This is a genomic window from Leisingera sp. SA215 (assembly GCF_055902035.1).
This window is the reverse complement of record NZ_JBVVXU010000001.1, coordinates 623,691-732,730: the sequence shown is the minus strand read 5'-3', so window position 1 is coordinate 732,730 and position 109,040 is coordinate 623,691. Positions and strand designations below refer to the sequence as shown.

At 63.1% G+C, this 109,040-nt stretch carries 108 protein-coding genes, 4 tRNA genes and 1 pseudogene (2 of these 113 cut by a window edge); 62 read left to right on the top strand and 51 right to left on the bottom strand.

Annotation, left to right across the window (positions count from 1 at the left end):
- On the top strand, window positions 1–843 hold the 3' portion of the coding sequence (locus tag AC0KW6_RS03505; protein ID WP_474034217.1) for a DMT family transporter. Its footprint begins 75 nt before the window's first position; the window shows 843 of its 918 coding nt (coding positions 76–918); the start codon falls outside the window, past its left edge; its stop codon occupies window positions 841–843.
- A gap of 187 nt (window positions 844–1,030) precedes the next feature.
- Here the strand turns inward: AC0KW6_RS03505 and AC0KW6_RS03500 are convergent, their stop codons facing one another.
- Window positions 1,031–1,354 (bottom strand): HesB/IscA family protein, encoded by a 324-nt coding sequence (locus tag AC0KW6_RS03500; protein WP_024090443.1) that lies wholly within the window; start codon window positions 1,352–1,354, stop codon window positions 1,031–1,033.
- An 89-nt stretch (window positions 1,355–1,443) separates the two neighbouring features.
- Between AC0KW6_RS03500 and AC0KW6_RS03495 the strand changes: the two genes are divergently transcribed.
- From AC0KW6_RS03495 to AC0KW6_RS03460, 8 genes are all read left to right on the top strand, one after another.
- Window positions 1,444–2,595 carry a deoxyguanosinetriphosphate triphosphohydrolase gene (locus AC0KW6_RS03495; protein WP_474034089.1) on the top strand — a complete coding sequence of 384 codons (1,152 nt, stop codon included), beginning with the start codon at window positions 1,444–1,446 and terminating at the stop codon, window positions 2,593–2,595.
- A gap of 487 nt (window positions 2,596–3,082) precedes the next feature.
- The gene (locus AC0KW6_RS03490; RefSeq protein ID WP_323778497.1) at window positions 3,083–3,382 is read left to right on the top strand and encodes a YciI family protein; all 300 of its coding nucleotides are present in this window, start codon (window positions 3,083–3,085) and stop codon (window positions 3,380–3,382) included.
- A 225-nt stretch (window positions 3,383–3,607) separates the two neighbouring features.
- Window positions 3,608–5,353 (top strand): arginine--tRNA ligase, encoded by a 1,746-nt coding sequence (gene argS, locus AC0KW6_RS03485; RefSeq protein WP_474034088.1) that lies wholly within the window; start codon window positions 3,608–3,610, stop codon window positions 5,351–5,353.
- Between the two features lie 117 nt (window positions 5,354–5,470).
- On the top strand, window positions 5,471–6,589 hold the full coding sequence (locus AC0KW6_RS03480) for an SPOR domain-containing protein (protein WP_323778501.1): 1,119 nt from the start codon (window positions 5,471–5,473) through the stop codon (window positions 6,587–6,589).
- A gap of 167 nt (window positions 6,590–6,756) precedes the next feature.
- Window positions 6,757–7,761, top strand: a complete 1,005-nt coding sequence (nagZ, locus tag AC0KW6_RS03475; protein ID WP_474034087.1) for a beta-N-acetylhexosaminidase — start codon at window positions 6,757–6,759, stop codon at window positions 7,759–7,761.
- Window positions 7,754–8,548, top strand: coding sequence for a segregation and condensation protein A (locus AC0KW6_RS03470; protein WP_323778504.1), 795 nt, complete (start codon window positions 7,754–7,756; stop codon window positions 8,546–8,548). Before nagZ ends, AC0KW6_RS03470 begins: the two co-directional genes overlap by 8 nt.
- Window positions 8,548–9,225 carry an SMC-Scp complex subunit ScpB gene (gene scpB, locus AC0KW6_RS03465; protein WP_474034086.1) on the top strand — a complete coding sequence of 226 codons (678 nt, stop codon included), beginning with the start codon at window positions 8,548–8,550 and terminating at the stop codon, window positions 9,223–9,225. Before AC0KW6_RS03470 ends, scpB begins: the two co-directional genes overlap by 1 nt.
- Before the next feature lie 112 nt (window positions 9,226–9,337).
- Entirely contained in the window at window positions 9,338–9,532 is a 195-nt protein-coding gene (locus AC0KW6_RS03460) for a hypothetical protein (RefSeq protein ID WP_323778507.1), read from the top strand.
- 138 nt (window positions 9,533–9,670) lie between these two features.
- On the opposite strand, the gene AC0KW6_RS03455 is transcribed toward AC0KW6_RS03460, so the two are convergent.
- From AC0KW6_RS03455 to AC0KW6_RS03420, 8 genes are all read right to left on the bottom strand, one after another.
- A complete protein-coding gene (locus AC0KW6_RS03455; protein WP_474034085.1) occupies window positions 9,671–10,750 on the bottom strand; it encodes a 2'-deoxycytidine 5'-triphosphate deaminase in 1,080 nt (359 codons plus the stop codon).
- Window positions 10,751–10,888: 138 nt separating this feature from the next.
- Window positions 10,889–10,965 (bottom strand) — tRNA-Pro (locus AC0KW6_RS03450).
- A 148-nt stretch (window positions 10,966–11,113) separates the two neighbouring features.
- Complete coding sequence (locus tag AC0KW6_RS03445) at window positions 11,114–12,520, bottom strand: MerR family transcriptional regulator (RefSeq protein WP_474034084.1); 1,407 nt, start codon at window positions 12,518–12,520, stop codon at window positions 11,114–11,116.
- A 15-nt stretch (window positions 12,521–12,535) separates the two neighbouring features.
- On the bottom strand, window positions 12,536–12,838 hold the full coding sequence (ihfA, locus tag AC0KW6_RS03440) for an integration host factor subunit alpha (RefSeq protein ID WP_024090431.1): 303 nt from the start codon (window positions 12,836–12,838) through the stop codon (window positions 12,536–12,538).
- A 101-nt stretch (window positions 12,839–12,939) separates the two neighbouring features.
- Complete coding sequence (locus AC0KW6_RS03435) at window positions 12,940–13,911, bottom strand: beta-ketoacyl-ACP synthase III (protein WP_474034083.1); 972 nt, start codon at window positions 13,909–13,911, stop codon at window positions 12,940–12,942.
- A 17-nt stretch (window positions 13,912–13,928) separates the two neighbouring features.
- On the bottom strand, window positions 13,929–15,041 hold the full coding sequence (plsX, locus tag AC0KW6_RS03430; protein ID WP_323778517.1) for a phosphate acyltransferase PlsX: 1,113 nt from the start codon (window positions 15,039–15,041) through the stop codon (window positions 13,929–13,931).
- Window positions 15,042–15,077: 36 nt separating this feature from the next.
- A complete protein-coding gene (gene rpmF / locus AC0KW6_RS03425; protein WP_008558107.1) occupies window positions 15,078–15,284 on the bottom strand; it encodes a 50S ribosomal protein L32 in 207 nt (68 codons plus the stop codon).
- A 223-nt stretch (window positions 15,285–15,507) separates the two neighbouring features.
- Window positions 15,508–16,044: a YceD family protein gene (locus AC0KW6_RS03420; protein ID WP_474034082.1), complete on the bottom strand. Its 537-nt coding sequence runs from the start codon at window positions 16,042–16,044 to the stop codon at window positions 15,508–15,510.
- A 100-nt stretch (window positions 16,045–16,144) separates the two neighbouring features.
- Here AC0KW6_RS03420 and AC0KW6_RS03415 point away from each other — a divergent pair, with 100 nt between their 5' ends.
- From AC0KW6_RS03415 to AC0KW6_RS03405, 3 genes are all read left to right on the top strand, one after another.
- Window positions 16,145–16,618, top strand: a complete 474-nt coding sequence (locus AC0KW6_RS03415; protein WP_323778527.1) for an outer membrane protein assembly factor BamE — start codon at window positions 16,145–16,147, stop codon at window positions 16,616–16,618.
- A gap of 85 nt (window positions 16,619–16,703) precedes the next feature.
- Window positions 16,704–17,447 carry a GNAT family N-acetyltransferase gene (locus AC0KW6_RS03410; protein WP_474034081.1) on the top strand — a complete coding sequence of 248 codons (744 nt, stop codon included), beginning with the start codon at window positions 16,704–16,706 and terminating at the stop codon, window positions 17,445–17,447.
- A gap of 69 nt (window positions 17,448–17,516) precedes the next feature.
- Entirely contained in the window at window positions 17,517–19,325 is a 1,809-nt protein-coding gene (locus AC0KW6_RS03405) for an ABC-F family ATP-binding cassette domain-containing protein (RefSeq protein WP_474034080.1), read from the top strand.
- 133 nt (window positions 19,326–19,458) lie between these two features.
- On the opposite strand, the gene AC0KW6_RS03400 is transcribed toward AC0KW6_RS03405, so the two are convergent.
- From AC0KW6_RS03400 to AC0KW6_RS03390, 3 genes are all read right to left on the bottom strand, one after another.
- Entirely contained in the window at window positions 19,459–20,025 is a 567-nt protein-coding gene (locus tag AC0KW6_RS03400) for a sugar O-acetyltransferase (RefSeq protein ID WP_474034079.1), read from the bottom strand.
- Window positions 20,026–20,309: 284 nt separating this feature from the next.
- Window positions 20,310–21,065, bottom strand: a complete 756-nt coding sequence (locus AC0KW6_RS03395; protein ID WP_474034078.1) for an SDR family NAD(P)-dependent oxidoreductase — start codon at window positions 21,063–21,065, stop codon at window positions 20,310–20,312.
- 89 nt (window positions 21,066–21,154) lie between these two features.
- The gene (locus AC0KW6_RS03390; protein ID WP_474034077.1) at window positions 21,155–22,078 is read right to left on the bottom strand and encodes a GNAT family N-acetyltransferase; all 924 of its coding nucleotides are present in this window, start codon (window positions 22,076–22,078) and stop codon (window positions 21,155–21,157) included.
- 46 nt (window positions 22,079–22,124) lie between these two features.
- On the opposite strand from AC0KW6_RS03390, the gene AC0KW6_RS03385 reads away from it, so the two are divergent.
- Window positions 22,125–22,262: a hypothetical protein gene (locus tag AC0KW6_RS03385; RefSeq protein WP_024090421.1), complete on the top strand. Its 138-nt coding sequence runs from the start codon at window positions 22,125–22,127 to the stop codon at window positions 22,260–22,262.
- Between the two features lie 198 nt (window positions 22,263–22,460).
- Here the strand turns inward: AC0KW6_RS03385 and tyrS are convergent, their stop codons facing one another.
- Window positions 22,461–23,714 carry a tyrosine--tRNA ligase gene (gene tyrS, locus AC0KW6_RS03380; RefSeq protein ID WP_474034076.1) on the bottom strand — a complete coding sequence of 418 codons (1,254 nt, stop codon included), beginning with the start codon at window positions 23,712–23,714 and terminating at the stop codon, window positions 22,461–22,463.
- A gap of 143 nt (window positions 23,715–23,857) precedes the next feature.
- Here tyrS and AC0KW6_RS03375 point away from each other — a divergent pair, with 143 nt between their 5' ends.
- Window positions 23,858–24,967 (top strand): anhydro-N-acetylmuramic acid kinase, encoded by a 1,110-nt coding sequence (locus AC0KW6_RS03375; protein WP_474034075.1) that lies wholly within the window; start codon window positions 23,858–23,860, stop codon window positions 24,965–24,967.
- An 81-nt stretch (window positions 24,968–25,048) separates the two neighbouring features.
- On the opposite strand, the gene AC0KW6_RS03370 is transcribed toward AC0KW6_RS03375, so the two are convergent.
- On the bottom strand, window positions 25,049–25,951 hold the full coding sequence (locus AC0KW6_RS03370) for a fatty acid desaturase (protein WP_474034074.1): 903 nt from the start codon (window positions 25,949–25,951) through the stop codon (window positions 25,049–25,051).
- A 45-nt stretch (window positions 25,952–25,996) separates the two neighbouring features.
- Window positions 25,997–26,416 (bottom strand): cupin domain-containing protein, encoded by a 420-nt coding sequence (locus AC0KW6_RS03365; RefSeq protein ID WP_323783155.1) that lies wholly within the window; start codon window positions 26,414–26,416, stop codon window positions 25,997–25,999.
- A gap of 71 nt (window positions 26,417–26,487) precedes the next feature.
- Between AC0KW6_RS03365 and AC0KW6_RS03360 the strand changes: the two genes are divergently transcribed.
- Both AC0KW6_RS03360 and AC0KW6_RS03355 read left to right on the top strand, forming a co-directional pair.
- Window positions 26,488–27,906, top strand: a complete 1,419-nt coding sequence (locus AC0KW6_RS03360; RefSeq protein ID WP_474034072.1) for a protein adenylyltransferase SelO — start codon at window positions 26,488–26,490, stop codon at window positions 27,904–27,906.
- A 154-nt stretch (window positions 27,907–28,060) separates the two neighbouring features.
- Window positions 28,061–28,765 carry an endonuclease/exonuclease/phosphatase family protein gene (locus AC0KW6_RS03355; RefSeq protein ID WP_474034071.1) on the top strand — a complete coding sequence of 235 codons (705 nt, stop codon included), beginning with the start codon at window positions 28,061–28,063 and terminating at the stop codon, window positions 28,763–28,765.
- Window positions 28,766–28,961: 196 nt separating this feature from the next.
- On the opposite strand, the gene AC0KW6_RS03350 is transcribed toward AC0KW6_RS03355, so the two are convergent.
- On the bottom strand, window positions 28,962–30,296 hold the full coding sequence (locus tag AC0KW6_RS03350; protein ID WP_474034070.1) for a DEAD/DEAH box helicase: 1,335 nt from the start codon (window positions 30,294–30,296) through the stop codon (window positions 28,962–28,964).
- 350 nt (window positions 30,297–30,646) lie between these two features.
- Here AC0KW6_RS03350 and AC0KW6_RS03345 point away from each other — a divergent pair, with 350 nt between their 5' ends.
- From AC0KW6_RS03345 to eno, 3 genes are all read left to right on the top strand, one after another.
- The gene (locus AC0KW6_RS03345) at window positions 30,647–31,060 is read left to right on the top strand and encodes a Fur family transcriptional regulator (protein WP_323783141.1); all 414 of its coding nucleotides are present in this window, start codon (window positions 30,647–30,649) and stop codon (window positions 31,058–31,060) included.
- A 212-nt stretch (window positions 31,061–31,272) separates the two neighbouring features.
- A complete protein-coding gene (locus AC0KW6_RS03340; RefSeq protein WP_323783138.1) occupies window positions 31,273–32,166 on the top strand; it encodes a DMT family transporter in 894 nt (297 codons plus the stop codon).
- Window positions 32,167–32,349: 183 nt separating this feature from the next.
- A complete protein-coding gene (gene eno, locus AC0KW6_RS03335) occupies window positions 32,350–33,624 on the top strand; it encodes a phosphopyruvate hydratase (RefSeq protein ID WP_323783136.1) in 1,275 nt (424 codons plus the stop codon).
- Window positions 33,625–34,318: 694 nt separating this feature from the next.
- On the opposite strand, the gene AC0KW6_RS03330 is transcribed toward eno, so the two are convergent.
- The 3 genes from AC0KW6_RS03330 to mazG all read right to left on the bottom strand — a co-directional run bounded on the left by AC0KW6_RS03330 (window position 34,319) and on the right by mazG (window position 36,710).
- Window positions 34,319–34,768 carry a GNAT family N-acetyltransferase gene (locus AC0KW6_RS03330; RefSeq protein WP_474034069.1) on the bottom strand — a complete coding sequence of 150 codons (450 nt, stop codon included), beginning with the start codon at window positions 34,766–34,768 and terminating at the stop codon, window positions 34,319–34,321.
- Entirely contained in the window at window positions 34,765–35,706 is a 942-nt protein-coding gene (locus AC0KW6_RS03325; protein ID WP_323783130.1) for a nucleoside hydrolase, read from the bottom strand. The genes AC0KW6_RS03330 and AC0KW6_RS03325 overlap by 4 nt, the downstream gene beginning before the upstream one ends.
- 188 nt (window positions 35,707–35,894) lie before the next feature.
- Window positions 35,895–36,710 (bottom strand): nucleoside triphosphate pyrophosphohydrolase, encoded by an 816-nt coding sequence (gene mazG / locus AC0KW6_RS03320; RefSeq protein ID WP_474034068.1) that lies wholly within the window; start codon window positions 36,708–36,710, stop codon window positions 35,895–35,897.
- 64 nt (window positions 36,711–36,774) lie between these two features.
- Here mazG and AC0KW6_RS03315 point away from each other — a divergent pair, with 64 nt between their 5' ends.
- From AC0KW6_RS03315 to AC0KW6_RS03305, 3 genes are all read left to right on the top strand, one after another.
- Entirely contained in the window at window positions 36,775–37,941 is a 1,167-nt protein-coding gene (locus tag AC0KW6_RS03315; RefSeq protein WP_474034067.1) for a M20 aminoacylase family protein, read from the top strand.
- A gap of 261 nt (window positions 37,942–38,202) precedes the next feature.
- Window positions 38,203–39,150, top strand: coding sequence for an agmatinase (speB, locus tag AC0KW6_RS03310; RefSeq protein ID WP_474034066.1), 948 nt, complete (start codon window positions 38,203–38,205; stop codon window positions 39,148–39,150).
- 72 nt (window positions 39,151–39,222) lie between these two features.
- Window positions 39,223–39,666, top strand: a complete 444-nt coding sequence (locus tag AC0KW6_RS03305; RefSeq protein WP_323782957.1) for a DUF1499 domain-containing protein — start codon at window positions 39,223–39,225, stop codon at window positions 39,664–39,666.
- A 250-nt stretch (window positions 39,667–39,916) separates the two neighbouring features.
- On the opposite strand, the gene AC0KW6_RS03300 is transcribed toward AC0KW6_RS03305, so the two are convergent.
- A complete protein-coding gene (locus tag AC0KW6_RS03300) occupies window positions 39,917–40,216 on the bottom strand; it encodes a hypothetical protein (RefSeq protein WP_323782960.1) in 300 nt (99 codons plus the stop codon).
- Window positions 40,217–40,276: 60 nt separating this feature from the next.
- Between AC0KW6_RS03300 and prfA the strand changes: the two genes are divergently transcribed.
- The 3 genes from prfA (at window position 40,277) to AC0KW6_RS03285 (ending at window position 43,082) form a co-directional block, all read left to right on the top strand.
- Window positions 40,277–41,332, top strand: coding sequence for a peptide chain release factor 1 (gene prfA / locus AC0KW6_RS03295; protein WP_474034065.1), 1,056 nt, complete (start codon window positions 40,277–40,279; stop codon window positions 41,330–41,332).
- A gap of 2 nt (window positions 41,333–41,334) precedes the next feature.
- A complete protein-coding gene (gene prmC / locus AC0KW6_RS03290; RefSeq protein ID WP_474034064.1) occupies window positions 41,335–42,186 on the top strand; it encodes a peptide chain release factor N(5)-glutamine methyltransferase in 852 nt (283 codons plus the stop codon).
- A 212-nt stretch (window positions 42,187–42,398) separates the two neighbouring features.
- Complete coding sequence (locus AC0KW6_RS03285) at window positions 42,399–43,082, top strand: DUF4167 domain-containing protein (RefSeq protein WP_323782967.1); 684 nt, start codon at window positions 42,399–42,401, stop codon at window positions 43,080–43,082.
- Between the two features lie 107 nt (window positions 43,083–43,189).
- Here AC0KW6_RS03285 and AC0KW6_RS03280 read toward each other — a convergent pair whose 3' ends face one another.
- The 7 genes from AC0KW6_RS03280 to lptF form a co-directional block, all read right to left on the bottom strand.
- The gene (locus AC0KW6_RS03280) at window positions 43,190–43,957 is read right to left on the bottom strand and encodes a pyridoxine 5'-phosphate synthase (protein WP_323782970.1); all 768 of its coding nucleotides are present in this window, start codon (window positions 43,955–43,957) and stop codon (window positions 43,190–43,192) included.
- Window positions 43,958–43,992: 35 nt separating this feature from the next.
- Complete coding sequence (gene rsmA / locus AC0KW6_RS03275; RefSeq protein ID WP_474034063.1) at window positions 43,993–44,835, bottom strand: 16S rRNA (adenine(1518)-N(6)/adenine(1519)-N(6))-dimethyltransferase RsmA; 843 nt, start codon at window positions 44,833–44,835, stop codon at window positions 43,993–43,995.
- 84 nt (window positions 44,836–44,919) lie between these two features.
- Window positions 44,920–45,891, bottom strand: coding sequence for a 4-hydroxythreonine-4-phosphate dehydrogenase PdxA (pdxA, locus tag AC0KW6_RS03270; protein WP_474034062.1), 972 nt, complete (start codon window positions 45,889–45,891; stop codon window positions 44,920–44,922).
- Entirely contained in the window at window positions 45,888–47,147 is a 1,260-nt protein-coding gene (locus AC0KW6_RS03265; RefSeq protein WP_323779446.1) for a peptidylprolyl isomerase, read from the bottom strand. Before AC0KW6_RS03265 ends, pdxA begins: the two co-directional genes overlap by 4 nt.
- Window positions 47,132–49,312, bottom strand: a complete 2,181-nt coding sequence (locus AC0KW6_RS03260; protein WP_474034060.1) for an LPS-assembly protein LptD — start codon at window positions 49,310–49,312, stop codon at window positions 47,132–47,134. Before AC0KW6_RS03260 ends, AC0KW6_RS03265 begins: the two co-directional genes overlap by 16 nt.
- On the bottom strand, window positions 49,296–50,399 hold the full coding sequence (gene lptG / locus AC0KW6_RS03255) for an LPS export ABC transporter permease LptG (protein WP_474034059.1): 1,104 nt from the start codon (window positions 50,397–50,399) through the stop codon (window positions 49,296–49,298). The genes AC0KW6_RS03260 and lptG overlap by 17 nt, the downstream gene beginning before the upstream one ends.
- A complete protein-coding gene (gene lptF, locus AC0KW6_RS03250; protein ID WP_323779451.1) occupies window positions 50,396–51,514 on the bottom strand; it encodes an LPS export ABC transporter permease LptF in 1,119 nt (372 codons plus the stop codon). The genes lptG and lptF overlap by 4 nt, the downstream gene beginning before the upstream one ends.
- A gap of 195 nt (window positions 51,515–51,709) precedes the next feature.
- Here lptF and AC0KW6_RS03245 point away from each other — a divergent pair, with 195 nt between their 5' ends.
- The 3 genes from AC0KW6_RS03245 to AC0KW6_RS03235 all read left to right on the top strand — a co-directional run bounded on the left by AC0KW6_RS03245 (window position 51,710) and on the right by AC0KW6_RS03235 (window position 54,361).
- Window positions 51,710–53,185: a leucyl aminopeptidase gene (locus AC0KW6_RS03245; protein ID WP_474034058.1), complete on the top strand. Its 1,476-nt coding sequence runs from the start codon at window positions 51,710–51,712 to the stop codon at window positions 53,183–53,185.
- Window positions 53,186–53,191: 6 nt separating this feature from the next.
- Window positions 53,192–53,650 (top strand): DNA polymerase III subunit chi, encoded by a 459-nt coding sequence (locus tag AC0KW6_RS03240; RefSeq protein WP_323779437.1) that lies wholly within the window; start codon window positions 53,192–53,194, stop codon window positions 53,648–53,650.
- Between the two features lie 159 nt (window positions 53,651–53,809).
- Complete coding sequence (locus tag AC0KW6_RS03235; protein ID WP_474034057.1) at window positions 53,810–54,361, top strand: CHAP domain-containing protein; 552 nt, start codon at window positions 53,810–53,812, stop codon at window positions 54,359–54,361.
- Between the two features lie 139 nt (window positions 54,362–54,500).
- Here the strand turns inward: AC0KW6_RS03235 and AC0KW6_RS03230 are convergent, their stop codons facing one another.
- Genes AC0KW6_RS03230 through AC0KW6_RS03220 form a run of 3 tightly spaced genes read right to left on the bottom strand, consistent with a single transcriptional unit; the run spans window position 54,501 to window position 57,591 of the window.
- Window positions 54,501–55,082 carry a retropepsin-like aspartic protease family protein gene (locus tag AC0KW6_RS03230; RefSeq protein WP_323779434.1) on the bottom strand — a complete coding sequence of 194 codons (582 nt, stop codon included), beginning with the start codon at window positions 55,080–55,082 and terminating at the stop codon, window positions 54,501–54,503.
- A 44-nt stretch (window positions 55,083–55,126) separates the two neighbouring features.
- Window positions 55,127–55,747 carry a MarC family protein gene (locus AC0KW6_RS03225; protein ID WP_323779432.1) on the bottom strand — a complete coding sequence of 207 codons (621 nt, stop codon included), beginning with the start codon at window positions 55,745–55,747 and terminating at the stop codon, window positions 55,127–55,129.
- Window positions 55,744–57,591 (bottom strand): ABC-F family ATP-binding cassette domain-containing protein, encoded by a 1,848-nt coding sequence (locus AC0KW6_RS03220; protein ID WP_474034056.1) that lies wholly within the window; start codon window positions 57,589–57,591, stop codon window positions 55,744–55,746. The genes AC0KW6_RS03225 and AC0KW6_RS03220 overlap by 4 nt, the downstream gene beginning before the upstream one ends.
- Before the next feature lie 272 nt (window positions 57,592–57,863).
- On the opposite strand from AC0KW6_RS03220, the gene ndk reads away from it, so the two are divergent.
- Window positions 57,864–58,286: a nucleoside-diphosphate kinase gene (gene ndk / locus AC0KW6_RS03215; protein ID WP_019298521.1), complete on the top strand. Its 423-nt coding sequence runs from the start codon at window positions 57,864–57,866 to the stop codon at window positions 58,284–58,286.
- Between the two features lie 56 nt (window positions 58,287–58,342).
- Here the strand turns inward: ndk and AC0KW6_RS03210 are convergent, their stop codons facing one another.
- The 3 genes from AC0KW6_RS03210 to AC0KW6_RS03200 form a co-directional block, all read right to left on the bottom strand.
- Window positions 58,343–58,762 (bottom strand): DUF4112 domain-containing protein, encoded by a 420-nt coding sequence (locus tag AC0KW6_RS03210; RefSeq protein ID WP_474034055.1) that lies wholly within the window; start codon window positions 58,760–58,762, stop codon window positions 58,343–58,345.
- Between the two features lie 52 nt (window positions 58,763–58,814).
- Entirely contained in the window at window positions 58,815–58,985 is a 171-nt protein-coding gene (locus AC0KW6_RS03205; RefSeq protein ID WP_129371167.1) for a YqaE/Pmp3 family membrane protein, read from the bottom strand.
- 69 nt (window positions 58,986–59,054) lie between these two features.
- A complete protein-coding gene (locus AC0KW6_RS03200) occupies window positions 59,055–59,384 on the bottom strand; it encodes a TfoX/Sxy family protein (protein ID WP_323779426.1) in 330 nt (109 codons plus the stop codon).
- Between the two features lie 161 nt (window positions 59,385–59,545).
- Between AC0KW6_RS03200 and AC0KW6_RS03195 the strand changes: the two genes are divergently transcribed.
- The 3 genes from AC0KW6_RS03195 to AC0KW6_RS03185 all read left to right on the top strand — a co-directional run bounded on the left by AC0KW6_RS03195 (window position 59,546) and on the right by AC0KW6_RS03185 (window position 62,441).
- Complete coding sequence (locus AC0KW6_RS03195) at window positions 59,546–60,775, top strand: cytochrome P450 (RefSeq protein WP_474034054.1); 1,230 nt, start codon at window positions 59,546–59,548, stop codon at window positions 60,773–60,775.
- 385 nt (window positions 60,776–61,160) lie between these two features.
- On the top strand, window positions 61,161–61,433 hold the full coding sequence (locus AC0KW6_RS03190) for a hypothetical protein (protein ID WP_474034053.1): 273 nt from the start codon (window positions 61,161–61,163) through the stop codon (window positions 61,431–61,433).
- A 933-nt stretch (window positions 61,434–62,366) separates the two neighbouring features.
- Window positions 62,367–62,441: transfer RNA gene (locus AC0KW6_RS03185), tRNA-Asn, on the top strand.
- Window positions 62,442–62,641: 200 nt separating this feature from the next.
- On the opposite strand, the gene AC0KW6_RS03180 is transcribed toward AC0KW6_RS03185, so the two are convergent.
- Together AC0KW6_RS03180 and AC0KW6_RS03175 are read right to left on the bottom strand one after the other, a co-directional pair.
- Window positions 62,642–63,598 (bottom strand): alpha/beta hydrolase, encoded by a 957-nt coding sequence (locus AC0KW6_RS03180; protein WP_323779420.1) that lies wholly within the window; start codon window positions 63,596–63,598, stop codon window positions 62,642–62,644.
- Window positions 63,588–64,250 (bottom strand): GntR family transcriptional regulator, encoded by a 663-nt coding sequence (locus tag AC0KW6_RS03175; RefSeq protein WP_323779418.1) that lies wholly within the window; start codon window positions 64,248–64,250, stop codon window positions 63,588–63,590. Before AC0KW6_RS03175 ends, AC0KW6_RS03180 begins: the two co-directional genes overlap by 11 nt.
- Before the next feature lie 162 nt (window positions 64,251–64,412).
- On the opposite strand from AC0KW6_RS03175, the gene AC0KW6_RS03170 reads away from it, so the two are divergent.
- From AC0KW6_RS03170 to AC0KW6_RS03140, 7 genes are read left to right on the top strand one after another with little or no spacing between them, the layout of a single operon-like run.
- Window positions 64,413–65,282: an alpha/beta hydrolase gene (locus tag AC0KW6_RS03170; protein WP_474034050.1), complete on the top strand. Its 870-nt coding sequence runs from the start codon at window positions 64,413–64,415 to the stop codon at window positions 65,280–65,282.
- Window positions 65,282–66,394 carry a C45 family peptidase gene (locus tag AC0KW6_RS03165; RefSeq protein WP_323779413.1) on the top strand — a complete coding sequence of 371 codons (1,113 nt, stop codon included), beginning with the start codon at window positions 65,282–65,284 and terminating at the stop codon, window positions 66,392–66,394. The genes AC0KW6_RS03170 and AC0KW6_RS03165 overlap by 1 nt, the downstream gene beginning before the upstream one ends.
- Window positions 66,395–66,436: 42 nt before the next feature.
- Window positions 66,437–67,993 carry an ABC transporter substrate-binding protein gene (locus AC0KW6_RS03160; RefSeq protein WP_474034048.1) on the top strand — a complete coding sequence of 519 codons (1,557 nt, stop codon included), beginning with the start codon at window positions 66,437–66,439 and terminating at the stop codon, window positions 67,991–67,993.
- Window positions 67,994–68,015: 22 nt separating this feature from the next.
- Complete coding sequence (locus tag AC0KW6_RS03155) at window positions 68,016–68,963, top strand: ABC transporter permease (RefSeq protein WP_323779409.1); 948 nt, start codon at window positions 68,016–68,018, stop codon at window positions 68,961–68,963.
- Window positions 68,960–69,802, top strand: a complete 843-nt coding sequence (locus AC0KW6_RS03150; RefSeq protein WP_323779407.1) for an ABC transporter permease — start codon at window positions 68,960–68,962, stop codon at window positions 69,800–69,802. Before AC0KW6_RS03155 ends, AC0KW6_RS03150 begins: the two co-directional genes overlap by 4 nt.
- A 1-nt stretch (window position 69,803) precedes the next feature.
- On the top strand, window positions 69,804–71,567 hold the full coding sequence (locus AC0KW6_RS03145) for an ABC transporter ATP-binding protein (RefSeq protein WP_474034047.1): 1,764 nt from the start codon (window positions 69,804–69,806) through the stop codon (window positions 71,565–71,567).
- 13 nt (window positions 71,568–71,580) lie between these two features.
- Complete coding sequence (locus tag AC0KW6_RS03140) at window positions 71,581–72,237, top strand: FMN-binding negative transcriptional regulator (RefSeq protein ID WP_474034045.1); 657 nt, start codon at window positions 71,581–71,583, stop codon at window positions 72,235–72,237.
- A 288-nt stretch (window positions 72,238–72,525) separates the two neighbouring features.
- Here AC0KW6_RS03140 and AC0KW6_RS03135 read toward each other — a convergent pair whose 3' ends face one another.
- Window positions 72,526–73,452, bottom strand: coding sequence for a LysR substrate-binding domain-containing protein (locus AC0KW6_RS03135; protein WP_474034043.1), 927 nt, complete (start codon window positions 73,450–73,452; stop codon window positions 72,526–72,528).
- Window positions 73,453–73,547: 95 nt separating this feature from the next.
- On the opposite strand from AC0KW6_RS03135, the gene AC0KW6_RS03130 reads away from it, so the two are divergent.
- The 3 genes from AC0KW6_RS03130 to AC0KW6_RS03120 all read left to right on the top strand — a co-directional run bounded on the left by AC0KW6_RS03130 (window position 73,548) and on the right by AC0KW6_RS03120 (window position 76,455).
- Complete coding sequence (locus tag AC0KW6_RS03130) at window positions 73,548–74,696, top strand: DSD1 family PLP-dependent enzyme (RefSeq protein WP_474034042.1); 1,149 nt, start codon at window positions 73,548–73,550, stop codon at window positions 74,694–74,696.
- Between the two features lie 22 nt (window positions 74,697–74,718).
- Complete coding sequence (locus AC0KW6_RS03125) at window positions 74,719–75,096, top strand: RidA family protein (protein WP_474034041.1); 378 nt, start codon at window positions 74,719–74,721, stop codon at window positions 75,094–75,096.
- A gap of 135 nt (window positions 75,097–75,231) precedes the next feature.
- Window positions 75,232–76,455, top strand: coding sequence for a dicarboxylate/amino acid:cation symporter (locus tag AC0KW6_RS03120; protein WP_323779398.1), 1,224 nt, complete (start codon window positions 75,232–75,234; stop codon window positions 76,453–76,455).
- A gap of 312 nt (window positions 76,456–76,767) precedes the next feature.
- Here the strand turns inward: AC0KW6_RS03120 and AC0KW6_RS03115 are convergent.
- Window positions 76,768–76,842, bottom strand: a tRNA-Asn gene (locus AC0KW6_RS03115).
- 69 nt (window positions 76,843–76,911) lie between these two features.
- Window positions 76,912–77,829, bottom strand: a complete 918-nt coding sequence (locus AC0KW6_RS03110) for an MBL fold metallo-hydrolase (RefSeq protein ID WP_323783752.1) — start codon at window positions 77,827–77,829, stop codon at window positions 76,912–76,914.
- An 83-nt stretch (window positions 77,830–77,912) separates the two neighbouring features.
- Between AC0KW6_RS03110 and AC0KW6_RS03105 the strand changes: the two genes are divergently transcribed.
- Window positions 77,913–79,232, top strand: a complete 1,320-nt coding sequence (locus tag AC0KW6_RS03105) for an ATP-binding protein (protein ID WP_323783754.1) — start codon at window positions 77,913–77,915, stop codon at window positions 79,230–79,232.
- Between the two features lie 895 nt (window positions 79,233–80,127).
- Window positions 80,128–81,363 carry a hypothetical protein gene (locus tag AC0KW6_RS03100; RefSeq protein ID WP_474034040.1) on the top strand — a complete coding sequence of 412 codons (1,236 nt, stop codon included), beginning with the start codon at window positions 80,128–80,130 and terminating at the stop codon, window positions 81,361–81,363.
- A 130-nt stretch (window positions 81,364–81,493) separates the two neighbouring features.
- Here AC0KW6_RS03100 and AC0KW6_RS03095 read toward each other — a convergent pair.
- Window positions 81,494–82,020 (bottom strand): annotated as a pseudogene (locus tag AC0KW6_RS03095) (transposase family protein); the annotation flags it as partial.
- 250 nt (window positions 82,021–82,270) lie between these two features.
- Here AC0KW6_RS03095 and AC0KW6_RS03090 point away from each other — a divergent pair.
- The gene (locus AC0KW6_RS03090) at window positions 82,271–82,519 is read left to right on the top strand and encodes a hypothetical protein (protein WP_474034039.1); all 249 of its coding nucleotides are present in this window, start codon (window positions 82,271–82,273) and stop codon (window positions 82,517–82,519) included.
- A 380-nt stretch (window positions 82,520–82,899) separates the two neighbouring features.
- On the opposite strand, the gene AC0KW6_RS03085 is transcribed toward AC0KW6_RS03090, so the two are convergent.
- Window positions 82,900–82,975 (bottom strand) — tRNA-Ile (locus AC0KW6_RS03085).
- Window positions 82,976–82,983: 8 nt separating this feature from the next.
- Between AC0KW6_RS03085 and AC0KW6_RS03080 the strand changes: the two genes are divergently transcribed.
- From AC0KW6_RS03080 to rnd, 4 genes are all read left to right on the top strand, one after another.
- The gene (locus tag AC0KW6_RS03080; RefSeq protein WP_323783607.1) at window positions 82,984–83,139 is read left to right on the top strand and encodes a hypothetical protein; all 156 of its coding nucleotides are present in this window, start codon (window positions 82,984–82,986) and stop codon (window positions 83,137–83,139) included.
- Window positions 83,140–83,262: 123 nt separating this feature from the next.
- Window positions 83,263–84,309, top strand: a complete 1,047-nt coding sequence (gene purM, locus AC0KW6_RS03075; RefSeq protein ID WP_323783609.1) for a phosphoribosylformylglycinamidine cyclo-ligase — start codon at window positions 83,263–83,265, stop codon at window positions 84,307–84,309.
- A complete protein-coding gene (gene purN, locus AC0KW6_RS03070; RefSeq protein ID WP_474034038.1) occupies window positions 84,306–84,902 on the top strand; it encodes a phosphoribosylglycinamide formyltransferase in 597 nt (198 codons plus the stop codon). The genes purM and purN overlap by 4 nt, the downstream gene beginning before the upstream one ends.
- Before the next feature lie 75 nt (window positions 84,903–84,977).
- Window positions 84,978–86,135 (top strand): ribonuclease D, encoded by a 1,158-nt coding sequence (rnd, locus tag AC0KW6_RS03065; protein WP_323783613.1) that lies wholly within the window; start codon window positions 84,978–84,980, stop codon window positions 86,133–86,135.
- Between the two features lie 85 nt (window positions 86,136–86,220).
- Here the strand turns inward: rnd and AC0KW6_RS03060 are convergent, their stop codons facing one another.
- The gene (locus tag AC0KW6_RS03060; protein ID WP_323783615.1) at window positions 86,221–86,733 is read right to left on the bottom strand and encodes a hypothetical protein; all 513 of its coding nucleotides are present in this window, start codon (window positions 86,731–86,733) and stop codon (window positions 86,221–86,223) included.
- 134 nt (window positions 86,734–86,867) lie between these two features.
- On the opposite strand from AC0KW6_RS03060, the gene AC0KW6_RS03055 reads away from it, so the two are divergent.
- On the top strand, window positions 86,868–87,278 hold the full coding sequence (locus tag AC0KW6_RS03055; RefSeq protein ID WP_024090359.1) for a SufE family protein: 411 nt from the start codon (window positions 86,868–86,870) through the stop codon (window positions 87,276–87,278).
- A 63-nt stretch (window positions 87,279–87,341) separates the two neighbouring features.
- Here the strand turns inward: AC0KW6_RS03055 and AC0KW6_RS03050 are convergent, their stop codons facing one another.
- Together AC0KW6_RS03050 and AC0KW6_RS03045 are read right to left on the bottom strand one after the other, a co-directional pair.
- Complete coding sequence (locus AC0KW6_RS03050; protein ID WP_474034037.1) at window positions 87,342–88,052, bottom strand: DUF1638 domain-containing protein; 711 nt, start codon at window positions 88,050–88,052, stop codon at window positions 87,342–87,344.
- Window position 88,053: 1 nt separating this feature from the next.
- Complete coding sequence (locus AC0KW6_RS03045) at window positions 88,054–88,752, bottom strand: corrinoid protein (RefSeq protein WP_474034036.1); 699 nt, start codon at window positions 88,750–88,752, stop codon at window positions 88,054–88,056.
- Window positions 88,753–88,974: 222 nt separating this feature from the next.
- Between AC0KW6_RS03045 and AC0KW6_RS03040 the strand changes: the two genes are divergently transcribed.
- Both AC0KW6_RS03040 and AC0KW6_RS03035 read left to right on the top strand, forming a co-directional pair.
- Window positions 88,975–90,054, top strand: coding sequence for a PA0069 family radical SAM protein (locus tag AC0KW6_RS03040; protein WP_323779186.1), 1,080 nt, complete (start codon window positions 88,975–88,977; stop codon window positions 90,052–90,054).
- A 73-nt stretch (window positions 90,055–90,127) separates the two neighbouring features.
- Window positions 90,128–90,406: an acylphosphatase gene (locus AC0KW6_RS03035; protein WP_323779188.1), complete on the top strand. Its 279-nt coding sequence runs from the start codon at window positions 90,128–90,130 to the stop codon at window positions 90,404–90,406.
- 187 nt (window positions 90,407–90,593) lie between these two features.
- Here the strand turns inward: AC0KW6_RS03035 and bmt are convergent, their stop codons facing one another.
- Both bmt and AC0KW6_RS03025 read right to left on the bottom strand, forming a co-directional pair.
- Entirely contained in the window at window positions 90,594–91,613 is a 1,020-nt protein-coding gene (gene bmt, locus AC0KW6_RS03030) for a betaine--homocysteine S-methyltransferase (RefSeq protein ID WP_474034034.1), read from the bottom strand.
- A gap of 348 nt (window positions 91,614–91,961) precedes the next feature.
- The gene (locus tag AC0KW6_RS03025) at window positions 91,962–92,279 is read right to left on the bottom strand and encodes a DUF1476 domain-containing protein (RefSeq protein ID WP_474034033.1); all 318 of its coding nucleotides are present in this window, start codon (window positions 92,277–92,279) and stop codon (window positions 91,962–91,964) included.
- Between the two features lie 238 nt (window positions 92,280–92,517).
- Here AC0KW6_RS03025 and purC point away from each other — a divergent pair, with 238 nt between their 5' ends.
- The 6 genes from purC (at window position 92,518) to AC0KW6_RS02995 (ending at window position 101,026) form a co-directional block, all read left to right on the top strand.
- The gene (purC, locus tag AC0KW6_RS03020) at window positions 92,518–93,279 is read left to right on the top strand and encodes a phosphoribosylaminoimidazolesuccinocarboxamide synthase (protein ID WP_024090350.1); all 762 of its coding nucleotides are present in this window, start codon (window positions 92,518–92,520) and stop codon (window positions 93,277–93,279) included.
- Between the two features lie 107 nt (window positions 93,280–93,386).
- Entirely contained in the window at window positions 93,387–93,617 is a 231-nt protein-coding gene (gene purS / locus AC0KW6_RS03015; RefSeq protein WP_323779194.1) for a phosphoribosylformylglycinamidine synthase subunit PurS, read from the top strand.
- Window positions 93,617–94,285 carry a phosphoribosylformylglycinamidine synthase subunit PurQ gene (purQ, locus tag AC0KW6_RS03010; RefSeq protein WP_474034031.1) on the top strand — a complete coding sequence of 223 codons (669 nt, stop codon included), beginning with the start codon at window positions 93,617–93,619 and terminating at the stop codon, window positions 94,283–94,285. The genes purS and purQ overlap by 1 nt, the downstream gene beginning before the upstream one ends.
- A 36-nt stretch (window positions 94,286–94,321) precedes the next feature.
- Window positions 94,322–96,094: an ATP-binding protein gene (locus AC0KW6_RS03005; protein WP_323779197.1), complete on the top strand. Its 1,773-nt coding sequence runs from the start codon at window positions 94,322–94,324 to the stop codon at window positions 96,092–96,094.
- 31 nt (window positions 96,095–96,125) lie between these two features.
- The gene (locus tag AC0KW6_RS03000; protein ID WP_024090346.1) at window positions 96,126–97,463 is read left to right on the top strand and encodes a sigma-54-dependent transcriptional regulator; all 1,338 of its coding nucleotides are present in this window, start codon (window positions 96,126–96,128) and stop codon (window positions 97,461–97,463) included.
- Between the two features lie 548 nt (window positions 97,464–98,011).
- Window positions 98,012–101,026 carry an Rne/Rng family ribonuclease gene (locus AC0KW6_RS02995; RefSeq protein ID WP_323779201.1) on the top strand — a complete coding sequence of 1,005 codons (3,015 nt, stop codon included), beginning with the start codon at window positions 98,012–98,014 and terminating at the stop codon, window positions 101,024–101,026.
- A gap of 206 nt (window positions 101,027–101,232) precedes the next feature.
- Here the strand turns inward: AC0KW6_RS02995 and AC0KW6_RS02990 are convergent, their stop codons facing one another.
- Window positions 101,233–101,466 carry a sulfurtransferase TusA family protein gene (locus tag AC0KW6_RS02990; RefSeq protein ID WP_024090344.1) on the bottom strand — a complete coding sequence of 78 codons (234 nt, stop codon included), beginning with the start codon at window positions 101,464–101,466 and terminating at the stop codon, window positions 101,233–101,235.
- A 93-nt stretch (window positions 101,467–101,559) separates the two neighbouring features.
- On the opposite strand from AC0KW6_RS02990, the gene AC0KW6_RS02985 reads away from it, so the two are divergent.
- The 3 genes from AC0KW6_RS02985 (at window position 101,560) to AC0KW6_RS02975 (ending at window position 105,025) form a co-directional block, all read left to right on the top strand.
- Window positions 101,560–102,312: a cytochrome c biogenesis CcdA family protein gene (locus tag AC0KW6_RS02985; RefSeq protein ID WP_323779208.1), complete on the top strand. Its 753-nt coding sequence runs from the start codon at window positions 101,560–101,562 to the stop codon at window positions 102,310–102,312.
- Window positions 102,313–102,422: 110 nt separating this feature from the next.
- Window positions 102,423–103,673 (top strand): hypothetical protein, encoded by a 1,251-nt coding sequence (locus AC0KW6_RS02980; protein ID WP_474034030.1) that lies wholly within the window; start codon window positions 102,423–102,425, stop codon window positions 103,671–103,673.
- On the top strand, window positions 103,670–105,025 hold the full coding sequence (locus AC0KW6_RS02975; protein ID WP_474034029.1) for a cytochrome P450: 1,356 nt from the start codon (window positions 103,670–103,672) through the stop codon (window positions 105,023–105,025). The genes AC0KW6_RS02980 and AC0KW6_RS02975 overlap by 4 nt, the downstream gene beginning before the upstream one ends.
- Window positions 105,026–105,298: 273 nt before the next feature.
- On the opposite strand, the gene AC0KW6_RS02970 is transcribed toward AC0KW6_RS02975, so the two are convergent.
- The 3 genes from AC0KW6_RS02970 to fumC are packed head-to-tail and all read right to left on the bottom strand — an operon-like array spanning window position 105,299 to window position 107,084.
- Window positions 105,299–105,517 carry a ribbon-helix-helix domain-containing protein gene (locus AC0KW6_RS02970; RefSeq protein ID WP_474034028.1) on the bottom strand — a complete coding sequence of 73 codons (219 nt, stop codon included), beginning with the start codon at window positions 105,515–105,517 and terminating at the stop codon, window positions 105,299–105,301.
- Entirely contained in the window at window positions 105,514–105,690 is a 177-nt protein-coding gene (locus AC0KW6_RS02965; RefSeq protein ID WP_323779210.1) for a DUF4169 family protein, read from the bottom strand. The genes AC0KW6_RS02970 and AC0KW6_RS02965 overlap by 4 nt, the downstream gene beginning before the upstream one ends.
- The gene (fumC, locus tag AC0KW6_RS02960) at window positions 105,690–107,084 is read right to left on the bottom strand and encodes a class II fumarate hydratase (protein ID WP_474034027.1); all 1,395 of its coding nucleotides are present in this window, start codon (window positions 107,082–107,084) and stop codon (window positions 105,690–105,692) included. Before fumC ends, AC0KW6_RS02965 begins: the two co-directional genes overlap by 1 nt.
- A 218-nt stretch (window positions 107,085–107,302) precedes the next feature.
- Here fumC and AC0KW6_RS02955 point away from each other — a divergent pair, with 218 nt between their 5' ends.
- Window positions 107,303–107,869, top strand: a complete 567-nt coding sequence (locus AC0KW6_RS02955) for a hypothetical protein (RefSeq protein WP_323783222.1) — start codon at window positions 107,303–107,305, stop codon at window positions 107,867–107,869.
- A gap of 88 nt (window positions 107,870–107,957) precedes the next feature.
- On the opposite strand, the gene AC0KW6_RS02950 is transcribed toward AC0KW6_RS02955, so the two are convergent.
- Window positions 107,958–108,431 carry an SspB family protein gene (locus AC0KW6_RS02950; protein ID WP_323783225.1) on the bottom strand — a complete coding sequence of 158 codons (474 nt, stop codon included), beginning with the start codon at window positions 108,429–108,431 and terminating at the stop codon, window positions 107,958–107,960.
- Between the two features lie 117 nt (window positions 108,432–108,548).
- Window positions 108,549–109,040, bottom strand: the final stretch of a protein-coding gene (gene chrA, locus AC0KW6_RS02945; protein WP_323783228.1) for a chromate efflux transporter. It continues 780 nt past the right edge of the window; 492 of the gene's 1,272 nt are visible here — the last part of the coding sequence; its start codon lies off the right edge, out of view; its stop codon occupies window positions 108,549–108,551.

Here is a 109,040-nt window from a genome sequence, read left to right as displayed (position 1 = left end):
GACGGGATCACCAAACTGCTGGCGGGGCAATATGCGGCGGCGCAGCTTTATGCGCTGTCGGGCGCCATGGTGGCGGGCTTCTGCCTGCTGGCGGACCGCGTGCCCTCTCTGCGCGGCGGGTTCCGCACCTGTTGTCCGCGGGCGATGGCTTTAAGGTCGGTGGCAGCGCTGGTCGCCGCGGTCTGTTTCTTCTATGCGTTCCGGCTGCTGCCCTTTGCCGAGGTGTTTGTGTTCATCGGCCTGATGCCGCTGCTGGCGGGAGCCATGTCCGGTGCGGTGCTGAAGGAGCCGGTGCGCCCGGCGGCCTGGGTCGCGCTGGCTGCGGGGTTCTGCGGCGTGCTGTTCCTGCTGCCGCACGGCAATGAGGGCGCGCATGCCTCCTGGGGGCATATCGTTGCCTTCTGCGCGGTGGTGTCCGGCACATTTTCCATGACATTGGCACGGTTTATCGGCCGTTATGAAAGCAATGCGCTGGCGCAGGTCTTTTATCCCAATCTGACGCTGTGCGGGGTGATGCTGCTGTTCTTACCCTTTGTCTGGGTGCCGATGCCGATGGCGGATGTGGCCTGGGCTGCAGCCTATGCCCTGCTGCTGTTCGGTGCGCGCTGGCTGCTGGTGGTGGCGCTGCGGCTGTTGGTGTCCTATGCGGTGACGCCGCTGATGAATCTGCAGTTCATCTGGATGGCGGTCATCGGCTCGGTCTTCTTCGGGGAGTTCCCGCCGGCCACAACCTATATCGGCGGCGCCATCGTGATTGCCTCGGGGCTGTATCTGGTCTGGGATCAGTTGGCCCCGGCCATGCCCCGGCTGCACAGTTCCGGGCGGCCGCAGACCGATCCCTAGCGCCGGGTCCGCGTTACGGCTGCATACTTGCGCCCGCAAGGGGGCGAAGCGCCCGCCCCTTAAGATGAGGGCGGGCGCTGCCTTGCCTGGCGGCAAGGCGGCATTATGAAAGGCGCGTTCACGACATGCGCGTTTGTGACTTGCGCGGCCCGGACCGGGCGCAGGGCCAGCCGGACCGGAAGCCGGGTTACATTGAAAACGAGGTGCCGCAGCCGCAGCTGGAGGTGGCGTTGGGGTTCTCTATGGTGAACCGCGCGCCGATCAGCTCTTCGGTGAAATCGATCACCGCGTTTTCCAGGAAGGGCAGCGAGACCTCGTCCACCACCACCTTTTCGCCCTGGCCTTCGAGCACCAGATCGTCCGTCTTGGGCGCGTCCAGGGCGATCTCGTACTGAAAGCCCGAGCAGCCGCCGCCTTCGACCGCGACGCGCAGCGCCTGGCCCTGGTCCGCGGCGCCAATCTCGGCCAGCCGGGCAAAGGCGCGGTCGGTGACTTTCGGGGGCAGGTTCATACGGTCTCTCCAATGCCGTGTTGCAGCTCAAGGCATTATATATGAAGGTGCAATTCAGGCGGCAAGATTTGCTGGAGAAAAGATTTAACATGCATGCCCCTTATGCCACGTCACCGGACCGCAGCCGCGGCCGGCAGGTGACCGAGGAGGAAAGCTCCTTCCGCTCTCCCTATCAGCGCGACCGCGACCGCATTATCCATGCCAGCGCGTTCCGGCGGCTGAAGCACAAGACCCAGGTTTTTGTCGAACATGAGGGCGACAATTACCGCACCCGGCTGACCCATTCGATCGAGGTGGGGCAGGTGGGCCGCACCATTGCCGGCGCGCTGGGGCTGAACCAGGAGCTGACCGAGGCGGTGGCGCTGGCGCATGATCTGGGGCACACGCCGTTCGGCCACACCGGCGAGGATGCGCTGCACGGGCTGATGAAACCCTATGGCGGCTTCGACCATAACGCCCAGGCGATCCGCATCGTGACCTGTCTGGAGCGCCACTACGCGGAATTCGACGGGTTGAACCTGACCTGGGAAACTCTTGAAGCGATTGCGAAACACAATGGCCCGGTGGTGGGGGAGCTGCCCTGGGCGCTGGCGGAATGCAATGCGGCGGTGGATCTGGAGCTGCACACCCACGCGAGTGCCGAGGCGCAGGTGGCGGCACTGGCGGACGACATCGCCTATAACAACCACGACCTGCATGATGCGCTGCGGGCCGGGCTGTTCACCGATGATGACCTGGCGCGGCTGCCGCTGCTGGACAAGGCCTATGGGGCGGTGGACGGGCTGTATCCGGGACTGGACCCGAACCGCCGCCGCCATGAGGCGCTGCGGCGCTTTTTCGGGGTGATGGTGGGCGATGTGATCGGCACCGCGCGGGTGCTGCTGGCGGATGCAGGCGTGCAGAGCGTTGAAGAGGTGCGGGCGCTGGATCATCCTGTGGTGCAATTCTCGCCGGAGCTGTGGGCCGGGCTGAAGGAGATCCGCGCGTTTCTGTTCACCCGCATGTACCGGGCGCCTTCGGTGATGGAAAAACGCGCCAAGGTCGCCAAGGTGGTGGAGGCGCTGTTTCCCTATTTTCTGGACAATCCGCAGGACATGCCGGAGCGCTGGCACGCTGATATTGCCGGTGTGGCGGACCGCACCGCGCTGGCGCGGATCGTGTCGGATTATATCGCCGGCATGACCGACCGTTTCGCCCTGCAGCAGCATGAGCGGCTGATCGGGGTGAAGGTCGAGGTCTGAGGGCTTCCGTCTCTGCGGTGTTTGCTGCTGTCCTTTTGCATGTTCCGTTCAATGAGCGGGGTAGGGATGGCGGCGCCGCCACGGGGGGCGGAGGATAGGGCCGGAACGCCAGCGCGCCCCGGGTCCGGTCAAAAGCTTCATCAGTCAGACGCCCCTGCACCTTTTGCCGAGGTGGTCTTCGGGGTCCTGGTCTCCTGGTGCGCGCGGGGTGCCAGGCCCGCGCCATGTGCTGCAGCGGGGAGACCTTCGCATATCCCGGTTAATGCGGCGCAAGCGGGGCGTGCGGTGCGCCGGGGGACGGCGCAACACCGGCAGCCGCAGGCCCTTTCCGCGGCTGCCTGCGGCGGGGGCGTTCAGACAAAAGGAGGCGCGCCGGCAGCTCCGGCGCGGGCCGGGGCGAAATTGGCCGTAAGCCGTGCTATGATCTGGCCCTATGATGCCGCAGGGCATCGGCGTTATCCGCAGGAGGAGCAGCAAGAGGAAAGCCATGGCACGCTGGACCGTCACATTCACGGACAAGCCCGAAATGGACCGGGTGCGCGGCGACAAGGCGCGGCGCCAGGCGCATATCGCCTTTGTGCGGTCGCGGCCCGAGCTGCAGATCGGCGGCGCGCTGGCGATGCGGCCGATGCAGGATTTCCCCGGCGCGATCTGGAATGTGGAGGCGGAGAGCCGCCAGGAAGTTGAGCGGCTGATCCTGCAGGATCCCTATTACGTGGCGACCTTGCGCCGCTACACAATCACCGAATGGGGCACCGCCTCGGCGATTCAGGGGATGCTGTCATGACCGCCCCCCCCGGGAAAGCCGCCAGGCCGCGCCGGCGCTGACCCGCCGGGCGGTTCTGTGACGCCCGCGCTGCGTCAGCGGCGTATTTTTCGTCAGTAAGCAAAATGCCGGAAAATTCGAATTTTCCGGTGTGTTGCGCCTGAGGCCCCGGGAGGCACCTGCAATGCTGTTGACCCTGCCTCTGGCCCTAGGTATCCGCTGTGCTGAACATATGGGACGCCAGATATGAACCTTTTTACCGATATCCGCTCGCTTGTGATTGACAGCCTGACCGCCTTGACCGGCGAAGGCGCGCTGCCTGAAGGGCTTGATTTTGCCAATGTGGCGGTGGAGCCGCCGCGGGATGCGGCGCATGGCGATATGGCGACCAATGCGGCGATGGTGCTTGCCAAGCCCGCAAAGATGAAGCCGCGCGATATTGCCGAGGCACTGGCCGCAAAGCTGGCCGCGGATGACCGTGTCACCTCGGCCGAGGTCGCCGGCCCCGGCTTTCTCAACCTGCAGCTGGCGCCCGGGATCTGGCAGACGGTGGTGAAATCGGTCCTGGACGCAGGCACGGATTTCGGCCGCTCGGAGACCGGCGCGGGCAAGCGGGTGAACGTGGAATATGTCTCGGCCAATCCGACCGGCCCCTTGCATGTGGGCCACACCCGCGGCGCGGTGTTCGGCGACGCGCTGGCCTCGCTGCTGGCCTATGCCGGCTATGACGTCACCCGCGAATACTACATCAACGACGGCGGCGGCCAGGTCGATGTGCTGGCGCGCTCTGTCTACCTGCGCTACCTGGAAGCGCACGGGCAGGAAGTGGCCTTTGCCGACGGCACCTATCCGGGCGACTATCTGAAACCGGTGGGGCAGGCGCTGAAGGACAAGGCAGGCGATGCCTATCTCGGCAAAGGCGAGGAGGTCTGGCTGGCGGAGGTGCGCGAATTTGCCACCGACGCGATGATGGCGCTGATCCGCGAGGATCTGGCCCAGCTGGGTATCGGGATGGATGTGTTCTATTCGGAGAAATCCCTCTATGGCACCGGCAAGATCGAGGCGGCGCTGGCGGCGCTGGAATCCAAGGGGCTGATCTATCAGGGCGTGCTGGAGCCGCCGAAGGGCAAGAAGCCCGACGACTGGGAGCCGCGCGAGCAGACGCTGTTCAAATCCACCGACCATGGCGACGACGTCGACCGGGCGGTGAAGAAATCCGATGGCGCCTGGACCTATTTCGCGCCGGACATCGCCTATCACTTTGACAAGGTGGAGCGCGGCTTTGACGAGCTGATCGACATTTTCGGCGCCGACCACGGCGGCTATGTCAAGCGGATGAAGGCGGCGGTGTCGGCGCTGTCGGACGGCCGGGTGCCGCTGGATATCAAGCTGTGCCAGCTGGTGAAGCTGTTCAAGGACGGCCAGGAATTCAAGATGTCCAAGCGGGCAGGGACCTTTGTCACCCTGCGCGATGTGGTGGATGCTGTCGGGGCGGATGTGACCCGCTTCATGCTGCTGACCCGCAAGAACGACCAGGGCTTTGACTTCGATCTCGACAAGGCGCTGGAGCAGTCCAAGGACAACCCGGTGTTCTATGTGCAATACGCCAACGCGCGGATCTGCTCGACCCTGCGCAAGGCCGCGGAACAGAGCATTGCCGCCGATGACGCCACCTTGGCGGGCGCCGATCTGGGCCTGATCTCGGATCCGGCGCAGCTGGCGGTGGCCAAAAAGCTGGCCGAATGGCCGCGGCAGGTGGACATCGCGGCCCGCACCCATGAGCCGCACCGGATTGCCTTCTATCTCTATGATCTCGCGTCGGAACTGCACGGGCTGTACCATCTGGGCAAGTCGAACAAAGGTTTACGATTTGTTAACGAGAGCTGTGAATCGGCAACACATGCGAATTTGGCGCTGGCCCGGGCCGTTTCCGTTGTCATTTCCGCAGGTCTTGGTATTCTTGGCGTGAAACCGGCAGAAGAGATGCGATAACCAAAAGGGGCGGAAGCCGCTTTGGTGAAAATTGCACATCCGCTGGATTGAGGCAGTTCAAGAGACTTGGGGCGCAGCGCTGGACAGGCGCTGCCAAACCGGGCAGTGAGGCGGACAATGGCGTATTTTGCGCAGGCGGGCCAAGGGCGCGCCTATACACAAGGCAGCGGTCACGAACAGGACGCCGCCCCGGACAGCACATACACACATCAGTATACCGGCCAGCACTATTCCGGGCCCGGGGCTGAGCCGGCCTATGGCTATGAAAACCCGGCCTATGGCTATCAGCCCGACGGGCCGGGGCATGCGCCCCAGGACTATACGGTTTTTGCAACCCCTGCCGGACTGCGGGCGCGATTCTCGAAATCGCTGAGCATTCTGGGCGCGGTGGCCTCGGTCGCGCTGGTCGCCGGGGTGGGCTTCTGGGGCTACAAGCTGGTGATGCGGGATGTCAGCGGCGTGCCGGTGGTGCGCGCAGCCGAAGGCCCGATGCGTGAACAGCCGGCGCTGCCGGGCGGCGCGCAGGCGGATCATCAGGGGCTGGCGGTCAATGCGGTCGCCGCCAGCGGCAGCGCCGAGGCGCCGGCCGACCGGCTGACACTGGCGCCCGCCGCGATTGAGCTGACCGACGATGACAAGCCGCTGCCGGAACTGGCCGCCGACGCCGCGCCCGGCGTCAGTGAAGACGCCGTGGCCTCCTTCCAGAACGGCGATATCGATGCGCTGGTCGCCGAACTGGCGCGTGAGGCCGAGCCGCTGTCTGCTGCTGTGCCGGCGTCGGCGGCGGCCCCTGCCATCGTGCAGCCGCAACCGCTGCAGCCGGCGCGTGCCGCCGCAGTCCCGTCGCCTGCCATTCTGAATGCGCCCGGCGTCAAGGTCTCGCTGCGGCCATCGGCCCGGCCTGCACGGTTCAGCCCGGCTCCGGCCGCAGCCGCGCCGGCAGCATCTGCGGCACCCGTTGATGTGGACCCGGCGACCCTTGCGGCAGGCACCAGGCTGGCGCAGCTTGGCGCCTATGAAAGCCCCGAGGTGGCACGCGCCGAATGGGACCGTATCCATGCCCGTTTCTCCGACTATCTGGAGGGCAAGCAGCGGGTGATCCAGCGTGCCGAAAGCGGCGGCCGCACGTTCTACCGCCTGCGGGCGATGGGCTTTGCCGGCCTGTCGGACGCCCGCCGGTTCTGCTCGGCGCTGGTGGCTGGCAATGCCGATTGCATTCCGGTAACCACACGGTAACCAAGCGCCAGCAGCACTGGTTGCAGACATTTGTACCGTCCGGCCGCAAGGCCGGGCTGCGCCCGTCCCGCCCCCCACGGGGGCGGGCGCTTTGCTCCCTCCCCGCCGGGCCGGGCGCAGCCCTTTCCTTGAGTGAGCCGGGGGAGCGCCAACAACTGGGGACACCCATGACCTACGGAGCCACCATCCTCGACGCCGAAGGCCTGCGGCTGACCGCCGACGAAAAGGCGTTCTTCCGCGATGCCGATCCGTTCGGCTTTATCCTGTTTGCCCGCAATCTGGACAGCGCCGAACAGATTCAGGCGCTGTGCGCAGACTTCCGCGAGGCGGTGGGCCGCAATGCCCCGGTCACCATCGACCAGGAGGGCGGACGGGTGCAGCGGTTGCGCAACCCGCTGGCGCGCAACTGGCTGCCGCCGCTGGAGCATGTGCAGCGGGCGGGCGCGGACGCCGCGCGGGCCATGTATCTGCGCTACCGGCTGATTGCCGATGAACTGCTCCGCCTCGGGATCGACAGCAACTGCGCGCCGATTGCCGATGTCGCCTGTGCGGAGACCCATGCGTTTCTGAAGAACCGCTGCTATGGCACCAGCACCGATGCGGTGGCCCGGATCGCCCGCGCGGTGGCAACTGCGCATCTGGACGGCGGCGTGCTGCCGGTGCTGAAACATATCCCCGGCCACGGCCGCGCCACCGCCGACAGCCACCTGGACCTGCCGCGTGTGTCCAGCCCTCCCGGCGTGCTGGAGCAAGGCGACTTTGCCGCGTTCCAGGCCTTGAACGACCTGCCGCTGGGGATGACCGCGCATCTGGTCTATGACGCCTATGACAGCCGCCCCGCCACCACGTCGCCGGTGATGATGCGGCTGATCCGCGAACGCATCGGTTTTGACGGGCTGATCATGACCGACGATATTTCGATGAAGGCGCTCAAGGGATCACTGGCGGACAATGCCCGCGCCTCCATCAAGGCGGGCTGCGATGTGGTTCTTTTGTGCAATGCTTCGCTGCAGGAACGGATTGCGGTGGCCGGGGCCGCAGGGGTCATGACGGAGGCGGCGCAAACCCGCGCAGAGCGGGCGCTCGCGGCCCGCAAACCCCCTGCGGATCTTGACATTCAGGCCGCCGAAGACGAACTTGCCGCCCTCATGGGCGGGCAGGTGTATGGCTGAGCAGACAGTCTTTTCAGACGCGGATACGGCAGTAGAGGAGCGGCTGGCAGCCGAGGCCCTGATCGTGGATGTGGACGGGTTCGAAGGCCCGCTCGACCTGCTGCTGACGCTGTCGCGCACCCAGAAGGTGGACCTGCGCAAGATCTCGGTGCTGGAGCTGGCCAAACAGTATCTGACCTTTGTCAACAAGGCCAAGGAGCTGCGGATTGAGCTGGCCGCCGATTACTTGGTGATGGCGGCCTGGCTGGCGTTCCTGAAATCCCGCCTGCTGCTGCCGCCGGACCCGGAGGAGGACGGCCCCTCGGGCGAGGAGCTGGCCGCCCACCTGGCGTTCCAGCTGGAGCGTCTGCAGGCGATGCGAGACGCCTCTGCCCGGCTGCTGGCCCGCGACCGGCTGGGCCGCGACTTCTTTGGCCGCGGCGAGGAAGAGAACGTCGCCCGGATCAAGACCGTTACCTATACCGCCAACCTCCTGGATCTGATGCAGGCCTATGCCCGCATCCGCACCAAGGAGGATTTCCGCCCCTTTGTGATGGACCGGGAGTCGGTTTTCACGATGGAAGAAGCGCTGGAGCGGATGCGCCATCTCCTGGGCTTCACCGGCGATTGGACCGATCTGATCAGCTATCTGCCGGACGGCTGGCACAGCGATCCGGTCAAGCGCCGCTCGGCCACTGCCGCCACTTTTGCCGCCTCTTTGCAGCTGGTGAAGGAAGGCAGGCTTGAGCTGCGCCAGAGTGAATCATTTGCGCCGATCCAGCTGCGCAGCCTGAACGAGGATACCTGATGGAAGACCAGCTTATGGACAGCCACGGCGCTCCCATCCGCGAAGAGAGCGATACGCTGTTCGACGCGCCGCCGATGGCCGAGCAGGAGCGGATGGTGGAGGCGGTGCTGTTTGCCAGCGCCGAGCCGGTCACCCTGCGCGATCTGGAAGGACGGATGCCGCATGGCTGCAATCCGCGCGAGGCGGTGGAGCATCTGCGCAAGCGCTACGAGGGGCGCGGCGTGCGGGTGGTTCGCTTAGGCGATGCCTGGGCGATCCGCACTGCGCCGGACCTTGGCTTCCTGATGCAGAAGGAAACCACCGAGCTGCGCAAGCTGAGCCGCGCCGCGATCGAGACCTTGGCGATTGTCGCCTATCATCAGCCGGTCACCCGCACCGAGATCGAGGAGATCCGTGGCGTGTCGGTGTCGCGCGGCACCATCGACCAGCTGATGGAGATGGACTGGATCCGCCTGGGCCGCCGCCGGATGACGCCGGGCCGGCCGGTGACTTTTGTGGTCACGCCGGTCTTCCTCGATCACTTCGGTCTGGAAAGCGCCCGCGACCTGCCGGGGCTGAAGGAGCTGCGCGCCGCTGGCCTGCTGGAAAACCGGCCGCCGCCGGGCGCCTTGGCGATGGGCCAGGGGGGCGAGGACGACGAGGATCCGGAAGAACAGGCAGAACTGTTCGAAGAGTGACGCCATCTCAGGGCGCAGGTTTTGCACTCGTGTCCGCCGGGGTGTTCCGCGCCCCGGAATTGTCTTAATTTGCCGTTAAGGTAGCGGGCAGGCAGCAAGCGGGGCGACGTCCATGACTCTTAATTCAATCATCAACATGGTTCTGCGTCGGCTGGTCAGCCGCGCGGTCAATGCAGGCGTCACTGCCGGCATCAGCGCGGTTGCCAAACGCGGCAAGGGGCAGGGGGCAGGGCACCGCGCGCCGCCCGCCCGGCAGGCAGGCAGCTCCCGCATTCCATCGGTCAAGCCGGGGCGCCGCCAAAGCTGAGCCGCGCCAGCTGCCGCTGACCGCTGCGGTGACCGCGTCCGGACCGGCCGGCGCAGGCGGGTACGGCGAAGCAGCGGGCGCATGCCGCGCCGGTGAAGCGAGGCCCTGCCCTGGGGATGGCTGCTGCCCTGATCGCGATCAGGCCGGCGTTTTGAAATGCTTGGACAGTTTCAGCCCCTGGCCCTGGTAATTCGAGGCAATCCCGGCGCCATACAGCTGCTCGGGCACCTCGGCCATCTTCTCATAGACCAGACGCCCGACAACCTGGCCGTGCTCCAGCACAAAAGGCGCCTCGTGGCAGCGCACCTCCAGAACCCCGCGCGAACCGGTGCCGCCGGCCGCGTCATGGCCGAACCCGGGATCGAAAAAGCCCGCGTAATGCACCCGGAATTCGCCCACCATCGCCAGATAGGGCGCCATCTCGGCGGCATAGGCGGGCGGGATATGCACCGCCTCGCGGCTGACCAGAATATAGAACGCGCCGGGGTCCAGGATGATGCGGCCGTCTTTGGTGCGCACTTCCTCCCAGTATTCCTGCGGGTCGTATTCGCCGATCCTGTCCAGGTCGATGACGCCGGTGTGCGGCTTGGCGCGGTAGCCGACCAGATCGCTGCCGGGCAGCTTCAAATCGACGGAAAAGCCCAAACCGTCCTCGATCACCGCCGCGCCGTCGACCAGCGGGGAGCCCGCGTGCAGCATCTTAAGCTCCGCGTCCGACAGAACCGCCTGGCCGGTGCGGAATCGGATCTGGTTGAGCCGCATGCCCGGACGCACCAGCACCGAGAACGACCGCGGGCAGATCTCGGCATAAAGAGGTCCGGTGTAGCCGGGTTTGATACGGTCGAACTCCTCGCCGCCGTCGGTGATGGTGCGGGTCAGAAGGTCCAGCCGCCCGGTGGAGCTTTTGGCATTGGCCACGGCAGAGACATCGCCGGGCAGCGCCAGGCTTTCCATCAGCGGCACCACATAGACGCAGCCTTTTTCCAGCACCGCGCCATTGCTCAGGTCGATCCGGTGCATCTCGAACTCGGTCAGCCGGTCGGAGACGCTGCGGCCCTGTCCGGCCAGAAAAGACGCGCGTACCCGATAGGCCACGTTGCCGAGGCGAAGATCAAGGCTGGCAGGCTGGACCTGTCCCCCGGCCAACGGGGCGCTGACGGCAATCGCGCCGCGATCCAGCATCTTTTCAATGGTTTGGCTGGGCAATACGCCTGTCATGTCCTGTTCCCCTCCGCGCCGTCTTTGCGGCGATGCTGGCTCAATTGGCCACAGTACGCAATCCCGGTCCGCAATCAGTCAGGCTGTGCGCCGGATACGAAAACGCCCGGGTGCGTGAACACCCGGGCGTTTTTCATATGGTCGGGCTAGCAGGACTCGAACCTGCGACCTTCCGTCCCCCAGACGGACGCGCTACCAGGCTGCGCCATAGCCCGTTGAGGAGCCTTCTAACCGTTTTCACGGCAGGGGCAAGAGGGGGCAGCAATATTTTTCGCGCCGCCGCAAAGAAAGTCAGCAGGATGAGGTTGTTGCCAGCCATGCCTCCGGCCGCAGCGGTTTTCCGCCGCGCGGCAAGGCGGGGACTCAGATGATGTCCGGCGCCCCTGCAGCCGCGCCGGCGGCAGCCAGCGCCCGCAGATCCGCAGCGCAGCCGGCGATTGCGGCAACAGAGTGCGGCGGCAGGCTGCGGAGGGCGGCGAGATGCGCCAGAACACCCGGTTGCGGCACCTGCGGATCGGCCGGCGGATATTCTGGCGGCTGGGCTGGCACGCCGGGCGCCGGGGCGTCCGCTGCAGCCTCCTGCGGTGCTGCCGGGGTGTCCCGGGGCGCTTCGGCCTCGGGGGCGAAACCGGAGGAAAACTCCAGGGCATCGACCTGCCGGGCGGCCGCGTCCAGGTCATGCGGCGGGAAGGACGCCGCGGGATCTGCTTTGGAAACAGGCGCTGACCCGGCTGCAGGCCCGGCATCGGCCCCGGGCGCGGTCAAGCTGAAGTCCAGCGGCTCGTCCGGATGCAGGCCGGCGGCAGCCACCAGGCTGTCCCCGGCCGGTGCGGGGGCGGGAGCAGCGTCCAAAGCGGTATCAAATGCGGCGGCAGGGTCCGGGTCCGCCGGACGGTCCTGTGCTGCGAAACCTGCTGGGTCTTCTGCAGGCGCCGCTGTCCCGCCGGGCGCAGGGTGCTCAGCAGGGGCCGTTTCCGCCGCGGGTGCGGGCCCGGCTTCGAAAGCCTGTTCTGCCATCGGTTCTGCGGCGTCTGCCGGTTCCGCTGCAGCTTCGCTTGCAGCCGCCTGATTTAGGGTCGCCTCAGGCGACTCGGCGCCCGGCTGAAGCTGGGCGAATCGTCCCCGGGACTTATCTGCGGATGCATCCTCAGCGGCGGGCAGATCCCGGGACGCGGCATCTTCAAGCGTATCGGCAGCGGCGTCCGGCAGCTCTGCAGGGGGGGCATCGCCAAGCTCGGGCTCTGGCAGTTCCGTGCCGCCATCTGCACCGCTGTCCACGGCGGGCGGCGGGAGATCCATCCGGGCCTGCGGGGCGGGGGCGGGATCGGAGACCGGATCGGATACGGGGGGAAAGCCGACCACATTGCTGCTCCCGGCAGGGTCCCCCGCGGCTGCGGCTGCGGCTGTGTCTCGGCTCAGCTCCAGCGAGCTTTGCCAGTCATCGCCCAGTTTATCGGCCGGCGGCGGGGCATCGGGGCGGGCATTGGCTGAGCCGTCCAGCGAACCGGACAAGCCGGACACATGCGCCGCGCCATGCTCGCGCAGCAGCGCCTGCACCTCCTTGATCGGCAGCCCGTCGTCATGCAGCAGTTTCTTGATGCCGCCTAACAGCAGCATATCCGCAGGCCGGTAATACCGCCGCCCGCCGGCGCGCTTGACGGGTTTGACCTGGGTGAACTTGCTCTCCCAGAAGCGCAGGACATGCGCCTGCACGCCCAGCCACTCCGCAACTTCGCTGATGGTGCGGAACGCGTCCGGTGATTTCGACATGGCCTTTTGGTCCCGTTATTTACGGTTGCCGTCTGCCACGCGGTCTTTCATCAGGTGGGAGGGCCGGAAGGTCAGCACGCGGCGCGGCTGAATCGGCACTTCTTCGCCGGTTTTCGGGTTGCGCCCGACCCTGGCTGATTTGTCCCGCACGCTGAATGTGCCGAACGAGGAGATCTTCACCTGTTCACCGCGCACCAGGGCATCCGACATGTATTGCAGCATGCTTTCCACCAGCTGCGCGCTTTCATTGCGCGACAAGCCGACTTCCCGGAAAACTGCTTCACTCAAATCCATTCGTGTAAGTGTTTTTTCGCCCATACCAATCCCCGTTGTTTGCCAAAGCATAGGGCGCAGGGAATTTCCCTGTCAATATCAATGAATTGCGCCGGGTGTTTCGGGCGGAAATTAAGTCTGCGGGGTTACCAGCGCACCACGACAGCCCCCCAGGCGAGGCCGCCGCCGATGGCTTCGGTCACAATCAGATCGCCTTGTTTGATCTGGCCGCGCTCTTTACCCACGGACAGGGCCAGCGGGATGGAGGCGGCGGAGGTGTTGCCGTGATCCTGCACGGTTACCACCACCTTGTCCATGCTGAGACCCATTTTCCTGGCGGTGCCCTGGATGATGCGGATATTGGCCTGGTGCGGCACGATCCAGTCCACATCCGCGGCGGCAAGCCCGGCGCGGTCCAGCGCGGTTTTCGCGGTGGAGGCGAGCTTTTCCACGGCATGGCGGAACACCTGGTTGCCCTGCATCCGCAGATAGCCGGTCGATTGCGTCGACACGCCGCCGTCGACATACAGCAGATCCTTGTAGCGGCCGTCGGAATTGAGGTCGGTCGACAGGATGCCGCGGTCGCGGAGGGTGCCGGGCTGCTCCTGGCCCTCCAGCAGCAGCGCGCCGGCGCCGTCGCCGAACAGCACGCAGGTGGAGCGGTCGGTCCAGTCCATGATCCGGCTGAAGGTTTCGGCGCCGATCACCAGCACCCGTTCCGCCTGGCCCGAGGCGATCAGCGCGCTGGCGTTGCTCAGCGCATAGACAAAGCCCGCGCAGACCGCCTGCACATCAAAGGCAAAGCCCTTGGTCATGCCCAGCTTGGACTGCACCATGGTGGCGGCAGAGGGGAAGGTGAGATCGGGGGTGGAGGTTGCCACCACGATCGCGTCGACATCTTCCGCGGTCAGGCCCGCATCCGCCAAAGCGCGTTCAGCTGCCTTGGCGGCCATGTCCGAAGTGGTCTCCCCCTCGGCGGCGAAATGGCGGCGTTCGATGCCAGACCGGCTGCGGATCCATTCGTCCGAAGTGTCCAGAGTGGCCTCGAATTCCGCGTTTTCCACCACCCGTTCGGGGAGATAGTGGCCAGTGCCAACAACTACCGCGCGTCGCGTCATCCGGTGCCTGCCTTGCTTTAGTCTTTATCAGTGGCCGCCCGCAGCGCGCGGGGGGCAGTTTCAACTTGGGGAACAGCGCCGGCAGATGCAACCCGCGCCGCCAGCTTTTCGGCGAATCCGTGCTGTGCCAGCCGGAAGGCGAGCTTGACGGCGGCCGAAACCCCGGTGGCATCGGCGCCGCCATGGGATTTCACCACGGTGCCGTTGAGGCCCAGGAACACGCCGCCGTTCACCCGCCGCGGATCCATCCGTTTCGACAGCCGTTTCAGCGAGGTGACCGCCAGCAGCGCGGCGATTTTCGACAGGAACGAATACTGGAACGCCTCGCGTAATGCGGTGCGCATCACCCGGGCGGTGCCTTCGCCGGTCTTGATCGCCACGTTGCCGGTAAAACCGTCGGTGACGATCACATCCACGGCATCGCCGGGAATATCGCTGCCCTCGACAAAGCCGACAAACTCGTAGCTCGCCTGTGCCGCATGACCGGCGATCAGCGTAAAGGCTTCTTTCAGCTCGGCGCGGCCCTTGTGCTCCTCGGTGCCGACATTCAGCAGCCCGACCCGCGGGCTGGCGATGTCCATCGAGTTGCGCACATAGGAGGTGCCCATCAGCGCGTATTGCAGCAGATCCTCGGCGTCGGCTTTCACGTCGGCGCCGACATCGAGCATCACGTTGAAGCCCTGCGGGTTCAGCGACGGCCACAGGATCGCAATGGCCGGCCGGTTGACGCCGGGCAGCTTGCGCAGCCGCAGCATCGACAGCGCCATCAGCGCGCCGGTGTTGCCGCAGGACACAGCCCCTGCCGCTTCGCCGTTCTTGACCGCATCCAGCGCCGACCACATCGAGGTGCCCTTGCCGTTGCGCATCACCTGGGAGGGTTTGTCCTCCATGGTGACAACGTCGCGGACATCGCGGATCTCGACGCGGCCCTCAAGCGTGCGTTTCCTGGCGACCAGCGGTTTCAGCTGGTCGGCGGGGCCGTGCAGGATGAACCCGATATCCGGGTTCTTTTCAGCCGACATGGCAATGCCGGCCACCACAACAGCGGGGCCGGCGTCTCCGCCCATGGCGTCAACAGAAATGGTGATGCGGCCGGCTTTTGCCTGATTTAGATCGGGTTTACCCGTCATGCGAAAGCCTGCCTGGCATCAGATCCTGTCCGTGGCTTATGCCGCGTCTTCGTCGATCTCGATCTCGTCAGCCGCTGCGACGATTTCCTTGTCGTCGTAATGGCCGCAGGAGGGGCATACGTGATGCGGGCGCTTCAGCTCGCCGCAGTTGCCGCATTCGTTCGGGTTTGCAGCAACCAGTGCATCGTGCGCGCGGCGGTTGTTGCGGCGCGATTTGGATACTTTATTCTGTTGGACGGCCATGTCTCAACCTTTGTCTGTTTGGGCCTTGGGGCACTCCCCGCGGCGCGATTGCGTTCTGTTCGATCAGTCTGACGTGCGTTTAGGCGCCTGCCCAAACATTGTCCAACCAAAAATTCCGATGAGCGCGCGAAAATACTGCGAATCTCCGGCGGCGCAAGATGTTTTTTAGGGCAGCGCCGCCACAGGTTCCAGATGCAATTTCCGCCAGCGCGGAAATTCCGGCCTAGTCCTCGTCTTTCAGCAGACCGCGCAGGGCGCCAAGACCGGCAAAGGGGCGGGCGTCCTCGTCGCGCATCGGCTTGGCGCCGGGTTTGGTATAGACCGCTTCGCCCAGCTCGGCGCCCTCCTTGCGCGGGTAGGCGGGGATATGCAGCGCCAGCGCCTCAGCCATCACGGCGCCCGGGTCGATATGGCTGCCAAGCGGCTCGGTGCTGTCATCCTCGGGCATTTCCGCTTCGCCTTCGTCCGGAATCTCCATACGGGACAGATAGTTGCGGCGGACTTTTTCCTCGATCCGGGTGGTCACCGGCTCCAGCGTCACCACACAGTCCTGCACCACGGTCGCCCCCAGGGATCCGGTCAGCTGCCAGTCGCGTTTACCGCGCGCGCTGATCTCGCCGGTAAAGCGCAGCTTGCGCAGCGCGTTCACCCCCAGTTCAGCCGCCAGCGCGGCCAGTTCCGCTTTATCCGGGGTGATTTCAAAGGCGGTCGGGGCGTTTTGCGGCAGATCCGCCACCCGCACTGCGGTGCTGTCAGACATAATCGGGGACTTTCGTTTCTTGAACCGGAAGCGGTCATTAGGTAATCGGGTTCAAAGACGTATTCAAGCCGCGCATTGCGGCAAAGGCCGGGGGGCAGTCATGGTTGCTAAGGCATTTCACTTCAAGTCCGTTTTGCGCGGGGCTGTTTTTGCCGCGGCGGGGCTGGCGCTGGCGGCCTGCTCGTCAGTCTACCGCAAGCACGGATATGTGCCCACAGCGGATCAGCTGGCCGAGGTGGTGCCGGGGATCGACACAAGGGATTCGGTGGCCGAAAGCGTCGGCATCCCGTCCTCGACCGGGGTGCTGAACGAAAGCGGCTACTATTATGTTGCGACCCGTTTCCGCCACTACGGCGCCGCCGCCCCGAAACCGGTGGCGCGCGATCTGGTTGCGATCAGCTTTGATGCTGCCGGGGTGGTGCAGGGGGTCGAGCGGTTCAGCCTGGAAGACGGCAAGGTGGTGCCGCTGGAACGCCGGGTGACCAGCTCCAGCGTGCAGGACAGCACGTTCCTGCGCCAGCTTCTGGGCAGCCTGGGCAACTTCGGCCCCGATCAGTTCCTGCAGGATCAGTAAGGCTGGCGGCTGCCGGTCCAGCGGGCGTCACCGGGCTGTCACGGCGCTTATGCTAAGGGCTGAGCCGGAAACAGGGGAGGCCGCGATGGCAGCACAGCCGGACGTGCTTCTGCACAAGGGGTGTTACCGCGCCCGGCTGGCGGCGGGGCCGGCCGATGTGGCTGCGGCGCAGGCGCTGCGCACGCTGTGCTTCCGGACCGGCGCCGTCGACTGCGACGCTTTTGATACGGCCTGCATGCATGTGCTGGTGGAGGAGGCGCGGACCGGCAGTCTGGTCTGCTGTTTCCGGTTGCTGCTGCTGGCAAGCGGCGCGGAGCTGGGCCGCAGCTATTCGGCGCAGTTCTATGATCTGCAAGGGCTGCGGGCATTCCGCGGCCGGATGGCTGAGCTGGGCCGGTTCTGCATCCATCCCGATCAGCACAGCGCGGATATCCTGCGCGTCGCCTGGGGGGCGGTAACAGCCCTGGTCGATGCAAAGGATGTGCAGATGCTGTTTGGCTGCTCGTCCTTTGCCGGCACCGCGACGGCCGAATATCTTGACGCCTTTGCCATGCTGAAGCTCCGCCATCTGGCGCCGCAACGCTGGCTTCCGGGGGTCAAGGCGCCCGAGGTGTTCCGCTTTGCCGCCGGGCTGCGGCGCAGGCCGGACCCGAAACTGGCGATGCTGCGGATGCCGCCGCTGCTGCGGACCTATCTGGTGATGGGCGGCTGGGTCAGCGACCATGCGGTTGTGGATGCTGGAATGAACACGCTGCATGTGTTCACCGGGCTGGAGATTGCGGCAATTCCTGCTGCGCGCAAGCGGCGTCTGAGGGCAGTTGCCGGGTAAAAATGAGTATTTTTGAAAAGATGAAGAAGCAGCGTTGACGCGATTCTGCCGCCGGGGTAGCTGGCTGGCATGGCACGTATTCCTCTTCTGCAGATGTCCGGCATTTCCCTCACCTTTGGGGGCGATCCGGTTTTTTCCGATCTCGATCTGGTGGTTCAGCCCGGCGACCGTGTCGCCCTGGTGGGCCGCAACGGGTCGGGAAAATCCACGCTGATGAAGGTAATGGCGGGGATTGTTGAAGCGGATAAGGGCTCTATCGTGGTGCCGCCGGGCAAATCGGTGGGCTATATGGAGCAGGATCCGCAGATGACGGGCTTTGCCACGCTTGGCGATTTTGCTGCCAGCGCGCTGGATCCCGGCGAGATGTACAAGGTGGAGCGCGCAGGCGAAGGGCTGAAGTTCGACCCGGCGCGCCCGGTGGAAACCGCATCGGGCGGTGAGCGGCGCCGTGCTGCGCTGGCCAAGCTGATGGCCGAGGCGCCGGATCTGATGCTGCTGGACGAGCCGACCAACCATCTGGACATCGAGGCGATCACCTGGCTGGAAAACGAGCTGAAGGCCACCCGCGCGGCGTTTGTGCTGATCTCGCACGACCGCGCCTTTCTGCGGGCGCTGACCCGGGCAACCCTGTGGGTGGACCGCGGCGAGGTGCGCCGTCAGGAAAAGGGGTTTGAGCATTTCGAGGCCTGGCGCGACAAGCTGTGGGAGGAGGAAGACCAGCAGCGGCACAAGCTGAACCGGCTGATCAAATCCGAAAGCCGCTGGGCGGTGGAGGGGATTTCCGCCCGCCGCAAGCGCAACATGGGCCGGGTGCGGGCGCTGCAGGATCTGAAATCCGAGCGCGCCGGCCAGATCAAGCGCCAGGGGGCGGCCGAGATGGCGCTGGATGCGGGGCCGAAATCGGGCCGCAAGGTGATTGAGGCCGAGGGGCTGGGCAAGGCTTTTGGCGGCAAGCAGATCGTGCAGGATTTTTCGCTGAAGGTGCAGCGCGGCGACCGGGTGGCCTTTGTCGGGCCCAATGGCGCGGGCAAGACCACGCTGCTGAAAATGCTGCTGGGGCTGGAAGAGCCGGATTCCGGATCTGTGAAGCAAGGCACCAATCTGGAGCTGGCGCTGTTTGATCAGACGCGGGATCAGCTGGATGGGGATGCGACCCTGTGGGAGAATCTGACCGCCGATCCCCTGCTGGGAATTTCCGGCAAGGCCGACCAGGTGATGGTGCGCGGCCAGCCGAAACATGTTGTCGGCTACCTGAAGGAATTCCTGTTTGACGAACGCCAGGCGCGGGCGCCGGTGCGGTCGTTGTCGGGCGGCGAGAAGGCGCGGCTTTTGCTGGCGCGGCTGATGGCGCGGTCCTCGAACCTGCTGGTGCTGGATGAGCCAACCAACGATCTGGATGTGGAGACGCTGGACCTGCTGCAGGAGCTGCTCGATAATTACGACGGCACCGTTCTGCTGGTGAGCCACGACCGGGATTTTCTGGACCGGGTGGCGACCACCACCATCGCGATGGAAGGCAACGGCAGGGCCACGGCCTATGCCGGCGGCTGGAGCGATTACCTGGCGCAGCGCGGGCCGCTGGACGCTGCGGAAAAGGCAGAGAAGGTGAAGCCTGCCAAGCCGAAGCCGAAGCAGGAAAGCCAGCCCAAAGACGGGCTGAGCTTCAAGGAAAAGCACCGGCTGGAGGCGCTGCCGGGGGAGATTGAACGGTTGGAAGCGGAGATCGCCAAGCTGCAGGAGCTGATGGCGGACCCCGGGCTGTTCAGCCGCGAACCGGTCAAGTTCAAAAAGGCCACCGAGGCGCTGGTGGAGCGGCAGGAGAAGCTGGCCGCGGCTGAGGAGGAATGGCTGCTGCTGGAGGAAAAAGCCGAAGCCTGAGGCGGTTGTTCCGGTTAGGTCAGTACGGCTGACCAAATGTTTCGCGCGCGAAACATTTGGTCAAAGACGCTGACGTAAAGCTTTGGAATTCATTAGGAAATGTGAGTGGCGGGTTAAGGCGGCGGGCGCTGGCTTAACCGTTTGATTGCCCGGTCAGAGGCCGGGCCGGGTTGCCTGCCACAGTAGCCGCTGCCGGGACATCCCTGGTCACAACCGCGCCCGCTCCGACGATGGCGCCATCGCCGATGGTGACGCCGGGCATCAGGATGGCGCTGCCGCCGATCCAGACCTCTGCACCCAGCGTGACGGGCCGGGCACTCTCCAGCCCCTGCGCGCGCAAATCCCTGTCCAGGTGGTGCTGGGCGCAGTAGATCTGCACATTCGGCCCCAGCATGGTGCCGTCGCCGATGGTGACGGGCGCGGTGTCCAGAAGGGTGCAGCCTGCGTTCAGGTAGACATTGCGGCCCAGGGCGATGTTGAAGCCATAGGCGCAGTGGAAGGGCGCCTCGACCAGGCAGTTTTCGCCGTGAGCGGCGAAGAGACCGGCCAGCGGAGGGCTGAGCGGCGCGGCGGGATCGGGCGGGGCGGTGTTGTGCCGGTGCACGGCAACGCGGGCCTGGTGGCGCAACGCCTCCAGTTCGCTGTCCTGGCAACAGTACCATTCGCCAGCCTGCATTTTCTGCCGTTCAGTCAGGGTCATGGGATCTCCTGACCGGGAGTGAACGGCGGGCGGCAGGGTTTGTCAATCCAGGGGATGCTCCCGCGCCCGCAAGTGCCTTGGCTTCGCCAAGGCACCCTGATGCAGCCTTGGGCCGGGCACCGCTGGCGCGGTGCGAAGAGTTTCGCTGAGATGCGCTTCAGGGGCAGGTCTGCCCTGAAAGCGCGTGTGCCGGTGTGTGGGCCGCTGCTTGCGCGTCAAAGGTGAACCCGTGCTGCGCATGGCGGCTTAGGGCTCCGCCCGCTCGCAATCCGCGGCTAGGGGGATCAGCGCATGCGCAGGGCGCCGTCGATGCGGATGACCTCGCCGTTTAGATAGCCCATCTCGACGATGAAGCCGGCCAGGCGGCCGTATTCACGCGGGTCGCCCAGGCGGGCCGGGTTGGGGACATCTGCAGCGAGCTGCTGCTGCACCTCTTCCGGCAAGCCCGCCAGCATCGGGGTCATGAAAATACCGGGTGCGATGGTCATCACCCGGATGCCGGAGGACGCGAGATCCCGTGCCATCGGCAGGCACATGCCTGCGACCCCGCCCTTGGAGGCGGCATAGGCGGCCTGGCCTTTCTGCCCGTCGAAAGCGGCGATGGAGGCGGTGTTGATGATCACGCCGCGGGCGCCGTCGCCTTCGGGGTCATTCTTGGCGATCTCCACCGCGGCGAGGCGGGCGACGTTGAAGGTGCCAACGAGGTTGATGTCGATGGTGCGCTGGAAGGCATCCAGCGGATGCGGGCCGTCTTTGCCCACGGTCTTGGCGCCGATGGCGATGCCGGCGCAGTTCACGCAAGCGGTGATCCTGCCCATCTTTTCGGCGGCGTGGGTGATGGCGGCCGCAACTGATTCTTCGCTGGTGACATCGGTTTGGGCGAAATGCCCGCCGATCTCTTGCGCCACCGCCGAGCCACGGCTGGCGTCGCGGTCCAGGATGGTGACCTGGGCGCCTTGTTCGGCAAAGTAGCGGGCGGTGGCCTCGCCCAGGCCCGAGGCGGCGCCGGTGACAATGGCAGCGGTGTCTGCAAGTTTCATGAGCGGGGCTCCTCCCGGTTATCTGAACATCTGTTCATATAATCGGGGCGGTCTGCCTCTGTCCAGCGGGACGGGACGTCGCGGGGCGGTCAGGCGCTCATCAGCCGCCGGTCCAGCAGCGCCAGCGGCTGCAAAAGGCGGCCCAAGGGCGGCCACAGGCCCCAGGTTCCCCCCAAGCGGTGTGCCTTGGCGCCGGTACCGAGTTTGAAACGGGCAAGGCCGGCGGCGCGCCCGGTGTTGATGAGGCCGAGGTCGAGGCGGCAGATGCCCTTGGCGGCAAGCCAGCCCGCAGCCTCCCACAGCAGCAGGGGGTGGGCGCTGAGCCGTTTGCCGCGCGCGGTGGTATGGGCGATGTGGTAGGTGGCAGCGCTGCCATGGGTGAGGATCAGGATGGCGGCGACCGCTTCCTTGCCCTCGAAAGCCTGGAACAGCTTGGCCCGGCCCTTGTTCTCGCGCGCATAGGCGAGGGTGAGGGGGATCGGCCAGCTGCGGTAGCCGCGGGCGGTTTGCTGTCTGGCGTCGGCTGCGAACAGCCAGTGGCGCGGGTCGTGCGGCAAGTTCTGGCGGGTGAGGCGCAGGCCCTGGGTTTCACCGTGGTTCAGCCGGTTGCGCCATTTCTGGTGCAGGGCGGCCCGGCGCTGCCCGGGGTCGCCGGTCAGGTCCCAAAGCGCCGCATGCGCCGGGGTGACAAGCGGCACCGCGCCGAGACGGGAAAGCCCGGGGGCCGCCGTTTCGGGCGACAGAATCAGCGGGGTGCGGCCCAGCCCGTGGTCCTCCAGCGCCGCGCGCAGGGCGCCGGGGTCCGGAAAGACGGCGCGGTTCACCAACGCCAGCGGCAGCCCGCCCGGCAGGCGGCGGCGCAGCACCAGCATGTCCTGCAGCTGCGGCAGCAACACTGGCACCTGCCCGCAGGCGGCCAGGGCGCGGGCGAATTCGGCCGATTGCTGCAGCGCACGGGGGCGAAGTGCGGTCTTGCCGCAGGGCGGGGAGGGAACCGGAGAGCCATCAAACATGTTTCCTATTAACACGCTGGAAACCTAAATGAGGGTTAATGAAGCCATGAAACAGTCAAAACAGATCATGGGGCAGGCAGCGGCCGCCCCCCGGATGACCAAAGCAGCGGCGCTGCTGATTGCAATCGGTCTGTCGGTGCCGGTGTTTCTGCTGCTGACACTGCTGGATACGGTTGTTTTCTGACGCCGCAAAGCCACCCGCGCCCGCAGCTGCAGTGGCTGCGCCACAGTCCCTTGGCGGCCTTGGGCCGGGCGCCGCTGCGATTGGCCCAACTGCTGAGGCTTGGCCCCGGAGGGGGCTGGACGGGGGCGGGAAAGCTTGCAGGTGAAAATGAAAAGGGAGCCCAGAGGCTCCCTTTTCTTTTGCAAATCGGCAGTACCGTCAGCCGTCCAGCCGGACCAGGGCGTGGCGTTTTTTGCCGGCGCTCAGCTTGATCGGCGAGGCCAGCGCGCCGGCGTCGATCATCAGGCCGGCGTCAGTGAGCGGCTGGTCGTCGATGCGGGCGCCGTTTTCGGAAATCAGCCGCTTGGCGTCCTTGCCCGATTTCGCGAGGCCGGATTTCACGATCAGCTGCACGATGGACATGCCGTCGCCCAGATCCGCCGAAGACAGCGACAGGGTGGGCAGGTCATCGCCGACGCCGCCCTTTTCGAACACTTCGCGTGCGGTGGCTTCTGCCGCCGCCGCCGCATCGGCACCGTGCAGCAGTTTGGTCACCTCGTTGGCGAGGATCACCTTGCCCTCGTTGATCTCGGACCCTTGCAGCGCGCCGAGGCGGTCGCATTCAGCGACCGGCAGCTCGGTATAGAGCTTGAGGAAGCGGCCGACGTCGGCGTCGGTGGTGTTGCGCCAGAACTGCCAGAATTCGTAAGGCGACAGCATCTCGCCGTTCAGCCAGATTGCGCCGCCCTGGCTTTTGCCCATCTTGCGGCCGTCCGAGGTGGTCAGCAGCGGCGAGGTGAGGCCGTAGACTTCATGGTCGATCACCCGGCGGGTGAGGTCGATGCCATTGACGATATTGCCCCATTGATCCGAGCCGCCCATTTGCAGCACGCAGCCGTAGCGGCGGTTCAGCTCCATGAAGTCATAGGCCTGCAGGATCATGTAGTTGAATTCCAGGAACGACAGCGACTGCTCGCGGTCGAGGCGGGATTTCACGCTCTCGAACGACAGCATCCGGTTCACCGAAAAATGGCGGCCGATGTCGCGCAGGAACTCCAGGTAGTTCAGATTGTCGAGCCATTCCGCGTTGTTCAGCATCAGGGCGTCGTTGCCGCCGTCGCCATAGGTAAGGTAGTTGGCAAACACCTTTTTCATACCGGCGATGTTGGCGTCGATCTGTTCGGGGCCCAGGAGCGGCCGTTCGTCCGAGCGGAACGAGGGATCGCCCACCTTGGTGGTGCCGCCGCCCATCAGGGTGATCGGCTTGTGGCCGGTCTTTTGCAGCCAGCGCAGCATCATGATGTTGAGAAGATGCCCGACGTGCAGCGACTGCGCGGTGGCATCATAACCGATATAGGCAGGCTGGACCCCCTTCACCAGCGCCTCGTCCAGGCCCTGGTAATCGGTGCAATCGGCCAGATAGCCGCGTTCCATCATCACTGCGATGAAATCCGATTTGGGAGTGTAGGTCATAACATGCCTCGGTCTCTAGGTTTGCACCATGCCGTATAAATCGCATTGGCGCCGGTTGGAACCTGTTTTCCCGGCAAAATAAGCACTGTATCATGGCGCGCGAACGGGCGGGGCGGCCCGGAACCTATAAAGGGGCAGAGGCCATGAGCAGGGCCATAGCAAAAACAGGCGCGGTGCGGGCGCTGGGGGCGATGAGCGGCACCTCGCTGGACGGGGTGGATGCGGCTGTCGTTGTCACGGATGGCGCGCGTATCCATGGGTTCGGCGGCAGCAGTTACCGCGAATACTCGGTGGCGGAGCGCAGCGTGCTGCGCGCCGGTCTGGGCAAATGGACAGGGCCGGAGGTCGAGGCGGCGGCCGGGGTTTGCGACGCGGCCCATGCAGCGGCGCTGGCAGACTTCGAGGATGTTGAGATCATCGGCTTTCACGGCCAGACCCTGGCCCATGCGCCGCGGCTGCAAGGCACGCTGCAGGTGGGGGACGGGGCGGCGCTGGCAGAGAGGTTGCGCAAGCCGGTGGTCTGGGATTTCCGCTCGGATGATGTCTCGATGGGGGGCGAGGGCGCGCCGCTGGCGCCGTTCTTTCACTTTGCCTGCGCGAAATACATCGGCGCCGAGCGGCCCTTATGTTTCCTGAACCTGGGCGGGGTCGGCAACCTTACCTATGTGGATCCGCGGTTTGAACGTCCGGAGGAGCCGGGCGCGCTGCTGGCGTTCGACACCGGCCCGGCCAACGCGCCGGTCAATGATCTGGTGCAGGAGCGGCTGGGCATTCCCTGGGACGCAGATGGCAAGGTGGCGCGCTCCGGCAAGGTGGAGACCGGCGCGCTGGAGCTGTTTCTGGCTGAGCCATATTTTGCAAGAATGCCGCCCAAGTCACTGGACCGGAATGATTTTGCCGAGATGGTAGGGCTGGTGAACGAGCTGAGCGATGCTGACGCAGCCGCGACATTGATCGCCATGTGCGCCGCCTCGGTTGCGCAAGGGATGGAGCATTGCCCGGAGCCGCCGGAGGCGGTGCTGGTCACCGGCGGCGGCCGCCATAACCCGGTGCTGATGGAGATGCTGCGGGTGTCGCTGGACTGCCCGGTGAAGCCGGTGGAGGACGCGGGGCTGGACGGCGACATGCTGGAGGCGCAGGCCTTTGCCCATCTGGCGGTGCGGGTGGCGCGGGGAATGGCGACATCCTGCCCCGGCACCACCGGCGTGCGGGCCTGTGTCGGCGGCGGGGTGGTGAGCGTGCCGGGGGCGTGATCGGGTGACGCCACGTGCAAGAGTTTTTTGAAAACTCTTGCCAAATTTCTTCTGAAGAAATTTTGCCCGGCGCCGAGGCGGTCAGCGCGCCAGCTGCCTCACATAGTCCGCAGTGAACTCCCCATATCCGTTCGACGTCGACTTCAGATGCGCCTCGGTGATGGCGTGGAAGGCCGGCAGCTGGTGGAAGGGCACATTCGGGAAGGAATGATGCTCGGCATGATAGGGCATGTTCCAGGCCGCAAAACGCACAATTCGGTTGGTGATGGTGGTGCGGGAGTTCTCCAGCATATCGGCGACCGGCGGGCAGAGGCCGTGTTCCGCCAGCAGATAAGCGCGCAGGAACGGCTGGCCGATCAGCAGCGGCACAATCCACAGCCATAGGACCAGCGGCGACATCAGCAGGCTCAGCAGGGCGGCGGCGTAAATGGCCAGCAGCACCCGTGCTTCCAGCCGCATGCCGGCGAGGCGGCGCTTGGGCAGATAGGGGGCGCTGATGGTGCCGAAGGCGTTACGCCAAATGGTCCTGGCCATACCCTTCCAGTAGCTCCAGCCGCTCAGGTATGTGAGCCACTGGGTAAGGGTTTCGGGGCGGCCGCCATGTTCCAGTTCGGGGTCGCGATCGGGGTCATTTGTGAACTTGTGATGCGCCAGGTGGTAATAGCGGAACCAGACAAAGGGCAGGGCCATTGCCAGGGCGCAGAAATGGCCTGCGGTCTCATTCAGCCATTTGCTGCGGAAGGGGGTCTGGTGGGTGCACTCATGGGACAGCGTGAACAGGAACACCAGCAGCACCCCCTGCGGCAGCATCAGTAGCGGCCAGAAAGGCACCTGCAGCGCCAGGCCCGCGGTGCAGACCGCCAAAGCGGCAAGGTACAACGCCAGGTGCCGGAGCCCGGCCGCATCCGAACGGGCGGTCAGGGACGCTTTGGTTTCCGGCGGCAGCGACTTGATCAGGGCCGTGTGATCCAATTCAGCAGGCATGCGGACAGTCTTGTCCAGTAAGATGATTCGCTGCAACAGGCAGGGTCAGCCGCGCGGGATGTCGAAACCTGGCTGGGCAAGCTCGAACCCTTCGAATTGGAACCCCGGCGAAACGGTGCAGCTCACCAATGTGTAGTCCCCGGTTGTGCGGGCGGCCTGCCAGTGGCCTTGCGGAACAATCAGCTGCGGTGCGCCTGTGCTCAGATCCGGGGTCAGCAAATGATCCCGGGCAGGGCCTTCTCCGGTGGCGGCAACCGACAGAACCAGCGGCGCGCCGGAATGGTAGAGCCAGATCTCGGTGGCATCGACGCGGTGCCAGTGGCTGTTGCCGCCATCCTTTAAAAGAAAGTAAATACAAGTGCCTGAGGGGCGTCCCTCATTCCCGGCCCGCCAGGTTTCCCGGTACCAGCCGCCTTCAGGATGCTGTTGCAGGCCCAGTTGTCCGATGATCTGATCGGCGGTCATGGCGCGCACTCCTTTTGGCCCTTGGCCCGTTTGGCGCTGGTAAATCTGTATCCGGCGCATATGTTTGGGCCATGGCATTCACGATCCCCTTTGACAACACATATGCTGCCCTGCCGGGGCAGTTCTACTCCAAACTGGCGCCGCAGGCGGTGAAGGCGCCGAGGCTGATTGCCTTCAACGAGGATCTGGCGCGGGTGATGGGCATCAGCCCGGGCGAGGCGGCAGAAATGGCGGAAGTCTTTGGCGGCAACCTGGTGCCGGAGGGGGCAGACCCGCTGGCGCAGCTTTACGCCGGGCACCAGTTCGGCACCTATAATCCGCAGCTTGGCGACGGGCGGGCAATCCTGCTGGGTGAGGCCGTGGGCACGGACGGCACACGGCGCGACATCCAGCTGAAAGGGTCGGGCCGCACGCCCTATTCCCGCGGCGGCGATGGCCGTGCCTGGCTGGGGCCGGTGCTGCGCGAATATGTGGTCAGCGAGGCGATGCATGCGCTTGGCATTCCCACCACCCGCGCCCTGGCGGCGGTGGAGACCGGCGAGACCGTCTGGCGCGAAGGAGCCCTGCCCGGTGCGGTGCTGACGCGGGTGGCCGCCAGCCATCTGCGGGTCGGCACCTTCCAGGTCTTTGCCGCGCGCGGCGACATGCACAGCCTGCGCCAGCTGACGGAATATGCGATTGCGCGCCACTATCCGGACGCTGACGGGCCGATGGGGCTGCTGCGTGCAGTGCGCGACGCCCAGGCCAAGCTGATTGCCGTCTGGATGGGCGTGGGCTTTATCCACGGGGTGATGAACACCGACAATTCCTCGATCTCGGGCGAAACGATCGACTACGGGCCTTGCGCCTTCATGGATGTCTACCATCCGCATACGGTGTTTTCCTCGATCGACCGCGGGCGGCGGTATGCCTATGCCAATCAGCCCAGTATTGCAGTGTGGAACCTGGCGCAGCTTGCCACTGCGCTGATTCAGCAGCTGGAGGATCCGCAGGCGGGAGTCGCGGAAGCCACGGAAATCGTTCATGCCATGCCGCAGCTGACCGAGGACGCCTGGCTGACCCGGTTCCGGGCCAAGCTGGGGATCACCTCGGCGCAGGAGGGGGACCTGGAGCTGGTTACCGGCCTGTTGGAGCGGATGGCAGAAAACCAGAGCGATTTCACCAATACGTTCCGTGCGCTCGGCACGGGCGGCGCGCGCGATCAGTTCACCGATCCGGCGGCCTATGACAGCTGGGCCGAAAGCTGGCAGGCGCGGCTCCAGGATGAGCCGGACCCGCAAGCGGTGATGCGCCGCGCAAACCCGGCCTTCATCCCGCGCAACCACCGCATCGAGGAGATGATCGCCAGCGCGGTGGCCGGAGATTTCGCGCCCTTCCACCGGCTGAACACGGTGCTGGCGCGCCCCTATGCGGACCAGCCGGAGCACGCGGATCTGCAACGCCCGCCGGCACCGGAAGAAGTGGTGCAGGCGACCTTCTGCGGGACCTGACGGGTGTCTTTCCGGTTCCAGATACTCCCGGGGGTGAATTGAGCCGCAGGCGCAAGAGGGGGGCAGACAGCCCCCGGGCAACGCGCGCGGCGGGTTGACCGTTGTGTTTCAGGGGTGTCCTGCGCCAAACTCCAGAGTAGCCTGGAGGGACCGGATGCCCGATCAACCGCCGCAGGACACGCTGCGGGTCGCCACTTATAATATTCAGAAATGTATCGGCCTGGACCTGCGTCGGCGGCCTGAACGCATCCTGCAGGTGCTGGCCGGGCTGGATGCGGATGTCGTGGTGCTGCAGGAGGCCGACAAACGGCTGCCGCCGCGGCCCGCGGCGCTGCCGCATTTTCTGGTCGCGGAAACCGGCTGGCAGGCGGCGGATCTGGGCGGCGCGGGCTCGCTGGGCTGGCATGGCAATGCGGTGTTGTTCCGGGGTGGTATGCAGTTGCAGGCCAAAGGCCATATTGCATTGCCAGGGCTGGAGCCGCGCGGCGCGGTCTGGGTTCAGCTGAAGACGGTTCTGGGGCCGGTCCGGGTGATCGGTGCGCATCTGGGGCTGACGGGGCGGGCGCGGCGCGAGCAGATGCAGGCCCTGGCCCGTGCCGCACAGCGCGAGGACAGCGCGGTGGTGCTGGCGGGGGATTTCAACGAATGGTCGCGGATGCCGGTGCTGGAGCATATCACTCCGGCGCTGACTTTCCTGCCGCCCAAGGCGAGCTTTCCGGCGCTGCGGCCGCTGGGGGCCTTGGACCGGATTGCGTATTGTAAGCGGTTGAAAGCCGTTGCGCATGGGGTGCATGGGGCGCGGCCTGCGCATATCGCTTCGGACCATTTGCCGGTCTGGGCGGATTTGCGGGAGGCGTGATCACGAGGGCTTGTGTCCGGGGCAGGGCTCCCGCCCAGGCTTGGGCCGGACGCTGCCGCGCAGCGCAGGATCAAGGCTGAGAGGCCCCCGGGGGCGAGACTGCCCCCAGGTGCCGGTTGGCGCGTGTTTTTGTGCTGGCCCGCTTCAAAGATGAACAGCGCTGGCGCCGTCCTTGGGGCGGATCAGCATCAGGAGGTCAGCGGGCGCGCTGTTTCTGGCCGCCGCGCTGGGCGCCGCCGGGGTTTCCGCCGCCGGCGCTTGCGCCCTGGGGATTGCCCTTGCCGCCGCCGCTGCGGCGGCGCTGGCCACCGGGTTTGCCGCCGCCGAAACCGCCGCCGCCGCGGCGTCCGCCGGGACGGCCGCCCGGTTTGCCACCGGGGGCCGCCGGATCCGGCAAGGCTTCCCAGGCGCGGCCCGAGGCGACGGGGATGGTGGTTTTCATCACCTTCTGGATCGCTTTCAGTTCGTCCATTTCATCGGGCGAGCAGAAGGCGATGGCAGCGCCGTCCTTGCCTGCGCGGGCGGTGCGGCCGATGCGGTGGACATAGGCGTCCGGCACATTCGGCAGCTCGTAGTTGTAGACGTGTTTCACGTCGGGGATGTCGAGGCCGCGGGCGGCCACATCGGTGGCGACCAGAACCTTGATGTCGCCGGATTTGAAGGCGGCAAGGGCGCGTTCGCGCTGGCCCTGGGATTTGTTGCCGTGAATGGCGGCGGCAGCAAAGCCTGCCTTGTCCAGCACCTTCATCAGCTTTTCCATGCCGTGCTTGGTGCGGCCGAAGACCAGCGCGCGCTCATCCTTGTGGTCGGCCAGCAGCTCCTTCAGGAGGCTCAGCTTTTCCGCCTTGGCGATGAAATGCACCGACTGGGTGACCTTGTCGGCGGCTTTGCCCGGAGGCGAGACCTCGATCCGAACCGGGCTTTGCAGGTAGGAGTTGGCGATCTCGTTCATCTGTTTGGGCATGGTGGCCGAGAACAGCATGGTCTGGCGCTCGGCCGGCAGCAGCGCGGCGATCTTGCGCAGGGTGTGGATGAAGCCAAGATCCAGCATCTGGTCGGCCTCGTCCAGCACCAGGAAGTCGCAGGACCCCAGGTCCAGCGCACCGCGGTCGAGGATATCGATCAGGCGGCCCGGGGTGGCGACCAGAATGTCGGTGCCCTTGGCAATGCGGGAGATCTGCGGGTTGATGGACACGCCGCCGACCACCAGGCCGACTTTCATCGGGGTGTTTTCGGTGAGGCCTTTCAGGGTCGCGGCGATCTGGTTTGCCAGCTCGCGGGTCGGTGCCAGCACCAGGCCGCGCACGGTGTTGGCGGCGGGCTTGCGGCCGTATTGCATCATCTGTGCGATCAGCGGCACGCCGAAGGCGGCGGTCTTGCCGGTTCCGGTCTGCGCCAGGCCCAGCACGTCCTGGCCGTTAAGCGCATGGGGAATGGCGCGGGCCTGGATCGGGGTGGGGTCGTTCAGGCCCAGGTCCTGGAGCCGGGTGAGGAGCTTTTCAGGAAGCCCCATGGTCGAAAATTCAGTCACGTATCATCCTTTCACAGCCCTGCAATCAGCACGGGCCGGATCCGCTGCAAAACAGCGGTTTCTTGCGGGGCAGGGACCTCGGGCGCGCGCTGGCCGGATGCCAGGCCGCTGGCCTCTGCAATCCCCACGCGTGATTTTGGGAATGCCGGCATATCACTTGACCCCGGGTGTCTTGTCACGCACATGCGGTGCGGCCGGTCTTGGTCTCTGCTCACGCGGCAGGGAGGGATGCCTGCGCGTCAAATGGCTGTGGATATGCCGGTTGTCAACCATTGATCTCGGCGAAATGCCTGTTTTCGACACAGATTGCATCCGCTAAAGAGGAAGACCAGAAACCGCGAGGACCATCGATGCCAAAGCCGATTATCGCCCGTTGCGAAGCCAAGGGGCTGCGTATGACCGGCCAGCGCCGGGTGATTGCCCAGGTGCTGCAGGACAGCGGTGATCACCCGGATGTGGAGGAGCTGTATGCCCGCGCCAGCGCGATGGATGCGGCGATCTCGATCGCGACCGTTTACCGCACGGTGAAGCTGTTCGAGGAGGCGGGCATTCTGGAGCGGCTGGAATTCGGCGACGGGCGCGCGCGGTACGAAGATGCGGAGCGGGAGCATCACGACCACCTGATCGACATGAACACCGGCGCGGTGATCGAGTTCTGCGACCCGGAGATCGAGGAGCTGCAAGAGCGGATCGCCCGCAAGCTGGGCTATGAGCTGCGCGGGCATAAGCTGGAGCTGTACGGGGTGCCGCGCAAGGCGGAGTAGCCTCTGCGGCCGGTACCCGTCATTCCTTAGTCTGTGCAGAATTCCGGTTGCGCCGGCGGCCGGAGCTGCATGGTACATCACAGATATTGATATGTATGCTCACGTCTTGTCATGATGCCGGGTCGGAAACGGAGTTGCCTGTGACGGGGCGCTGATGTTCTTTGCCCGGATGGTCCGGCGCACTGCCGGTCCGGGATACGGGACGCGCGCTTATGAACAACCTGCACGGTATTTTGCTTGTCATCGCTTCGATGGCTTTTTTCACGCTTGAAGACATGTTTATCAAGCGCCTGTCGGGCACTGTGCCGGTGGGGCAGATCCTGGTGTTTCTGGGAATGGGCAGCGGGTTTGTTTTTGCGGTCATGGCCAAGATGCAGGGGCACCGGCTGCTGGCGGCGCGGGCCTGGCGCAAGAAGCCGGTGATGCGGGCGGCGTCCGAGGCGGTATCAGCCATGGGGTTTGCCTCGGCGTTGGCGCTGGTGGATATTTCGACGGTGGCCGCGGTGTTCCAGGCAACGCCTTTGGTGATCACCATGGGGGCGGCGCTGTTTCTGAAAGAGGATGTGGGGTGGCGGCGCTGGCTGGCGATCTGTACCGGATTTGCCGGGGTGCTGCTGATCATCCGGCCCGGGCTGGACGGGTTTGAACCGGCGGCGCTGCTGGTGGTGGTGGCAGTGCTGGGGGTCGCGGCCCGCGATCTGATGACCCGGACTATGGATGCCGGAGTGCCCTCCACCGTGCTGAGCTTTCAGGCGTTCTTGGCGGTTGTTCCGGCGGGGATATTGCTGCTGGTCTTCACGCCGGGCGATGCGCAGGCGCTGGCGGGCGGCGAGTGGATGATGATGGCCGGCGGTGTGCTGTTCGGGGTGCTGGGCTATTACGGCATCGTGACGGCGATGCGGGTCGGCGATGCCTCGGCGGTGACACCGTTCCGCTATACCCGGCTGCTGTTTTCGATCCTTGCAGGTGTCATCGTCTTTGGCGAGCGCCCGGATGCGCTGACGCTGGCAGGGGCGGCGCTGATCATCGCCTCTGGTCTCTATACATTTGTCCGGGAGCAGAGGCTGGCCCGGCGGGCCCGGCGCGCGGCCGTTGCTGCGGCCTGAAGTCACGGACCGGGAGCGCACGCGCATTTGTGCAATCCTGTTGGCGCAAACAGAGCAATGTTAGCCCTAAACCGCCGCTTTCATGCGTGTTAGCGATAACGAGGCCGGTTTACATTTCCCCCGCGGCTGGTATGACGCTGACAACAGAACGCGCCGCTTTCAGGCCAAACCAAGGATGGACAGATGAGCACCATTATCGACATTCACGCCCGTGAGATTCTCGACAGCCGGGGCAACCCGACGGTTGAGGTCGACGTGATCCTGGAAGACGGCACCATGGGCCGTGCTGCCGTGCCCTCGGGCGCCTCGACCGGCGCCTATGAGGCGGTAGAGAAACGCGACGGCGACAAAGCGCGTTACATGGGCAAAGGCGTGCTGGAAGCGGTTTCCGCAGTGAACGGCGAGATTGCCGAAGAACTGGTTGGCTTTGACGCTTGCGAACAGGTCGCTGTGGATATGGCGATGATCGAGCTGGACGGCACCGAGAACAAAGCCCGGCTGGGCGCCAACGCCATTCTGGGTGTCTCCATGGCGGTGGCCAAGGCGGCGGCCGATTTCACCTCGCAGCCGCTGTACCGCTATATCGGCGGCACCTCGGCCCGCGTGCTGCCGGTGCCGATGATGAACATCATCAACGGCGGCGAGCATGCCGACAACCCGATCGACATTCAGGAATTCATGATCATGCCGGTGGCAGCGGAGAACATCCGCGACGCGGTGCGCATGGGCTCGGAAGTGTTCCACACCCTGAAGAAAGAGCTGTCGGCAGCGGGTCTGTCCACCGGGATCGGCGACGAGGGCGGCTTTGCCCCGAACATCGCCTCGACCCGCGAAGCGCTGGATTTTGTGCTGAAGTCGATTGAAAAGGCCGGCTACAAGCCGGGCGAGGAGATCTACCTGGCGCTGGATTGCGCCGCGACCGAATATTATAAAGACGGCAAATACGTGCTGTCCGGTGAAGGCAAGACGCTGACCTCCGCTGAAAACGTCGCCTATCTGGCAGCGTTGGTGAAGGACTACCCGATCATCTCTATTGAAGATGGCATGGGCGAGGACGACTGGGACGGCTGGAAGGCGCTGACCGAAGAGCTGGGCGGCAAGGTGCAGCTGGTGGGCGACGATCTGTTTGTCACCAACCCGGCGCGGCTGGCCGAGGGTATCGAGCGTGGCTGCGCCAACTCGATGCTGGTGAAAGTGAACCAGATCGGCACCCTGACCGAGACCCTGAAGGCGGTCGATATGGCGCACCGTGCGCGCTACACCAACGTGATGTCGCACCGCTCGGGCGAGACCGAGGACGCCACCATTGCGGATCTCGCCGTGGCCACCAACTGCGGCCAGATCAAGACCGGCTCGCTGGCGCGGTCCGACCGGCTGGCGAAATACAACCAGCTGATCCGGATCGAGGAAATGCTGGGCGAAGTGGCCGAATACGCAGGCCGTTCGATCCTGAAGTAAGCCCAGGGCATTGGCAGGCGGCGGCCCCCCCCGCCCGGAAGCCCCGCCGGTCTGGCGGGGCTTTTTTGTGTCCCGCTTCCAGCCCGGAGCAGCTGATTGCGATGCCGTCGCGGCCGCAGTTCACGCATTCGCCATTCGCCGGACCGGCCAGCGGACTGGTGCAAAACCTGAACCGGACCTGCGGCCGGCGGTTGTGTGGCCCGGTTCACAGACAGGTTTTCACGGACATGTTACCTTTGTCTCACGCGGTGCGGTTGTTACCGCGGGAGAGGAGAGACCACCATGTCACATCGAGGTTTTCGGAGATTGGCAGCTCTTGCGGGTCTTTCAATACTGCTAGGGTGCAGCGGGCCGGGATATTACCCGCTTGGCGGGGAAGCCGCTGCGCCGTCGGATCCGGTCAGAAGCATGAGTGCAACGGCCGGTTTCATGAACCATCCGGGAATTTAGGACCGGATTGCTGGCGCCCTGACCGGGGCGGAGCGTCAGACCCAAGGGGTAAGCGGCGGCACATCTTAGTCCGTCGCGGTGGATGAGGTTCCATCACCGCGCGAACTGGCACATTGTCTTGTCTGGCTGTTTTGAATTGCCACCGTGCCTGCCGCAGCTCCTGCTGCCATTCCGGCGGCGACAAAGAGGCTCTTCCGGGGGAGAGCGCGCCAAAGGGTGCAGCCTGCCGGCTGCGCCCTTTGGTTTACATCTCCTTGGTCATCAGCATGTAGGTGTCGCGCGGTTTGAAACGGGTGCGCAGATAGAGCCGCTGGGCGGTTTCGTTGTCGCGGTCCACCTCCAGGTGCAGGGCGCGCAAACCGGCCGTGGCCAGGGTTTTCGGCAGTTCGGTCAACACCTCGGTGGCTATACCGCGCCCGCGCACGGCGGGGCGGATGTATAGCTCATCCACAAAACCGTCCATGCCGCCGAATTCCACCGACCATCCGAAGGTGATGACGATATAGCCGATTGGCGCGCGGGGCGGGCCGATCAGGTAGATGGCGCCGTAAGGGTGGCCGTTCAGCAGCGGCTCAACCCCGGCGCGGCGGTGGCCCTCGGTGGTGGCGAGATTGGATTCGGCATGGAAAGCGGCCACCAGCGCCAGCACCCCGTCCAGGTGTTCCGGCTTGGCAAGATGCAGGGCGGCGCTCATAGGCGGGCGAGCCTTTCGGTCAGGAGTTTGAAGAAACCGTCCGCATCGGCGTCTCCGATGAACAGGGCGTTGGGTGTGCGGTCGGTGACGCGCCACCAGTCGGCGACGGTCATGCCGAGGGTGAGGTCCGACTGCGTTTCGATTTCGACATTCACGCGGCGGCCGGAGAACAGTCCGGGCTGCAGCAGCCAGGCGATGACGCAGGGGTCATGCAGCGGGCCGCCCTCGGAGCCGTATTTCTCCACGTCGAAGCGTTCGAAGAAATCAAGCATGTCCGCAGTGAAGGTGCCCACGCGGGAGTTCAGGGCGCGGATCGCCGCGGTGCGGGGTTTGGTCGCCAGCACCTTATGCGTCACGTCCAGCGGCATCACAGTGATAGGCGCACCGGATCTGAACAGGATTTCAGCAGCTTCCGGGTCGACGTAAATGTTGAACTCGGCCGCCGGGGTGATGTTGCCGACTTCGAAATAGGCGCCGCCCATCATGACGACTTCCTGCACCCGTTCGATGATATCGGGCGCCCGGTTGAAGGCGGCGGCGATATTGGTCAGCGGGCCAAGAGTGCAGAGGGTGACGGTGCCCGCCGGTTCGCTGCGCAGGGTGCCGATGATGAAGTCAACGCCGTGCCCTTCGGCCAGCGGCATGTCCGGCTCCCACAGCTTTGGCCCGTCAAGACCGGTCTGGCCGTGCACATGTTCGGCGGTGACCAGCGGCCGGCAGAGCGGTGCCTTGCTGCCCGCGTAGACCGGCACATCCGTCTTGCCTGCCGCCTCGCAGGCAATGCGGGCGTTCTTGCTGGTAAGCGGCAGCGGCACGTTGCCCGCAACGCAGGTGATGCCAAGCAGATCCAGGTCTTCGGGGCTGGCCAGCGCCAGCAGGATGGCCACAGCATCATCCTGTCCCGGATCGGTGTCGATGATGATTTTCCTGGGGCTCATGGCACTCTCCGCTGGTGATGAGCCACGAGACTACGCGCAGTTCTGCCGGGATTGAACCGTCCGCAGGCGGGCCGGCGCAAATTTCCGGAAATTTCTGCAGCGGCTGTTTGCTGCCGCGGCGGCTGCCCGGCGGCGGTGCCGCCAGGCCAATTTGAGTATTTTGGGAAAGAAGAAGGTGCAGGGTGCGTCTAGGCGCGCTCGTCTGCCTTTACGTCGTCCCAGAGGGCGTCCATTTCGGCGAGGTCGCTGTCTTCCGGGCGTTTGCCGCGGGCGGCAAGTTTGGCTTCGACGCCTTCGAACCGGCGGGTGAATTTGGCGTTGGCGGCGCGCAGGGCGGCTTCGGGCTCAACTCCCATGTGGCGGCCCAGGTTGGCCATCACAAACAGCAGGTCTCCGAATTCCTCCTCTACTTCGGCATGGGAGAGCGTGTCGCGGGCTTCGACCAGCTCGGCGCATTCTTCGGTGATTTTGGCGATGACGTTGTCCGCAGAGGGCCAGTCAAAGCCGACGCGGGCGGCGCGTTGCTGCAGCTTATAGGCGCGCAGCAGGGCGGGCAGGCCGATGGCGACACCGTCCAGGGTGCCGGTCTCGGCTTTGCCTGCGCGTTCAGCCGCTTTGATCGCCTCCCAGTCCTGTGTCTGCTGTTCCGCGGATTTTTCGCGGGATTCATTGCCGAACACATGCGGGTGGCGCGAGACCATCTTGTTCGACATGGTGGTGACCACGTCCTGAAAGGTGAAATGGCCTGCTTCCTCGGCCATCCGGGCGTGGAAGACGGATTGGAACAGCAGGTCGCCCAGTTCCCCCTTCAGCTCATCCCAGGCTTGACGGTCGATCGCGTCGGCAACTTCGTAAGCTTCTTCAATGGTATAGGGGGCGATGCTGGCGAAATCCTGTTCGATGTCCCAGGGGCAGCCGGTTTTCGGGTGGCGCAGGCGCGCCATGATTTCCAGCAGGCGTTCGATGCCTGCGGTTTCGTCGCGGATCAGATCGGTATCGGGCATTGCGGCGGCTCTTGTTCCAGTGTCAGATGCATCAATCCCGAGTCTGGTGCAGGAGTCCACCCCAATGCCCGTTGTGAACCGTATTGCCGGCTACGCCGAAGAGATGAAGGCCTGGCGGCGGCATCTGCATCAGATCCCCGAGCTGGCGCTGGATCTGCCCAAGACAGCCGCCTTTGTGGCGGAGCGGCTGCGCGAATTCGGGGTGGACGAACTGCATGAAGGCATTGCCCGAACCGGCATGGTGGCGATCATCAACGGGCGCGGGGAGGGTCCCACCATCGGCTTGCGCGCTGATATGGATGCGCTGCCGATCCCGGAGGAAACCGGGGTGGATTACGCCTCCGGGCACAAGGGCACCATGCATGCCTGCGGCCATGACGGCCATACCGCGATGCTGCTTGGGGCCGCGAAATACCTGGCGGAGACGCGCAATTTCAAGGGCCGGGCGGCGCTGATATTCCAGCCCGCCGAGGAGGCGATCGGCGGTGCGCGTATCATGGTCGAAGAAGGTATGATGGAGCGCTTTGATATCGGTGAAGTCTATGCGCTGCACAATGCGCCGGGCTTGCCGGAGGGGCATTTCCTGACCACGCCGGGCGCGCTGATGGCGGCGGTGGATACATTCCACATCCATATTCAGGGTGTCGGCGGCCATGGCGCCATGCCGCAAGAGACCCGCGATCCGGTAATGGCGGCCTGCGGCATGGCGCAGGCGATCCAGACCATTGTGTCGCGCAACCATCATACGCTGGAGGATCTGGTGGTCTCGGTCACCCAGATCCACACTGGCAGCACCGATAACGTGATCCCGGACACCGCCTATATCAATGGTACCGTGCGCACCTTTAACCCGGAGGTGCAGAAGATGGTGAGGCGGCGGATGAAGGAAATCGTGGCAGGGCAGGCCGCCAGTTACGGCGTCGAGGCGGAACTGGACTATGAGATCGGCTATCCGGCCACCATCAATGATGCGGAGAAGACCGCATTTGCGGTGGACGTTGCCAAGGAAATCGCGGGCGAGGGCCATGTGGTGCCGGACGGCGGCCGCGAGATGGGGGCGGAGGATTTCGCTTATATGCTGCAGGCGCGGCCCGGGTCCTATCTGTTTCTGGGGCAGGGCGGCACCGCGGGGCTGCATCATCCCAAATATGATTTCAACGACGGGATTGCACCTGTGGGGGCATCGTTTTTTGCCCGTCTGGTGGAGCGGGCGCAGCCGCTGGGCAGCTAGTGGTAGCGGCGCCGTTGCCGGCCCCGCGCACTGGCGGCTTCCGGCCGGCCCCTGGGTCCGCGGAAAGGGGCGCTGGATCAAGGCGCTGGCGGTTGCCCGCGGGAGCAGCCGGCCCGCCGCGGGGTGGTGCCGGCACAACGGTCGGCCACGGTGTTGCGGCGCAGGTCTCTCTGCTCTTTGACACCGGTGGCGCAACTGCTATTGCCGGGGCACATGCGGCGGCGGAAATCATCTGCCCTCTGGGCTGGAACATGAGAGACAATGACTGACTTCAATCAACCGATCAGCGGCAATGACCTGGCGCGGTTCTCCGGGCCCAACACTTTCATGCGGCTGCCGCAGGCAACCTCGCTGAGCGGTTTGGATGTTGCCGTGCTGGGCGTGCCGATGGACATTGGCACCTCCTGGCGGTCGGGCACCCGGTTCGGTCCCAAGCAGATCCGTGCCGAAAGCGCGATGCTGCGGCCATACAACATGGCCACGGGGGCTGCGCCGTTTGACAGTCTGAATATCGGCGATATCGGCGATCTGGCGATCAACACGTTTTCGCTGCCGGACTCGCTGCGCATCATTCAGGAAAGCTATGAGGCGATCCTGTCCGGCGGGGTGATCCCGGCGGCGATGGGCGGCGATCATTCGATCACCCTGCCGATCCTGCGCGCGATTGCCAAGAAATACGGCCCCGTGGCGCTGGTGCATGTGGACGCCCATGCGGATGTGAATGACGAGATGTTCGGCGAGCGCGAGACCCATGGCACCGTGTTCCGCCGTGCCTTTGAGGAAGGGCTGATTGTTCCGGACAAGACCTATCAGATCGGTATCCGCGGCACGGGTTATGCGGCCAGCGATTTTACCGAGGCGCAAAGCTGGGGCTTTCAGCATTTCCCGGCGCAGGAATTGTGGGGGCGGCAGCTGCATCAGATGGGGGCGGAAATTCGCCGCGACATCGGCAATAGGCCGGTCTATGTGTCTTATGATATCGATAGTCTTGATCCGGCCTATGCGCCGGGCACCGGCACGCCGGAAATCGGCGGGCTGACCACGCCGCAGGCGTTGGAGCTGATCCGGTCTCTGAAGGGGGTGAACATCGTGGGCTGCGACCTGGTGGAGGTCTCGCCGCCGTATGATCCCTCGGGCAACACCGCTTTGGTGGGGGCCAGCCTGCTGTATGAGCTGCTGTGCGTGCTGCCGGGGGTGACGACAAAATAAGCGGTGCGGCCTGAATGTCAGGCCGGGGGAGGGCCGCAGAGGGAGGAGGCAAGGGTTGATCTTGAAACCGCAATGAGGCGGCTGATGCTGTTTTCCTGGCTGATATTGGCGGCGGGCATTGCCGGCCTGGGGTTCATCCGGCTGGCGCCAAGCGACCCGCTGGATTGGAACACCCAGCCGGAGTTCACCGAGGACAAGGAGTTCCGCGGCGGTGTGTTCCGGGTGGTGCGCAGCGGTCCGGACGGGCTGGAGCGGTTCCACCGCATTGCCAGTCATGCCCCGCGCACCAGCGTGCTGGCGGGCGGGCCGGATGACGGGATGGTCACCTATATCACCCGCACCCAGGTGCTGGGGTTTCCTGATTACACCACGGCAGCGCAGGACGGCGATCTGCTGAAGGTCTATGCCCGGTTGCGGTTTGGCAGGTCGGATCTGGGCGCCAACAAGGAGCGGATCAACGGCTGGCTGGCGGAGATGGAAACCGGGGAGCCGCAGGCCGCGTCCACCGGGGAATAGGGGGACGGGGGCTCCCGCCTGTTCGCAGGCTTTTGTAAAGCCTCCCACAGTTGGGCCGGGCGCCGCGCTGGCGCGCGGCGCAGGCTCTTCCGCCGGTGCCGGAAGAGCCATGTTTTCACTGAGAAGCGTTTTAAGGGGTGAGACCCGGGTGGAGGTAAGAGAAGGCACTGGCTGCACAGTTCTGTAAAGGCGTCTTTACTGGACATCCGCGTCCTTGTTGCAGGGGCAGCCAGGCAGATGGCCGGGCGGCTCAGAGCGGAGCCAGCTCTGATGGGGCCGCTGAAGAACCGGTTGCCGGCCCCAGAGATGCCGACAGGCAACTGTTTTGCACTTCGCGCCACATCGGCACGTTCAAGGACATTTGGCATTGCGCCATGAACATGCGGCCGTCCACCTGCAGGCAGCGCAACTCCCCCAGTTCCACGCGGGAGCCGGATTTGTCGGTGCAGTAGCAGTCTATGGTTTTGCCGCCCGGTCCGGTCACATCCGCCAGACCCGCGGCAGGCAGGTTGAGAAGGATTGTGGCAATAAGGACTCTGGCATGTGGCATGGCTCTAGCATATCACATGGGGGAGAATTGGCCAAAACATGAACAAGAATAGGCGCGCCCATGGTCCCCGAAGAGCGGCTGGAACAGATCCTGCAGCGGTTTCAATATCTAGAAGCCGCTATGGCGGATGGCGCCGGCGGCGGGGATATTGCAGCGCTGGCCAAGGAGTATTCCGACCTGCGTCCGGTGGCGGAGCAGATCAGCGCCTACCGCAAGCTTCTGCGTGATCTTGAGGAGGCCGAGCTGATGCTGGGCGATCCGGACATGAAGGATCTGGCGGAGGAAGAGATCCCGGGCCTGAAGGCGGCAATTCCTGAGGCTGGGCAGGCCCTGCAGCTGGCGCTGTTGCCGAAGGATGCCGCAGATGGCCGCCCGGCGATTCTGGAGATCCGGCCCGGCACTGGCGGCGATGAGGCGGCGCTGTTTGCCGGCGATCTGCTGCGGATGTACCAGCGTTATGCCGAAGGGCAGGGCTGGAAAGTCGAGATCATCGAGGAGCAGGCGACCGAGCTGGGCGGCATCAAGGAAGTGGTGGCGCATATCAAGGGCGAGAATGTCTTTGCCCGGCTGAAGTATGAATCCGGCGTGCACCGGGTCCAGCGGGTTCCAACGACCGAAAGCGGCGGCCGCATTCACACCTCGGCTGCCACCGTGGCGGTGCTGCCGGAGGCTGAGGATGTGGACATTCATATCGATGCAAACGACATCAGGATCGACACCATGCGGGCCTCGGGGGCGGGGGGGCAGCATGTGAACACCACCGACTCGGCTGTCCGTATCACGCATCTGCCGACCGGTCTGATCGTCACGTCGTCAGAGAAATCCCAGCACCGCAACCGCGAGATTGCCATGCAGGTTCTGAAAACCCGGCTGTATGACCTGGAACGGCAGCGGATCGACAGCGCGCGGTCTGCGGACCGGGCAAGCCAGGTGGGGTCGGGCGACCGGTCGGAACGCATCCGCACCTATAATTTTCCGCAAGGGCGGATGACCGATCACCGCATCAACCTGACGCTGTACAAACTGGACCAGGTGATGGGCGGTGATCTGGATGAGATCATCGACGCGCTGACAGCGGACAATCAGGCGCGGCTTCTGGCCGAGATGGGGCAGTGATGATGACAGAGACCGCAGCGCAGGCAATGGCGGCAGCGACGGCCCGGCTGCGTGCGGCCGGCGTGCAGGACCCGGCGCGCGACGCGCGGGTGCTGCTGGCCCATGCAGCGCGGATCGAAGCCAGCCGGGTGACGCTTATCGCGCCTGAGGAGCTGGCGCCGGAAGTGGCTGAACGCTATGAGCAGCTGATTGCCCTGCGCGCTGTCCGGGTGCCGGTGTCGCATCTGGTCGGCGAGCGGGAGTTCTATGGCCGCCGTTTCAAAGTGTCGCGTGATGTGCTGGACCCGCGCCCCGAGACCGAGATCCTGATCGAGGCGGCGCTGGCGGAGCCCTACAACCGGGTTCTGGACCTTGGCACCGGTTCCGGCTGTATCCTGGTGACGCTGCTGGCGGAGCGGCAGGAGGCCACCGGTCTGGGGGTCGATATCAGCGAGGCCGCCTGCCTTCAGGCCAGCGCCAATGCGGTGCTGCACCGGGTTGAGGCACGCGCCGATATTCAGCAGTCGGACTGGTTCGAGGCGGTTGAGGGGATGTTCGACCTGATCGTATCCAACCCGCCCTATATAGCGCTGGATGAGATGGACGGGCTGTCTGCGGAGGTGCGCGGGCATGAACCGGGCATCGCGCTGACCGATGGCGGCGACGGGCTGGGGGCCTACCGGAAGATAGCGGCGCAGGCTGCAGCGCATCTGTCGCCGGGCGGGCGGGTGCTGTTGGAAATCGGCCCGACGCAGGGGCAGGCGGTCGGTGCGCTGCTGGAAATGGCAGGGCTGAGCGGTATCGCCGTGCTGCCGGATCTGGACGGGCGGGACCGGGTGGTGCGGGCGCATTCCGCATCAAATCGCAGTTTTTAACGCTAAAACCCGTGATTTCCGATGAATTTCAAAGAAAACTCTATTGTGCCTCTTGTCTGTAGCTTCGTAACATGGTTACTCAAGAGGAGCCGCTTCAGGAGAACGCTTTCCAAGCCTTCCCGCGGCATCAAGCCCAAAAAAGCTAATGATCCGGCGCTAAGACGCGTAGAACAGGGTCTACGGCGCATTAACTCAAGGCTTACGCTAGGCATATGAGATCGTCAAAATCACGTTCACGTTCCAAGTCAAACCGGAACCGCCCCAATGGCGTCAATGTTGTCAACCGGGTGTTCGACAGCTCCGGTCCCGAAGGCAAGGTACGCGGAACCCCGCAGCAGATCATTGACAAATACAACCAGCTGGCGCGGGACGCCCAGCTGAGCAATGACCGGGTTGCGGCAGAGAATTTTCAGCAGCACGCAGAACATTACCTGCGGCTGCTCAACGAAGCACAGCGCGAGATCGACGCGCGCCGCGAGGAGCAGGAGCGGCAGAACCGCGAACGCCAGGCCGAGCGCGACCGCGAACGGGCCGAGCGGCTGGAGCGTCAGGAGCGGGAAACTGCGGCTGCCGCGGCGGCACCGCCCGCAGCCGATCCGGCAGCGGCGCCGCAGCCCGAGGTGATCGACCCGCGCGGCGACAACGGCAATGGCCAGGAGAGCGGTCTTGTGGAAACGCCGGAAAGCCAGTCCGCAGCACCTGCAGACGCCCCGGCGGAAGCACCCGCAAAAAAGGCCCCCGCCCGCAAGCCGCGCACGCGCAAGCCCGCGGCCAAGGCAGACGACGCGGCCCCGGCAAGCGAAGGCGGCGAGGCGCCTGCGCCAAAGAAACCCGCCCGCACGCGCGCCAAGCCCAAGCCAAAGGCTGAGGACGGCCCGGCGGAGGCGGCTGAGTAATCAGCGCCCGTCCTGAAAACCAAAAAAGACCCTCGGCGCTGACTGCCCGGGGGTCTTTTCCGTTTCTGCTTAGGCTTCGGGCAGCGAAAGCGCGGGTCAGGCGTGTGTCAGGCGTTATGTCCCAGCACCCGCAGATAGCGGCGGACTGCTTCGGGAAAGCCCAGCATCAGCGCATCTGCGGTCAGGGCGTGGCCGATTGAAACCTCCGCCAGATCGGGGATGGCCCGGCGCAGGGCGGCCAGGTTGTCCACGGTCAGGTCGTGGCCCGCGTTCAGCTGCAAAGCGCCAAAGCGGCGGGCCGCATCTGCCGTGGCTTTCAGCTTTTCCAGCTCGCGGGAGACTGCCACTGGCGCGGTTTCATTGGCATAGGGGCCGGTGTAGAATTCAATCCGGTCGGCCCCGGCCTGCTGCGCCAGCGCCGGGGCTGCCGGATCGGCGTCCGCGAAATAGGAGACGCGGATGCCGGCGGCCTTGAACTCTTGTGCGATGGGCAGAAGCCTCTCTCCGTCGGCGTCAAAATCCCAACCATGGTCTGAGGTGGATTGCTCTGGCGTGTCGGGCACCAGCGTCACCTGATGCGGTTTGTTTTCCAGAACCAGATCGATGAAATGGCGGGTCGGATAGCCTTCGATGTTGAACTCGGTCTGCGGGAATTCTTCGGTGATCAGGCGGGACAGGGCCGGCAGGTCGGTAAAGCGGATGTGCCGCTCGTCCGGGCGGGGGTGCACGGTGATGCCGTGGGCTCCGGCCTTCAGTATGGCGCGGGCGATGCCGATCAGATCGGGCCAAGGCACCTCGCGCCGGTTGCGCAGATAGGCAACGGCGTTGACGTTGACGGACAGAAGGGTCGGACGCGGCGTAACGGTTTGGGTCATCGGAATGTTCGGCTCCGGTAATGATGGGGAACCGCTCAGGCCCTGGCAAGCTCGCGGGCAAGCGCACAGAAGCCTTCCAGGCTCACCTGTTCGGCGCGTTCGGTGGGCGGGATGCCGGCAGCGTTGAGATGGTCCTCGATCGCCGGAGAGACGCCTTTGAGCGAAGCGCGCAGCATCTTGCGGCGCTGATTGAAGGCGGCGGCCACGACCCGCGACAGGATCGCGGCATCTGCCGGGAAACGCGGCTCAGGCAGGGCATCCAGATGCACCACGGCGCTGGAGACCTTGGGCGGCGGCGTGAAGGCGCCGGGCGGCAGCGACAGCACGATCCGCGCGTCTGCCCGCCATTGCGCCAGAAGCGCCAGCCGGCCATAGGCCTTGGAGCCGGGCTGCGCCACGATGCGTTCCGCCACTTCGCGCTGGAACATCAGGGTAAGGCTTTGCCAGAACGGCGGCCATTCCCTGGGGGTGAGCCAGCGGACCAGCAATTCGGTGCCGACGTTATAGGGCAGGTTGGCGGCGATGCGGATCGGCGGCGTCAGGTGTTCGAGCGGATCGATTTCCAGCGCGTCGCCGTTGATGACATCAAACCGGCCCGGATAGGCGTCTGCGATCTCCTGCAGCGCGGGCAGGCAGCGGCTGTCTTTCTCCACTGCCAGCACCCGGCGGGCGCCTTCGGCCAGCAGGCCGCGGGTGAGACCGCCGGGGCCGGGGCCGATTTCCAGCACGTCGCAATCTGATAGGTCGCCGGCCTGCCGCGCGATCTTGGCGGTGAGGTTCAGATCCAGCAGAAAGTTCTGGCCCAGCGATTTGCGCGCCGACAATTGATGCGTTGCGATCACTTCACGCAGAGGGGGAAGGGAGTCGATAGCGCTCATATCATCTGTACCTTGGGACAGGGCGCGGGCCGAGCGCCGGATTTTTCATGCCTCCGGCGGGAATATTTGCCGCCAGAAGAAGAATCAAGGGCTGGCAGCCATCCGCTGCGCCAGATTCAGGGCCTCGATCAGGCTGGTGGGATTGGCCCGACCGGTGCCTGCAATATCAAAAGCGGTGCCGTGATCGGGCGAAGTACGGATGAAGGGCAGGCCAAGGGTCACGTTGACGCCGCGGTCGAAATCCAGCGTCTTGATCGGGATCAGCGCTTGGTCGTGATACATGCAGACCGCCGCGTCATAGCGGGCGCGGGCGGCGGCGTGGAACATCGTGTCGGCGGGGTGCGGGCCGGTGACAGCCAGCCCTTCGCCTTGCATCTGGGTGATCAGGGCGTTGATCCAATCCAGTTCCTCATGGCCCATGGCGCCGCCTTCGCCGGCATGCGGGTTAAGCCCGGCGACGGCGATGCGGGGCGCGGCGATGCCGAACTGGCTGCGCAGTCCCGCGGCGGTGATTTCGATGGTCTCGTGCAGCAGCTCGGGGGTCAGAGCCTTGGGGACTTCGGACAGAGCGATGTGGATGGTGGCGGGCACGACCCGCAACCGGTCGCTGGCCAGCATCATCACCACCCGGCTGCGGCCCGCGAGTGCGGCCAGGAATTCGGTGTGGCCGGGATAGGAAAAGCCGGCACCGTCGATCAGCGCCTTTTTGTGGATCGGGGCGGTGCAGACAGCGGCGGCTTCGCCGCTCTGGACCAGTTGGACGGCGGTTTCGATGGACCGGATGACACCGGCGGCATTGGCCGGGTCGGCAGTGCCCCTGGCCGCGCTGCCGGCGAAAGCGAGGGGCAGCACCGGAAAACTGTCTGCGCAGGCCGCGGCAGCCGCAGATGGGGCGGCGATTTCCTTGACCGGGGTGCCTTCCGGCAGGTGGCGCGGATCGCCGATCCAGAAGAACGGGCAAGAGCTGCGCAGGGCCTCCCAGGCCTTGACGGCGATTTCCGGGCCGATGCCTGCGGGCTCGCCGCAGCTGAGAGCAATCGGCCCGGGCCGGCTCATTTGATGTCGATCCGGGCGTCGGCGCGCAGCTGTTCGAGATAGCTGCCGGCCAGCGAGGCCATCCGCTGCGCCGTCAGCGCATTGGCCACGGTTTCGCGGGAGCTGTCCTCGCCCAGATCGGCGGTGCGGCCGCAGAGCATCAGCACCAACAGCGTCTGGCCGTTATTGCGGGTCAGCGCAGTAGAGGTCTCACCCGGGTCCAGTTTGGCCAGTTCCAAGGCGACATCGCCGGGGATATCAGACGGCGGCAGGCTTTGCACATCCAGAACAGAGGGATCCTGGCCCTGGGCCAGCCCATAGAAATCCTCGCAGGTGTCGATGCTGTTTACCACCTTTTGCGCCGCGGCAAGCCCCTCGGGCGTGCGGCCGCCGGGCACGTGATATGCGGCGTATTCGATCGCGGAGAAGCGCGGTGCCGCGCCTTCGACCTCTCGCACGCCGCGCATCTGGAACAGGGCTACTGCGCTTTGCAGCGGCAGTGGTTCGGAAATCTCGCCCGGCTTCAGGGCCAGTACAACCTCTTGCAGCTGCGGCGGCAGCTTGGTCAGCGGCATCCAGGGCAGGCGGCCCCCGTCGTTGCGGCTGCCTGCGGCGGAATATTGGGTGGCGGCGGCCGAGAAGCTGTCGTAGCCCTTGAGCCGGGCAACCTGTTCGATCAGCTCTTCGACCTGGGCTGCGTTCTGTTCGTTGATCGGAACGATGAATTCGCTGAGCAAAACCTGGACGCTGCCGGTTCCGGCCGACCCCATGGCGCGGTCAATCTCAACCGGAGTGGGGCGGGCGCGGGACAGGAAGCGGGCGCGGGTATATTCCCGCCAGCCCAGCCCGACCTTGGTGAAATCGCGCAGGGTTTGCGGTTCGACCCCCTGCTGCTGCAGTGCGGTCAGGAAGTCGTTCAGCGACAGGTTGGCGCGTCCGGCCAGTTCTTCCATGCCGGCGGTGATTTCGTCATCGGTCAATTCGATCCCGGCCTGTTCCAGCTCGGCGAGTTTGAGCCGGTCGTTGATCAGCTCCTCGCGGGCGGTGTCCAAAGGATCGCCGGGCACCCGCAGCGCCGACTGGAAGCGGGCGCGCTGTTCCAGCTCGTACCGGGTGATGACTTCGTCATTCACGGTGATGGCCGGGGCAAATAGGTTTTGTGCTTCCGCCGGCAGGCCGGTCCAGGAAAGCCCCGCGGCCAGCGCCAGCGCGGCTGCGGTTTTGAAAGCACGGGAGAGGAAAGGAGCCGGGAACCGGGTATTCACGTCTTGCTGCATGACCGCCTGTACTGTTTGCTGCCGCTCTTTACGGAAAATCCGCTGAGGGAAATGGTAAAGCCGAAATCTGTTGTCGGCTCAACACTTGTTGTTGAGGTATAGCGGCGGTTAACGGAAAGGTCGACCGTCACGCATTCGTTGCGGTACGCCACGCCGAGGCCAGCGCGGGTGGCACGGGCGCCGGAAATATCATAGCGCAGCCGGGCGCTGGCGGACCAGCTGGGGTTGATGTCATAGCTGCCGTCCACCCACAGTTCCGAGCTTTCCTCAGTCCGGTCCTCATCGGGGTCGGTGCCGAGCCACAGATAGGTGCCGGAGAGGCTGGAGCGGCTGGTGCGCCAGTCGCCGCGCAGTTCAGCCTTGGAAAAATTCAGCGCGCCGTTCAGCAAGCCGCGGGTGGAAAGGGCCAGCCCGTCGCCGAATTTGATCTGACCTGCCAGCAGGAAGTCGGAAGAGGTGCCGCTGAGGCCGGAGCTTTTGGTGAACCGGCTGTCGCCGTCGCTGCGCAGCACCTGGCCGGCTGTGACATAGGCCTGCCAGCCGGTGGGCGCATAACGCGCCCAGTTGGCGCCGTAGACCAGGGTCAGTCCGTCCTCGCGGGCGTCGGTGGAGGGAAACCGGGACAGCGACAAGAGATTGCCCTGGTCAAACTCGACAAAACGGCTTTCCTCGGTGACCACATTGCCTCCGCCTTCGTCGCGCCAGCCCAGCTGCAGAATCGGCTCCAGGTATTGGGTGGCGCCGCCTGCGTCGCGGCGGCTCATCGGCAGGCGTAAAGTCAGCGCGGTGCGTGGGGTCAGGCGGGTGACCTCTTCGTTGTAGACACTGTCATCATAGGCCCGGAAGGCGTCTGCTGCGGCGCCGAGTTCCCATTCCGCCAGGATGCCGGAACCCAGGCGCCAGCTGCGGCGCCAGTCGATATCGGCCGTGAGCCGTGCAAGATCGCGGCCGTTGCTGTCAGTGGCGGTGCCGTCGATGCTGGAACTGCGGCGGTGGCCATGGCCCTGCAGGGTCAGCCGCAGCTCGCCGCCGGTGAGGGCGGGATGGTGGCGGGTCTGATAAAAGGCTTCAGCAATTCCGGAAGGGATGTTTGCCTGTTGTTCGCTGAGGCGCAGGGTTTTGTAATGGGTCAGGGACGCGCGGAACAGGCTGTCGCGTTTGGCGCGGGACAGCACCGCTTCGGACCGCAGACGGTCCAGTTCCGGCAGCCCGTAGTCTTCAAGATAAGCATCGTCCGAAACCGCCTTGACGTCGAAAGTAAGCCGGAAGTCCCGCGGCAGATCGAACTGGCCTTCGCCAAAGATGTAGCCGCGGTCCTCGCCGGGAAACAGGTCGTCGCGGGTGTAGGCGCCGTTGAATTCGATCCGGCCGCGGCGGAAGGCCTGGCGGTAGCGGATGTCCAGCGTCTGGGTGCTGGAGGAGATATAGGGCGCCAGTGTCAGGTCGCGGTGCGGGCCGAGGGTGAAGAAGTAGGGCACTTTGACCCCGGTGCCGAGGTTCGAGGTGGAGCGCAGCGACGGGATCAGGAAGCCGCTGGCGCGCTCCAGGGAGGGATCCGGCAGGCGCAGCGCCGGGAAGTAGAAGACCGGGACGTCCAGAACACGCAGCTGGGCGCCCTCGAAATAAAGCTGGCGTTCCTGCTGGTCGTGGGTCACCCGCTCGGCTCGGATCTGCCAGAGCGGCGGGCGGCCGTCTTCGCAGACGTGGCAGGAGGTGACGGCGGTCTTGTACAGCTGGGTGTAACGGCCGCTGACTCGTGTCATTTGAAGCGAGGCCAGCTGCAGCTGCTGCTGGAACACCATGCGGGCGCCGGTCAAGAGGCCGTTGCGCAGGTCGCTGTCCAGCTCGGCGGCATCGGCCAGGATGGTGATATCGCCTTCCTGGTCGATACGGATCGGGCCTTCGATCTGCAGGGTGCCGGTGGTCTGGTCAAAAGTGATCTTTTCTGCGCGCAGCCGGGTGTTGCCCTGAAACGCTTCGACGTTGCCTTCGGCCACCAGGATGCGGTCGGGGGTGATGAAGACCTGATCTGCAACCAGCATTGCGGGTTGCGCAGGATCAGGCGGCGTCGCGGTCTGCGCCTGCGGGGCAGGGGCGGACAGCGCCAGCCAGGGCAGCACAGCAGAAAGAAGCAATGCGCGGCGCAAGTTACCCGTCTTCGGCATGGAGGAGCAGTCCCAAGGTCAAAAGTATCGCGGCGGCGGGCGGCGCCCAGGCGGCCAGGGCCACCGGGATTTGCCCGTTCTCTCCAAGGATTTGCGCGAAATTGCGGATGAAATAAAGCCCGAATCCCAGGAGCACCGCCATGAGCACCGCCAGCCCGGTGCCGCCGAAGCGCGCGTGCCGCATGGTAAAGGACGCCCCGACAAGCACCATGGCGATCAGAAACAGGGGGCGGGCCAGCTCTGCCTGATAGCGGACCTCATAGCGTTTGGTTGTAAAGCCTGCGGCAGACAATTCGCGGATAGTGGAGGGCAGATCGTAGATCGAGATGCCGCTGGCCGTGCCCAGCGTATCACGGATCCGGTCGGTGGTCAGTGTTGTGGGCAACCGCAGCTCGTCATGCCGGGCGGCATTGGAATCGGGGTTGATGCCTGCTGCCAGCGGCCAGGATTTGACGTTCGACAGGACCCAGTTGCTGCCGTCCAGCCGGGCGCTGTCGGCGATGATGCGGCGGACCAGGCCACCGGACTTGGTGTAGGCGTGGATCGACACGTCAAGCAAAGTGATATCCGCAGCGTCGCCGCTGTAGCCTTTGGCGTGGATGACCGCTTGCCCCCTGGCCCCGCCCTGGCGCAGCCACAGGCCTTCGCCGGACAGCGATAGCGCTGACGGTCCGCCGTTGTGATAGGTTTCGGTCAGATCCTGGTAGCGGTTGGCGGTTGCCGCCGCGATCGGGTTCAGCATGGTGACCGCCAGGGCGCCGATAGCAGCGGCCACCATTACCGGTGCCGCCAGCGCACGGATGCCGGACCGGCCGATGGCGCGGGTCACCACCAGCTCGCTGCTGCGGGCGAGGCCGACAAACAGCACGATGGTCGACAGGATCATGATCAGCGGCAGGAACTCCGACAGCGCCGCCGGGATGTTCAGCAGGGTCAGCCCCAGCAGCTGGGCCAGGCTGAGATCGATCGCCTCGAAGCGGCGGATCTGCTCATTCAGGTCGATCAGCACCACCAGCGTCATCAGAACTGCGCAGATCACCAGGAACCATTGCAGGAAGCGGCGGGCGTAATAGAAGTCCAGCTTCATGAAGGCGCCTCCGCCCGGGTCCGTTTGGGCCGGACTGACAGAACCAGGAAGATCAGCGCCACGGCCAGTCCCAGAAAGGTCGGCAGATAGATCAGCGGCCACAGGCTGGGATTTTGCAGAACCGGCTCCGAGACAATCCCGCGCAAGCCCTCGACAAAGATCAGCACAACAAAGGCCAGGAAGGCCTGGCGCCAAACGCCGAAACGCGAGAAGGTGCCCAGCATCAGGGCGGAAAACCCGATCAGGGCGACGGCCACACAGACCAGAGCACGGGCAAAGCGCAGGTGCAGTTCCTCGGCTTGGGCGCCTGCGGAATAGCCATCGCTGCGGGTGATGGCCTGGGTGCTTGTCATCAGCTCCAGGCTTGGGATCGCACGGATGTTGCGCGCCGGGTTTTCAGATCTCCGGGCGAGTGCGCTGATATCATATGAAAAATCCGAGAAGAACGTGGTCGAAAGCCGTTGTGTCTGATTGTCCAGCCGCTGCGCCATGCCGTCGACCATGATCAGATGAGCGCTGCCTTCGTCGCGCACCAGAAAGGCGCGGGCACCGGTATAGGTCAACGTGGTTGCCGGGTCGCGGCGGTCAGACAGGAAGACGTCGTTCAAGGTGCCGTCCGGGTCGATCTGGCGGATATAGAAGGTGACACCGTCTGCCGGGTGCAGGAAATCGCCCTCGCTCAGCAGCTTGGCGGTGATGTTGCGGGAGACCTCGCTTTCGCGCACCTCCAGCTGGCTGATCGAGGCCGGCAGCAGGTAGTGGGTCAGCGCCGACATCATCAGAGCGGTGATGACGCCAAAGGCCAGCGCCGGCCGCGCCATCTGCCAGGGGCTGGTGCCGGTGGCGCGCAGCACAGTCAGCTCGCTTTCGCTGTTCAGCCGGTTGGTCACCCAGACCGAGGCGCCGAAGGCGGCAATCGGCAGCACCATGCGGATGAGGTTCGGCAAGGTGAGGGCGGTGAATTCGAGGAACACCAAAGCCGACTGCCCGTTGCCGATCAGCCGGTCGAACAGCACAACAGCCCGGTTGACCCAGAACACGGCCACCAGAATCAGCGCAAAAAAGCCGAAGAAGAGCAGATATTGTGACAGCACGTATCTGTCGTAGCGTGACACCCGATCCCCCCAGACCATTGTGATTTTGCGGAACATTAGTGGATTTGGCCGGCGGGGAAAACTGCATTCTCGCAAGCGGCCTCATTCGGCGGCGGATCGCGGCTGCCGCGGGCGCAAAGGCGGGTCTGGCCAAGCGCCTCTGCGCAGGATACCTCTTACCCGAGAGCCATATGAAACCAGCAGGAGCATGCGAGAATGAGCAGCCTTACCCCGATCCGTTTTGCCGAGTACGACCCACAGGCACTGCCGGAAATGACCGGCCGCGTGGCGGTGATGGTGACGCCCGATGGCAGCATGGATCAAGCGGCGCGCACGGCCAACCGGCTGAGCAAAGGGGCAATTGCCCGGCTGATCGAATCGGATGGTTTCAAGAAGGCCAAGGCAGGGGATGTGATCTCGCTTGGCTGGCCTGCTGGCATGCAGGCCGAGGCGCTGGATGTGCTGGTTCTGCCGCGCAAGCTGACCCCGGTGGAGGCGCGCCAGGCAGGTGCCAAACTGGCCAAAGGGGCCGCAGGCAAGCGTCTGACGGTAATGGCCGGCAGTATGAACAAGGCTGCTGACCTCACACTGGGCATTGCGCTGCGAAACTATGGCTTTGACAATCATAAGACCCCTGCCGAAGACAAATCCGAAGGCGAGGTGGTGATTGCCGCGAAAGTGCCGTCCGATCTGGAAGCTGCCTGCGGACCGTTACTGGCCGTAGCGGAAGGCGTTCACATGACCCGGGATCTGGTCAATGAGCCCGCCAATGTGCTGACAACCACGGAATTCGCCCGCCGCATTGAGGAAATGAAAGACATCGGCCTTGAGGTCGAGGTCCTGGAGGAGGCGGATCTGGAAAAGCTTGGCATGCGCACGCTGCTGAGCGTCGGCCAGGGGTCTGACAGCCCCTCAAAAGTGGCGGTGATGCAGTGGAAAGGCGGCGCCGGGGATGCAGCTCCGCTGGCACTGGTCGGCAAGGGCGTGGTGTTTGATACCGGCGGTATCTCCCTGAAACCTGCAGGCGGCATGGAAGACATGACGATGGACATGGGCGGCGCCGGTGTTGTGGCCGGCACGATGAAGGCGCTGGCGCTGCGCAAAGCCAAGGCCAATGTGGTTGGTCTGGTCGGGCTGGTGGAAAACATGCCTTCGGGCAATGCCACCCGTCCGGGCGATGTGGTGAAATCGATGAAGGGCGACACGGTCGAGATCATCAACACCGACGCCGAAGGCCGTTTGGTTCTGTGCGACGTCCTGTGGTATGCGCAGGAACGGTTCAAGCCTGCCGGCGTGGTTGATCTGGCGACCCTGACCGGCGCGATCATCATCGGGCTGGGGCATGAGAATGCCGGCGTGTTCTCGAACGATGACGATCTGTGCAATGCCTTCCTTAAGGCCGCGCATTCCGAGGATGAGGGCGCCTGGCGGATGCCGTTGGGCAAAGCCTATGACGATCAGTTGAAATCGCGCATTGCCGATCTGAAAAACGTCGGCGGGCGTCCTGCGGGCTCAATCACTGCGGCGCAGTTTTTGCAGCGTTTCATTAAGGACGGCATGCCCTGGATCCATCTGGACATCGCCGGTGTGGCCGCGGTCAAGGAGGATACGGATTATGCGCCCAAAGGCGCCACCGGCTGGGGCGTGATGGCGCTGAACCGTTTGGTCGCGGATAAGTTCGAGGCGGAATAAGCATTCATGGGGGCTGCCTACTTCTATCATCTGACCCGCAGGCCGCTGGAGGAGACCCTGCCGGTCCTTCTGGGCAAGGCGCGCGGGGCGGGCTGGCGCATTGCGGTGCGCGGGCGCGACCCCCAGCGGATGGCCTGGCTGGATGACCGGTTGTGGCTGGGGCCGGAGGACAGTTTTTTGCCCCATGGCCTTGCAGGCGGCCCCCATGATGCGCTGCAGCCGGTTCTGCTTACCGTAGGACCCGAGGCAGCCAATTCCCCCAACTGTGTGATGGCGGTGGATGGCGCCGCGGTCAGCGCGGATGAGGTGCAGACGCTGAGCCGTGTCTGCATTCTGTTTGACGGCACCGATCCGGAAGCCGTGCAGCACGCCCGCAGCCAGTGGAAAACCCTGACCGATGCAGGCTGTTCCGCCCAGTACTGGTCAGAAGAAAGCGGCCGCTGGGAGAAGAAGGCCGAGAAATAGGCCGGGACACCGGCAAGTTCGCCCGCTGTATCGGCAGGATTTTGCCAATTCCCTACAGGTTTGTTTCAGTTTGGCAGGAAATGCTCGCGCCAAAGGCTCTGCCGCAGTACGTCTCCTGGTCAAAAAGATCAGAACAAAATCCAGGACACTGGGGGACAGATGAAAAAGACACCTGTGTTCCGTCGGGCGCGGCTGTTGCCGTTTGTTGGGGCGGGGCTTCTGTTGCTGGCCAATTGCGGGGATATTCAAGGCGGATCGGTGGCCCGCGCCGAGGCTGAGGCCGCGCGGCTGGAATACGCGGTTCAAGAAGTTCAGTCATTGCAATCCAGGGGGCGCCGTGTCTGGTGCGTGCCCTTTGCCCGCAACGCCAGCGGGATCGAGATCTTCGGCAATGCGAAAACCTGGTGGGCGCAGGCCAAAGGACAGTTCAGCCGCGGTCAGAAGCCGCAATCGGGTGCGGTGATGGCCTTCCGGGCGACCCGCTCCAATCCGCTGGGCCATGTTGCTGTGGTGTCCAAGGTTGAGGATCCGCGCAGGATCCGGGTCAATCACGCAAACTGGCGCCGCAACAAGGTGTCGCTGGGAATGGCGGTCATCGACGTATCGGCCGAAAACGACTGGTCCGCGGTGCGCCTGGAGAGCAATCCGGGGGCCTTCGGGCGGGTCTATCCGGTCAACGGCTTCATTCTGCCGGTACTTGACGAAGGGTGATCGTTGGGGAGCGGCGCTGCCCTCCTGGCGGTCCGGCCAATTCACTCAGGGGTATTTCGTGCAACAGAAAGAAAACGCCTCTGGCTTCTTTCTGGCCCGGAATACTGCTGCCGGAGGCCTGCGCTGCCCAGGCACCTGGTCAGCGTGTCAGCACCAATGCGCCATTGCGGATTTCGATGCTGGACCAGCGCTGCAGGTAACCCATGCCCAGCAGGGATTGCTCCAGCTCGCCCTGGTTCACCCACACGCGCACGTCTGTGTCGGTGATGCCGCCCAGCGACATTTCTTCGATCCAGACCGAGGCCGTGCGCACCTCGCCATTGGCGGTGCGGGCGCGGCCGAGATAGGCGAGGGCGTCGGTGTCGATGCCGGCACGCTTGGCATCGCGCGCGTTCAGTACAACTTCGCTGGCGCCGGTGTCGACCAGGAACGGGACGGCGGCGCCATTCACCTCCAGCGTCAGATAGTAATGCCCGTCAGGCGCGCGCGGCACTTCGACCCTCCCGGCATCCACCGCGACGCTTTGCTGCGGGCGCACGGTTTGGCGGATGTCCTCCCACAGCCCGTAGGAGGCGATCACACCCAGAAAGATGAAGCCCCAGACAGCAAACATCTGCAGGGATTTGCCGATGTTTTGGCGGTTTTGCAGAAACACCCAGAACCCGACTGCAACCAGCAGGACAACCAGATAGATGACCCGCCCGATTTCATATTCGCCCATCTGCGCACCTCCTGCATATAATGTAGGCGGGCCGGGACGTTATGCTAGCCTGCAAATCCAAAAGCACGCAGCCCGTCGAGCACGAACTGGACGGAAAGCGCCGCCAGAAGCATGCCCAGGAGACGGGTCACGACGGTGATGCCGGTCTTGCCCAGCATGCGTTCGAACAGGCCGGAAAACAGGCACATCACCAAGAGGATCGCCAGCACCGCAACCACCACGCCCATCACCATGGCAAAGCCGGCAATGCCAGGCTGCTGGCCCGCCAGCAGAATGACGGTGGCAATGGACCCGGGGCCTGCAATCAGCGGGATCGCCAGCGGGAAGATGGAGGGGTCCTCAGAATCATCCTCCTCGCTGCGGTCTTCGCGCCGCTTGTTGCGGCGTTCAAACAGCATGTCGAGCGCGGTGAGGAACAACAGCACGCCCCCCGCAATGCGGAAGGCAGGCATGGAAATTCCTGCAAAGCCGAGCACCGCCTCGCCAAACGCCGCAAACAGCGCAAGCAGAATTGCCGCAGTGATGGTGGAGCGCAGAGCAATCGCGCGCCGCTGTGCCGGCGTCATCCCCTGAGTCAGCGCCAGAAAGATCGGGGTCAGGCCGATCGGGTCAACGATGACAAACAGTGTGACAAAGGAGGTGATCAGAAACGCCGTATCGATCATTGCGCCTCTGCTTTTTCCAGTTTCTCCACCGCTTTCAGCCAAAGCTCCTCGGCGCGGTCCTGCGCCTCCATCACCTCGGCATATTTGCGCTGCCAGACAACAGCTTCGTCCTTGCGCCCGTCGTCATAGAGGGCAGGATCCGCCAGTTTCTTGGCGAGTTTGTCGCGCATCTCGCTGACTTTTTCGAGCCGGGCTTCGCCTTTGCGCACGTCGGCGCGCAGGGCCAGGATCGCGTCGCGGGTGGGGCGCTTGGGCTTTGCCGCCTTGGGCTTGCCTGCGGGTTTGTCGCGGGTCAGCAGCAGATCGCGGTAGGCCGGCAGGTCGCCCTCGAACGGTTTCACGGTGCCGCCCGACACCAGCCACAGCCGGTCTGCGACCAGGCTGAGCAGATGCATGTCGTGGCTGACCAGAATGACCGCGCCGGAATAGGCGGTCAGCGCTTCGACCAAAGCTTCGCGGCTTTCGATATCCAGGTGGTTGGTCGGCTCATCGAGGATCAGCAGATGCGGGGCGGGCAGGGTGGCCAGCAACAGCGACAGCCGCGCTTTTTGGCCGCCGGAAAGACGTCCCACCTCGGTATCAGCCTGATCCGACCCCAGGCCGAACCCGGCCAGCCGGGCGCGCAGGCGGGCCTGGCCTTCATCCGGGCGTTCGCGCTGCAAATGCTGCAGCGGGGTTTCGTCGATGTGCAGCTCATCCACCTGGTGCTGAGCAAAGAAGCCAATCCGCAGCTTGCCGGACTGGGTCATCTTGCCGGCCATCACATCCAGACGGCCTGACAGCATCTTGGACAGGGTGGACTTACCCTCGCCGTTCTTGCCCAAGAGCGCGATACGGTCGTCCTGATCGATGCGCAGATCCAGCCGGCTGAGGATCGGGGTGCCGTCGTACCCGACCGAGGCGCCCTCGGTTGCGATGATCGGCGGTGACAGCTCCTCGGGTTCGGGAAAAGTGAAAACGGTGCGCGCGGCGTCTTCGGGCGCGCGGATGGTCTCCATCTTTTCCAGCATCTTCACCCGGCTTTGCGCCTGTTTGGCTTTGCTGGCCTTGGCTTTGAACCGGTCGACAAAGGCCTGCAGATGGGCGCGGCGGGCGTCCTGTTTTTTGGCCTGGGCAGCCTGATTGGCGCGGTTGGCGGCGCGCTGGCGGGCAAACTGGTCATAGTTGCCGGAGTAATAGGTGAGGCCAAGCTCTTCGAGATGCAGAATGCCGTTCACCGAGCGGTTCAGCAGCTCGCGGTCGTGGCTGATGATGATCACTGTGTGGGGGTATTTTACCAGATAGGCTTCGAGCCATAGCGCGCCTTCAAGATCCAAATAGTTGGTCGGCTCATCAAGCAGCAGCAGATCAGGCTGGGAAAACAGCACCGCCGCAAGGGCGACGCGCATTCGCCAGCCGCCCGAATAGTCTGAGCAGGGGCGTTGCTGGGCGGCGTAGTCAAACCCGAGACCTTTGAGGATAGCGGCGGCGCGGGCCTCGGCCGACCATGCATCGATATCTGTCAGGCGGGTTTGAATTTCGGCAATCCGGGCCGGATCCTGCGCGGTCTCAGACTCGGCCATCAGTTCGGCACGTTCGGTATCTGCCGCGAGCACCGTATCGATCAGCGACACGTTTGACGATGGCGCTTCCTGCGCGATACCGCCGATCCGGGCCCGGCTGGGCAGGGAAATGGCGCCGGATTCCAGCGACAGCTCATTGCGGATCAGCCGGAACAGCGTGGTCTTGCCGGTGCCGTTACGGCCGACCAGTCCAACCTTGTGGCCAGTGGGGATCGTGGCGCTGGCGCCATCGAACAAAAGACGGCCTTCGACCGCGTAGGATATATCGCTGATACGTAACATAGGCCGAGCACTGCTGTACTGTCTGGCCCTTGTCAATGGGGCAGGCCAAGGGAAGGGCACCGGCGGCTGCTGGATGTGGCAGGGTTATTTCAAATCGGCGGGGGGACCGGCAAGGGCATAGGTCGCCGAGCCGGCAGGCTGCGCACCGCCTTTGCGGCTGCGTCAACGCTGCGCAATCCCCTCTTTATCCTGTCACAGAGCCATGCTATCGGAGCGGCAATTCGTAACGGGCCGGGCATGATGTCCGGCTTTTCAGCACAGGAGTCTGCCCCATGGCACTGGAACGCACTTTTTCGATCATCAAACCCGACGCAACCCGCCGCAACCTGACCGGCGCAATCAACGCCAAATTCGAAGAAGCCGGCCTGCGTGTCGTGGCGCAAAAGCGCATTCACCTGACCAAAGCCCAGGCAGGCGAGTTCTACAAAGTGCACGCCGAGCGCCCCTTCTACGATGAGCTGTGCGAATTCATGGCCTCCGCTCCGATCGTCGCGCAGGTTCTGGAAGGTGAAAACGCCATCGCCAAAAACCGCGAAGTGATGGGCGCCACCAACCCGGCAGACGCCGCGGCCGGCACCATCCGCGCCGAATTCGCTGAATCGGTAGGCGAAAACTCCGTTCACGGCTCCGACGCACCGGAAACCGCCGCGGTTGAGATCGCCTACTTCTTCTCCGGCCTCGAGCTGGTCGGCTAAGCCGCAGGCTTACCGGATGGTTTAAAGGCCGCGCCGGGCAACCGGCGCGGTCTTTTTTATGACTGAGACCGAGTGGGCCGCTCACTGTTCCTGCGATGCGGATGCACAGCAGTGGCCTGCCGCAGTGCGGTCCGTTTGGAAACGCCGCGCCGAGCAGGACGTTTCGCCATCGGCTCATCCTGCGCGGCTGTGTGTTCCAGGTGGCGGCGCAGCAGGGCAACATTGCGGACGTTAGCCTTCCAGCCAATGTCGAACAGGTCGCCGATCAACGGGATCGCTCCCACAAGCGCATCAATGCCGATATTGGCGGCCATACGCGCCAGCGTTGCTTTTGAAGCGCCCATGCGGTGGCCTGAAAGCAGGATGTAGGCGGCTGGCAGCAGCGCCATGATGTCGCCCGCGCCGGGGACAAGGCCCAGAATACTGTCCCAGCCAATCCGCGTGCCGATCAGCGGAATACGGAACGCGCTGTCCATCCGGTGGGCCAGGCCTTCCAGCGATCGCAGCTGGTCTTGTTGTTGTGCAGCCTCAGGCATGTTCAGGCGTCTTTGCGATAATCCAGACTGCGTGCACGATGCCCGGGATATAGCCGAGGATGGTCAGCAGGATGTTCAGCCAGAAATGCTTGCCCAGGCCTACCTGCAGAAACACGCCAAGCGGCGGCAGGATGACTGCAAAAATGATGCGGATCAGGTCCATCGAGGATCTCCTTTGGTTGGTGTTCCCTTGATGACCTAACCCTCGGATCTCCCATTCGGTTCCGCCCTGCTATTTGCGCGGGACAACCCCGATCATGTCCAGGGCTGCTTCGAAGGCTGCCTTCTGCGTATCAAAGCTGCTGGCCTTGATCTCGTCAAAACGCTGGCGAAGCTCTTCTTTCTCCTTGCCCTTGCAATCGTTCCACGGCCTTCCCTGCAGCGCCATCACCAGCACGTAGTAGCCGATGAAATGCGGCCGGGTGCCGGTTTGCAGCAGCCTGGCATAGGCTGCGTCAGCGCCGATGGCATGCAGATCCTCGGCCGAGGAGATACCGGCGCGGTGGCAGGCTTCCTCGTAAGCGGGGCCAAGATTGCGGATGGAAGAGATAGGAGTGTTCATGTTTTGTTTCTAACTGGTCCGAGCGGTGTTGTCACGCGGCAATCCGGCATCTTTGACACTGGCGCGGCGCCGTCCTGACGCCGGGTTTTTCCCCGAAGTTGGATTGACAGTCGCATTTGCTGCGGAAATCCTGACTGGCACGGCCAGCGGGAGGGTGTCAGGTGAGTGGCGGACAGCACGGATTTGTGAATATCGAGGAGTTTGACCTGGCAAACCCGCCAGAGGGTTTTCTGGAGGATCCCTTTCCCTTTTATGATGCTTTGCTGCGCGGGGCGCCGGTTCTGCCGCAGCCGGATGGATCACTGCTGGTCTGCCGCCATGCCGATCTGGACAGGATCTACCGGGACACCACGCTGTTTTCCTCGGACAAGAAGAAGGTTTTTGCGCCAAAATTCGGCGCAGGTTCACCGCTATTCGAGCATCACACCACTTCCCTGGTGTTTTCAGACCCGCCGCTGCACACGCGGGTGCGCAGGATCATGACCTCGGCGCTGACGCCGCGGGCGCTTGCCAGGATGGAGCCGGGGCTGGTTGAGACGGTTGATCACTTGCTGGACAGAATGGAAGGGGCGGCCAAGGTGGATCTGATCGAGGATTTTGCGGCCTCCATTCCGATCCAGATTATCGGCAATCTGCTGGACGTGCCGATGGCGGAGCGGGCGCCGCTGCGCGATTGGTCACTGGCGATCCTGGGCGCACTGGAGCCTGCATTGAAGGCTGATCAGCTGGCGGCCGGGCACCGGGCGGTGGAAGCATTCAAGGCTTATCTGCAAGATCTGATCGACCGGCGGCGGGCCAGCCCGGGGAATATCGAAACCGACGTTCTGACGCGGCTGATCAACGGCGAGGGGGCGGATGGCACTCTCAGCGAGGTTGAGCTGATACAGAATTGCATCTTTATACTGAATGCAGGCCACGAGACGACCACCAATCTGATCGGTAATGGATTGGCGCTGCTGAATGATCATCCGGACCAAAAACAGCGGCTGCTGGAGCAGCCGGACCTGATCAAACCCGCTGTCGAGGAAGTTCTGCGGTTCCGTTCGCCCAATCAGCTGGGCAACCGGGAAACCACGGCGGAGGTGGAAATCGGCGGCATGAAAGTCCCTGCGGGGACCAACTTGCATCTGCTGATCGGCGCGGCGAACCGGGATCCGGAGGTGTTTGACAAGCCTGGCGACTTTGATGCCGGGCGGACGCCGAACCGGCATTTGGCGTTTGCCGGCGGGCCGCATGTCTGTGTCGGGCTGACGCTGGCGCGGCTGGAGGGGAGGATCGCCATTGAACGCCTGCTGCACCGTTTCCCGGGCTACCGGCTGCTGACCGGCCGGGTGCCGGGCGGGCGTATCCGCTTCCGCGGCTATGCGGCTCTGCCGGCGGAAATGGGGTGACACGGGTGCTGTCAGGCTGGCGGCTGTCAGAACAGCCCTGCCTCCTGTTCGGTGCGGGCGGGGACGGAGTGTGAACATCTGCTGCAGCTGTGCCTCGACTGAAGTTCGATCGATCCGACGGTGCCCCGCGGGCGTCCGGCAAGCCAGCGTTGAAGGGGTGGCACTGCAGGGCCCTGTACGAAAGGTCCAGAACCTATCCGCAGGTGCCGGTGCAAGGGCGGTGTGGATATGCCATGCTTTGCCCGGTCGTTGTTGAGATGGCATCAACATAGGTAGTGCTGGAATGCGTAGGTTGATTTCGCGATCGAGGATCTGCGCGCGCTGGAACCGGTCACCTTGGAGACGGAAACCATCTGGACCACGGGGGCCGCAGCAATTCACCGGCGTGCCGCTGGCCGTTCCGGCCGGGCAGATGGATGTCAGCAGCGGCCGCCGTATGGCGCATGCGGTGTATGATTACGTGGTGGAGATCGCTGTTGCGGATGCGGTCGAAGGAGGGGCGATTGTCGCCTTTGAACGAAATGGGGCCGAAATGTCCCTGCGCGGCATGGTGCTGCTATGGGTTGTGTACCCCTATGGCAGCAACCCGGCTTTCCGTACTGAAGTCGTCTATTCGCGCAGCATCTGGCAGCTGGACAGGATCGTAATTCAGCCGTGAGTGCCCGGCAGGAAGCAGGCAGATGGTGCAGGCCAAGGGCGGAACGATTGCGTGCGAGAGCAAGCTGGGCGAAGGCAGCCTGTTCACTAACATACTGGCGATGCCGGCAGCCAAAAGGCCGCAACGCGGGACAGATCCCGCCGGAACGGCACCTGCCGGCTGCTGATTGCCGAGGACAACGGCATCAACCGAGAACTCTTGGCCACGATGCTGCGCCGGGAGGGGCATCAGGTGACAGCGGTTCCAGGCAGTTGAAGGCGGGCGGTTCGGTCTGATCCTGATGGACATCAGCATGCCGCGGCTGAGGGCCGCGCCCCCATCCTGAACGCGGGTTCTGCCGAAGTTCTGGTCAAACTGGCCAACAAGGCTGGGCTGGACGATTTAATTGCCCGCCGGACTGGCGGCAGGGGCACGATGCTGCCCGGAACGGAGGCGGATGTAGAGCACCTAGGGAAGGCTTGCGTGCAGGCGGCGACGCGGTGGCCTTGGAGCGCGCCAAACAGCGAGCAGGCGTTGCATTGGTGCCAAAAATTCTGGCAGAGGCAAAGCATCCCGCCCTTCACGGTGTCGTTGTTGGTTAACCTGGGCTGCCGCCGGCGTGTTCACATTTTGCAACCGTGTCATGCTCTGGTGCGCAGCAATCCTGCACAGCGGAGACGAAACCGCCGCTGCGGGCCTTTTTGGGAGGAACTGACGCCGAAAGTTTCACCTGAGGAAGCGCGGTAGCCGTACCGTACCAACCGTTCTGCACATGCAACCGGCGCGAACAATTGGCGGCCCGTCCGGCGGCTGTTTGGAGGCTGGCAAGCCCTGGGGTCCCTGCGATTTTCTCCGGTAAAAACGGCACCTTGAACGGTGAGCGAAAAAAGTTCCTCAAAACCGTAGATTTCCTCTGGACGTCCTTTGGAGTTATTTCTATACCCCATCTTGTGTTCCGGCGTAGCTCAGCGGTAGAGCAGTTGACTGTTAATCAATTGGTCGTAGGTTCGATCCCTACCGCCGGAGCCAGCTTCATTTAAGAGGTTGGAAGTAAACGACAAAGCGCTCCATCCCGGGGCGCTTTTGCCGTTCTGGGCACATTCTCTGTCACATCCGGTTTAGCGGGACCCTCGCGGGAGCCGGAGCATGGAGAGGAGCGGCAGGAGGGGATCGCAGTGGCGCTTGCTCGGATTAATGTGGCCCTTGAGTTGTTCCGGTCTTTACAGTGCCTACTGCGAGGCAAACTGAGAGGAGATATCCTCCACGATCCGAAAGAAGTGCCGCAACGCCCGGGGCGAAACACTGCCATGGCACATGAAACTATGGAGCATGCCAGGCAGGCATTCAGCGTGGGCACGGACGCCTTGTTCGGTGAGGCGGAGGGCGAAATTCATTCCCATGTCCCGGAGCGGGTCGCATTCCGCGGTGTAGACCCGGGTCGGAGGCAGCTCTGCCAGGCCGGGATGTGTGAGCAGAGCGTTTTCCGGCAAGCTGCCCTCGGAGGGCGTGTTCAGGTAAGTTTCGCAGAACCACCGCATCTCCGCCATGTCGAGGTTCATGCCGCTGGAATAGGTTTCGAGCGAGCCGCCTGGCGCATGGCTGCCGGTGAAGGGGCGCATGTCTGTGACCGGGTAGATCAGGGTAAGGCCGCAAAATGCGATCCTGCCCTGCGAGCGGGCATGCAGCGCCGCATTCACTGCCAAGTTGCCGCCAGCGCTTTCACCCATCAGCACCATACGGGCTGGGTCGATGTCCAATTCCGGGATCTTCTCTGCCAGCCAATCCATTGCGCCCTGTGCATCCTCAAGCGCGGCGGGGAAGCGGTGTTCGGGCGCCAGGCGGTATTCTACAAAGACCACCGCTGCACCCAGAAGATGCGCCAAGGCCCGCGAATGCACGTCATAAGCGGCGGCGTCACCCAGAACGAACCCGCCGCCATGGAAATAGACCAGCGCAGGCAGGGGGCCGTTCAAACCTGCAGGGCGGTAGAAGTGGATGCCGAAGCCGCATCCGCTGCCGGCAGGGAAATGGGTGACAGCGGCGGGGTGGCGGAAGGGGTAGCCGTTGGCCAGGAACATCTCCCGCATGGCGGCGCGGGCGTCCTCAATGGCTATGTCCTGAAGCGGCGGGCCGCCAGCGGTTCGGGAGCGGTCCAGCATCCGGCGCAAATCGGGATCAAGCGTCATGTTGTGTCTTCCCTTGTGGTGCTTTGCCCGCGATATGGGCGGTAATGCGCTTGCGAAGAAGATCGAGATCGCGCCGTTCTATTGCATCGACGATATCGAAATGATCCTGCGTGGCGCGCTGTAGCTGGGCCACGGTCTGCCATTGGCCCACCGGCGCCGCTGGCCCCTGCTGGCGAAGGTCCAAAATCAGCTCACGCAGCACCTCGTTACGGCAGAAACCGTAAAGTACGGCATGAAAGGCGTAATTCGCCTCGATCTGGGAGAACGACGTGCCGTTGTAAGCTGCCTCGCGGAAGGCCTCGGCCAACTGGCGCATGCGGGCCACATCCTCCGGTGCTGCCAGTTCCAGCACATCCGCGGCAGCATGGGCTTCAAGGAGGGCGCGGACTTCGCCGATTTCCCGTTCGCGCACCGGATTGGGGTCCGGCACCCGGTATCCGCGGTTGTGGATATGTTCCACCAGCCGCTTGGAGTGCAAATAGGTCAGAGCGTCGCGCACTTTGACCCTCGTGCAGCTGTAACGCCGCTCCAGATCGATCTGCTTCAGCCATTCGCCTCTTCGCAACACCCCGGTGTTGATGTCGGCCATGATGCGCTGCGAGATTTCGTCCGGGCCGGGCTTGGCGCCCGCGTTGTCTTGTTTTTCTAGCATATTCTCCCATGAGCCTCATGCTTCGTTGTGATGCACAATAGTCAGGAAGTATGGGCAGATCAATATCGTTATCAAAATTGGCGCCAATTTAAAAAAATATTTTGACTCCAAAAATTCAGCTGGCTAACGTCCGATCAACAAGAGTTCAGGAGACCCCAAAAAATGCTGCCACGATTGCAAGACAGCCCGCAGGAGCGGGCGCGCGCGCTGTATCTGACCGGAGAGACCACGATCATCGCCTGCCGCCAGGACCCGCGGTTCTCATTCATGCTCTACATTCCGGAAAGCGCCTGGAGGGAGCCGGAGCGCGCGCTGGACCTGCTGGTTTCGGTGCATGGCACCATGCGCCTGCAGTCGCTTTACCGCGATTCCTTCTCGGGTTTCGGCCGCTTCAATAATTGCGTGATCCTGGCGCCGCTGTTCCCGGTGGGGGTGCGCGGCGACATGGAGGCGGGCGGCTACAAATACATGGTGGAACACGAGATCCGCTATGATGAGGTGCTGCTGGCCATGGTCGCGCAGGCGGGGGAGCTGATCAACCGGAGCTTCGAAAAGTTCATGCTGTTCGGCTTTTCCGGCGGCGGTCACTTTACCCACCGGTTCCTGTACCTGCACCCGGACCGGCTGAAGGCAGTCTCGATTGGCGCGCCGGGATCGGTGACGCTGCTGGACGAGACCATGGACTGGTGGCCGGGAATCCGGAACTTCCAGGACATTTTTGGCCGCGGCATTGATTTTGAGGCGCTGAAACAGGTCAAGGTTCATATGTCCGTCGGCGCGCTCGACACCGAGGAATGGGAGATCACCTTCCCCGAGGATTCGCCCAAATACATTCCCGGCGCCAATAGCGCCGGCCGGAACCGCAATGACAGGCTGCATGCGCTCCGCGAGAGCATGCAAGCGCGCAGCATCGATGTCTGGCACGACACCGCCCCCGGCGTGCCGCATGACATGTGCGGCGTGTTTCCCTATGTGGAGCGCTTCTTCACCCATGTGCTGAAAGGCCGGCTGCCGGCACCGGGGGCGCGCTGATGGTTGCGGCTCCCAAACTGGTAGAGATCGAAGGCCCGGCCTATGAGCGCGGCCTTTCCTACGGGCGCCAGGCGGATGTGCAGCTGCGCCACGGGCTTGGCGTCTACCGCGACCTGTTCTGCCAGCACGGGCTGGGCTGGGACAGCGTGCTCGCCTATGCCGCGCGGCTGCGCGAGGCGCTGGCGCCGCAGGTGCCGGAGGCAATGGACGAACTGCGCGGCATCGCCGCAGGTGCCGGGGTGCAGCTCGAGGAGGTTCTGGTCATCAACGGGCGGAGCGAGATCATCAACCTTCACGCGCAGCGTCCCAGGGACACCGGCTCGCTCGACGATGGCTGCACCGCGGCGGTGGTGCTGCCGCAACTGAGCGTGAGCGGCCGCCTCCTGCACGTGCAGAACTGGGACTGGCTGCCTGACTGCGCTGAAAGTACCGTGGTTCTGCGGATCCGGTCGGAGCGGCACCCGGACATCCTGACCTATGTGGAGGCCGGGGGGCTGGCTCGGGCCGGTTTCAACGATCAGGGCGTGGCGATCACCGGCAATAACCTGGTCAGCGCCCAGGACGGGAAGGCGCCCTTCGGCGTGCCGTTGTCGGTGATCCGGCGCAGGGTGCTGGAAGCCGGCGGCTATTCCCAGGCGCTGACCGAGCTGTACCGGCTGCCGCGGACTGTCTCCAACAACATGACAATCAGCTGTGCGCAAAGCGGCGATTGTTTGAATTTCGAAACCACCCCGGCGGAGATCTACTGGCAGGCGCCGGAGGGCGCCTGCCTCACCCATTCCAACCATTTCGTCTCCACTCAGGCGCGCGCCCGCGAGCGCGACCTCGGGATCGCGCGCGGCGCCGACACGCTGTTCCGCGACCGCCGCTTGCGGCGGCTGATCGAGGCGGCCGGGCAAAAGCACGATCTCGGCAGCCTTGCGGATGTGCTCGACGATCGGTTTGGCGCCCCCCGCGGCATCATCCGCACCCCGCAGGGCAACGAGGGCGAGACAAACGCCTATCTCTCGGCAACGGTGGCGATGATCCTGATGGACGCGAGAGCGGGGGAGATGCGCGTGCGCCAGCTGCCCTACGCCAACGGCGATACTCATAGCTACCGCCTGCACTGACGGGCGGAGAAAAACCAAGAAGAACCAACAGGGAGAATTGAGATGACACAAACAAGTAGAGTTCTTGCACCCGCCGTCCTCGCAGCCGTTCTCGGCCTGGGGAGCGTGCTGCCCGCCCTGGCAGACGGCATGGTCCGGTTGGCTTTGAATGCCGACATCCGCGGCACCAATCCCGGCGTCACCCGCGACGGTAATACCGACCAGGTGCATGGGCATATTATCGAGGGGCTGGTGACCTATGGCAGCGATTTCAGCATCATTCCGATGCTGGCCGAGGGCTATGAAATTTCCGACGACGGCCGAACCTATACCTTCAACCTGCGCAAAGGCGTGAAGTTCCACAATGGCGCGGAGATGACGGCGAAGGATGTCGAATGGTCCTGGAACCGGCTCGCGGGCGAGGAGTCCGAATCCCATTGCAAGAATTTTTTCAACGGCCAGAACAATATCGAAGTGACCTCCGCCAAGTCCACGGATGAACACACATTCGTTATTACGCTGGCCGAACCCTATGCGGTGTTCCTCGCCACCATGGCGCGGTTCGACTGCGGTTCGATGGCGGTGCTGCATCCGGATTCGGTCAATGCCGATGGAAGCTGGAACGCGCCGATCGGCACCGGCCCTTATATGATGGGTGATCACGCCCCGGGCCGTTATGTGGAACTGAACCGGTTCGCGGACTACACAAGCCGTGAAGGTGCCGCCAATGGCTACGGTGGCGGAAAACATGCCACCGTCGATACCCTGCGCTGGGAAGTCGTCGGCGAGGGTGCGGTTTCCAAGACGGCCCTGCAGGCAGGTGACCTTGACCTCGTCGACATCGATGCGATGACCGCGGCCGAACTGAAGGACAAGCCCGGCTTCAAGGTTGATGCCACCGAATCCGCGGTTTGGGACACTTACCTGCTGAATTCGAGCGATCCGTTGTTGTCGGACGTGCAGGTTCGCCGCGCCATCGCCCATGCTATCGACCCGCAGCGCATCATGGCGGCAATCACCGAAGGATTTGGCAACGCCTCGCCATCGCCAGTTCCGCCAATGTCGGTAAGTTACACCGGTGTACAAGCGCAATATCCGGAATATAACGTTGCAAAGGCCAAGGAATTGCTGGCGGAGGCAGGCTATAACGGAGAGGAGATCACTATCCTCGCCACCCGCCGCAACGGTGCCTACTACGAGCGGGCGCTGATGGCGCAGGCGATGATGATGGACGCCGGGATGAATGCCAAGCTCAAAGTGGTCGAGTGGGGTTCCCAGCTCGAAGCCTATCGCAATGGCAGCGGTTACCAAATGCAAAGCTTCACATTCTCTCCGCGCCTGCATGCCGGGCTGAGCTTTGAGATGTTCACGGGTGGCGCGCAGCGCAAAGCTTGGAAGTCACCGCCTGCGGTCGATCTGGTCAACGAGGCCTTGCGCGTGAGCGATCCGGCGGAGCTGCAGGCGATCATCGACAAGCTGCATCAGGGCTTCATGGAAGAGGTTCCGGCCATCGGGCTTGGCCACCGCACCCTGTTTACCGGCATGTCGGACAAGGTCGAAGGCTTCGAGAACTGGGGCGCGGGCTTGTTGCGCGGCTGGATGCTGAAGGTGAACGGCTGAACGGCCGCGAGAGGAGACTACCATGCTCATCTTCGTGCTGAAACGCCTGCTGATGTCGGTCCCGACCTTCGCCATCGTGGCGGTGATCATCTTCACGCTGGTGCGGGCGCTGCCCGGCGATCCAGCGCTGATGATGCTCGGCGGTAATATCGATGACGAGGCGACACTGGCCCAGATGCGGGCGCAGCTTGGCCTCGACCAGCCGGTGCCGCTGCAGTTCCTGTCCTGGCTGAGGGAGGTGTTCTCGGGCAATCTCGGCACCTCGATCCTGACCGGGCAGGAGGTCTCGGCCCTGCTGCTCCAGCGCTTCAGCGTGACTGCAACGGTTGTCCTCCTCGCCATGGCGGCGGCCCTGCTGGTGTCGGTGCCGGCCGGGCTGCTGGCCGCCCACCGCCACAACAGCCGCACCGATTACGCGATCGTGCTGCTGACCATTCTGAAACTGTCGATGCCGAGCTTCTGGGTCGGGTTGATGCTGCTGGTGCTGTTCGGCGCACTCCTGGGCTGGCTGCCGACCGTCGGATTTGTTTCGCTGAGCGACGATCTGGGCCGCGGCATGATGTATCTGATCCTGCCGGTGACCTCGCTCGCGCTCTCCGAGATCGCGGTGCTGACCCGGATGATGCGGGCAGGCAGCCTCGAGGTGATGGGCAAGGATTACATCACCCATGCCCGCGCCAAGGGCCTGCCCGAGCGTCAGGTGCTGTGGCGCCACGTCTTCCCGAACGCCTTTGCGCCGGCGCTGACGATGGTCGGCATCATGCTGGCGGGGCTCTTGGCCGGTGCCGCGGTGACCGAAACCGTGTTCACCCTGCCCGGGCTGGGCAAGCTGCTGGTGGATTCGATCTATGCCCGCGACTACCCGGTGCTTCAGGGCGCGCTGCTGTTCATCGCCGCAGTCTATGTGCTGACCAACCTCGCCATCGACATTGCCTATTCCTTCTTCGATCCGAAAGTACGCCTGACATGATTTTTGCCAAACGCCTGCTCGGCAAGGCCAACGGGCTGACCGGAGCGCTGCTCATCGGGCTCGTCTTCTGCACGGCGCTGCTTGGCAGCGTCTACACGCCGCATGATCCGCTGAAATCGGATCTTCTGAACCGCTTTGCTGCCGCCTCGCCGGCGCATCCCCTGGGCACCGACATGTTCGGGCGGGACATCCTGTCCCGGCTGATGCGCGGTGCCTGGGTTTCGGTTTCGATCGGGCTCGGCACGCTGGTGATCCCGGTGCTGCTTGGCACCTTTCTCGGCGCGGCGGCTGGTTTCCTACGCGGCTGGTTCGACCGTCTCCTGATCATGGTGCTGGACGCGCTGATGGCCTTTCCAGGGCTGCTGATTGCGCTCGGGCTGATGGCGGTGATCGGGCCGAACAGATACGGCGTGATCCTTGCCCTCTCGGTCGCCTACCTGCCCGCGGTCACTCGCGTGGTGCGCGGCGCGGTTCTGTCGGTGAGCCAGTCAGAATACGTCGAGGCCTCCGCGACCATGGGCAACTCGCGCCTTTATACGCTGATCGTGCATGTGCTGCCGAATTGCATGGCGCCGCTGATCGTGCTGACCACGATGATGTTCGGTTGGGTGCTGCTGGCCGAAAGCGCGCTCAGCTTCCTGGGCCTTGGCGTGCCGCCACCGGAACCCAGCTGGGGCAACATCCTGGCCGAGGCCAAGGCGCATCTGGTGCGCTATCCGGTTCTGGGGCTCTTGCCCGGACTCTGCATTTCCATTGCGCTTTTGGGGGTGAACCTCCTGGGCGACGCGCTGCGCGATGAGCTCGATCCGAAATCCGCGCCTTCAAAGGAGGTGATCTGACATGGGAAACGGCACTGGCACCGGCCCTGTCCTCAGCATTGAGGACCTCGAAATCTGCTTCGGCTCAGCGCCGGTGGTCAAGAGCGTGAACCTCTCGGTGGCACCGGGGGAGATTCTTGCGCTGGTGGGCGAAAGCGGCAGCGGCAAAAGCATGATAGGCCGCGCTATCCTGGGGCTGCTGCCCGGCGGCGGCCGGGTCAGCCGCGGGCGCGTTGCCTTTCGCGGCCATGAAATGACCGGCGCCCTGCCACCGCGGGAGCTGCGGCGCCTGCGCGGCAAGGAGATTGGGCTGGTCTTCCAAGAGCCGCTTTCTTCGCTTAACCCGAATATGCGCATTGGCGAGCAGATGTGCGAAGCGATGCGGGAGCATACGGATCTGAACCCGGCACAGATTCGTGACAGGGCGCTTGAGATGCTGCGGCAGGTCAGACTCGACGATGCCGAGCGGCTGTTGAACCGCTACCCGCATGAATTCTCAGGCGGCATGCGCCAGCGCATCATGATTGCTTCGGTGATGATGCTGAAGCCTGCACTGCTGATCGCGGATGAGCCGACCACGGCGCTGGACGCTGTGGTACAGAAGGAAGTTCTGGACATCATGGCCGAGGTCGCGCGCGCCAATGGCACCGCGATCATCCTGATCTCGCACGACTTGGCTGTGGTAGCCGCCTATGCCGCCCGGATCGCGGTTATGGACAAAGGGTGTCTGGTGGAAGCCGGGAGCGCAGCTGCCGTGCTCTGCCGCCCCCAGCATCCCTACACGCGGAAGCTGCTGGCAGCGGCGCAACTGGGCGCGCCGGAACCGGTTAAAGGGGCGGCGGGCGCCCCGCTGCTGAGCCTGGAGGGGCTGCAGGTGGAGTTCGCTGAAAGGCGTTTCTTCGGCCTGTTGGGCGAACGCAGAACCCAAGCGGTGCAGGATGTCTCACTGACTGTGCAACCGGGCGAGTTCGTCGGCCTGGCCGGCGAAAGCGGCAGTGGTAAGAGCACCATCGGCCGCGCCATTGGCAAGCTGGTCACTAAAGCCGCTGGCCGGATCGTCTTTGACGGCCACGACCTTGGCAGTTGCTCGGCGGCAGAGGAGAGAAGGTTGCGCCAGCGCATTCGCTTCGTGTTTCAGGACCCGTTCTCTTCACTGAACCCGCGCATGCGGATCGGCCGCATCGTCGCAGAGGGGCTGCGCCACGATCGCAGCCTGTCCGCAGACGAGCGGCGCGCGCGGGCGGAAGACATGCTGGAGGCAGTCGGCCTGCCCCGAGCCATGGCGGGGCGTTTTCCCCATGCGCTGTCGGGCGGCCAGCGCCAGCGCGTGGCCATCGCCCGCGCCCTGATCAGCCGGCCCGACCTGATCATTGCGGACGAGCCCGTGTCGGCGCTGGATGTTACGGTCCAGGCGCAGATTCTGGCACTGCTGAAGTCGCTGCAGCGCGAGTACGGCTTTGCCTGCCTGTTCATCAGCCACGATCTGCATATCGTCGAACAGCTTTGTGCCCGGCTCTATGTGCTGCACAAGGGGCGGATCATGGAGCAGGGTGAGACCGGCACACTGTTCGCGGCGCCGCGGCACCCTTATACGCGGCGGCTGATGTCGGCCTCGCCGCGGCTTGAGGCGGGCCCTGGCGGACTGCAGCTGGCGCAGGTTGGGCCGGCGGATGCCGCGCAGGACGGTGAATCGGCATTTTTTGACGCAACGGGCGGCAGCGAAGCGCCTTACCGCTTGGCCGAGGCTGCGCCGGGCCATTTCGTTGCTTTGCGCGGTGCAGCTTGAAAAGAGGTTTTCCATGAGCCAAGTCCAAAAGCGGCCGTATGTGCCGCGACCCTATGCTGCAAGCGAAGACGAGGCGCGCCTGATGATCCGCGCCTATCCGTTTGCCACTGTGATCACTCGCGGGCAGGACACGCCGGAGGCCACCCAAACGCCGCTGTTCTTCGAGACGGAAGACCCCGGTTGCCGTACCCTGATCGGCCATATCGCCCGCGCCAACCCGCAGGCTGCAGAGCTGATGGCCCCGGGGCCGGTGCTGGCGGTCTTCAACGGCCCCTCCGCCTATGTTTCGCCCGCCTGGTACGCCGAGGATGAGGATGTGCCCACCTGGATTTACCGGTCGGTCCATCTGCGGGGGGAGATAGAGCCGGTTGAGGGCCCCGGCATGCGCACTCTGATGGAGCGTATCATCGCCTCGTCGGAACACCGTATTGGCGGCGCTTGGCGGCTGTCTCGGATCCCGGAACCTGATATTGCCCGGATGATGCCCAGGATCATCGGATTTCGCATCCACCTATCTGCCTTGAAGGGAATATCGAAGCTGGAGCAGACCCGGTCGCAGACAAACCGCTCCGGCGTTGCAGCGGCGTTGGAAGCTGGTGAGGAAATTGGAAAAGACCTATTGATTGATCTTTTGCGACGTCCGCGCAGCCCGGTAAGCAAGGGTCATTGAAGAGACGAATTTGGGGAGCGGCCTTGACCCAAGTCAGAGAAAATCACGGAGCACCCTGAGCGTCTCTATAATTGCTCAGCCGCCGGCCGAGGCGGATGTGTGACACAGAACTCTGGTCACTTTGGCCTTGACGCGGACCAATACGGCTTACGCCTTCCAATTTATCACCAGTCGGCGTGTAAAGCTCTTCAATGGCATCGGGACGCAAAGCAGTCGTCATAGCTATAGCATTTACCGGGAGATGCAGGGCGCGTGACCTGGTTCCCGCTGGTCCCTCGCTCATCCGGTTTAGAAATGCCATTCACTGTCTAATGCGGCAACTTGCTGGACAAGGTGCTGGAGGAAAACCTGTGTGCGCGCCACACGTAGGGTGCGCGAACTGACAAGGGCAATGATATCTGCATTTGGCAGTCGGTAGTCGTTCAAGACCCTCGTCAAACGGCCAGATCGCAACTCAGGCGCCACGTCCCATTGCGATCGCTCAACAATTCCCAGACCCGTTTTCGTCCATTCCATCACAACTTCGCCATCGTTGCTTGCGAAAGAGGGAACAATCCGCTGTGTTATCATTTCCTTGCGGTCCTTCGCGTCCGCAGTCCTGAAAGTCCAGAGCGTCGCATCTTCTTCGTTCTCCCGGATTACGCCACAGGCATGATGGACCAATTCGTGAGGATGGCGGGGATGCCCGTGTTTTACCAGATAGTCGGGGGCTGCGCACAGGATACGCTGATTGGCGGCAAGTCGTCTTTGAATGGTAGATGAATCCCGCAAGTTTCCGATATTAACCAGCACGTCCCAAGTCTCTTTCTGCGCGGTAATGATTGGTGCCTCCGACAGTTTGAGGGACAAAGTGATTTCGGGATGCATCTGCTTGAACGACGCCATGATCCCCGCCATGTACCGTCGCCCAAACCCTAGCGGAGCAATCACGCGCAAGGGGCCGGTCACACGATCACGCCGATCTGAAATCTCTGCGTTCAAGCGGTCCAGGTCCGCCAGAATCGCCTGCGCCCTTTCCAGCAGCATTTCTCCCTCAGAAGTGAGGCAAATTGTTCCGCGAACCCGGTCGATGAGCCTCGCAGATAACTTCGCCTCAAGCTGTTTCAGGCGCTGAGTGACCGCAGGCGGCGAGACGTTCAAACTACGCGCGGCGGATGCGAGCGAAGTTGAGCACGCAACTTCGGCAAAGAACAGGAGATCTTGCGAGGTAATCATTAACTTCAGACTTAATTTTGGATTTATATTTTGTAAATATAAAAATTCACCTTCCCCACGTATAGTCCTTCCCAATCATATGGCGGAGGTACACTGTGAGAGAGGAAACTAACTCGGTCGAGACGTTGGATACGCCTTGCCTGTTGTTGGAGGAGGCGCGTCTAACGCGAAATATCCAACGACTGCGTGACAAAGCAAACACATTGGGCGTCGAACTGCGGCCGCATTTAAAGACGGGAAAATCGGTAGAGATTACCCGGCGGATTTTGGATGGCGCGGCTTCCAAGGCAACGGTTTCAACCTTGCGCGAGGCCGAAGTTTTTGCGGCTGCCGGTGTAAGAGACATCCTGTATGCGGTCGGAATTGCGCCACAAAAACTGGACCGAGTGTTGGCAATCCGGCAACGCGGCTGCGATTTGTCAATTCTGCTCGACTCCATGGAGCAGGCCGAAGCCGTGGCGGCGAAATGCGCCGCGACAGGACAGAGCATCCCGGTCTTCATCGAGATTGACAGCGACGGTCATAGGAGCGGATTGCCGGTCTCAAGCGCGGAACTTTTGAAAATCGCTGGTCTCCTTGTCAAAAGCGGTGCGGATCTGCGCGGTGTGCTGACCCATGCGGGTGAAAGCTACGGTGTCATTGGGGCCGATGCGCACGCCGAATATGCGGAACGCGAACGGAATGCCACGGTCACCGCCGCCGCGATGCTTCGCCAAGCCGGGCATGATTGCCCGGTTGTCAGCGTTGGCTCGACGCCGACCGCACATGCGGCGCGGGATCTGACTGGCGTTACGGAATTGCGCGCAGGCGTCTACACCTTTTTCGATCTGGTCATGGCCGGCATCGGTGTCTGCAACGTCGATGACATTGCTCTGTCTGTTCTGACAACCGTGATCGGCCACCAGCGCCAAAAAGGCTGGATCCTTGTTGATGTCGGCTGGATGGCCTTGTCTCGCGATCGGGGGACCGCGGCACAATCTGTCGATCAGGGGTATGGGATTGTCTGCGACGCGGATGGTCAGCCGATGCCTGAGCTGTTTTTGGCGGCGGTCAATCAGGAGCACGGTATCATCGCATTGCGGCCCGATTTCACCTCTTCACTTCCGTCTCTGTCAGTTGGAACCCGCCTGCGCATTCTGCCAAATCACGCCTGTGCCACTGCCGCCCAGCACGAAGGCTATCACTTGCTGTCCCCAGATCCGATGCTGAACGGTCAATTCTGGCCGCGGATCTCGGGTTGGTAAATCATCAAACAATGGGGAAACCATGGAATTTATTGAAACAAACAAGGCAGCAAATCCTTTAGGCCATTACTCGCAAGCGGCCTGTCAATCCGGCTTCTGTTTCGTCTCGGGGATCCTGCCTGTGGCCAGGGAAGATCCGATGATCCGCAGCCTGTCGTTTGAGGAGCAATCAGACCTCGTGCTCGCTCATGCGGGCGCAATTCTGGAGGCTGCAGGGTTGACGGCGCAGCATGTGGTATCTGCACGTGTTTATGTCACAAATGTCGAACACTGGGATCTGTTCAACACAAAATACGCCGTCTTTATGGGCAGTCACAAACCAGCCCGCGCTGTCGTGCCAGTTCCCGAACTCCATCACGGCTTTGACGTTGAGCTGGAGCTGATCGCGCACATGACGTGACAAAATACTTATCACAAAAACCAATGCACTATCAGCCGGGGCAAAGGACGCGATTGCCCCGCCGCTGCAAAGATTATGGGAGGAAACGATATGGAAACCACAGTACGGAAATGGCCTCGCGGATGGCGTGGCCTAATGATCTGGCAAAAGATCTTGCTGGCACTCTTCGTCGGAACAGGGCTTGGCATCATTTTAAATCTCACCGGAAATCAAGCGATTGCCGGAAGTATCAAACTGATTGGCACAGCCTTTGTTTCCGCCATCAAGATGATAATTGTCCCGCTGATTTTTGTTTCTCTAGTTTGTGGGATGACCGCGATGACGGACCTGTCCAGGATGGGGCGGATCGGGATCAAAACGGTTGCCTTCTATCTCGGCACGACCGCTTTTGCGATCATAATCGGGTTGTTGTTTGGAACGCTGCTGCAGCCAGGTGCAGGACTTAACCTAACCGCTGCAGTGACCGAGGCCGTGCCCACCGGCCAATCCTTCGGCGAAACGGTGCTCGGAATCATCCCTGTGAACCCGGTCGCAGCGGCGGCAAACGGAAACGTCCTGCAGATCATCTTTTTCGCCATTGCGTTCGGCTTGGCGACTAATCTTGCCGGTGATCGTGGGACGCCTGTGCGCGATCTGTTCGAGGCGTTGAATTCGGTCGTAATTTCGCTGGCCGAACTTGTTATCTCAGCAGCGCCCTATGGTGTGTTTGCACTGATGGCGTGGGTCGCCGGCACCTATGGGATGGATGTTTTGCTTCCTATGTCCAAAGTCATTTTCGCGGTTTATATTGGATGTATCCTGCATGCGGTTTTGGTTTACGGTTCGCTCGTAGCCATTATTGCCCGGCTGAACCCCATTCGGTTTTTTCAAGGTATTCTCGAACCGCAAATGGTCGCTTTTACCAGTACTTCGAGTTCCGGCACTTTGCCAGTAACGATGGCGGCCAATTCGAAAAACCTTGGCGTCGACAACAAGATTGCAAGTTTTACTTTGCCACTCGGGGCCACCATCAATATGGACGGCACAGCCCTCTATCAAGGTGTGACGGCGCTGTTTGTTGCACAGGCCTACGGTGTTGATCTTACGATGGGAAACCATATCACGATTGTCTTGACCGCGACGTTGGCTTCTATTGGCACTGCGGGTGTGCCGGGCGGCGGATTGATCATGTTATCGCTGGTTCTGACCTCTGTGGGTCTGCCGTTGGAAGGTATCGCAATCATCGCAGGCATCGACCGCATCCTTGATATGGCGCGAACAACCCTGAACGTGACGGGCGACTGCGCCTGTACCGTGTTGATCGCGAAATCGGAAGACGAACTGAATCTTGACACATACAATACGCCACATGCTCTCTGACAACATGCTGTTTTTATCCAGGATAGTTACGTAGCCATGTCCTGGGTGCAACTTCCCCCTTGCGGAATTTGTCAAAGGGAGGGGCATCGCAGATTGCGTCTTCATCCGGCGACAACCGCAGTTCAAGCCGATTGCTGGTAATTTTTTAAGGTGAACGTCCTTCAATGCGGTCACATCGGCCTTACCCCCAGCGGTTTGAGTTGCGCAAGCTCCTGTCGACTGGCTGTGAATTGTGGCCGCTTAGGTTTGTTCCCCCAGCGTGCCCCAAAAGAAAAGGCCTAGAAGCGAAAGCTCCTAAGCCCTTGAAATATTTGGCTCCGGCGGTAGGGATCGAACCTACGACCAATTGATTAACAGTCAACTGCTCTACCGCTGAGCTACGCCGGAACGGTCTGTGCCGTATAGCGCCCTCCGGATCAGGCGTCCAGAGGGCAAGAAGGACTTTCTTGAAAAAAATCAGCCGCTGCGCCGGCCAAAAACGGCGGAGGCGGAAAGGGGGCCTTGCGGTGCGGCCAATTTGCGGCCCGTGAGGTCAACAAGGTGAGCGAAAACATTGCGCTCGGCAGCTTTCAGCAAGGCCGGCGGGGTCTCGGTGTAGATCTTCCGGGCCAAAGCGGAAGCGCTGGCGGGCGCCTCTGAAAGCGCGTCCAGAATTGCGGCCTCGCGGGAGCCGCGGTGGGCGATCAGCCAGTCGAGCCGGCCGGCGGGATCGTGGACCGGGGCACCATGGCCGGGGTGGAACACACGCCAATTGCGCTGGCGCAGGCGGCGGCAGGAGGCCATGAAATCCGTCAGGTCGCCATCCGGCGGCGAGACCAGCGAACTGGCCCAGCCCATCACATGATCTGCGGTGAAACAGGCGCCGCCCCAAGCCAGTGCAATGTGATTGCCGAGGTGGCCGGGTGTATGGATGACCTCAAGGTCCCAGCCGTCACCGCGGATGATCTCGCCGTTCCCGACCGTGATGTCAGGTAAAAATCCGGCGTCGATGCCTTCGCCGCCTCCGGCCAGCCCGCGGGCGGCCAGCTGGCACATCACGGCGCTGCGCCCGGCTGCAGGCCCGCCAAAGGCAAAGACCGGCGCACCGGTTGCCTGGCCAAGCATCCGGGCCAGCGGGGAATGGTCCAAATGGCTGTGGGTCACGATAATATGGGTGATCTGCTGACCCGGCTGCACGGCGGCCAGAATCGCCGCAAGGTGCAGCTCGGACTCTGGCCCTGGATCAATGACCGCCAGCCCGCCGGTCCCGATCACATAGGTATTGGTGCCGCGATAGGTCATTGGCGAAGGATTCGGCGCCAGAATGCGGCGCAGGCCCGGCTCCAGCTCTTCGGCCAAGCCGGCCGGCGGGTTAAAATCATCTGATGCCTGCATACTTTTGCTCCGCTGCTGTTTTCCCGGCCAGTGCGCGCCCGGATTGGCTTTTCTCTTTTCCAAGCGCCCTATAGGCTTAGCCCATGTTCTTCAAATGGCTCAAACGATATATGCCGCGCAGTCTATATGCCCGTGCGGCTTTGATCCTGGTGGTACCCATCGTGGCGCTGCAAATTGTAGTGTCGGTGGTGTTCATCAAACGCGATCTGGAAGATGTCACCGTACAGATGACGGCCACCATCCAGCGCGAGTTCGAGCTGCTGCGCCAGGTGGCGGACGCGGCAACGGACCAGCAGGCTGCATTGGTTCAGATCGGGCCGCTGCTGAAGCCGTTGAACATGCAGGCGCGGTTTCTGCCTCCGGGTGCGCCGCTGCCGGAGGATCAGTTCAGCCTGATCGAGTTTTCCGGCCGGGTGGTGCGCGAAGAACTGCAAAAGACGTTCCCGGGGTTTCTGGCGGCGCGGTTTCCTGCGGACCGCACGGTACAGGTCTATTTCGGTTCCGCGCACGGGCTGATGGAGCTCAGCTTTGACCGTCGCCGGGTAACTGCCGCCGCACCGCACCAGCTGATTGTCACAATGCTGTTGTTCGGCTTCCTGATGATGCTGATTTCCTTTCTTTACATGCGCAACCAGCTGCGCCCGATCAAGCGGCTGGCCAATGCTGCCGAAGCTTTCGGGCGCGGCCGGGCGGTGCCGTATTCGCCGGCCGGCGCATTGGAGGTGCGGGCGGCCGGCAGCGCCTTTCTGGATATGCGGGCCCGGCTTGAGCGGCAGATCGAGCAGCGCACGCTGATGCTGTCAGGGGTAAGCCATGATCTGCGCACCCCGCTGACGCGGATGAAGCTGGAGCTGGCAATGCTGGACGAGGAGGATGCAGCACCGATGCTGCGCGATGTGGATGAAATGCAGGGGCTGCTGGATGCGTTCCTGGATTTCTCCCGGGGGGCGGCGGTAAGCGAACCTGAACCGGTGGATCCGCAAGACCTTGTCCGCACCATCATCAGCGATTGGCAGCGCCAGGATAAACAGGTGGCTCTGGGAGAGATGTCCGGCACGGGGGAGGTGATGCTGCGCCGCCAGCCGGTGCGAAGGGCGGTGGAGAATTTGATCTCAAACGCCGTGCGCTATGGCTCCCAGGCGCGGGTTTCTGTGGCTTTGACTGATCGCTCCATGCGCATCCGGGTCGAGGATGACGGTCCTGGCATACCAGCCGGGCAGCGCGGCGATGCCATCCGCCCGTTCACCCGGCTGGATCCGGCCCGTAATCAGGACCGCGGGTCTGGTGTTGGCCTGGGCCTGGCGATTGTTGCCGACATCGCCCGTGCTCACGGCGGTACCTTGCGGCTGGGCGAAAGCACGGATCTGGGCGGGCTGAAAGCCGACATCGTGATCGCGCGTTGACTGCTATGCCGCACACGCTGACCCGCGGGGCAGGCGCCTGTGCGCCACCAGGTGTTGCGCGGCGGCGGCCGGCATCCAGTTTTTGCATTCCTTGCGGTCAGCGGCAGCACCGGATCACTGGCTTGACTGCCACGCAGGCTGAACCCGGCCGGAAGCTTTGTGCATTCCTTGGCGGAATCTTCCGGGCGGCAAATCAGCCATGCGAAAAAGGGTAACAGAGGCTTTCCAAACTGGCAGTTTAGCGATGATTTCGGGAGGCCAGCGGTAGTCGGGAAGTTATGAAAAATCAAAGGCTTGTGCTGGCTGACCGCGATCCTTCGCCCATTGAATTCATTGAGGAATATCTAGGGTGGGTGAACCGCCAGAACTGAAACGGGGCCTATCCATGCGCGCTGGACGGCAAAACTGTCGCGCTCGGAAAGGCCGAAACAGCATGGATCGGCTTTGCAGCCTGCGATCGTTTCGGCCGCGTTACTGGTTCTGAAATAACGCCGCGCGGCAGCCCTAGCGGCACTTCTACCCTTTCCGCCCTCGCCCTTGCGGCGATGAGGGTGGCACGAGATCAGGGACTTGACGAGGCCAAAGGCCTTCATGGGGTCCGTTGTGTAATAACGGACCCCCTTTTGCAGCAGCAGTCAGCCGCAGGCTCTGCCGCAAAAGATGCGAATGCCTAAGAACGCCTTGCGGAGCAAGGGTTTATTGGGCATTCGCGTCCGAACAAGAAAGAAGAAAACCACACTCACGAAGACCCTCAAACAGAAGATGGCCCCCCCCCCTTGGGCGGCGGAAATGCGGCAAAAGGGGGGGGCAAAATCCGATGACGCCGCGCCCACCGATGCCCCCAAAGGGTGGGGCATCTGGGCGCAAGTCTCGGGCGAAGCAAACGACCGGGCGCATGGTGGCGATCCCGGCGCGGTTCTTCCTCGACTACCTAAGCGTCACGATGACGAACGAGATCGACGGCAGCGGCGAGAATTCCGGCTTGACCGAGGCCCTTAGAGATCAGAAGGGCTATAACAAGCTTGCGCGTGGTCCGGTACTTCGCCCGGAGCGCGAAGCGGCGGAAGCGCATGAGGGCAAGGCCCTCGATTCGCTGTTGCGGTTCGTGGTCGCGGCAGGGCTGCATAAACGCGCAGAAGGCGAGGGGCGGCAGGGCTACAAGATTGGCTTTCAGTTCGGCGCCCACCCGACGCAGGGCAAGGCCTTTGTCACCGTCAGGGGCGGGCACAGCCGGAACATGCCGAGCCTGGAAATCAGCGGCGGCAATGGCGAGTGCGCCCGGGTCGCGCCGCTGGTGCGCAAACACCTCGGCCCTCAGCTCGTCAGCCGGGCGGACGCGAGCATTGATACTGACCAGCCGGGCTTGTTCGAGCGGTTGCAGAACTACATGAATGCGCGCAGCCCCTCCCTGGAGGTGCATCACCCAGAGGTCGAGGGCGACGATCAAGGAGGAAAGACGCTGTACTGGCTGCGTTACCTCGGCCTCAAGCGTAATGGCCGCAAGCGGTATTGCAAGCGCGGAGTCTGGCTCCGAGTCTACCAAAAAGATAAGGAGCGGTTGGCCCGTGGCGTGATCGCGCCGGAGGATATGAACCCGAATTTGTTTCGGATCGAATTCGTGATCGTTCATGATGAGCGCGCGGGCAAGAGGAAGCTGGCACTGGTGGTCCCGCAAGAGAGGATCGCAGATCATCGTAGCTCGTGTGAACTGGTCCAGTGGCTCGCATGTGAGTGCGAAGGGTTGACCGAGGAGGAGGCCGTACTGGGACTGACGAAGGTGCCCACGCCTGCTGACGACAAGACGGCGGAGGAGCGCGCGATTACGGGCACCGGGCAATACAAGAATCCTTCTGTAGATGCCGCCATTGAGCGCTTTGTGGACCGCGATTCCGGGGGTAACTGGTCGGCGGCGGAGGTTGCACCGCGCGTCGTGCGCAAGGAGGTCGCGCGGCTAGTGATGTGCGAACTTGCATTCACAGGCGCGGTTGAAAAACGGATCCTCTGGCATGGCCTCGACAAGATCCGCACCCCTGAAGAGGCTGAGTTTCGTGACCGGCACCGGGTGGCCCTGCAGAAGTGCCGCGATATTGCTGATGAGGCGCGGGCGCAGCGCGCGGCGGCGCAGGCATGAACATGGCGGCATTGCAAAGCGGATTCGCCCTGGCGCCGCGCCAGCATGGGAAGGCGGCGGCAGTGCGCGCATCCTGTCGGCACATGTACCGGAGCGGCGCATGGGTCTGCCGCGTCAACGGATGGCGTTAACGCTCGCAGATTCCGTTGGTCTGGGGGCTGTTCGCCTTGGTTCTGGTGTGATCCACGTCCTCGACGGCCAGATAGAGCTGATAGGCGTGGTTTTCGACCTTACCGCAATATTCGGTGCCGCGGTCCGTCAGGGTGCGCAGCAGGCTGACGCCATGTTCGGCAAAGAAGGGAATAACCCGGTCGTTCAGCAGGTCGGCCGCAGTGATCGCGGATTTTTCGGTGTAGAGCTTGCAGGCCGCCACCCGCGCGTAGGTGTCGATGAAGGTCTGCTGGTAGATGCGTCCCACGCCCTTCATCGTGCCCACGTAATAGGTGTCCTGACTGCCGAGGTAACCAGGATGATGGCTTTCGATCACGCCATACGCCTCCTTCTTCTGCTGGGCTTTCTCCAGCGCGGCCATCTGCGCCTCGGTGAGCAGGATGCCGTCCTGGGCGGCACGGGCCTCCAAGGCTTTCAGCCGCTTCTTCATGGTCTCCAGGTCGTGCGCAGCCAGATCGAACGGACGCCGGACGATGACACTATGATGGCAGAAGTGTGAAAGTCACCTTGATTGAGCATGTGTTAGGATTCATCTTGGCCGGCTCTGAGACTCAGCTTCGTTGTGCCGAGATCGGTGCGGATCTCTATTTGGCCTTCCCCGATTGTGGGTCGGGACCGGGTGTGTAACTTGACGTGGAAATAGCAGAATACAGTTCGCCGAGCCCTCCCAAGAGATGCGCCGTGTATATTTCGAGGTGGAAAATGCTGGAACAATGAAGATCTCAAGGAGGTGTTTTTGAGCTTTGTCAGCCCTATTTTTATAGACTTCGAAGCTTCCTCCTTGAGTGCAGCTTCGTGGCCTATCGAGGTTGGTCTCGCATGGCTTGACGGAAAAAGAGCCGTCGCGGAGAGCTGCCTCATTCGTCCGCGGATCGAATGGTTCGAGGACGACTGGGACCCAAATAGCGAAGCCGTTCACAGCATCCCGCGCTCTGATCTCGACAACGCCGAGAGTGCTGATGAAGTTACCGCGTGGTTGCTGTAGACAGTCGCGGGCCAGACATTGGTTTCAGATGCGCCAGAATTTGATCAGAGGTGGCTCGGCCGCCTCTTGGGAGAGATTGGCCCGAAGATCCACGACTTCGACAGTGTTGTTTGGGATGCTTTTTCTGACGAGGGAAACGTTCGATCTGGGCGCCTGCATCGAGTGTATGATATCCGGACTAAGCGGCAGACGACCCACCGCGCCGGTGCGGATGCAGCAGATTCACGCTCCGCTTGCCAGTGCGTATTAGAAGTCAAATGAGGCGACTGGACAGGTGGAACAACCAATGACCGAAGCCGCGAAATAGGTGAGATCTCTGAAGCCTCAGGTTCAATGAACCCACGAGGAAACCGCAGCTGAGCCTTAAGTCTTTGACTTTATGGTAGGCCTGGAGGGATTCGAACCCCCAACCAAAGCGTTATGAGCGCTCTGCTCTAACCGTTGAGCTACAGGCCCGCCATGGTTTGGTGGTTAGGAAATGGCGCGGGCAAGGTCAAGCGGTGATTGCAGGCCGCACCGGTGAAATTGCCGTGCGGGCCGACCCAGACGCGCTGCGCCGGGTGCTGCGCCAGGCGGTCGGCTATGCCCATCAGGCGGCCCCTTGGCAGTTGGGCCATTGAGGCCGGTTCAGAAGCTGTTAAATCCCCCCGGCGTGCAGTCTGTGATGGCGCGGCGGATTCCTTTGTTTCCTTCCGAGGCGCCTTGCGCTAAAGGCTGCGCAACCGATTTGAAGGAGCCAAGTGATGACCAGCGGCAAGAACGGCTTGACCTATGCAGACGCAGGTGTGGACATTGATGCGGGCAACGCCTTGGTTGACCGGATTAAGCCGGCTGCCAAGCGCACCAACCGCTCCGGCGTGGTGAGCGGGCTGGGCGGGTTTGGTGCGCTGTTCGACCTGAAAGCCGCCGGCTACAACGACCCGATCCTGGTAGGCGCCACCGATGGTGTCGGCACCAAGCTGCGGATAGCCATCGACACCGGCGTGGTGGACGGTGTTGGCATCGACCTGGTTGCAATGTGCGTCAACGACCTGGTCTGCCAAGGCGCTGAGCCTCTGTTTTTCCTTGACTATTTCGCCACCGGCAAGCTGGAGTCCGAAACCGCCGCCCGCATCATAGAGGGCATCGCCGAGGGCTGCGTCCGCTCCGGCTGCGCGTTGATCGGCGGTGAGACGGCTGAGATGCCGGGCATGTACCCGGAAGGCGATTTCGACCTTGCAGGCTTTGCCGTTGGCGCGATGGAGCGCGGCACGGCACTGCCGGAAGGCGTGCAGGAGGGCGATGTGCTGTTGGGGCTGGCGTCTGACGGCGTGCATTCAAACGGCTATTCTCTGGTACGCAAGCTGGTGGAGGTCTCGGGGCTTGGCTGGGATGCCGATTGCCCTTTCGGTGATGGATCGCTGGGCGAAGCATTGCTGACCCCGACCCGTCTCTATGTCAAACAGTGCCTTGCCGCGGTACGGGCAGGCGGCGTTCATGCGCTGGCCCATATCACCGGCGGCGGACTGACCGAGAACCTGCCGCGGGTGCTGCCCGGGGACCTGGGCGCCGATATCGACCTGAATTCCTGGGACCTGCCGCCGGTATTCAAATGGATGGCAGATACCGGCAGCATAGCTGAAGCCGAGATGCTCAAAACATTCAACTGCGGGATCGGCATGATCCTGTCGGTCTCTGCTGACCGCGCAGATGCGCTGGCCGGGTTGCTGGAAGCAGAGGGTGAGACCGTTGCGCGTCTGGGCGCAGTTACCGCAGGTGCCGGCATGCGTTATTCCGGCAAGCTGCTGTGAGCCGGAAAAAGGTCGCAATCCTGATTTCCGGCGGCGGCTCTAATATGGTGTCGCTTCTGGAGAGCATGACCGGCGACCACCCGGCACGGCCATGTCTGGTCTTGTCCAACAATGCCGGTGCCGGCGGGCTGGCCAAGGCAGCCGCTGCTGGCGTTGCCACTACTGTGGTGGACCACCGTCCCTTTGCTGGCGACCGTGAAGCGTTTGAAGCAGAGCTGGCGAAACCGGTTATCGAGGCCGGTGCCGACATTGTCTGCCTCGCTGGTTTCATGCGGGTGCTGACTGCGGGTTTCGTGTCGCTGTTCGAGGGCCGGATGCTGAACATCCATCCCTCGCTGCTGCCGAAGTACAAGGGGCTTCATACTCACGCCCGCGCGCTGGAGGCCGGTGACGGCGAACACGGCTGCACCGTGCATGAGGTGACACCGCGCTTGGATGACGGCCCCATTCTGGGTCAGGCACGGGTGCGGGTGCTGGAAAACGACACGCCGGATACGCTGGCGGCCCGGGTGCTGGTGCAGGAGCATCTTCTTTACCCGGCAGTGCTGCGCCGCTTCGCGGCGGGTGACAATACGCTGGTTCAGCTGGGCTGAGGTCCGGCTGATTGCATTGCCTGGGACAAGCGCGTATCACGTCCCGGCCCACATGAGATTGAAAAGCCGGAATTTATGAAAACTCTGACCACCACCGAAGACCTGCAGGCCTTTTGCGAAACCGCCGCACAGTATCCTTATGTCACGGTGGATACCGAGTTTTTGCGGGAACGGACCTATTATTCCAAGCTTTGCCTGATCCAGCTGGCCTTTGCGGGGGATGGTGAGAACGATGCGGTTCTGGTTGACCCGCTGGCCGACGGCATCTCGCTGGAGCCCCTTTATACGCTGTTTCGCGATGAGAACGTGGTCAAAGTGTTCCACGCTGCCCGCCAGGATCTGGAAATCTTCTGGGTTGACGCAGGCGTCTTCCCCAAGCCGCTGTTCGACACCCAGGTGGCGGCGATGGTCTGTGGCTTTGGCGATCAGGCAGGCTATGAAACCCTGGTGCGCAAGATCGTCAAACAGGGTGTCGATAAGACGTCGCGTTTTACCGACTGGTCGCGCCGGCCGTTAAGCGAGGCGCAAAAGACCTATGCGCTGGCCGATGTGACCCATCTGCGCAATATTTACGAGTTCTTGGCCGCTGAACTGGAAAAGAGCGGCCGGTCGCATTGGGTGGCCGAGGAGTTGCAGGTTTTGACCGATCCGGCGACCTATGACATTCAGCCCGAAGATGCGTGGAAACGGGTCAAAACCCGGACCTCTTCGGGTAAGTTTCTGGCCGTGGTGCGTGAATTGGCCGCCTTCCGCGAAACCTATGCGCAAACCAACAATGTGCCGCGCAACCGGGTGTTCAAGGATGATGCGCTGGTCGAGCTTGCTTCGACCAAGCCGCGCAACCCTGGCGATCTGGGCGGCTCCCGCCTGCTGCTGCGCGAGGCGCGCAAGGGCGCAATTGCCGAAGGTATCCTGGCGGCCGTGGCCAAGGGGGCAGACTGCCCGCCCGAAGACCAGCCCCGGATGGACCGCAGCAAGGAAAAGCAGCAAGTGAATCCGGCGCTGGCGGATCTGTTGCGGGTGCTGCTGAAGGCCAAGACCGAAGCAGAGGGGGTGGCGGCCAAGCTGATCGCCCCCAGCGCGGACCTGGACGCGATTGCGGCGGGCCTGCGCGATGTCCCGGCCCTCAGCGGCTGGCGCCGCGAAGTGTTTGGCGCCGATGCCCTGCGGCTTTGCGAGGGCAAGATCGGCCTCGCAGCCAAAGGCCAGGCGGTTCAGGTGGTGGAGCTGTAAGACGCCTCGGCCGCTGCCAACAGCAGGCACATAGAAAAACGCCCGCAACGATTGCGGGCGTTTTCCTTTTTAAGCGGTCATGGGGTTAGCGGCGGCGGCTTTCGCGGGCATTTTCCGCGCCATTCACACGCACTGTGCGGATGCCGGCCAGATCCTGATTCGTAACTGTGCGGGCGGCATGGATAGTGCGGCTGGACTCGCTGCCGGTTGGCGTGCCATCCTCTGGATAGACAATCCGGAAATCGAAGCTCAGGACGCCTTCATCATTGTCTTCGACCGGCCGCAGAACAACATCATAGGCGCCCTGACGGGCAGCGACGGCAGTTGCATAGATGATGGCGCCGGATGCGGTGCGTTCTATCCGCATACCGGTCACGTGACTGACCAGGACGGAGGTGTCCTTGGGCTCGGGGCGGGCAAAGAGGCCACGGGCGTTGCTTTCTTGCGGCAGCAGCGGGTTGCTGTTTCCCGGTGCTGGCGCTTCGGCGGGCGCGGAGCTGCCAAACCAGTTGGACGGGTTGATCCGCGACTGTTTCCAGCCGCCGCAGCCTGCCAGCATCAGCGCGCAGGCCAATGTAAGAGCCAATGGTTTGTGCATCTGTCCCCGCCCATTCAAAATGTCTTTGCAAGGGATTACCCCATTGGCGGAAGCTTGAAAAGCGGTTGAAATGGGGCGGGCAGGGGCTTAGGTGCTGAACTGCCCCCGGAAACGGATTTTGAGGATAACGGACGATGGCCACTGCCGCCTTTGAAGAGATCGTGGAAGACTTCGAGTTCATGGAGGACTGGGAAGACCGTTACCGCCATGTCATCGATCTGGGCAAGGCGATGCGGCCGCTGGATGACGCGCTGAAAGTGCCTGCAACCAAGGTCGACGGCTGCGCCAGCCAGGTCTGGCTGCATGCCACGGTTGAAGACGGGGAATTCCGGTTTGACGGTGACAGCGATGCGATGATTGTGCGGGGACTGATTGCCGTGCTGCGCTGCTTGTACAATGGTTTGGGCCTCAAGGATGTAGTTGCCGTGGATGCCAGGGCGGAACTGGGACGGCTTGGGCTGAACGAACATTTGTCTTCGCAACGCTCGAACGGGTTGCGGTCGATGATCGAGCGGATCCGCGAAACCGCGATGGCGCAGGCCTGAGGCCGGCCGGGCGAGGGGGCGGCCCCTCGCGCTCCCCGGAGTATTTCTTGAAAGATGAAGGGCCTACTTGGCCCAGTTGGAAATCGCGGTTTCCAGATCGCCGTAGCCGGTGTGGCGGTGCTCAAACTCCAGCCCCATGCGGTCTGCGCAGTCGCGGGCTTTTTCCACCAGCTTGGGGTCGCTGATCTGCGACTGGTATATCAGTTTGGTGTAATTGCCGAACACCATGTCCCGCAGTTCCGGGTGCTTGTCGAGCCCCATCGGGCGCCAGACAAAGGCATCGAATTGCTTGACCAGGAAGTCGGTCAGGTAAAAGGCGGTGATTTCACCCGCATCGGTACGGGCCGCAAAGGCGTCGTTGCCCTCAAAAAAGGAATAGCAATGCGGGCCTGCGACCATTTCCACGCCGAGTTCCGTGCATTTGCGCTCTAGCGCGCCGCCTGTTCCGCAGTCTGCATAGATTACATAAATCTTGTCATATGTGGTTGAGTATTTGGCCACGGCGCCGTCGACGGCATCTATAATCTGATCCGGGTAGAGGTGCAGTTTTGCGGGCAGGCAGGTGAGGTCGATGTGATCCAGCCCGTTTTTCGCCTTGATATCAAGGATTTCACGCGCAAGCGCACCGCAGGCGATCAGCAGGATACGGCCGGTCTTTTTCTCAGGGGCGGCGAGCCCCTGTTCGGTGAGGGAGCTTTCCTCAAGCGTCCGCCCGGTCGGAGGGCGGAAGGCAGCCCGCTCGGTCAAGCGGGCTGCGCGTCCTTTGCGTGCCAAATCAGGCGCTTATCGAGTTGTGCTTGCGCGCCACCATATCCTTGGCCATTTCAACGGCCACGGCGGCATCGCGGCAATAGCCGTCGGCGCCGATTGCTTTGCCGAACTCTTCGTTCAGCGGCGCGCCGCCAACCAGCACGATGTAGTCATCTCGCAGGCCTTGCTCGACCATGGTGTCGATCACCACCTTCATGTAAGGCATGGTCGTGGTCAGAAGGGCCGACATGCCGAGGATGTCCGGCTTGTGCTCTCCCAGGGCTTCCAGGTAGTTCTCGACCGGGTTGTTGATCCCCAGATCGACCACTTCAAAGCCGGCGCCTTCCATCATCATCGAAACCAGGTTTTTACCGATGTCATGGATGTCGCCCTTGACGGTGCCGATAACCATCGATCCGATCTGAGGGGCGCCGGTTGCAGCCAGCAGCGGTTTAAGAATGGCCATGCCGCCCTTCATTGCGTTGGCGGCCAGCAGAACCTCGGGGACAAACAGGATGCCGTCGCGGAAGTCGGCGCCAACGATGGTCATGCCGCCAACCAAGGCCTTGGTCAGAACGTCATAAGGTGCCCAGTCGCGGGACAGTAGAATGCCAACGCCTTCTTCGATTTCCTCTTTGAGACCGTCATAGAGGTCGTCAAACATCTGCTGAACAAGTTCCTCGTCATCGAGTTCCGAGAGGATGATGTCTTCTTCGTCCGACATGCGCCTAATCCTTGCTGACGGGGGTGTCCCCGGTGTTGGCCTGTTTCAGGGGCTTTTGTGACAGAATACAGCCGGTGAACTGCATTATTTGCGACATTGCCGCTGTTCTAACCGACGTATAGAGACAAATTCGGCGCAATAATAATGAAGAATTCACATGGAAATCTTCGAAATTTCCAGTTTGTTCTTTATTTGTTCCCTCGCGGTGGATATGTTGCGCACATGCCGCAGGAAATCACCCAACATGCCACGCGACGCAAAGGGCGTGCTAGCCTCAGCAATGCGACGGGGCGGTTCGATCTGGACCGCAGCAAGGTGGATGACGGCTGGTTTCAGGAGCCGGATCCGGAGGTGATTCCCACCGAAGTACGGCTAGAGTCTGCGCGGTCGCTGATCAGTTACAACCGGTCGCCGGATTTGCCGTTCGACCGGTCCATCAACCCTTATCGCGGATGCGAGCATGGTTGCATCTATTGTTTTGCGCGGCCCAGCCATGCCTTTCTTGGCCTGTCGCCGGGGCTGGATTTTGAAACCCGGCTGGTCGCACGCCCCAATGCGGCCGCGGTGCTGCGCAAGGAACTGTTGGCGCCGCGTTACAAGGTGGCCGTGCTGGCGCTTGGCACCAACACCGACCCTTACCAGCCGTGCGAGCGGGACCATCGCATCACCCGCGGCTGCCTGGAGGTTCTGCGGGATTTCAACCATCCTGTGGCGATCGTCACCAAGGGAGCGATGGTGGAGCGGGACCTGGATATTCTGACTCCGATGGCGGCCAAAGGGCTGGTGCGGGTGGGGATTTCCCTCACCTCGCTGGACCCTGACCTGTCCCGCCGGATGGAGCCGCGGGCGCCTTTGCCGGCCAGGCGGCTGGCTGCGGTCCGGCGGTTGACGCAGGCGGGCGTGCCGGTGCGGGTGATGACCTCCCCGGTCGTGCCGGGGCTGACCGACCATGAGCTGGAAGCGCTACTGGCGGCCGGGGCGGAAGCGGGCGCTGATGCAGCCAGCTGGATCATGCTGCGGTTGCCGCGGGAGGTGTCGGAGCTGTGGCAGGAATGGCTGGCCGGAAATGAGCCGGGCCGTGCGGCCAAGGTGATGGCGATGCTGCGGGAAATGCATGGCGGGCGCGATTATGATCCGCGCTGGGGCCACCGGATGCGGGGTGAGGGGCGTTACGCCGAGATGATCGCCCAGCGGTTCAAGGCAGCCTGCAAGCGGCTGGGCCTGCAAGAGCGGACGGAGCCGCTGCGCAGCGATCTGTTTGCCCGCCCGCCGCAGCCGGGCGATCAGCTGGCGTTGTTTTGATCCAATCTTCCACAGCCGGAGCAGTGGTTTTGTGCTATGCTGGGGCCGTATCTGAGGGAAAGGAAGGTGGGCTATGACGTCTGTCGCTGTGAAAGCACGGGTCACTGGACGTGTGCAGGGCGTGGCCTTCCGCACCTGGGCCAGGGCGGAAGCGGTGCGGCACGGGCTGTCCGGCTGGATCCGCAATGAGCCTGACGGTTCGGTGCGGGCCCTGCTGATGGGGCCGGCCGCCAGCGTTGCCGATATGGTGCGCAGAATGGGGCGCGGCCCCGGTGCCGCCTCGGTCAAGGATGTCCTGACGGAGCGGACCGATCCCGAACCGGGGATCAGCGGTTTCAGGATTGTCGGCTAGGCCGGGCTGGCGAGCCGGTCTGAACACAGGACTGCAGACCGGCGCTGGCAAACTGCCGCCGGGCGGCGGAGCACATGGCTCTGAGAGGGCGGGCGGAAGACACCGAGGGGGCTGGGACACGAATGAAATACGGCGCCGCATAATGGCATGCGGCGCCGTTATTTCAGGGGGGGGGCAATTGCCGCCTTCAGGCGCGGCGGCGGCGGCGGGAGCGGCGCTCGCCACCCGTGTTTGCATCATCGCCGGTGCCGTCGCCGTCGGAGGTGAAGGGGCCCAGCACGTCGACGATCTGTTCAAGCGCCGGACGGTCACCGCGCGGGCGGCTGTCGAGCGCCGCACGCATGTGGCGCAGGTGTTCGGGCATGGTGCCGCAGCAGCCGCCGATAATCCTGGCGCCCGCGTCGCGGGCCATGACCGCGTATTCGCCCATCAGCTCGGGCGTGCCATCGTAATGGATGTGGCCGTCGACATATTTCGGAATGCCGGCATTGCCCTTGGAGATGATCGGACGCTCGGTGCCTTGTGCGGCAAAGCCGAGAACGGTGCGAAGAATGTCGGAGGCGCCGGTGCCGCAATTGGCACCGAAAGCCAGCGGCGCATTGTCGAATTCCTCCACCAGCTGGGCAAGGTCAGCAGAGGTGACCCCCATCATGGTGCGGCCTGCAGTGTCAAAGCTCATGGTGCCGCACCACGGCATATCCGCCAGTTTGAATGCATCAGCCGCGGCGCGGAATTCCTCCGGCGCGGAAATGGTTTCCAGCCACAAGACGTCGGCGCCGCCCTCTTTCAGGGCATCCGCCTGCTCGTGGAACATCTCGACCGCCAAAGCATGGGACATGTCGCCAACAGGTTCAAAAATTTCCCCTGTTGGGCCGACAGAGCCAGCCACCGCGATCTTGCGTTCCGTCTTGTCGGCCACCTCGCGGCCAAGTTCGGCGGCGACGCGGTTCAACTCGCGCACGCGCCCCTGGGCGTCATGCAGTTTCAGCCGGGCGGCGGTGCCGCCGAAACTGTTGGTCAGGAACAGGTCGCTGCCCGCATCAACCGAGCCCTTGTACAGCGCCAGAATCTTCTGCGGTTCGTCGACGTTCCACAGTTCCGGCGCATCGCCGGCCTGCAGGCCCATAGCGAACAGATTGGTGCCGGTTGCACCATCCGCCAGCAGGGCGTCGTTGGTTTCCAGCAGCTGTTTGAAAGTGTTTGTCATCAGTTTAATCCCGTTTCAGCAGGGCGTCAGGGCGTCAGGGCGTCAGGGCGTCAGGGCGTCAGGGCGTCAGGGCGTCAGGGCGTCAGGGCGTCAGGGCGTCAGGGCGTCAGGGCGGCAAATCGGTCTGTAACCCCTGTGTCATGCCGGGCGGGTAAGGGCAATTTCATTTTCTTCATCTTCATTATGAGTGCGCCCCGCGCCAGCCGGTCATGCAGCACACTATGCCCGGCGCATTCACGGGGCAGTGCAGGCTGGCTGAAGCGGCAGCAGAAGGACTGCGATACCGGTGGGCACCGCGGCGGGAAGCGGGCAGAAAGCACCGGGCAGGCTTGGCGGCCGGCCCGGTGATCAGCCGGATTGGCTCAGAATTTCTTCTTGCGCCCGCGGCATCATTTCCAGCAGTTTGCTGCGGATCTGGGTTTCGCTTGCCCGCTGTCCCAGGTCGCCGGTCAGTTTGCGCACGATATCCTCATGGCCTGCTTCCTCAAGATCGGCAGCGACAACGGACTGGGCGTAATCATGGGCGGATGAGCCGCTTTTCCCCAACAGTTCTGCCGCCCATAGGCCGACCAGTTTGTTGCACCGCGCACGGGCTTTGAACTGCATTTCCTCATCATGCGCGAATTTGGCCTCAAACGCCTGTTCGCGTTCGTCAAATGTAGTCATGACTGATCCTCATAAACCGTTTGCACCTGTCTAATGATAGGAGCATGATCGTTGCCGAGGGCAAGAAGAAACTGTTTTTGATAAAGCCTTTGTGCCTGCTGCTAGGCGGGCGGGCTGCTGGTGCCGGCAGCCGCCAGGGCGCGAGCCCGTGCAGCAAGCTTGCGGCTGAGGTCCCCTTGCACTATGAGAGCGGCACATCGCAGGGCCGGATTCCCGGCATTGACCCGAAAGGCTCCCAATGGCGCGTCGCAAGAAAATCTACGAAGGCAAGGCCAAGACACTGTATGAAGGCCCCGAACCGGGCACCATCGTCCAGTACTTCAAAGACGACGCCACCGCATTTAATGCTGAAAAGCACGACGTGATCGAGGGCAAGGGCGTTCTGAACAACATCCTGAGCGAGTTTTTCATGCTGGGCCTGGGGCAGATCGGTGTGCCGACTCATTTCCTGAAGCGATTGAACATGCGCGAGCAGCTGGTGCGCAGCTGCGAAATCGTGCCGTTGGAAGTGATTGTGCGTAACTATGCTGCAGGCTCGATCTCCAAGCGCCTGGGCATCGACGAGGGCACCCAGCTGCCGCGCCCGATTGTGGAATACTGCTATAAGGACGATGGCCTGGGCGATCCGCTGGTCACCGAAGAACACATCGCTGCCTTCGGCTGGGCCAGCCAGCAGGACATGGACGACATCCTGAGCCTGGCGCTGCGGGTGAACGACTTCCTGTCCGGCGTGTTCCTGGCCGTCGGCATCCGCCTGGTCGATTTCAAGATCGAGATCGGCCGCGTTTACGAGGGCGACTTCCAGCGTCTGGTGATCGCGGACGAGATCAGCCCTGACAGCTGCCGCCTTTGGGACGTGAAAACTGGCCAGAAGCTGGACAAGGACGTGTTCCGCCGCGACCTGGGAAGCCTGACGGACGCCTATAGCGAAGTGGCGCGCCGTCTGGGGGTGATGCCGAACAACCCGCCGGCGCCGGGCAAGCCGACACTGGTGAACTGAACCGCAGAACAGAATGTGTCGCGTCCGGTGCACGGGCGGGATTTGAATATATTGCAAAGAAGAAGCCTGGATGGGGCTTCGCCATCGAAAACCTGAGGGATGATGCGATGAAGGCACGGGTGCATGTGATGCTGAAGAACGGGGTTCTGGATCCGCAGGGCGAGGCCGTGCGCCACGCACTGGGGGCTTTGGGCTTTGACAAGGTCGAAGGCGTGCGTCAGGGCAAGGTGATTGATCTGGATCTGGCCAAGGGTGCAACCGAGGCTGACGTGACCGCAATGTGCGAAAAACTGCTGGCCAACACTGTGATCGAATCCTACAGCATTGAGCTGCAGTGATGAAGGCGGCGGTAGTAGTCTTCCCGGGTTCGAACTGCGACCGCGATCTTGCGGTGGCGTTTGAGCAGGCCGGATTCGACGTGTCGATGGTCTGGCACAAGGACAGCGCACTGCCCGAAGGGATTGATATTGTCGGCGTGCCCGGCGGCTTCTCCTACGGCGACTATCTGCGCTGCGGTGCTATCGCGGCGCAATCGCCGATCTGCAAGGCAGTGATCGAACATGCCGATCGCGGCGGCTATGCCATTGGAGTCTGCAACGGTTTCCAGATCCTGACTGAAACCGGCGTGCTGCCGGGGGCGCTGCTGCGCAACGCAGGCTTGAAATACATTTGCCGCACCGTGGACCTTAAGGTGGCGACGTCTGAGAGTGTCTTTACTCAAGGGTACAGCGCGGGTGACGTGATCGGGGTGCCGATTGCCCATCATGACGGCAATTATTTTGCTGATGCAGAGACCGTGAGGGCGTTGCAGGATCAGGACCGGGTGGCCTTCACCTATGCGGACAACCCCAATGGTTCGGTTGCCGATATCGCCGGTATTCTGTCGGAAAACCGCCGTGTTCTGGGCATGATGCCGCACCCGGAGCGGGCTGCGGATGAAGGGCATGGCGGCACCGATGGTGCGGCAGTGTTCCGCGCATTGGCGGGCATGGTCACTGCGGCGTGACTTGAGGAAGCGGGGCGGCCGCAATAGGTATAGTTTATGACCGCCCTGCGCTCAGATGTGACCAAACCCAAGCGGAAGACCGGCTCGCGCACGATTTCCTGGCGTGCGCGGCTGTCACTTGTGCTGTTCATGCTGGCGGCGGCTGCCACCGTGTGGACCACCAACCGGGCGTTGACCCACCGCTTTACTGAAAGCACCCGCAACCGGGCCGAGCTGCGGCTGGCGCTGTACTCCGGCAACCTGCTGAGCGAACTGCGTCAGCATGCGATTGTGCCGCAGCTTCTGGCGCGCGACCAGACCTTGATTTCGGCCCTGCAGTCCAATGACTTTTCCCTGTCTACGCAGAGGCTTATCTCCTTTGTGGATGAAATCGGCGCGGCTTCGATCATGCTGCTGGCGCAGGATGGCCGCACCGTGGCTGCAACCGACCGCAACCGGCTGGGCGGGAGCCATCGCAATGCCGCCTATTTTGTCGATGCGATCCGGGCCAAGTCGACAGTCTTCTCGGTGATCCCGCGGGAAGTGGGCGGTTACCGTTTTACGTATTCCCGGCGGATGATCGATGCCACGGGCGTGCTCGGCGCTATTGTGGTTGAAGTTGATCTGCAAAAGTTTGAACGCGCCTGGGCTGGGATATCCGATGCTGTGCTGGTGACTGACAGCACTGGAAACATCATTCTTGCCACCGAGGCGCGCTGGCGCGGGCTTAAGGAAGGCGATGCGCTGACCCTGCAGACGCCCGAAGGCGCCATCCAGCGGGCGATCCGGGCCACCACAGACTGGACCGTGCTGCCGCCGGACGCCTATTTGCAGGGCGAGGCAGTGATGCGGCTGGAGACTCGGGTGCCGTTCCAGGGCTGGCGGATGGCGTCCTTCACCACCTATTCCTCGGTGCGCGAGCGGGTTAACGCGGTGCTTGCGCTGGAAATTATGGGATTCGCCATCTTGCTGGCGCTGGCCTTTTATGCGTTGAGCCGGAAAACAGCGCTGCGTATGGCCTTGTTCCAGCGCGAGTCGGCAGAGCTTCGCGTATTGAATGCGCGCCTGCAGCGGGAAATTGCCGAGCGGGAACGGATGCAAAAGACCCTTGCCGTGGCTGAACAGAGCCTTGCGCAGAGCTCGAAACTGGCGGCCTTGGGTGAAATGTCGGCGGCTGTCAGCCATGAGCTGAACCAACCGCTGGCGGCGATGAAAACCTATCTGGCCGGTGCCCGGCTGCTGCTAAAACGGAACCGTCCGGACGAGGCGCTGGCCTCCTTTGGCCGGATTGATGATCTGATAGAACGGATGGGCGCGATCACCCGCCAGCTGAAATCCTACGCGCGCAAGGGCGGCGATACGTTCAGCCCTGTAAACGTGGGCGATGCGCTGGCCTCCAGCCTGTCGATGATGGAGCCGCAGCTGCGGCAGCGGCATGTGAAAATCACCCGGATTTTGCCCGAAGAACCTGTTATGGTGATGGGCGACCGGATGCGGCTGGAACAGGTGATGGTCAACCTCTTGCGCAACGCGCTGGACGCCACCAAATCTGTGGCGGAGCCTGAGGTGGAAATCCTGCTGGCCGCAGGTGAGACGGCGACGCTGTCTGTGCGCGACAATGGGGTGGGGATCAGCGGCTTCGATAAATTGTTCGAGCCGTTCTACACCACCAAGCAGCCTGGTGACGGGGTTGGTTTGGGGCTTGCCATCTCCTCGGGGATCGTCAACGACCTTGGGGGACGGCTGACCGCCCGCAACGGCCAGAACGGCGGTGCGGTCTTTGAGATGCAATTGCCGGTCCTGGTGGACGGCATCGAGGCTGCGGAATAAGGCAGCCGATGTAGATTAGGAGTGAACGCGCATGGCTCAGGCTATGAAGATCGCGATCGTAGACGACGAACAGGATATGCGGCAGTCGATCAGCCAGTGGCTGGCATTGTCCGGATATGACACCGAGACTTTCTCAAGCGCTGAAGAGGCGCTGAAGGTGCTGGGTCCGGATTATCCCGGCATCGTGATTTCCGACATAAAGATGCCGGGCATGGACGGGATGCAGTTCCTGAAAAAGCTGATGGGCAGCGATTCTGCGCTGCCGGTGATCATGATCACCGGCCATGGCGATGTGCCGATGGCGGTTGAGGCAATGCGGGTCGGCGCCTTCGACTTTCTGGAGAAGCCCTTTAACCCGGACCGCATGTCGGAACTGGCCAAGCGCGCCACCGGTGCCCGCCGTCTGACGCTGGACAACCGGGCGCTGCGCCGCGAGCTGTCGGATGGCGGCCAGATCATGAAGAAGTTGATCGGCCAAAGCCCGGTGATGGAGCGCCTGCGGGAGGATATCCTGGATCTGGGCCAGGCCGACGGTCATGTGCTGATCGATGGCGAGACCGGCACCGGCAAGACGCTGGTGGCGCATGCGCTGCACGCGGTTGGCAGCCGCGCGGGCAAGAAATTCGTGCTGATTTCTTGTGCTGCCTTGGAAGAGGAAGCGCTTGCCAAGCGCCTGTTCGGCCCGATGCAGCCGGAAGACAGCATGCTGCCCGCGGTCGAGGAAGCCCGCGGCGGCACTTTGGTGCTGGAAGATATCGACGCGCTGTCAGAAACATTGCAGGCCAAGCTGCTGAGCGTCATCAACGAGCAGGGCACGCCGGCAGAGACCCGGATCATCGCAATTTCGAACCTGCAGGAAGCGGGCAAGACCTGCGAAGACGCGCTGCGCCCGGATCTGTTCTATCGGCTGGCGGCGCTGCGTATCACCGTGCCGCCGTTGCGCCAGCGCGGCGAGGACATCCTCACGCTGTTCACCCGCCTCAGCGAACAATTCTCCGAGGAATATGGTTGCGAGGCGCCGCAGGTCAGCGCCCAGGAGGCGGCACAGCTGCTGCAGGCGCCCTGGCCGGGCAACGTGCGCCAGCTGATAAACATTGCTGAACGCGCGGTGCTGCAGTCACGCCGCGGCTCTGGCACCATTGCATCGCTGCTGATGTCCGATCACGAGGAAATGCAGCCGGTGATGACCACCGAAGGCAAGCCGTTGAAGGAATATGTGGAAGCCTTTGAACGGATGCTGATCGACAACACCATGCGCCGCCACAAGGGCTCGATCGCCAGCGTGATGGACGAGCTATGCCTGCCGCGCCGGACCCTGAATGAGAAGATGGCTAAATACGGCCTGCAGCGGTCGGATTACCTGGCCTGAGTTCAACAGTGCCTGCGATACCGGAACTGTCGTAGAAATTCGGTGGCGATCTGAAAAATCACTAGAAATGAACAGCTTGCCTGTTAAGGGCGGGCTGTATTCATTTTCAGGTCCTGTGGTGACGAATGGCCATTGTCATTACCTATCCACAGGCCTTATGCTGACACAACGGGCCGGAAACCGGCAAGTGGCTTCCCCCGTTCTGATGAGTTTCGCTGGCTCCAGCTTTTGTCCGGCACGATCCGAGAAAACTGCAGCCAGACCGATTGGCCCCTTAAGCTTTAGGGGGCAGTTTAGCGCCCGAACCGGAATTGCAGCCGGTACAGGGATAATGTGGCAGGGACGGGCAGCGCCCGCCTGCCGGAGAAGAACCGCGATGACGCGCGCGAGAGCGAAAAGCACTGAGGCAGGAAGGCCGGGCATTGTCTCCGGGACCACCTGCTGCACCGCGCCGTCCGAGATCGCCCTGACAAGACATCACCCGAAACGCGCGCGGCCGCCTGGAAGCAGGGGCTTGCGGGCGCACAGGGCAGATGCACCAAGGACAAATGGCCAAGAAAATGCTGATCGACGCCACCCACGCGGAAGAAACCCGCGTTGTGGTGGTGGATGGGAACAAAGTTGAGGAATTCGACTTTGAATCCGAAAACAAGCGCCAGCTTGCTGGCAATATATACCTCGCAAAAGTAACCCGCGTCGAGCCGTCGCTGCAGGCGGCTTTCGTAGACTATGGCGGCAACCGTCATGGTTTCCTGGCGTTCTCCGAAATCCATCCGGACTATTACCAGATTCCCGTCGCCGACCGTGAGGCGCTGATGGAGGAGGAGCGCGCGTATGCAGAGGCGATGCGCGCCCGCGACGACGAAGAAGACGAAAAGCCGGCCAAACCCAAGCGGTCGCGCCGTTCTAAATCTGCGGCTAAGGCTGCCAAGGCCACTTCTGATGATGCGGTGGAAACCAAGGAGGTTGAGGCCTCTGAGGAGAAGGCCGCCGAAATCGCCGGAATGGAGACCATCGATCTGAGCGACAGCGCTGAGGTTGCAGATGATCTGGCAGAAGTGCCAGAAGGGTCGTCGCCAGTGGATCATGTCGCGGAAACGCCGGTTGAAGAGCCGGAAGACGACGATGCCTCTGCTCCCGAAGCGGCCGAAGACGATGTGTCCGCTGAGACTGCTGGCGAAGAAGCACCTGCGGAAGCGGCGGCCGAGGCGGTCTCCACTGACGACGCGCATGCAGCAGCCGAGGCTGAACCAGTTTTGGAAGCCGCAGAGGACGATGCAGAAACCGCTGAGCAAGAGGCCGCGGCAGCCAAGGCCGAAACTGCGGACGGCGATGAGAGCGACGAAGACGCAGGCGAAACCGGCCGTGCCGACGCGACCTCCAAAGATGACAGTATCGAATCCGTCGCGGATGAGGACGACAGCGAAGACATCCGTCCGCCGCGCAAGCCGCGCCCGCGCCGTTACAAAATCCAGGAAGTTATCAAAGTCCGCCAGGTCCTGCTGGTGCAGGTCGTCAAGGAAGAGCGCGGCAACAAGGGCGCTGCCCTGACCACCTATCTGTCGCTGGCCGGCCGTTACTGTGTGTTGATGCCCAACACCGCCCGCGGCGGCGGGATCTCCCGCAAAATCACCAACGCTGCCGACCGTAAAAAGCTAAAAGATATCGCAACTGAACTGGACGTGCCGACCGGCGCGGGCCTGATCGTGCGAACTGCCGGTGCCAAACGCACCAAATCCGAGATCAAGCGCGACTATGAATACCTGCAGCGGATGTGGGAACAGATCCGCGAGCTGACGCTGAAATCCATCGCGCCGGCCAAGATCTACGAAGAAGGCGACCTGATCAAACGTTCGATCCGAGACCTTTACAGCCGCGAGATCGACGAAGTTCTGGTCGAGGGCGAGCGGGGCTATCGCATCGCCAAGGACTTCATGAAAATGATCATGCCGTCCCATGCCAAGAACGTGAAAAACTATCAGGAAGGGCTGCCGCTGTTTGCCCGTTTCCAGGTGGAAAGCTACCTGGCTGGGATGTTCAACCCGACCGTGCAGCTGAAATCCGGCGGCTACATCGTAATCGGCGTGACCGAGGCGCTGGTAGCGATCGACGTGAACTCGGGCCGGGCCACCAAACAGGGCTCGATTGAGGAAACTGCGCTTAACACCAACCTGGAGGCGGCTGAAGAAGTTGCCCGTCAGCTGCGTCTGCGCGACCTCGCCGGCCTGATCGTGATCGATTTCATCGACATGGACGAGCGCAAGAACAACGCCGCCGTCGAAAAGCGCATGAAGGACAAGCTGAAGACCGACCGTGCCCGCATTCAGGTGGGCCGGATTTCGGGTTTCGGTCTGATGGAAATGTCGCGTCAGCGCCTGCGCCCCGGCATGATCGAGGCGACGACCGCTCCGTGCCCGCATTGCCACGGCACCGGGCTGATCCGCTCGGACGACTCGATGGCGCTGTCGATCCTGCGCCAGATCGAGGAAGAGGGCACCCGCCGCCGCTCCCGCGAAGTGCTGGTGCGCTGCCCGGTGTCCATCGCCAACTTCCTGATGAATCAGAAACGCGAGCATATTGCCCAGATCGAGGCGCGTTACGGCCTGTCCGTGCGGATCGAGGGCGACCCGCATCTGGTCAGCCCGGATTTTGTGCTGGAGAAATTCAAAACCGCTTCGCGGGTGGTGCCTGCCGCAACTGCTCCGGTGGTATCGGTTGACACTTCGATCATGGACCAGGTGGACGCCGAAGAAGCCAGCCAGGATGAGGAAGAAGCGCCGGCTGCCGTTGAGGAGGCTGCAAACACCGCCGACGATGCTGCGCAGGACGATAAGCCCAAGCGCAAGCGCCGCCGCCGCCGCCGCCGGAAATCCGGCAGCGGAGAGCAAGGCCAGGCTGACGATAACGGCGATGAGGCCTCTGATGAGCCGGAGCAGCAGGATGACTCAGCTGAGCCTGCAGAAGTTGCCGCCGAAGGAGAAGGCGCTGCCGCAGAAGAGGTGAAGGAAAAGAAACCTTCCCGCAGCCGCACCCGTACCCGGTCGCGCAAGCCGAAGGCCAAACCGGCCGAGGCAGAGACCGCGGAAGAGACGCCTGCCGCTGCGGAGACTGCCGAAGCCTCCGTTCAGGACGCTCCGGCCGCGGCTGAAGCTGAGAACGCCCCTGCAGCGGAGACCGTTGCGCAAGCGCCGGCTGAAGCCGCCGCAGAAAGCGTATCAGTCGCTGCTGCCGCGGATGCTGAACCTGCCGCGGACAATCTTGCTGAAGCCGAAGGTGCCGCTCCTGCAGAGCTCGCCGCTGCTGAAGGTGACGCTGCACCGGTAAAACCGGATGCTGCTGAAACCGAAGTTGCATCGGCGGAAGAACCTGTAGAGACAGTACCAGACGCAGCTGCCGAGGCGTCGGCGGAACAGTCTGCTGCAGAAGAAGCCGCACAGCCGGAACCGGCGCCTTCGAAAGAGGAGAAACAGCGGGAACCCGCGATGGCGGTTGCTGCTGCTGACCCGGAACCGGAAGCACCGCCCAAACCAAAACGCCGCGGCTGGTGGTCAGTGGGCAGCTGATTGAAAAATAGAATCTAGAGGGAGAGGCAGGCCGCAGCGCCTGCCTTTCTTTTTGGCGGAAATGAAACCGATTGCTATGCTGCTGCTGTCGCTGCAGGGAAACGGTTCCCGGCGCAGAAAACGGTCCGGAGTGCACGTGTTTTCCGGGCTGGAATTCGGGTCGAACTCTGCCGCACTCAGGCCTAGGGGGCAGAGAGCTTACGGCCCTAGCCGCCTTTGCGGATCAAATAGATCTGATGGCCCGCACCTTCGCTGTGACCGACAAACTCATGGCCTGCTTCATTGCAGAAATGCGGCACGTCAATTACCGCTGCCGGATCATCCGCCAGAAGTTGAAGCACATGGCCGGGCTGCAGCGATTTAAGCCGTTTGCGGGCCTTCAGGACGGGCAGGGGGCACAGCAGCCCGATGGCGTCCAATGTCTCTTTGATCTCGGTCATGGTTTTGAGATAAGCGGGATGTTTCATCCTGTCCACAAGGATGTGACCAGCTTGCCCCGTGACGTTGGTCAATTGCTGGCATATGAGTTGGACATGTTTGGAATCGAGATCATTGACGCAGGGTTGCTCCCTGCCATGCTGGTGGCGCTGCTAGGCGGCGTGATCAGTTTTCTGTCGCCCTGCGTTCTGCCGATCGTGCCGCCGTACCTAGCCTACATGAGCGGCGTCACCATCGGCGAGATGCAAGGCACTTCAGCTGCCCGGCGCAAGGCAGTCATTGCTGCGCTGTTCTTTGTCATGGGGCTGTCCACGGTGTTTCTGCTGCTCGGGTTCACCGCCTCGGCGTTTGGCGCATTTGTGCTGCAAAATCAGGAGCTTTTCGCGCAAGTCTCAGGCGTTGTCGTGATCATATTCGGCCTCCATTTCCTGTCCGTTTTCCGCATTCCGCTGCTAGACCGCGAGGCGCGGATGGAAGCGGGTGAATCCGGTGGTTCCGCGTTGGGCGCGTATGTCCTGGGGCTGGCATTTGCCTTTGGCTGGACACCCTGCATCGGGCCGCAGCTGGGCGCGATCCTGTCGTTGGCCGCTTCTGAGGCTTCCGTCAGCCGCGGCACAATCCTGCTCGGCGTTTATGCCGCAGGTCTGGGCATTCCCTTCCTGCTGGCGGCGATGTTCCTCAACCGCTCAATGACGCTGATGAACAAGATGAAGCGGCACATGGGGATGATTGAAAAGGTGATGGGCGGGCTGCTGCTGGTTGTCGGCATTATGCTGGTCACCGGGCTGTTCACCACTTTCTCATGGTGGCTGCTGGAAACATTCCCGGCACTGGCAACGCTGGGCTGAGAGCGGAAGCATCAGGGGCCTCGGGGCCCCTTTTTCTTTGTCATCCCGGGCCTTACTCTTGCCGGAATGCACTGCTAGTCTGGCGGCTGAACAATGATGCAGGCCAGGGCGTGACACAGCAGGAGCACGGTCAACAGCGGGTGCGCAAGCGGCGGGTATTCTACATACCCGGCTATGATCCGATTCATCCGCGGCGTTACCGCGAGCTGTACCGCAAGGAAGGCACGGCGCAGGCGGAGATTTCCGGCTACAGCCTGACCCTGTCGCCCAAGCAGACCAAAGGCCCCTTCGGCTGGCACGTGGTGTCCGGGATGAACGGTGTGCAGACCGAAGCCGATATCGAGGTTCTGGTCTGGTCCGACATCGTGCGCGGCAGCATGGAGGCCACGATCCCCGCAACCTATTGGCAACTGCTGCGCACCGCCTGGATCTACATCTCCACCGGCGCACTGCTGCGGCTGATGCGGCTGCGCAAGGGGCCGGTGATTGCCGCGCTTTACCCGGTTGGGATGCTGCTGCTGCAGGCGGTTTTGGCGCTGCTGCTGGCCTGGGGCGTTGCGTATGTCTTCGGGTCGGTGGACGCATCTGCCGGCCTTTCCGGTCCGGCGGCGCCGGCCATTGGCTGGGGTTTGGGCCTTGCTGCCGGTTACGCGCTGTTGCGCTGGTTCAAGAAGCGGGACGGAAAGTTGTTTGCCTATTACCTGATGCACGATTATGCCCATTCCGCGGCCTGCCGCGGCGCTATCGCGCCGGAAATGGATGTCCGGATGGGCGAATTCCGGGTGCTGATTTCGAACGCTTTGCAAGATCCGGACCTGGACGAGGTGCTGGTGGCAGGCCATTCCTCGGGCGCGCATGTCGGTGTGTCCGTACTGGCGGACCTGATCCGCGCGGGACTGCCCGCTAACAGCCCGGCACTGGGGTTTCTGACCTTGGGGCAGGTCGTGCCGATGGTGTCGTTTCTGCCGCGGGCGGAGCGTTTGCGGGCAGATCTGCAGTATCTGTCCCAGCGGCACGAGCTGGCCTGGGTCGATGTCACTGCACCCGGTGACGGCTGCGCCTTTGCGCTGTGCGACCCGGTGTCAGTCAGCGGTGTCGCAGCAGCGGGCAAGCGTTGGCCGCTGGTATTTTCCGCCGCCTTCACCCAGACCCTCAGCCCGGAACGGTGGCAACAGCTGCGCTGGAGGTTTTTCCGGCTGCACTTCCAGTATCTCTGCGCTTTCGACCAGCCAGGCGACTATGACTACTTCCGCATAACCGCCGGGCCGCTGACGCTTGCCGCGCGTTATAAGGACCGCAAACCGTCGCAGTCCCGTATCGATACAGCAGTGTCCAAATTCACTTCGGTGGCCGCTGAATGACCGAAATTCTGCCGCCGAAACCGCCCGCGCGTCCGGACCGCGTTTCGTTCTGGCGCTATTTGAAGCTGTTTCGTCAGGATATACTCTCGGCCCAGCCTGCGCGGTTGTACCGTGCCTGGATGGCTGAGTTCCGCACACCGTTTTTCCGCTCTTTCCTGGTCAACCAGCCGGATCTGGTGAAAACCCTGCTTAAGGAACGCCCGGATGATTTTCCCAAGTCGGACCGCATTGCGGAGGGGCTGAAGCCTTTGCTGGGCAATTCGGTGTTTCTGACCAATGGCGAGACCTGGAAGCGGCAGCGGCGGATCATCGACCCGGCCTTTGAAGGCGGGCGGCTGAAAGACACGTATCCGGCGATGCGCGCCGCGGCGGAAGCGGCAGTGGCCCGGCTGAAAGGGCGGCAGGGAGCTGTCGAGATCGAGGAGGAGATGTCCCATGCGGCGGCGGATGTGATTTTCCGCACGCTGTTTTCGATCCCGATCGAACATGAGGTGGCAGGGCAGGTTTTCAGCCGTTTCCGGGACTACCAGCGCAGCCAGCCGCTGTTGAACCTGGCGGCTTTTGTGCCATTGCCGCGCTGGATGCCGCGGTTTTTCCGCCGAGGCACCCGCCGGAACGCTGAAGTGATCCGGGGCCTGATTGCACAGCTGACTTGCGAACGTATGAATGCAATCCGCGCAGGCACGGCGCCAGATGACCTGGCGACCAAGATCATGACCACTCGCGACCCGGAAACCGGTAGCACCTTCGACACTGCCGAGATGGTGGATCAAGTGGCCATCTTCTTTCTGGCGGGGCATGAAACCAGCGCCTCGGCACTGGCCTGGGCGATGTATATGATGGCGCTTTATCCTGAATGGCAGGAGAAAGTGGCAGTAGAAGCCGCGGTGCTGGAGGATGAAAGCTTTGCCGCGGTTTCGAAGCTGAAAATCAGCCGGGATGTCTTTCGCGAAACGCTGCGGCTCTACCCTCCGGTGCCGATGATGGTGCGCCAGGCAGCATGCCCGGAACAATTCCGCAATCGCAATGTGCCCAAGGGGGCGCAAATGGTGCTGAGCCCCTGGCATTTGCACCGGCATGAGCGGCTGTGGGAGAATCCGGACAGGTTCGATCCGGCGCGTTGGCGGACGGAGAACGGCAGGCAATGCCAGCGGGAGGCTTATATTCCGTTTTCAGCCGGGGCAAGGGTTTGCACCGGGGCAGGGTTTGCCATGGTAGAAGGGCCGCTGATCCTGTCGATGATCCTGCGTCAGTTCCGCATTACACCGGTGGCGGGCAAGGTTCCGGTGCCGGTAGCGCATCTGACGGTGCGGTCAAAATACGGTATCTGTATCCGCCTGACGGCAAGGTAGCCAAAAGAATTCGAATTTTCTTCAGAAAATTATGCGTACCGGTTCCCGGTTGCAGAAAATCACAACTTGGCCTGCGTTTTCGACCGCATGGAAGCCGCGCCGGTGCAATTCCAGCTGGAACTGCTCCCAGCCTACCAGACGCTCTATGTCGCACTTCTTACGCCGGACCACATTGCCTTTTGCGGCCGCTTGCGAGTTGAAAGATCTGCTGGATCCAGGCGTCGGGTGAAAGTTGAACTGGGACAGACATGCTTTCCGCTTGCCTGTGCGTGATTAACGCGCCCTCAACCGCCGCAGCACGAACAGGCGGATTGCGGATGCCAGCCCGCAGTCCTCGCCGCGGATTTCATCAATCTCCGCCGCCAAGTCGTTGATTGCTCGTTGGTCTTCCGCGGCGATCTCGCGGAAAGCATCCCAGAATTCATCCTCCAGCGACACCGAGGTGCGGTGCCCGCGCAAGGTCAGGGAATGCTTCTTGGGACGGGAATTCATTCGTCGCGCTTGTGCTCGTCCAGGCGTTTGATCTTTTGGGCATTGCGTGCCTTGTCCAGATCTTTTTCCGCCTTGCTCCGTCCGAAGGCAGCAGCGTTCTGGTCAGCGCGGGCCTTTTTCCCGGCCCGCGCCTTTTCTTTCCTGTACCGGTTCAGATTGACCGGCTTGCCCATCAGTCCTTGGGCCCGATCATCTGCTCAGGCCGCACAACCGCGTCAAAGGTGGCCGCATCCACAAACCCAAGCGCAATCGCTTCTTCCTTCAGCGTGGTGCCGTTCTTGTGTGCGGTCTTGGCGACCTTGGTGGCATTGTCGTAACCGATGGTCGGGGCCAAAGCCGTCACCAGCATCAGCGACTCCTTCATCAGCTTGTCGATGCGCGGTTCATTGGCCTCGATGCCGTTCAGCATCCGTTCGGTAAAACTGTCCGCCGCATCGCCCAGCAGCTGGATCGACTGCAGCAGGTTGTAGGACATCATCGGGTTGTAGACGTTCAGCTCGAAGTGGCCCTGCGAGCCTGCAAACTTGATCGCCGCGTCATTGCCCATCACATGCGCCGCCACCTGGGTCAGCGCCTCAGCCTGGGTCGGGTTGACCTTGCCTGGCATGATCGATGAGCCTGGTTCGTTCTCCGGCAGGATCAGCTCGCCCAGGCCGGAGCGCGGGCCGGAGCCGAGGAAGCGGATGTCATTGGCGATCTTATAGCAGCTCCCGGCGATGGTCGCGAGCGCTCCGGACAGGAACACCATGGCGTCATGGGCGGCCAGTGCTTCGAACTTGTTGGGGGCGGTGACAAAGGGCAGGCCGGTAATCTCTGCCATGTTGGCGGCAACTTTCTCGCCCCAGCCTTTCTGGGTGTTCAGCCCGGTGCCAACCGCGGTACCGCCCTGGGCCAGTTCATAGATGCCGGGCATCGCCGCTTCGACCCGCGCCAGACCCTGACGGATCTGATGCGCATAACCGCCAAATTCCTGGCCCAGCGTCAGCGGGGTGGCGTCCTGGGTATGGGTGCGGCCGATTTTGATGATGTCCTTGAACGCCTCGGCTTTGGCCTCCAGCCCTTCGGCCAGTTTGGTCAGGCCGGGCACCAGCACATCGCGCACGCTCATCGCGGTGGCGATATGCATGGCGGTGGGGAATGTGTCGTTCGAGGACTGGCCCATGTTGCAGTGATCGTTTGGGTGCACCGGGTCCTTGGAACCGATGACGCCGCCCAGGATCTCGATCGCGCGGTTGGCGATAACCTCGTTGGAGTTCATGTTGGACTGGGTGCCGGAACCGGTCTGCCAGACCACCAGCGGAAAGTTGTCGTCGAACTTGCCGGCAACAACTTCGCTGGCGGCCTGGATCACGGCATCACCGATCCTTGCATCCAGCTTGCCCGACTCCTTGTTGGCCATGGCGCAGGCCTGCTTGATCACCCCCAGCGCGCGCACAATGGCGACAGGCTGCTTTTCCCAGCCGATCGGGAAGTTCATGATGGAACGCTGGGTCTGCGCGCCCCAGTATTTGTCTGCGGGGACCTCAAGCGGGCCAAAGCTGTCGGTTTCGGTGCGGGTTTCGGACATCCGTCTTCTCTCCGTTGGGTATGCGATTGTATGCCGTGTAGCCTGCGCAGTGCCGCGGCGCAATTGGCCAGTTGCGCGCAGCATAGCCAAAAGGCAGGTGAGGTATAGTATCGATTTGGCGCAATCCAATCCACGCTGTTGCTTCAATCCATGCTATGGTTACAGTGAGCGGGATGGGGCGGGAAACGGGCGATTTTGTATCCGGAAAGGAAAAGAACGTGCCAATCCGTCTGTGTGCTGTTCTGTCAGTGAAATCCCTGGCTGTGCCTGCATTGGCAGCCTGTGTTCTGCTGTGCGGAGCTGTGCAGGGGATTGCCGCAGGTATTGCGCAGTTTTCCGGCGAATATGCAGGCAGCGTCGACGTCGTCAAAGCGGATGGCGACATTGACCCCCGGGATATGAGCGTCACCATCCATGAGATGAAAAAAGGGTTCACTATCGAATGGACCGCGACCACCGAAAAGGATGACGGCCGCAAAAAGACCAAGACCTATGAAATCGAATTTCTGCAAAGCGGGCGCGAAGGTGTCTACTCTGCGGCGATGACGCGCAATGTGTTTGGTCACGCGGTGCCGCTGAACCCGATGGAGGGCGAACCCTTTGTCTGGGGGCGCCTGACCGGCGATACGCTGACAGTCTTTTCGCTGTTTATTCACCCGAACGGCGACTACGAAATGCAGCAGTATGACAGGACCCTGGCCGATGGCGGGCTGGAGCTGGTTTATATTTCACGGTTGAACGGCGAACCGCGTCGCAAGCTGGAAACCTTCCTGGCCAGGCAATAGGCCAGGAAACCAGCGGGACATGCAAAAACAGGACATGAAAACGGCAGCTGGCCGGGCTGCCTGATACTGCGTCAAGAGGCAGTGCCGCCTATTTGCGGAAGCTGTCCAGTGACACGACATCCGCGTCTTTCTTGTCGTTCTCTTGCTCCTCAGCGTCGTTCGGTTCCTCAGCCGGATCCATCACCGTGGAGTAGCCTTCCGGCTCTTCATCGGCGGACTCGAACCGCAGTCCGAATTCCACTGACGGGTCCACAAATGTGCGGATTGCGTCATAGGGGATATAGAGCGGTTCCGGGGAGTCACCGAAGTTCAGAGTGACCGCAAAGCCGTCCTCATCCACGGTCAGATTGTCGAACCAATGCTGCATGACCACAGTCATCTCACCCGGATACCGGTCGGACAGCCAATCGGCCAGTTCCACATCCGGGTGGGCTGTATCGAAGGTGATGAAAAAGTGGTGGTTACCGGGCAAGCCGTTGTCAGAGATATCCTGCAGCACGGTCCGGATCAGGCCGCGCATGGCAGAGTGCATCAGGTTGCCATAGTCGATTTCACGGGACATGCAGTCACCCTTTGTTCATTTGTTCCCAGCATAGGAGATTCTGGCGGAAACAAAAGGGCAGCCTTTTCACGGACCGAAAATTTCTTGCGGCTGACGGCACTTTGCGGGCATCGGCAGTCAGCTGATTGCAAACGGGAATTCTGCAATGGCCAGACCGGCTGCTGCCATCACTGCCAGCAGCAGCAGCATATTACCGCGCACCACCCAGTCGGCAAGCGGCGCCAGCAGAACCAGCAGAACCGCTGTGCTGTTCATGCTGCTCCAGACCGGAACAGGCATGTGCAGAATACCGGCCTCAAACACCTGCGTTCCGGTAAAGGCCACATGTATCATGAACCACACGGACAGGTTCAGAATGACACCCGCCACCGTGGCCGTTACCGCCTTCAGCGCCATGCCAAGCCGCGGATGCGCGGCGATACGCTCAACATAAGGCGCCGCGGCAAAGATCCACAGAAAACATGGCATGAAGGTCGCCCAAAGCGCCACCGCGCCTGCAGCCAGGAACAGCCCGGACCCGCCCTGCGTCAGTCCGGACAACATGGCGACGAACTGGGTGACCAAGATCAACGGGCCAGGGGTTGTTTCGGCCAGGCCCAGGGCATCGAT

Excerpts from the sequence above, each read along its gene's own strand:
- AC0KW6_RS03500 (WP_024090443.1), bottom strand. The coding sequence starts at position 1,354 with ATGAACCTGCCCCCGAAAGTCACCGACCGCGCCTTTGCCCGGCTGGCC.
- AC0KW6_RS03495 (WP_474034089.1), top strand. The coding sequence starts at position 1,444 with ATGCATGCCCCTTATGCCACGTCACCGGACCGCAGCCGCGGCCGGCAG.
- AC0KW6_RS03490 (WP_323778497.1), top strand. The coding sequence starts at position 3,083 with ATGGCACGCTGGACCGTCACATTCACGGACAAGCCCGAAATGGACCGG.
- argS (WP_474034088.1), top strand. The coding sequence starts at position 3,608 with ATGAACCTTTTTACCGATATCCGCTCGCTTGTGATTGACAGCCTGACC.
- AC0KW6_RS03480 (WP_323778501.1), top strand. The coding sequence starts at position 5,471 with ATGGCGTATTTTGCGCAGGCGGGCCAAGGGCGCGCCTATACACAAGGC.
- nagZ (WP_474034087.1), top strand. The coding sequence starts at position 6,757 with ATGACCTACGGAGCCACCATCCTCGACGCCGAAGGCCTGCGGCTGACC.
- AC0KW6_RS03470 (WP_323778504.1), top strand. The coding sequence starts at position 7,754 with ATGGCTGAGCAGACAGTCTTTTCAGACGCGGATACGGCAGTAGAGGAG.
- scpB (WP_474034086.1), top strand. The coding sequence starts at position 8,548 with ATGGAAGACCAGCTTATGGACAGCCACGGCGCTCCCATCCGCGAAGAG.
- AC0KW6_RS03460 (WP_323778507.1), top strand. The coding sequence starts at position 9,338 with ATGACTCTTAATTCAATCATCAACATGGTTCTGCGTCGGCTGGTCAGC.
- AC0KW6_RS03455 (WP_474034085.1), bottom strand. The coding sequence starts at position 10,750 with ATGACAGGCGTATTGCCCAGCCAAACCATTGAAAAGATGCTGGATCGC.
- AC0KW6_RS03445 (WP_474034084.1), bottom strand. The coding sequence starts at position 12,520 with ATGTCGAAATCACCGGACGCGTTCCGCACCATCAGCGAAGTTGCGGAG.
- ihfA (WP_024090431.1), bottom strand. The coding sequence starts at position 12,838 with ATGGGCGAAAAAACACTTACACGAATGGATTTGAGTGAAGCAGTTTTC.
- AC0KW6_RS03435 (WP_474034083.1), bottom strand. The coding sequence starts at position 13,911 with ATGACGCGACGCGCGGTAGTTGTTGGCACTGGCCACTATCTCCCCGAA.
- plsX (WP_323778517.1), bottom strand. The coding sequence starts at position 15,041 with ATGACGGGTAAACCCGATCTAAATCAGGCAAAAGCCGGCCGCATCACC.
- rpmF (WP_008558107.1), bottom strand. The coding sequence starts at position 15,284 with ATGGCCGTCCAACAGAATAAAGTATCCAAATCGCGCCGCAACAACCGC.
- AC0KW6_RS03420 (WP_474034082.1), bottom strand. The coding sequence starts at position 16,044 with ATGTCTGACAGCACCGCAGTGCGGGTGGCGGATCTGCCGCAAAACGCC.
- AC0KW6_RS03415 (WP_323778527.1), top strand. The coding sequence starts at position 16,145 with ATGGTTGCTAAGGCATTTCACTTCAAGTCCGTTTTGCGCGGGGCTGTT.
- AC0KW6_RS03410 (WP_474034081.1), top strand. The coding sequence starts at position 16,704 with ATGGCAGCACAGCCGGACGTGCTTCTGCACAAGGGGTGTTACCGCGCC.
- AC0KW6_RS03405 (WP_474034080.1), top strand. The coding sequence starts at position 17,517 with ATGGCACGTATTCCTCTTCTGCAGATGTCCGGCATTTCCCTCACCTTT.
- AC0KW6_RS03400 (WP_474034079.1), bottom strand. The coding sequence starts at position 20,025 with ATGACCCTGACTGAACGGCAGAAAATGCAGGCTGGCGAATGGTACTGT.
- AC0KW6_RS03395 (WP_474034078.1), bottom strand. The coding sequence starts at position 21,065 with ATGAAACTTGCAGACACCGCTGCCATTGTCACCGGCGCCGCCTCGGGC.
- AC0KW6_RS03390 (WP_474034077.1), bottom strand. The coding sequence starts at position 22,078 with ATGTTTGATGGCTCTCCGGTTCCCTCCCCGCCCTGCGGCAAGACCGCA.
- AC0KW6_RS03385 (WP_024090421.1), top strand. The coding sequence starts at position 22,125 with ATGAAACAGTCAAAACAGATCATGGGGCAGGCAGCGGCCGCCCCCCGG.
- tyrS (WP_474034076.1), bottom strand. The coding sequence starts at position 23,714 with ATGACCTACACTCCCAAATCGGATTTCATCGCAGTGATGATGGAACGC.
- AC0KW6_RS03375 (WP_474034075.1), top strand. The coding sequence starts at position 23,858 with ATGAGCAGGGCCATAGCAAAAACAGGCGCGGTGCGGGCGCTGGGGGCG.
- AC0KW6_RS03370 (WP_474034074.1), bottom strand. The coding sequence starts at position 25,951 with ATGCCTGCTGAATTGGATCACACGGCCCTGATCAAGTCGCTGCCGCCG.
- AC0KW6_RS03365 (WP_323783155.1), bottom strand. The coding sequence starts at position 26,416 with ATGACCGCCGATCAGATCATCGGACAACTGGGCCTGCAACAGCATCCT.
- AC0KW6_RS03360 (WP_474034072.1), top strand. The coding sequence starts at position 26,488 with ATGGCATTCACGATCCCCTTTGACAACACATATGCTGCCCTGCCGGGG.
- AC0KW6_RS03355 (WP_474034071.1), top strand. The coding sequence starts at position 28,061 with ATGCCCGATCAACCGCCGCAGGACACGCTGCGGGTCGCCACTTATAAT.
- AC0KW6_RS03345 (WP_323783141.1), top strand. The coding sequence starts at position 30,647 with ATGCCAAAGCCGATTATCGCCCGTTGCGAAGCCAAGGGGCTGCGTATG.
- AC0KW6_RS03340 (WP_323783138.1), top strand. The coding sequence starts at position 31,273 with ATGAACAACCTGCACGGTATTTTGCTTGTCATCGCTTCGATGGCTTTT.
- eno (WP_323783136.1), top strand. The coding sequence starts at position 32,350 with ATGAGCACCATTATCGACATTCACGCCCGTGAGATTCTCGACAGCCGG.
- AC0KW6_RS03330 (WP_474034069.1), bottom strand. The coding sequence starts at position 34,768 with ATGAGCGCCGCCCTGCATCTTGCCAAGCCGGAACACCTGGACGGGGTG.
- AC0KW6_RS03325 (WP_323783130.1), bottom strand. The coding sequence starts at position 35,706 with ATGAGCCCCAGGAAAATCATCATCGACACCGATCCGGGACAGGATGAT.
- mazG (WP_474034068.1), bottom strand. The coding sequence starts at position 36,710 with ATGCCCGATACCGATCTGATCCGCGACGAAACCGCAGGCATCGAACGC.
- AC0KW6_RS03315 (WP_474034067.1), top strand. The coding sequence starts at position 36,775 with ATGCCCGTTGTGAACCGTATTGCCGGCTACGCCGAAGAGATGAAGGCC.
- speB (WP_474034066.1), top strand. The coding sequence starts at position 38,203 with ATGACTGACTTCAATCAACCGATCAGCGGCAATGACCTGGCGCGGTTC.
- AC0KW6_RS03305 (WP_323782957.1), top strand. The coding sequence starts at position 39,223 with ATGAGGCGGCTGATGCTGTTTTCCTGGCTGATATTGGCGGCGGGCATT.
- AC0KW6_RS03300 (WP_323782960.1), bottom strand. The coding sequence starts at position 40,216 with ATGCCACATGCCAGAGTCCTTATTGCCACAATCCTTCTCAACCTGCCT.
- prfA (WP_474034065.1), top strand. The coding sequence starts at position 40,277 with ATGGTCCCCGAAGAGCGGCTGGAACAGATCCTGCAGCGGTTTCAATAT.
- prmC (WP_474034064.1), top strand. The coding sequence starts at position 41,335 with ATGACAGAGACCGCAGCGCAGGCAATGGCGGCAGCGACGGCCCGGCTG.
- AC0KW6_RS03285 (WP_323782967.1), top strand. The coding sequence starts at position 42,399 with ATGAGATCGTCAAAATCACGTTCACGTTCCAAGTCAAACCGGAACCGC.
- AC0KW6_RS03280 (WP_323782970.1), bottom strand. The coding sequence starts at position 43,957 with ATGACCCAAACCGTTACGCCGCGTCCGACCCTTCTGTCCGTCAACGTC.
- rsmA (WP_474034063.1), bottom strand. The coding sequence starts at position 44,835 with ATGAGCGCTATCGACTCCCTTCCCCCTCTGCGTGAAGTGATCGCAACG.
- pdxA (WP_474034062.1), bottom strand. The coding sequence starts at position 45,891 with ATGAGCCGGCCCGGGCCGATTGCTCTCAGCTGCGGCGAGCCCGCAGGC.
- AC0KW6_RS03265 (WP_323779446.1), bottom strand. The coding sequence starts at position 47,147 with ATGCAGCAAGACGTGAATACCCGGTTCCCGGCTCCTTTCCTCTCCCGT.
- AC0KW6_RS03260 (WP_474034060.1), bottom strand. The coding sequence starts at position 49,312 with ATGCCGAAGACGGGTAACTTGCGCCGCGCATTGCTTCTTTCTGCTGTG.
- lptG (WP_474034059.1), bottom strand. The coding sequence starts at position 50,399 with ATGAAGCTGGACTTCTATTACGCCCGCCGCTTCCTGCAATGGTTCCTG.
- AC0KW6_RS03245 (WP_474034058.1), top strand. The coding sequence starts at position 51,710 with ATGAGCAGCCTTACCCCGATCCGTTTTGCCGAGTACGACCCACAGGCA.
- AC0KW6_RS03240 (WP_323779437.1), top strand. The coding sequence starts at position 53,192 with ATGGGGGCTGCCTACTTCTATCATCTGACCCGCAGGCCGCTGGAGGAG.
- AC0KW6_RS03235 (WP_474034057.1), top strand. The coding sequence starts at position 53,810 with ATGAAAAAGACACCTGTGTTCCGTCGGGCGCGGCTGTTGCCGTTTGTT.
- AC0KW6_RS03230 (WP_323779434.1), bottom strand. The coding sequence starts at position 55,082 with ATGGGCGAATATGAAATCGGGCGGGTCATCTATCTGGTTGTCCTGCTG.
- AC0KW6_RS03225 (WP_323779432.1), bottom strand. The coding sequence starts at position 55,747 with ATGATCGATACGGCGTTTCTGATCACCTCCTTTGTCACACTGTTTGTC.
- AC0KW6_RS03220 (WP_474034056.1), bottom strand. The coding sequence starts at position 57,591 with ATGTTACGTATCAGCGATATATCCTACGCGGTCGAAGGCCGTCTTTTG.
- ndk (WP_019298521.1), top strand. The coding sequence starts at position 57,864 with ATGGCACTGGAACGCACTTTTTCGATCATCAAACCCGACGCAACCCGC.
- AC0KW6_RS03210 (WP_474034055.1), bottom strand. The coding sequence starts at position 58,762 with ATGGACAGCGCGTTCCGTATTCCGCTGATCGGCACGCGGATTGGCTGG.
- AC0KW6_RS03205 (WP_129371167.1), bottom strand. The coding sequence starts at position 58,985 with ATGGACCTGATCCGCATCATTTTTGCAGTCATCCTGCCGCCGCTTGGC.
- AC0KW6_RS03200 (WP_323779426.1), bottom strand. The coding sequence starts at position 59,384 with ATGAACACTCCTATCTCTTCCATCCGCAATCTTGGCCCCGCTTACGAG.
- AC0KW6_RS03180 (WP_323779420.1), bottom strand. The coding sequence starts at position 63,598 with ATGACGCTTGATCCCGATTTGCGCCGGATGCTGGACCGCTCCCGAACC.
- AC0KW6_RS03175 (WP_323779418.1), bottom strand. The coding sequence starts at position 64,250 with ATGCTAGAAAAACAAGACAACGCGGGCGCCAAGCCCGGCCCGGACGAA.
- AC0KW6_RS03170 (WP_474034050.1), top strand. The coding sequence starts at position 64,413 with ATGCTGCCACGATTGCAAGACAGCCCGCAGGAGCGGGCGCGCGCGCTG.
- AC0KW6_RS03165 (WP_323779413.1), top strand. The coding sequence starts at position 65,282 with ATGGTTGCGGCTCCCAAACTGGTAGAGATCGAAGGCCCGGCCTATGAG.
- AC0KW6_RS03160 (WP_474034048.1), top strand. The coding sequence starts at position 66,437 with ATGACACAAACAAGTAGAGTTCTTGCACCCGCCGTCCTCGCAGCCGTT.
- AC0KW6_RS03155 (WP_323779409.1), top strand. The coding sequence starts at position 68,016 with ATGCTCATCTTCGTGCTGAAACGCCTGCTGATGTCGGTCCCGACCTTC.
- AC0KW6_RS03150 (WP_323779407.1), top strand. The coding sequence starts at position 68,960 with ATGATTTTTGCCAAACGCCTGCTCGGCAAGGCCAACGGGCTGACCGGA.
- AC0KW6_RS03145 (WP_474034047.1), top strand. The coding sequence starts at position 69,804 with ATGGGAAACGGCACTGGCACCGGCCCTGTCCTCAGCATTGAGGACCTC.
- AC0KW6_RS03140 (WP_474034045.1), top strand. The coding sequence starts at position 71,581 with ATGAGCCAAGTCCAAAAGCGGCCGTATGTGCCGCGACCCTATGCTGCA.
- AC0KW6_RS03135 (WP_474034043.1), bottom strand. The coding sequence starts at position 73,452 with ATGATTACCTCGCAAGATCTCCTGTTCTTTGCCGAAGTTGCGTGCTCA.
- AC0KW6_RS03125 (WP_474034041.1), top strand. The coding sequence starts at position 74,719 with ATGGAATTTATTGAAACAAACAAGGCAGCAAATCCTTTAGGCCATTAC.
- AC0KW6_RS03120 (WP_323779398.1), top strand. The coding sequence starts at position 75,232 with ATGATCTGGCAAAAGATCTTGCTGGCACTCTTCGTCGGAACAGGGCTT.
- AC0KW6_RS03110 (WP_323783752.1), bottom strand. The coding sequence starts at position 77,829 with ATGCAGGCATCAGATGATTTTAACCCGCCGGCCGGCTTGGCCGAAGAG.
- AC0KW6_RS03105 (WP_323783754.1), top strand. The coding sequence starts at position 77,913 with ATGTTCTTCAAATGGCTCAAACGATATATGCCGCGCAGTCTATATGCC.
- AC0KW6_RS03100 (WP_474034040.1), top strand. The coding sequence starts at position 80,128 with ATGGTGGCGATCCCGGCGCGGTTCTTCCTCGACTACCTAAGCGTCACG.
- purM (WP_323783609.1), top strand. The coding sequence starts at position 83,263 with ATGACCAGCGGCAAGAACGGCTTGACCTATGCAGACGCAGGTGTGGAC.
- rnd (WP_323783613.1), top strand. The coding sequence starts at position 84,978 with ATGAAAACTCTGACCACCACCGAAGACCTGCAGGCCTTTTGCGAAACC.
- AC0KW6_RS03060 (WP_323783615.1), bottom strand. The coding sequence starts at position 86,733 with ATGCACAAACCATTGGCTCTTACATTGGCCTGCGCGCTGATGCTGGCA.
- AC0KW6_RS03055 (WP_024090359.1), top strand. The coding sequence starts at position 86,868 with ATGGCCACTGCCGCCTTTGAAGAGATCGTGGAAGACTTCGAGTTCATG.
- AC0KW6_RS03045 (WP_474034036.1), bottom strand. The coding sequence starts at position 88,752 with ATGTCGGACGAAGAAGACATCATCCTCTCGGAACTCGATGACGAGGAA.
- AC0KW6_RS03040 (WP_323779186.1), top strand. The coding sequence starts at position 88,975 with ATGCCGCAGGAAATCACCCAACATGCCACGCGACGCAAAGGGCGTGCT.
- AC0KW6_RS03035 (WP_323779188.1), top strand. The coding sequence starts at position 90,128 with ATGACGTCTGTCGCTGTGAAAGCACGGGTCACTGGACGTGTGCAGGGC.
- bmt (WP_474034034.1), bottom strand. The coding sequence starts at position 91,613 with ATGACAAACACTTTCAAACAGCTGCTGGAAACCAACGACGCCCTGCTG.
- AC0KW6_RS03025 (WP_474034033.1), bottom strand. The coding sequence starts at position 92,279 with ATGACTACATTTGACGAACGCGAACAGGCGTTTGAGGCCAAATTCGCG.
- purC (WP_024090350.1), top strand. The coding sequence starts at position 92,518 with ATGGCGCGTCGCAAGAAAATCTACGAAGGCAAGGCCAAGACACTGTAT.
- purS (WP_323779194.1), top strand. The coding sequence starts at position 93,387 with ATGAAGGCACGGGTGCATGTGATGCTGAAGAACGGGGTTCTGGATCCG.
- purQ (WP_474034031.1), top strand. The coding sequence starts at position 93,617 with ATGAAGGCGGCGGTAGTAGTCTTCCCGGGTTCGAACTGCGACCGCGAT.
- AC0KW6_RS03005 (WP_323779197.1), top strand. The coding sequence starts at position 94,322 with ATGACCGCCCTGCGCTCAGATGTGACCAAACCCAAGCGGAAGACCGGC.
- AC0KW6_RS03000 (WP_024090346.1), top strand. The coding sequence starts at position 96,126 with ATGGCTCAGGCTATGAAGATCGCGATCGTAGACGACGAACAGGATATG.
- AC0KW6_RS02995 (WP_323779201.1), top strand. The coding sequence starts at position 98,012 with ATGGCCAAGAAAATGCTGATCGACGCCACCCACGCGGAAGAAACCCGC.
- AC0KW6_RS02990 (WP_024090344.1), bottom strand. The coding sequence starts at position 101,466 with ATGACCGAGATCAAAGAGACATTGGACGCCATCGGGCTGCTGTGCCCC.
- AC0KW6_RS02985 (WP_323779208.1), top strand. The coding sequence starts at position 101,560 with ATGTTTGGAATCGAGATCATTGACGCAGGGTTGCTCCCTGCCATGCTG.
- AC0KW6_RS02975 (WP_474034029.1), top strand. The coding sequence starts at position 103,670 with ATGACCGAAATTCTGCCGCCGAAACCGCCCGCGCGTCCGGACCGCGTT.
- AC0KW6_RS02970 (WP_474034028.1), bottom strand. The coding sequence starts at position 105,517 with ATGAATTCCCGTCCCAAGAAGCATTCCCTGACCTTGCGCGGGCACCGC.
- AC0KW6_RS02965 (WP_323779210.1), bottom strand. The coding sequence starts at position 105,690 with ATGGGCAAGCCGGTCAATCTGAACCGGTACAGGAAAGAAAAGGCGCGG.
- fumC (WP_474034027.1), bottom strand. The coding sequence starts at position 107,084 with ATGTCCGAAACCCGCACCGAAACCGACAGCTTTGGCCCGCTTGAGGTC.
- AC0KW6_RS02950 (WP_323783225.1), bottom strand. The coding sequence starts at position 108,431 with ATGTCCCGTGAAATCGACTATGGCAACCTGATGCACTCTGCCATGCGC.